Source organism: Virgibacillus sp. LDC1 (genome assembly GCF_025792345.1).
Classification (GTDB): domain Bacteria; phylum Bacillota; class Bacilli; order Paenibacillales; family Paenibacillaceae; genus Paenibacillus_AQ; species Paenibacillus_AQ lautus.
This window is the reverse complement of the sequence record NZ_JAOXLZ010000005.1, coordinates 288,357-403,699: the sequence shown is the minus strand read 5'-3', so window position 1 is coordinate 403,699 and position 115,343 is coordinate 288,357. Positions and strand designations below refer to the sequence as shown.

At 51.8% G+C, this 115,343-nt stretch carries 94 protein-coding genes and 2 pseudogenes (1 of these 96 only partly in view); 23 read left to right on the top strand and 73 right to left on the bottom strand.

Features of this window, described 5'->3' with window-relative positions; all coding sequences use genetic code 11:
* The 3 genes from OHJ21_RS26440 to OHJ21_RS26430 all read left to right on the top strand — a co-directional run.
* A protein-coding gene (locus OHJ21_RS26440; RefSeq protein WP_100540847.1) for a DUF6773 family protein crosses the window boundary here: on the top strand, positions 1-338 show its 3' portion. The gene continues 178 nt to the left of window position 1, outside the view; the window shows 338 of its 516 coding nt (coding positions 179-516); the start codon falls outside the window, past its left edge; it ends in the stop codon at positions 336-338.
* Between the two features lie 25 nt (positions 339-363).
* Positions 364-561, top strand: a complete 198-nt coding sequence (locus tag OHJ21_RS26435) for a helix-turn-helix transcriptional regulator (RefSeq protein ID WP_009594955.1) — start codon at positions 364-366, stop codon at positions 559-561.
* 173 nt (positions 562-734) lie between these two features.
* Positions 735-2,186 carry an erythromycin esterase family protein gene (locus OHJ21_RS26430; protein ID WP_486021585.1) on the top strand — a complete coding sequence of 484 codons (1,452 nt, stop codon included), beginning with the start codon at positions 735-737 and terminating at the stop codon, positions 2,184-2,186.
* A gap of 147 nt (positions 2,187-2,333) precedes the next feature.
* Here OHJ21_RS26430 and OHJ21_RS26425 read toward each other — a convergent pair whose 3' ends face one another.
* From OHJ21_RS26425 to OHJ21_RS26415, 3 genes are all read right to left on the bottom strand, one after another.
* Positions 2,334-3,005, bottom strand: coding sequence for a DUF4097 family beta strand repeat-containing protein (locus OHJ21_RS26425; protein WP_243390948.1), 672 nt, complete (start codon positions 3,003-3,005; stop codon positions 2,334-2,336).
* Between the two features lie 146 nt (positions 3,006-3,151).
* Positions 3,152-3,640, bottom strand: a complete 489-nt coding sequence (locus OHJ21_RS26420) for a helix-hairpin-helix domain-containing protein (protein ID WP_100540577.1) — start codon at positions 3,638-3,640, stop codon at positions 3,152-3,154.
* Positions 3,641-3,681: 41 nt separating this feature from the next.
* Positions 3,682-4,170, bottom strand: a complete 489-nt coding sequence (locus OHJ21_RS26415; protein WP_100540576.1) for a DinB family protein — start codon at positions 4,168-4,170, stop codon at positions 3,682-3,684.
* Positions 4,171-4,281: 111 nt separating this feature from the next.
* Here OHJ21_RS26415 and OHJ21_RS26410 point away from each other — a divergent pair, with 111 nt between their 5' ends.
* A complete protein-coding gene (locus tag OHJ21_RS26410; protein WP_100540575.1) occupies positions 4,282-5,229 on the top strand; it encodes a helix-turn-helix transcriptional regulator in 948 nt (315 codons plus the stop codon).
* A 217-nt stretch (positions 5,230-5,446) separates the two neighbouring features.
* Entirely contained in the window at positions 5,447-6,109 is a 663-nt protein-coding gene (locus tag OHJ21_RS26405) for a CatB-related O-acetyltransferase (RefSeq protein ID WP_100540574.1), read from the top strand.
* Positions 6,110-6,238: 129 nt separating this feature from the next.
* On the opposite strand, the gene OHJ21_RS26400 is transcribed toward OHJ21_RS26405, so the two are convergent.
* From OHJ21_RS26400 to OHJ21_RS26360, 9 genes are all read right to left on the bottom strand, one after another.
* The gene (locus OHJ21_RS26400) at positions 6,239-6,529 is read right to left on the bottom strand and encodes a hypothetical protein (RefSeq protein ID WP_100540573.1); all 291 of its coding nucleotides are present in this window, start codon (positions 6,527-6,529) and stop codon (positions 6,239-6,241) included.
* Positions 6,530-6,610: 81 nt separating this feature from the next.
* Positions 6,611-7,774 carry an N-acetylglucosamine-6-phosphate deacetylase gene (locus OHJ21_RS26395; protein ID WP_100540572.1) on the bottom strand — a complete coding sequence of 388 codons (1,164 nt, stop codon included), beginning with the start codon at positions 7,772-7,774 and terminating at the stop codon, positions 6,611-6,613.
* The gene (locus tag OHJ21_RS26390) at positions 7,767-8,558 is read right to left on the bottom strand and encodes a glucosamine-6-phosphate deaminase (protein ID WP_100540571.1); all 792 of its coding nucleotides are present in this window, start codon (positions 8,556-8,558) and stop codon (positions 7,767-7,769) included. The genes OHJ21_RS26395 and OHJ21_RS26390 overlap by 8 nt, the downstream gene beginning before the upstream one ends.
* A 17-nt stretch (positions 8,559-8,575) precedes the next feature.
* On the bottom strand, positions 8,576-9,604 hold the full coding sequence (locus OHJ21_RS26385) for a Gfo/Idh/MocA family protein (protein ID WP_100540570.1): 1,029 nt from the start codon (positions 9,602-9,604) through the stop codon (positions 8,576-8,578).
* A gap of 53 nt (positions 9,605-9,657) precedes the next feature.
* Complete coding sequence (locus OHJ21_RS26380) at positions 9,658-10,668, bottom strand: Gfo/Idh/MocA family protein (protein ID WP_100540569.1); 1,011 nt, start codon at positions 10,666-10,668, stop codon at positions 9,658-9,660.
* On the bottom strand, positions 10,665-11,531 hold the full coding sequence (locus OHJ21_RS26375; protein WP_100540846.1) for a sugar phosphate isomerase/epimerase family protein: 867 nt from the start codon (positions 11,529-11,531) through the stop codon (positions 10,665-10,667). The genes OHJ21_RS26380 and OHJ21_RS26375 overlap by 4 nt, the downstream gene beginning before the upstream one ends.
* Positions 11,532-11,591: 60 nt before the next feature.
* On the bottom strand, positions 11,592-12,416 hold the full coding sequence (locus tag OHJ21_RS26370) for a carbohydrate ABC transporter permease (protein WP_486021584.1): 825 nt from the start codon (positions 12,414-12,416) through the stop codon (positions 11,592-11,594).
* A 60-nt stretch (positions 12,417-12,476) separates the two neighbouring features.
* A complete protein-coding gene (locus OHJ21_RS26365; RefSeq protein ID WP_012819332.1) occupies positions 12,477-13,442 on the bottom strand; it encodes a carbohydrate ABC transporter permease in 966 nt (321 codons plus the stop codon).
* Positions 13,443-13,472: 30 nt separating this feature from the next.
* Positions 13,473-14,834, bottom strand: coding sequence for an ABC transporter substrate-binding protein (locus OHJ21_RS26360; protein WP_100540566.1), 1,362 nt, complete (start codon positions 14,832-14,834; stop codon positions 13,473-13,475).
* A gap of 193 nt (positions 14,835-15,027) precedes the next feature.
* Here OHJ21_RS26360 and OHJ21_RS26355 point away from each other — a divergent pair, with 193 nt between their 5' ends.
* Both OHJ21_RS26355 and OHJ21_RS26350 read left to right on the top strand, forming a co-directional pair.
* Positions 15,028-16,896: a sensor histidine kinase gene (locus OHJ21_RS26355; protein ID WP_486021583.1), complete on the top strand. Its 1,869-nt coding sequence runs from the start codon at positions 15,028-15,030 to the stop codon at positions 16,894-16,896.
* Positions 16,874-17,935, top strand: a complete 1,062-nt coding sequence (locus tag OHJ21_RS26350; protein WP_100540564.1) for a response regulator transcription factor — start codon at positions 16,874-16,876, stop codon at positions 17,933-17,935. Before OHJ21_RS26355 ends, OHJ21_RS26350 begins: the two co-directional genes overlap by 23 nt.
* A 17-nt stretch (positions 17,936-17,952) precedes the next feature.
* Here OHJ21_RS26350 and OHJ21_RS26345 read toward each other — a convergent pair whose 3' ends face one another.
* Together OHJ21_RS26345 and OHJ21_RS26340 are read right to left on the bottom strand one after the other, a co-directional pair.
* The gene (locus tag OHJ21_RS26345) at positions 17,953-18,480 is read right to left on the bottom strand and encodes a GrpB family protein (RefSeq protein ID WP_100540845.1); all 528 of its coding nucleotides are present in this window, start codon (positions 18,478-18,480) and stop codon (positions 17,953-17,955) included.
* Between the two features lie 191 nt (positions 18,481-18,671).
* Positions 18,672-19,220, bottom strand: coding sequence for an NAD(P)H-dependent oxidoreductase (locus OHJ21_RS26340; protein WP_100540563.1), 549 nt, complete (start codon positions 19,218-19,220; stop codon positions 18,672-18,674).
* A gap of 248 nt (positions 19,221-19,468) precedes the next feature.
* Between OHJ21_RS26340 and OHJ21_RS26335 the strand changes: the two genes are divergently transcribed.
* From OHJ21_RS26335 to OHJ21_RS26320, 4 genes are all read left to right on the top strand, one after another.
* On the top strand, positions 19,469-19,855 hold the full coding sequence (locus tag OHJ21_RS26335; protein ID WP_100540562.1) for a winged helix-turn-helix transcriptional regulator: 387 nt from the start codon (positions 19,469-19,471) through the stop codon (positions 19,853-19,855).
* 377 nt (positions 19,856-20,232) lie between these two features.
* Positions 20,233-20,778: a PadR family transcriptional regulator gene (locus OHJ21_RS26330; protein WP_100540561.1), complete on the top strand. Its 546-nt coding sequence runs from the start codon at positions 20,233-20,235 to the stop codon at positions 20,776-20,778.
* Between the two features lie 42 nt (positions 20,779-20,820).
* The gene (locus OHJ21_RS26325) at positions 20,821-21,972 is read left to right on the top strand and encodes an MFS transporter (protein WP_100540560.1); all 1,152 of its coding nucleotides are present in this window, start codon (positions 20,821-20,823) and stop codon (positions 21,970-21,972) included.
* 233 nt (positions 21,973-22,205) lie between these two features.
* Positions 22,206-22,832 (top strand): DUF3298 and DUF4163 domain-containing protein, encoded by a 627-nt coding sequence (locus OHJ21_RS26320; RefSeq protein WP_100540558.1) that lies wholly within the window; start codon positions 22,206-22,208, stop codon positions 22,830-22,832.
* A gap of 112 nt (positions 22,833-22,944) precedes the next feature.
* Here the strand turns inward: OHJ21_RS26320 and htpG are convergent, their stop codons facing one another.
* The 16 genes from htpG to OHJ21_RS26240 form a co-directional block, all read right to left on the bottom strand.
* Complete coding sequence (gene htpG, locus OHJ21_RS26315) at positions 22,945-24,822, bottom strand: molecular chaperone HtpG (RefSeq protein WP_326117263.1); 1,878 nt, start codon at positions 24,820-24,822, stop codon at positions 22,945-22,947.
* A gap of 247 nt (positions 24,823-25,069) precedes the next feature.
* A complete protein-coding gene (locus tag OHJ21_RS26310; RefSeq protein ID WP_326117264.1) occupies positions 25,070-26,311 on the bottom strand; it encodes an MFS transporter in 1,242 nt (413 codons plus the stop codon).
* Between the two features lie 53 nt (positions 26,312-26,364).
* Entirely contained in the window at positions 26,365-29,463 is a 3,099-nt protein-coding gene (locus OHJ21_RS26305) for a glycoside hydrolase family 2 TIM barrel-domain containing protein (protein WP_486021696.1), read from the bottom strand.
* A gap of 148 nt (positions 29,464-29,611) precedes the next feature.
* Complete coding sequence (locus OHJ21_RS26300; RefSeq protein ID WP_100540555.1) at positions 29,612-30,424, bottom strand: carbohydrate ABC transporter permease; 813 nt, start codon at positions 30,422-30,424, stop codon at positions 29,612-29,614.
* The gene (locus OHJ21_RS26295) at positions 30,421-31,434 is read right to left on the bottom strand and encodes a carbohydrate ABC transporter permease (RefSeq protein ID WP_100540554.1); all 1,014 of its coding nucleotides are present in this window, start codon (positions 31,432-31,434) and stop codon (positions 30,421-30,423) included. The genes OHJ21_RS26300 and OHJ21_RS26295 overlap by 4 nt, the downstream gene beginning before the upstream one ends.
* A gap of 23 nt (positions 31,435-31,457) precedes the next feature.
* Positions 31,458-32,735 (bottom strand): ABC transporter substrate-binding protein, encoded by a 1,278-nt coding sequence (locus OHJ21_RS26290; protein WP_326116182.1) that lies wholly within the window; start codon positions 32,733-32,735, stop codon positions 31,458-31,460.
* 141 nt (positions 32,736-32,876) lie between these two features.
* A complete protein-coding gene (locus OHJ21_RS26285; protein WP_394058686.1) occupies positions 32,877-34,049 on the bottom strand; it encodes a response regulator transcription factor in 1,173 nt (390 codons plus the stop codon).
* Positions 34,027-35,772 carry a cache domain-containing sensor histidine kinase gene (locus OHJ21_RS26280; RefSeq protein ID WP_486021582.1) on the bottom strand — a complete coding sequence of 582 codons (1,746 nt, stop codon included), beginning with the start codon at positions 35,770-35,772 and terminating at the stop codon, positions 34,027-34,029. The genes OHJ21_RS26285 and OHJ21_RS26280 overlap by 23 nt, the downstream gene beginning before the upstream one ends.
* A 416-nt stretch (positions 35,773-36,188) precedes the next feature.
* Entirely contained in the window at positions 36,189-37,895 is a 1,707-nt protein-coding gene (locus tag OHJ21_RS26275) for an amylo-alpha-1,6-glucosidase (protein ID WP_486021581.1), read from the bottom strand.
* Positions 37,896-38,238: 343 nt separating this feature from the next.
* Complete coding sequence (locus tag OHJ21_RS26270) at positions 38,239-38,931, bottom strand: YqeB family protein (RefSeq protein WP_486021580.1); 693 nt, start codon at positions 38,929-38,931, stop codon at positions 38,239-38,241.
* The gene (locus OHJ21_RS26265) at positions 38,924-39,523 is read right to left on the bottom strand and encodes a TetR/AcrR family transcriptional regulator (protein WP_394058693.1); all 600 of its coding nucleotides are present in this window, start codon (positions 39,521-39,523) and stop codon (positions 38,924-38,926) included. Before OHJ21_RS26265 ends, OHJ21_RS26270 begins: the two co-directional genes overlap by 8 nt.
* 168 nt (positions 39,524-39,691) lie before the next feature.
* Positions 39,692-39,889, bottom strand: coding sequence for a hypothetical protein (locus OHJ21_RS26260; RefSeq protein ID WP_100540546.1), 198 nt, complete (start codon positions 39,887-39,889; stop codon positions 39,692-39,694).
* A 20-nt stretch (positions 39,890-39,909) separates the two neighbouring features.
* The gene (locus OHJ21_RS26255; protein WP_326117271.1) at positions 39,910-41,118 is read right to left on the bottom strand and encodes a hypothetical protein; all 1,209 of its coding nucleotides are present in this window, start codon (positions 41,116-41,118) and stop codon (positions 39,910-39,912) included.
* A complete protein-coding gene (locus OHJ21_RS26250; protein WP_486021579.1) occupies positions 41,115-41,582 on the bottom strand; it encodes an RNA polymerase sigma factor in 468 nt (155 codons plus the stop codon). Before OHJ21_RS26250 ends, OHJ21_RS26255 begins: the two co-directional genes overlap by 4 nt.
* Positions 41,583-42,071: 489 nt before the next feature.
* Entirely contained in the window at positions 42,072-43,067 is a 996-nt protein-coding gene (locus OHJ21_RS26245) for an NAD-dependent epimerase/dehydratase family protein (protein ID WP_486021578.1), read from the bottom strand.
* A gap of 138 nt (positions 43,068-43,205) precedes the next feature.
* Entirely contained in the window at positions 43,206-43,724 is a 519-nt protein-coding gene (locus OHJ21_RS26240) for a TetR/AcrR family transcriptional regulator (protein ID WP_100540542.1), read from the bottom strand.
* Between the two features lie 246 nt (positions 43,725-43,970).
* On the opposite strand from OHJ21_RS26240, the gene OHJ21_RS26235 reads away from it, so the two are divergent.
* Positions 43,971-44,441: a DinB family protein gene (locus OHJ21_RS26235; RefSeq protein ID WP_100540541.1), complete on the top strand. Its 471-nt coding sequence runs from the start codon at positions 43,971-43,973 to the stop codon at positions 44,439-44,441.
* Between the two features lie 122 nt (positions 44,442-44,563).
* Here the strand turns inward: OHJ21_RS26235 and OHJ21_RS26230 are convergent, their stop codons facing one another.
* The 7 genes from OHJ21_RS26230 to OHJ21_RS26200 all read right to left on the bottom strand — a co-directional run bounded on the left by OHJ21_RS26230 (position 44,564) and on the right by OHJ21_RS26200 (position 54,909).
* Entirely contained in the window at positions 44,564-45,295 is a 732-nt protein-coding gene (locus tag OHJ21_RS26230) for a nucleoside phosphorylase (protein ID WP_394058702.1), read from the bottom strand.
* 1 nt (position 45,296) lies between these two features.
* Entirely contained in the window at positions 45,297-45,971 is a 675-nt protein-coding gene (locus OHJ21_RS26225; protein ID WP_486021577.1) for a sulfite oxidase-like oxidoreductase, read from the bottom strand.
* A 97-nt stretch (positions 45,972-46,068) separates the two neighbouring features.
* Positions 46,069-46,992, bottom strand: a complete 924-nt coding sequence (locus tag OHJ21_RS26220) for an ABC transporter permease (protein ID WP_100540538.1) — start codon at positions 46,990-46,992, stop codon at positions 46,069-46,071.
* Positions 46,976-48,043, bottom strand: a complete 1,068-nt coding sequence (locus OHJ21_RS26215) for an ABC transporter permease (RefSeq protein WP_486021576.1) — start codon at positions 48,041-48,043, stop codon at positions 46,976-46,978. Before OHJ21_RS26215 ends, OHJ21_RS26220 begins: the two co-directional genes overlap by 17 nt.
* On the bottom strand, positions 48,043-49,536 hold the full coding sequence (locus OHJ21_RS26210) for an ABC transporter ATP-binding protein (protein WP_486021694.1): 1,494 nt from the start codon (positions 49,534-49,536) through the stop codon (positions 48,043-48,045). Before OHJ21_RS26210 ends, OHJ21_RS26215 begins: the two co-directional genes overlap by 1 nt.
* A 70-nt stretch (positions 49,537-49,606) precedes the next feature.
* The gene (locus tag OHJ21_RS26205; RefSeq protein WP_100540535.1) at positions 49,607-50,650 is read right to left on the bottom strand and encodes a BMP family lipoprotein; all 1,044 of its coding nucleotides are present in this window, start codon (positions 50,648-50,650) and stop codon (positions 49,607-49,609) included.
* Positions 50,651-51,045: 395 nt separating this feature from the next.
* Positions 51,046-54,909 carry an RCC1 domain-containing protein gene (locus OHJ21_RS26200; RefSeq protein WP_486021575.1) on the bottom strand — a complete coding sequence of 1,288 codons (3,864 nt, stop codon included), beginning with the start codon at positions 54,907-54,909 and terminating at the stop codon, positions 51,046-51,048.
* A 189-nt stretch (positions 54,910-55,098) separates the two neighbouring features.
* On the opposite strand from OHJ21_RS26200, the gene OHJ21_RS26195 reads away from it, so the two are divergent.
* Positions 55,099-57,720: a winged helix-turn-helix domain-containing protein gene (locus OHJ21_RS26195; RefSeq protein WP_100540533.1), complete on the top strand. Its 2,622-nt coding sequence runs from the start codon at positions 55,099-55,101 to the stop codon at positions 57,718-57,720.
* 156 nt (positions 57,721-57,876) lie between these two features.
* Here OHJ21_RS26195 and OHJ21_RS26190 read toward each other — a convergent pair whose 3' ends face one another.
* Positions 57,877-59,229: an MATE family efflux transporter gene (locus OHJ21_RS26190; RefSeq protein WP_326116197.1), complete on the bottom strand. Its 1,353-nt coding sequence runs from the start codon at positions 59,227-59,229 to the stop codon at positions 57,877-57,879.
* 398 nt (positions 59,230-59,627) lie between these two features.
* Here OHJ21_RS26190 and OHJ21_RS26185 point away from each other — a divergent pair, with 398 nt between their 5' ends.
* Positions 59,628-60,902, top strand: a complete 1,275-nt coding sequence (locus OHJ21_RS26185) for a chitinase (protein WP_100540532.1) — start codon at positions 59,628-59,630, stop codon at positions 60,900-60,902.
* A gap of 121 nt (positions 60,903-61,023) precedes the next feature.
* Here OHJ21_RS26185 and OHJ21_RS26180 read toward each other — a convergent pair whose 3' ends face one another.
* On the bottom strand, positions 61,024-61,389 hold the full coding sequence (locus OHJ21_RS26180) for an MmcQ/YjbR family DNA-binding protein (protein ID WP_100540531.1): 366 nt from the start codon (positions 61,387-61,389) through the stop codon (positions 61,024-61,026).
* A gap of 146 nt (positions 61,390-61,535) precedes the next feature.
* Here OHJ21_RS26180 and OHJ21_RS26175 point away from each other — a divergent pair, with 146 nt between their 5' ends.
* Together OHJ21_RS26175 and OHJ21_RS26170 are read left to right on the top strand one after the other, a co-directional pair.
* Entirely contained in the window at positions 61,536-61,928 is a 393-nt protein-coding gene (locus OHJ21_RS26175; RefSeq protein WP_100540530.1) for a hypothetical protein, read from the top strand.
* Positions 61,929-62,009: 81 nt separating this feature from the next.
* A complete protein-coding gene (locus tag OHJ21_RS26170) occupies positions 62,010-62,765 on the top strand; it encodes a YheC/YheD family protein (RefSeq protein WP_100540529.1) in 756 nt (251 codons plus the stop codon).
* Positions 62,766-62,874: 109 nt separating this feature from the next.
* On the opposite strand, the gene OHJ21_RS26165 is transcribed toward OHJ21_RS26170, so the two are convergent.
* The 7 genes from OHJ21_RS26165 to OHJ21_RS26135 all read right to left on the bottom strand — a co-directional run bounded on the left by OHJ21_RS26165 (position 62,875) and on the right by OHJ21_RS26135 (position 68,917).
* Positions 62,875-63,261 (bottom strand): RidA family protein, encoded by a 387-nt coding sequence (locus tag OHJ21_RS26165; protein ID WP_100540528.1) that lies wholly within the window; start codon positions 63,259-63,261, stop codon positions 62,875-62,877.
* Positions 63,262-63,446: 185 nt separating this feature from the next.
* Positions 63,447-64,919 (bottom strand): Na+/H+ antiporter NhaC, encoded by a 1,473-nt coding sequence (gene nhaC / locus OHJ21_RS26160; RefSeq protein WP_100540527.1) that lies wholly within the window; start codon positions 64,917-64,919, stop codon positions 63,447-63,449.
* 146 nt (positions 64,920-65,065) lie between these two features.
* Entirely contained in the window at positions 65,066-66,238 is a 1,173-nt protein-coding gene (locus OHJ21_RS26155) for a MalY/PatB family protein (RefSeq protein ID WP_100540526.1), read from the bottom strand.
* Positions 66,239-66,294: 56 nt separating this feature from the next.
* On the bottom strand, positions 66,295-66,966 hold the full coding sequence (locus OHJ21_RS26150) for a helix-turn-helix transcriptional regulator (RefSeq protein ID WP_100540525.1): 672 nt from the start codon (positions 66,964-66,966) through the stop codon (positions 66,295-66,297).
* A 339-nt stretch (positions 66,967-67,305) separates the two neighbouring features.
* On the bottom strand, positions 67,306-67,815 hold the full coding sequence (locus tag OHJ21_RS26145) for a CYTH domain-containing protein (RefSeq protein WP_100540524.1): 510 nt from the start codon (positions 67,813-67,815) through the stop codon (positions 67,306-67,308).
* A gap of 126 nt (positions 67,816-67,941) precedes the next feature.
* Positions 67,942-68,406: a DinB family protein gene (locus tag OHJ21_RS26140; protein ID WP_100540523.1), complete on the bottom strand. Its 465-nt coding sequence runs from the start codon at positions 68,404-68,406 to the stop codon at positions 67,942-67,944.
* A 196-nt stretch (positions 68,407-68,602) separates the two neighbouring features.
* Positions 68,603-68,917: a hypothetical protein gene (locus OHJ21_RS26135; protein ID WP_100540522.1), complete on the bottom strand. Its 315-nt coding sequence runs from the start codon at positions 68,915-68,917 to the stop codon at positions 68,603-68,605.
* A 271-nt stretch (positions 68,918-69,188) separates the two neighbouring features.
* Here OHJ21_RS26135 and OHJ21_RS26130 point away from each other — a divergent pair, with 271 nt between their 5' ends.
* A complete protein-coding gene (locus tag OHJ21_RS26130; protein ID WP_100540521.1) occupies positions 69,189-70,163 on the top strand; it encodes an aldo/keto reductase in 975 nt (324 codons plus the stop codon).
* A gap of 65 nt (positions 70,164-70,228) precedes the next feature.
* Here OHJ21_RS26130 and OHJ21_RS26125 read toward each other — a convergent pair whose 3' ends face one another.
* Entirely contained in the window at positions 70,229-71,167 is a 939-nt protein-coding gene (locus OHJ21_RS26125) for an aldo/keto reductase family protein (protein WP_100540520.1), read from the bottom strand.
* Between the two features lie 160 nt (positions 71,168-71,327).
* On the opposite strand from OHJ21_RS26125, the gene OHJ21_RS26120 reads away from it, so the two are divergent.
* Positions 71,328-71,666, top strand: a complete 339-nt coding sequence (locus OHJ21_RS26120) for a winged helix-turn-helix transcriptional regulator (protein ID WP_100540519.1) — start codon at positions 71,328-71,330, stop codon at positions 71,664-71,666.
* A 148-nt stretch (positions 71,667-71,814) separates the two neighbouring features.
* Here the strand turns inward: OHJ21_RS26120 and OHJ21_RS26115 are convergent.
* The 3 genes and pseudogenes from OHJ21_RS26115 to OHJ21_RS26105 form a co-directional block, all read right to left on the bottom strand.
* Positions 71,815-72,021: pseudogene (locus tag OHJ21_RS26115) on the bottom strand (KGG domain-containing protein); the annotation flags it as partial.
* Between the two features lie 72 nt (positions 72,022-72,093).
* On the bottom strand, positions 72,094-72,945 hold the full coding sequence (locus OHJ21_RS26110) for a manganese catalase (RefSeq protein WP_100540517.1): 852 nt from the start codon (positions 72,943-72,945) through the stop codon (positions 72,094-72,096).
* A 142-nt stretch (positions 72,946-73,087) separates the two neighbouring features.
* Entirely contained in the window at positions 73,088-73,846 is a 759-nt protein-coding gene (locus OHJ21_RS26105) for a MerR family transcriptional regulator (RefSeq protein WP_100540516.1), read from the bottom strand.
* Positions 73,847-74,033: 187 nt separating this feature from the next.
* On the opposite strand from OHJ21_RS26105, the gene OHJ21_RS26100 reads away from it, so the two are divergent.
* A complete protein-coding gene (locus OHJ21_RS26100) occupies positions 74,034-74,990 on the top strand; it encodes an LCP family protein (protein ID WP_100540515.1) in 957 nt (318 codons plus the stop codon).
* Between the two features lie 52 nt (positions 74,991-75,042).
* Here the strand turns inward: OHJ21_RS26100 and OHJ21_RS26095 are convergent, their stop codons facing one another.
* The gene (locus OHJ21_RS26095; protein ID WP_100540514.1) at positions 75,043-75,822 is read right to left on the bottom strand and encodes an AraC family transcriptional regulator; all 780 of its coding nucleotides are present in this window, start codon (positions 75,820-75,822) and stop codon (positions 75,043-75,045) included.
* Between the two features lie 158 nt (positions 75,823-75,980).
* Here OHJ21_RS26095 and pyk point away from each other — a divergent pair, with 158 nt between their 5' ends.
* The gene (pyk, locus tag OHJ21_RS26090; protein ID WP_100540513.1) at positions 75,981-77,396 is read left to right on the top strand and encodes a pyruvate kinase; all 1,416 of its coding nucleotides are present in this window, start codon (positions 75,981-75,983) and stop codon (positions 77,394-77,396) included.
* 148 nt (positions 77,397-77,544) lie between these two features.
* Positions 77,545-78,762, top strand: a complete 1,218-nt coding sequence (locus OHJ21_RS26085; RefSeq protein ID WP_100540512.1) for an L-dopachrome tautomerase-related protein — start codon at positions 77,545-77,547, stop codon at positions 78,760-78,762.
* A gap of 215 nt (positions 78,763-78,977) precedes the next feature.
* On the opposite strand, the gene OHJ21_RS26080 is transcribed toward OHJ21_RS26085, so the two are convergent.
* The 4 genes from OHJ21_RS26080 to OHJ21_RS26065 all read right to left on the bottom strand — a co-directional run bounded on the left by OHJ21_RS26080 (position 78,978) and on the right by OHJ21_RS26065 (position 87,042).
* The gene (locus OHJ21_RS26080) at positions 78,978-79,940 is read right to left on the bottom strand and encodes a phosphotransferase enzyme family protein (RefSeq protein WP_100540511.1); all 963 of its coding nucleotides are present in this window, start codon (positions 79,938-79,940) and stop codon (positions 78,978-78,980) included.
* A 262-nt stretch (positions 79,941-80,202) separates the two neighbouring features.
* Positions 80,203-81,168: a peptide-methionine (S)-S-oxide reductase MsrA gene (msrA, locus tag OHJ21_RS26075; RefSeq protein WP_100540510.1), complete on the bottom strand. Its 966-nt coding sequence runs from the start codon at positions 81,166-81,168 to the stop codon at positions 80,203-80,205.
* Between the two features lie 423 nt (positions 81,169-81,591).
* Complete coding sequence (locus OHJ21_RS26070) at positions 81,592-84,189, bottom strand: glycoside hydrolase family 95 protein (protein WP_100540509.1); 2,598 nt, start codon at positions 84,187-84,189, stop codon at positions 81,592-81,594.
* Positions 84,190-84,261: 72 nt separating this feature from the next.
* Positions 84,262-87,042 carry a discoidin domain-containing protein gene (locus tag OHJ21_RS26065; protein WP_100540508.1) on the bottom strand — a complete coding sequence of 927 codons (2,781 nt, stop codon included), beginning with the start codon at positions 87,040-87,042 and terminating at the stop codon, positions 84,262-84,264.
* A gap of 284 nt (positions 87,043-87,326) precedes the next feature.
* Between OHJ21_RS26065 and OHJ21_RS26060 the strand changes: the two genes are divergently transcribed.
* Positions 87,327-89,159 carry a glycoside hydrolase family 97 protein gene (locus OHJ21_RS26060; RefSeq protein WP_486021574.1) on the top strand — a complete coding sequence of 611 codons (1,833 nt, stop codon included), beginning with the start codon at positions 87,327-87,329 and terminating at the stop codon, positions 89,157-89,159.
* Positions 89,160-89,253: 94 nt separating this feature from the next.
* On the opposite strand, the gene OHJ21_RS26055 is transcribed toward OHJ21_RS26060, so the two are convergent.
* The 15 genes from OHJ21_RS26055 to OHJ21_RS25985 form a co-directional block, all read right to left on the bottom strand.
* Positions 89,254-91,095: a cache domain-containing sensor histidine kinase gene (locus OHJ21_RS26055; protein ID WP_486021573.1), complete on the bottom strand. Its 1,842-nt coding sequence runs from the start codon at positions 91,093-91,095 to the stop codon at positions 89,254-89,256.
* Positions 91,092-92,117, bottom strand: coding sequence for a response regulator transcription factor (locus OHJ21_RS26050; protein ID WP_100540505.1), 1,026 nt, complete (start codon positions 92,115-92,117; stop codon positions 91,092-91,094). Before OHJ21_RS26050 ends, OHJ21_RS26055 begins: the two co-directional genes overlap by 4 nt.
* A 213-nt stretch (positions 92,118-92,330) precedes the next feature.
* Positions 92,331-93,911, bottom strand: a complete 1,581-nt coding sequence (locus OHJ21_RS26045; RefSeq protein ID WP_486021572.1) for an extracellular solute-binding protein — start codon at positions 93,909-93,911, stop codon at positions 92,331-92,333.
* Positions 93,912-94,051: 140 nt separating this feature from the next.
* Positions 94,052-94,924 carry a carbohydrate ABC transporter permease gene (locus tag OHJ21_RS26040; RefSeq protein WP_100540503.1) on the bottom strand — a complete coding sequence of 291 codons (873 nt, stop codon included), beginning with the start codon at positions 94,922-94,924 and terminating at the stop codon, positions 94,052-94,054.
* A gap of 17 nt (positions 94,925-94,941) precedes the next feature.
* A complete protein-coding gene (locus OHJ21_RS26035; protein WP_100540843.1) occupies positions 94,942-95,892 on the bottom strand; it encodes an ABC transporter permease in 951 nt (316 codons plus the stop codon).
* A gap of 742 nt (positions 95,893-96,634) precedes the next feature.
* On the bottom strand, positions 96,635-97,669 hold the full coding sequence (locus OHJ21_RS26030; protein ID WP_486021571.1) for a glycoside hydrolase family protein: 1,035 nt from the start codon (positions 97,667-97,669) through the stop codon (positions 96,635-96,637).
* A 7-nt stretch (positions 97,670-97,676) separates the two neighbouring features.
* On the bottom strand, positions 97,677-99,488 hold the full coding sequence (locus OHJ21_RS26025) for an alpha-L-fucosidase (RefSeq protein WP_486021570.1): 1,812 nt from the start codon (positions 99,486-99,488) through the stop codon (positions 97,677-97,679).
* Between the two features lie 215 nt (positions 99,489-99,703).
* Positions 99,704-100,639, bottom strand: a complete 936-nt coding sequence (locus tag OHJ21_RS26020) for a dihydrodipicolinate synthase family protein (RefSeq protein ID WP_486021569.1) — start codon at positions 100,637-100,639, stop codon at positions 99,704-99,706.
* A gap of 18 nt (positions 100,640-100,657) precedes the next feature.
* Positions 100,658-101,695 carry a sialidase family protein gene (locus OHJ21_RS26015; protein WP_486021568.1) on the bottom strand — a complete coding sequence of 346 codons (1,038 nt, stop codon included), beginning with the start codon at positions 101,693-101,695 and terminating at the stop codon, positions 100,658-100,660.
* A complete protein-coding gene (locus OHJ21_RS26010; protein ID WP_486021567.1) occupies positions 101,685-104,438 on the bottom strand; it encodes an exo-alpha-sialidase in 2,754 nt (917 codons plus the stop codon). Before OHJ21_RS26010 ends, OHJ21_RS26015 begins: the two co-directional genes overlap by 11 nt.
* Positions 104,439-104,451: 13 nt before the next feature.
* Positions 104,452-105,339, bottom strand: coding sequence for a carbohydrate ABC transporter permease (locus tag OHJ21_RS26005; RefSeq protein WP_486021566.1), 888 nt, complete (start codon positions 105,337-105,339; stop codon positions 104,452-104,454).
* Positions 105,340-105,347: 8 nt separating this feature from the next.
* Complete coding sequence (locus OHJ21_RS26000; protein WP_100540496.1) at positions 105,348-106,304, bottom strand: ABC transporter permease; 957 nt, start codon at positions 106,302-106,304, stop codon at positions 105,348-105,350.
* Between the two features lie 21 nt (positions 106,305-106,325).
* Positions 106,326-107,876 carry an extracellular solute-binding protein gene (locus OHJ21_RS25995; protein WP_486021565.1) on the bottom strand — a complete coding sequence of 517 codons (1,551 nt, stop codon included), beginning with the start codon at positions 107,874-107,876 and terminating at the stop codon, positions 106,326-106,328.
* Between the two features lie 203 nt (positions 107,877-108,079).
* Complete coding sequence (locus OHJ21_RS25990; protein WP_486021564.1) at positions 108,080-110,467, bottom strand: helix-turn-helix domain-containing protein; 2,388 nt, start codon at positions 110,465-110,467, stop codon at positions 108,080-108,082.
* Positions 110,468-110,846: 379 nt separating this feature from the next.
* Positions 110,847-112,208: a transcriptional regulator gene (locus OHJ21_RS25985; protein ID WP_486021563.1), complete on the bottom strand. Its 1,362-nt coding sequence runs from the start codon at positions 112,206-112,208 to the stop codon at positions 110,847-110,849.
* Positions 112,209-112,510: 302 nt separating this feature from the next.
* On the opposite strand from OHJ21_RS25985, the gene OHJ21_RS25980 reads away from it, so the two are divergent.
* Positions 112,511-112,831 (top strand): helix-turn-helix domain-containing protein, encoded by a 321-nt coding sequence (locus tag OHJ21_RS25980; protein WP_486021562.1) that lies wholly within the window; start codon positions 112,511-112,513, stop codon positions 112,829-112,831.
* 280 nt (positions 112,832-113,111) lie between these two features.
* On the opposite strand, the gene OHJ21_RS25975 is transcribed toward OHJ21_RS25980, so the two are convergent.
* From OHJ21_RS25975 to OHJ21_RS25965, 3 genes and pseudogenes are all read right to left on the bottom strand, one after another.
* A complete protein-coding gene (locus tag OHJ21_RS25975; RefSeq protein ID WP_486021561.1) occupies positions 113,112-114,368 on the bottom strand; it encodes a DUF4073 domain-containing protein in 1,257 nt (418 codons plus the stop codon).
* A 361-nt stretch (positions 114,369-114,729) separates the two neighbouring features.
* Positions 114,730-114,861: pseudogene (locus OHJ21_RS25970) on the bottom strand (pentapeptide repeat-containing protein); the annotation flags it as partial.
* A gap of 56 nt (positions 114,862-114,917) precedes the next feature.
* Positions 114,918-115,283, bottom strand: coding sequence for a hypothetical protein (locus OHJ21_RS25965; protein WP_486021560.1), 366 nt, complete (start codon positions 115,281-115,283; stop codon positions 114,918-114,920).
* Positions 115,284-115,343: the final 60 nt, after the last annotated feature.

The following is a 115,343-nucleotide window of genomic DNA, read 5'->3' as shown; positions in this document are numbered from 1 at the left end:
TGGGAGGAAGCTTATATTTTGGTATCCGCAGCGTAGCGCTGGGAATTTATTCGGATGAAGTGGAGGTCCATGACCAGCGAAGCAAAGTTTCGTTCAATAAGCGCAATGTGCTCTGGTGCTTTGCCATCGGGTTCATATTAGCTCTTTACTGTGGAATCCGCAGCGCAATCTTGTACGGAAACAACAACAGCGCCACCGAGATTAAACATTTTATCATCGTATTCTTCGCTACACTTATCATCAATGTCCCGCTCTTTGTTATAGTGAGCTCGGTGATCCACTACGGCGCCAACAAGGTAAGCCAGAAAATGTCGCAGAACGATCCGTTCGACTCGTAGAAAGGGATATCAGGGTGACTGTCGCATGAAAAACATCAAATTGAAGATGGCCCGCGTCGAGAAGGATTTATCACAGGAAGAACTGGCCCAGATTGTCGGTGTCTCCAGGCAGACCATCGGCCTGATCGAGCTGGGGAAATACAATCCGTCCCTCAGCCTGTGCGTTGCCATATGCAAGGCATTATCGCGTACGCTGAACGATCTGTTCTGGGAAGAGGACTAAGGTAGGCCATACAGTATTATAGTTCTTTAACGCCGCCGGACAGTAATTGCGGCGATGTTAAGGAGGTGATGCCAACGCTTCAAGACAAGAAATAATAGTGTTGATATTCTCTTCGAAACGTTCAACCACCACAAAACATATAACTGATCATCATCTTATAAGGAGTGACCCGCATGCCGATACATAAAGCTAGAAAAGCATTCACCGTGTTTCTGCTCACCGCTTCCCTATTGGGAACCACCTTCATCTCTGAAGGAAAAGCAGATGCTTCTGCCGCCGATTCCATCCAAGGCCAGGTTACGGAGGTTAAGACGGCACGTACGTCGGATGAAAAGATTGCCGAGTGGGAGAATTGGGCCAAAGACCATGTATACCGACTGGATACGATTCAGCCATCGAACGTGGCCAACGGCTCTAACCAGTATAAGGATCTGGCCATGCTGAAGCCCTTGCTGCATGACAAACGCATGGTGTTCCTGGGGGAAAGCTCCCACGGCGTTGCCGAGTTCAATCTGGCCAAGACCCGTTTGATCCAGTTTCTGCATCAAGAAATGGGGTATAACGTCCTGGCCTTTGAGAGCGGCCTAGGAAACAGTTCCTTGGCTTATGGCCGGGCCGGACAGCAAAGCGCCGAACAAACGATGAAGGATTCCATCTTCGGCGTTTGGTGGTCCAAGGAGATTTTGCCGTTGTTCGACTACATTAAAACAGCACAACAGAGCAAGCAGCCGCTCGTGCTGACCGGTTTTGACATGCAGCTGCAGTATCCGCTGTTGGATGGGCAATGGCTGCAGGATCAGGCCATGGCTAAGCGCCTATCGGAAGCTGAGAAGAAATTGTCCGACTACTCTCTTGGTAGGGATCTTGCCGCTTACCGCAAAGAGAAACATCAGCTGATTCAAGTATACAAGGATGCTCTGGTGTCCTTAAAGACGGAGGCAAACGAAGTTCATATAAAGAAGCTGTACCCGGATAACCCCAAACTGTCCATGCTGCTCGAGCGGACCCTGAACGACCGAATTCGGGTAGCCCGGGAGTATGTAGAGCTCTCCATCCAATCAACGCTTGGCATGGAAAGCGGCGATTATGCCCCGTTCCTGGAATCGATGGAATGGCGGGATCAGGCGATGCATGACAATCTCATGTGGCTGGCAACCGAAGTATACCCGACGGAAAAATTCATCGTGTGGGGACATAACGACCACATCCGTAAAGCCCAAACCGAAGTGATGGGTACGCCATATCCGGTTACTTTAATGGGGGAAAAGCTCTCGGAGGAAATGAAAAAATACAGTTACGTACTCGGCTTGTATCCGGCCAGCGGACAAACCGCAGATAATATGGGCAATGTGCATGACGTTCTGCCGGCAGAGCCGGGATCCATGGAATCGATCCTGTCGGCTGCAGGCTCACCGTATACCTTCGTTGACCTGCGTTACCAAAAGCGTGAGGCAGGCAACTCATGGATGTTCGAGCCGCGTTTTGCCTATAGCTGGGGCATGATTCCGGAAAGCTTAATCGCCTGTGACCAATACGACGGTATTCTGCTTATTGATGACGTAAACCCGCCGCAATATATGAGATCTCCTGCTTCATCCAAGGCTTCTGTGTCTGCTGAAGACTAAGGCGCTATCATTCTTCTTTGTCATATAAGAATTTAATAGGTTAACATGCCAAGCATCCTCTGATGATCTGCTTCAAGAGCCCGAAAGCTGTAAGCTCTTGGAAAGGACCACGGGGATGTTTTTTTCTTACACTTTGTTCTTACATGGTTATTGGATCGAGATGTTCCCCGAGGAGGTTTTGAGTTTCACCTTATGCTGGCCAGCACCGGAGCGCCCTTCCGTCTTCCGGTTGCTCTCCTTTCTGTCCTCCAAAGGAACGGCAATGGACCGGCGTCCGTTTCCGGATTGCAGCATCCATGTTGCATCAGGCGTTTCTTCATCGAGCTGTATGTTCACGTTTCCGCTAGTCGCCGATACCTCCACATCGTTGTTCAAACGGGTAAACGCAAGTGAGATATTCCCGCTTCGACCCTTTACCTGGAGGCTGTGGTTTTGCAAGCCGGTTCCCGTTACTTTGCCGGAAGAACCGTCTACGATGACCTTCCCCGCATAATCCTCGGGAATTCTCACGTGAAGCTGCGGCATTCGCCCGATATTCAACATCCGAGTGATATCGTTATCTAAACGAATCTTCATCCGATGGCCATCCTGATCAACAACGGCCCCCGCAGAATTGCCGCTTTGGAGCAGCGAAACCTCTAATACCTCCACATCCGCTGTCTCCACGAACAAGGTCGTGCTGCCATGGTCGATCTCCAGCTCTTCAACCTTCTCAAGCGTTACGCGTTGGAGCTGCTCTTCTTCGCCCGCTGAACTGCATGCACTGAGTAAGAATACGCCAAGGATCCATAGGATAACAGCTGGTGCATATCGTTTCATTGCTTTACCTCCACCCCTTTTCAACATTGAAGCCATTGTACAGGATGACGCCGCTTCACTTTCAAGCGATTTTTCAAGTTTGGTAAACAACAGGAAAAAAGACACCGCCATGTGGCAGTGCCTCCTGCTAGTTCAAGGTAGGGACCCTATGGTTGTCCATCTTTTTGGTCGTACCACGATAAAGTTGGACGGGTTGGAGGGTATCCGTGCTGCTCCCTAAACTGCTTACGCACTTCGGTAAAGTCATGCCAGCTCTTCCCGCTCCCCGGATGATTGGCATGATGTACGATGCAGCGAAACGCATCCTCCACGCAAGGATCCACCCAGAAACCGCTGCTTGCTTCCATCCGGTCCGTTAAAGAGGCAGCGTCTTCATCCTTGATATCTTCCAATGCGAAATACCCCAACTGGACTACGCGTTCAGCCACTTTCGGTCCGATCGAAGGAACTGTCTGAAACTGTGCCAGTCCCCGGATATATTGGGCGCGGCTATCCGAAACACCAAGCACGCCGGACAATAACTCGATATCCATTTGCGCAATATCGATGAGCTTCATTTTGTTTGACCGCAGCTTCGCCAACTCCTCGCCAGTTAACGGCAGCTTCGGCGATTTTCTCGGTACATGCCGCTGCATCCTTCTCACCCCTGTTCTCACTCTGCATACATACCTGACGTTTAATATAGATCGAACATATTTACTTCATAGCCTTGGGCTTTCAGGTAATTGAACATTTGCGCCCGATGATGCTGGGCATGCGTGACGATTTCAATCAGCCACTTGGCTTGGGTTGAACCGTGCTCCAAATAGAAGGGTCTCGTTGTCTTCTGCAAAAATTCTTCATCTGTCAGCCCATTCATGTAGGATTTTACATCGGCAAGTCCCTTTGTCATCCAAGAGATCAGCTTGTCCTTGTCCGTGCCGTCAGCGGCGATGCCTGCCTCCAGTTCCCGGATCTCCGCTTCGCTCTTCTCTTGGAGAATCAACAGGTCCGTCGCAGGCACCGAAACCAGATGATGCACGAGCTCCTGCAGCGATCTCATATTGTGGGCAGGCCTGTAATCCCAATGCTCTGCCGAAATTTTGCCGATCAGATTCGAACTGGTACGAACGATAAGCTCCAGCTCTTCGAACAACAGCTGCTTCATTTCATGCAATTGATTCACGTTTCATCACTCCATTTATTAGTTATAAGGCGGCTCTGGGTTCTACGGCCAGTATAGCGTATAATAGTGACAACTATTGTCATAGTCATCCAACGATTCGGAGCTGATCCTATGTCCAAATCCAAACGTCTCATCGAGCTGATGATGACCGTTAACCGAATGCGAAAATTCACCGTAAGAGAACTGGCCGATCAATTCGGCGTGTCGTCTCGCACGATCTTGCGGGACCTGCAGGAGCTCAGCGAACTGGGGGTTCCGCTCTATTCCGAGGTAGGACCGCACGGAGGCTACCAGGTGCTGAAAGAACGGGTTCTTCCGCCGATCGCCTTCAGTGAGGAAGAAGCCGTTGCAATGTTTTTTGCCAGCCACGCCCTGCGTCACTATCTATTTCTTCCCTTTGAAGCCGAGTCCTCTACTGCACTTCAGAAATTTTATTATTATATGCCTGGGGATGTGCGCGACCGGATTGACCAGATGAAGAATCGGGTGGATTTTCTGACGCATACAAGGCAGCAGAAGGCCGAATCTCTCGGGGCTCTGCTGGATGCCGCCGTCGACCAGCGGGTCGTTACGGTGTTGTATGAGAGCAGGGAGGGCTATGCCGCGAGAAGCATCCAGCCCGTGGGCATCTATGCAAGCAACGGCTTCTGGTATTGTCCCGCTTATTGTTTTCTGCGCAATGATTTTCGCCTGTTCCGCTGTGACCGCATGCAGTCCGTGGCCTGTGATACAACCGGCATCGAGCCGCGGGATCACCGCCATATCCATCTGGGTAACTGGAGGGAATACGGGACAGAGAAATCGGTCTATATTCGCATGGTCGTGGATCTGAGCCGGGAAGGCGTTCAGCGCTGCGAATCCGAGTTATGTCCGGTTCCCCATATCGATATGCAGCCGGATGGAAGCGGACAGCTCGATCAGAACGTTCCTGTCAGCGAAATGTTGTATTTTGCTAAATTTTTTATCGGATTAGGAAATGAAGCCACTGTGAAGGAGCCGCAGGAACTGGTGGATCGCATGAAGGGGATTCTGACGGAGATGATGGTGAAGTACGGTTAGAGGCAGCTACCTCTTATTTGGCAAAAGGTATGGATTATTTTATCGGAATCTTGTATCCCTGTAAGTTTGACGAAAAGAACATGCCTTGTTACAATTTCATCAACAATTAGGAAAAGGATGAGGACGATGGTTCGTCGTTTGATCAGGTTTAAGAATGTGGCTACTGTATTGAGCTTCTAAGTAAACGATATATTCTACTTAGAAGCGAGGAAATAGAATGAAACAACATCAATTTGAACACTGGTCCGAAATTAAGTATTTAAAGGATATTGTCACGAACCCTATGATTAGTGTAGGAGAATACTCATACTATTCTGGATATTACGATCATCATGATTTTGAAGATGGCTGCGTTAGATACCTATGGGGGGATGAAAAATCCAGAAGGCTGTTTAATCCCATCGAAAACCATGGTTGGCATATCGATAAGTTGATTATCGGAAATTACGTATGTATCGCAAGTGGCGTCATTATTTTAATGGGCGGAAATCACAACCATCATCCGGAATGGATAACCGTGTACCCGTTTGTAGAGCAGATTGAAGCTTCTTACGCGCCAAAAGGTGATACCGTCATCGAAAGCGATGCCTGGATTGGAATGAATGCCATGATTATGCCAGGCGTAACCATAGGCGAAGGCGCCATTGTTGCGGCTGGTTCGGTTGTTACTAAGGATGTCCCGCCCTATACGATCGTAGGCGGTAACCCTGCCAAAGAGATAAAGAAACGCTTTGCGGACGAAGACATCGAAAAGTTAATGGAAATGCGATGGTACGATTGGGAACGTGAGCAAATTGAACGAGCTGCTCATATCTTGTCCAGTTCCTCCATCCATCGATTATATGACTTTTATCAAAATGAAATAAAACCCTACGTTTAAATTTCAGATGCCTCATTAAATAGGAATGCAAAAATCCCTTCTTGAATTCAAGAAGGGATTTTTGCGTCTTGGCCTTAGACTTTTGTTCATCGTTCAAAACGCCTTGCATCCTGTTCATGGAAATCTAACTTATGGACCCAGCATTAGATATCCTAAAAAGGTGTAGATAAAATAAGAGCATAACGCAAGCCCATTGCTGGCTATTAATAGCAGGTCCTTGGCTGAATCGGTAATTCCATAGGAACGGATAGATAACACGATACCGAACGGCGGAATAACGACAGTGGATAGCAGTCCGTAAAAGTGAAACCAATGCCCATCGCGGACAAACAAAATTTCGATTGCGAATAAGAGGATAGGCAAAATAAACGTCCATGCTGAGATTTTACGCACAACGGGAACTCTCCATTTCGATGTCATGCCTCTCTCCTTCTGTCCGTAATGAGGAAAAACCCAGATGTTACTCTGGGTTTTTCAAGTATCTTCTCTATATTTTAACATTTATTGGGCCGCCCGGTAAACCGAACGCCCTCCCTTGACGGTCTCCACAATGCGAAGGTTCCCCTTATGCTTCTCCAGAAGCACGAAGTCGGCCTGCGCCCCTCTCCTCAGCCCATAGCTTTCCGTTTGCCCTACCGCCTGGGCGGGCAGCATGGAAGCCATGTCCCATGCTTCAGGAAATGTGCACAGCCCCGACTGAGCCAGCCGCCATACCGCATCGGCAAGCATCATGGCCGAGCCGGCCAGCAGCTCGGGTTTGCGGGCGAGATGCAATCGGCCTTCGGAAGTCAAGACGACATGACCACCGATATGGGTCTCGTATTCGCCTGGCGGCATTCCGCTTAAATAGACGGCATCGCTGACGAGCAGCGCTTTGGACGGCTTGGCGCGGAGCATCACCTTGATGACCGAATCCGGCAAATGGTATCCGTCCGCGATGATCCCTGCCCACAGCCGATCTTGCGCAAGCTGCTCCCATATATAATTCGGATGGCGAGGCAGTGTCAGATGCGCGCCATTGCCCAGATGGGTGGACATCGTCGCTCCAGCGTCCACGGCTTCCCGAATTTGCTCAGGTGTGGCGGCAGTGTGCCCGATCGATACAACGATTCCCGCCTTCGCGCACGCCCGAATAAAATCCGCAGCTTCCGGCCACTCCGGCGATAGGGTCACGATCCGAATCCGGTTCCCCGATGCCTCCTGCCACCTTGTAAACAACGACCAGTCCGGCGCTTTGATATACCGGGAATCGTGCGCGCCTTTGGGCCCTTCCTCCGGAGAAAGAAAGGGTCCTTCCAAATGAATCCCGCCAATGGTCGAACCGACCGTTTCATCCTCCAGGCAAGCCGCGTCGATAACCCGCAGCAACTGTTCGATCTCTTCGTTGCCATTGGTAATGATGGTTGGGTAGTACAGCGTTACCCCCTTTTCCCATAAGCGCCGGGTTGCCTGGATGACCGTCTCCGTTGTAAGCGGCAGCGAATTGAAATCATGTCCATAACCGCCGTTAATCTGAAGATCGATCAATCCGGGAGCAATCCACATCTCCCCGTCGCCGTCGTAAGGAAGTGTCCGCTCTATCCGGCCGTCAGGGTTCCATGCCAGCTCAATCGTCTCACCTGTTGCATAATGTCGGCCCATACGAACAAGGCCAGGGCTATCCATTCCGGATTTCCCCATACGACTCCAGGTCCACGTACAGCGTGCAATCCGGATGCCGCCGAAGAATGCTGGCGGGGCAGGCCTCGCTTATCTCGCCGTGCAGCGTCCTTTGTACCGCTGCCCGCTTGCTTGCACCCGGAACGACGCAGAACAGATGGGCACCTGACATTAACGCCGGAACCGTGAGCGTAAGCGCATATTCCGGAACCTCTTCCAAGCTCGCGAAGCAGCCGTCATTCACCTGCTGAAGGCGGCAAGCCTCGTCCAGCTTGACCCGCTTCACCCACAGCGGATCGGTGAAATCCGCAACGGGCGGATCGTTGAAGGCGATATGCCCGTTCTCTCCTATGCCCAGGACCACCATATCGATCGGCTCAGCAGTTACCAATCGGCTGTATCTGTCGCACTCCGCTTCAGGATCATTCATACCGTCGATCAAATGAACCTCCCCCGGAGATACCCGATCAAACAGCTGCCGGGATAAAAAGTTCCCGAACCGCTGAGACGCAGACGAAGGAAGGCCGATGTATTCATCCATATGAAAAGCCGTGACCCGGCTCCAGTCCAATCCTTCCGATTGAACCAGCGCCGCCAGGCATTCGTTCTGTGACGGGGCAGCCGCAAAGACGATGCGAATGCGCTCTTTCTCGGTCAGAAGACGCTGCATGGCCGCGCGGATATCGGCGGCAGCCGCTTTTCCCATCGCTTCGCGCTGGTCATAAACGCGGACCTTCAGTTGATCTTGAACTCTTTCAATAACAGGCTTTATGCTTTGCCCAGTCTTCATAAAGTCACCTCCAGCCGTTACAACACCGGCGTTCCGGTCTGTAGTTGAATTTCCTTGCGCTGCCGGGAAGCCTCGTAGGTGCCGAGAATGATCTCCAGAGAGTGCCGCCCGTCCTTCCCGGTGACGACAGGCTCGCGGCCTTCGCGAACGGCAAGCGCCATATCTTGAATTTGGAGACGGTGGCCGTCAGGTATAACTTTAAACGGTTCGAAATCAGGCAGTTGAACTTGTTCGCCATCGATCTCAAGAGATACAATCGTATCTTCTTCGATGACAAGCGCGCCCTTCTCGCCATGAATGACCAGCCGCTGCCCTTTCCCGTCGCAGGCTGTCGTCGTGATCTCCATGACGCCGAGCGCGCCGCTCGCAAATTCAAGGGCTGCGATCACGGTATCTTCGACTTCGATATTGCGCAGCACGGCTTTGGCTTTGGCAGACAAGGATGCAACGGGTCCAACGAGCCATTGCAGCATATCCACCGTGTGGATTCCCTGATTCATCATCGCCCCGCCGCCGTCCATCGCCCAGGTCCCGCGCCAGCCCGCACTGTCATAATAGGCTTGATCTCGGTACAGCATGACATACGCCGAGCATAAGCTGAGCTTCCCGAGGCGCCCTTCTTGAATGACCTGGCGGGCATATCGGGCCTGCGGGGACATACGCCTTGGAAAAACGGTTGCCAGGAGCACCCCATTCTCCGCACATACCTCAATCATGCGCTCGACATCGTCAAGCCGGATCGCCATTGGCTTCTCTACCAGCACATGCTTGCCCGCCCGGGCAACCATCGCCGTCTGCTCTGCATGCATACCGCTTGGCGTGCAGATGCAGACTACCTCTATATCCTCGCGTGCCAGCAGTTCTTCCAAGGTATCGCAGATATCTCCTCCGTACGTTGCAGTCAGTTTGACCGCAGATTCCCGTTTCGTATCGAATACGGCGGCCAGCACGGCTTCCTCCGTGTTCATGATGCTCCGTGCATGAATGTCCGCAATAATCCCGCAGCCGATAATCCCGAATCGAACCGGCAATGTTTCCTCCGTCATGTATCCTACGCCTCCTCGTTACGTTCAGTTTGCAGCAAAGCCGCATGCTTTCCCTATTCCCGAATCAGGATCCGTGCTTCCTCATCGGCTATCACCGTCGCCTCCGAGGCTTTGTAAATATCGTCATGCGTGATCACGCCCGCTTCTCCCTTCACCCGGTTCAGAAAATCCTGCGAAAGGGAGAACGGCGGCGGCTTCAAAGGCATAGAACGCAGCTCCTGATCGGTGATAACAAGCACAACCTCATCGCTGGACAGCAAAGGATCGCCTTCCAGCCGAATTTCGGCAATGCCTCGCGTCCCCGTAATGAATATCCGGCCGTCTCCCCAAGTCCAGCTGCCGGCAGGTGTATGCCAGTCCGCGTAAAGCTGTGCCGTTATGCCGCCAGCCATAAATACCTGCACGCCGGCCGCATCATAGAAAGTCGGGTATTCAGGCAGCATATGCTTCGCCAGATAACCGGATGTCGTCTCGACTTCCCGGCCCGTCAGCCACCTTAACAGATCGAAGTCATGCACGAAGAGATCGTTGATGATGCCGCCGGACTGCGATTTGTCAAAATGCCAGGCCGGGCGGGCAGCCGGATTCAGCCGATGCGGCTTGCGCATCGAGATATGGACGATGTCCCCCAATTCTCCTGCCCGGATCATCCGATGAACGGTATGCAGGGATGGACGGAAACGCTCGGTCAGCATCATGCCTACCTCGATCCTTCCACGCTCCAGAACATCGCGCAGCCGGATGAGTCCCGCTCGATCCGTCACGGCAGGCTTGTCGATCATGATCGGTTTGCCGTGCAGCTCACACAGCTCTATGACGTCCATCTTCTCATCATTGATGGCCGCGCAGCCGATGATTCCTACGCCTTCGTCTGCCAGCATCGACTCGCGATCCCCCGTCAGCTCCAGGCCGTACCGGTCGGCGAGAGTGCGGGCGAACGGCTGATTGTCCGGTTCGTATACTCCTGCACATTCGTAGCCCAGTGCCAGCATCTCCTCGATAAACATGCCGATGTGGGCATGCTGGCAGCCGATGATTCCAAATTTCCGTGCTTTTCCGCTCATCTGTTTGACACCTCCACAGCCTGCAGCCACTCCTGGATGACCCTCAGATCATAAGCGAGCCGTTCCTTCGGTGGATAGGGAGCGGCACATTCCAGCGTAAGCCAACCCGCGTACCGCTGTTCCCGAAGTCCCCTGAGCAGCCCGCCGTGATCCACTTCTCCCTCACCCAGGCGGCACTGCAGGAAGAATTCTTCCCCGTGACGGGTCAAATTTTTGAACGTTCCCGGCTCGCCCACTTGGCCGATCCGCCGTTCATCCTTGATGTGCACATGAAACAACCGGCTTCCAAGCTGCCGGACCGATTTTTCCCCAAATTCCGTGTCCGTGATGTACATATTCCCTGCATCATGAATCAGGCCAACCTGATCGTCACCGATCAAATCCAGCAACCGCAGCGCGCTGTCCGTCGTCTCCACCAGGCTCTGGTTGTGAATCTCCAGCACGATCCGTTTTCCCGCAGCACGGGCTTCCTCTGCGCATTTCCGAATCCAGAAAGCCGCCTTGGCATAATGATAATCCTCTGCTAGGAAGGCATTTGGCCCTCCCTGAAAGATCCGGATCATGCCCGCCTCCAACATCACCGCGCGTTCAAGCAGGCCCATAAACTGATCATAGGCCCCGGCACATTCCGCATCCCCGCTTGTCGAGAAATGACCCATGTAACCTGCCAATGCCGGAATCTCCATACCGTGCCCATCCGCAAGTGCCTTCATTTCGCGGACCCGCGGAAGCGATGCCTCCGGGCTCAAATGCGGTTCGCGGCAGGCGATTTCGACCCCGTCAAAACCGAGTTCGGCCGCAATCGACATCGCTTCATGGATGCTGTAATCGATGAGTGATCCGCTGAATGCCGCTATTTTCATCTCGTCTTTCATCCTTTCCTTCACAGACATGACCCTTCCCGGGCCGATAGTAACGTTCCATTATTTAATCCCGGCCATATTGTGGTTCTGCACAAAATATTTCTCGGCAAACAGGAATACCAGCAGAATCGGTACCAGGCTGACCAGTGCGGCTGCAATCATAAGCTGTTCATTGCCGGTCCACTGGCCTGATAAGGAGAGAATGCCGATGGGCAGCGTATACTTCTCATTCGAGGTCAAATAAATGACAGGCGTCAGAATCTCGTTCCACTTGCCCATGAACGTAAAGATCGCCAGCGTCGCCAGCGTAGGCCTGGCCATCGGAATGAAGATCCACAGATAAATCTGGAACGGATTGCAGCCCTCCATTTTGGCCGCTTCCTCATACTCTTTAGGTATATTCATAAAAGCCTGTCGCATGAGGAAAATCCCAAACGGCTGAGCCAGCCATTCGATAATCCACAGCGGCGTGAGCGTATCCAGCATGTTCAACTTATTAAAAATGATGAAATGCGGGATAATGATGACCACCGCCGGAATCATCATCGTTCCCAGCACCATCACGAACAGCGCACTTTTCAGCGGAAAGCGCAGTCTTGCGAACGCGTAACCGACCATCGAGCAGGAGATTAATGCGCCGATGACGGACAATGCGGCCACGAAGATGCTGTTTAGCGTGTAACCGCCAATATTTCCAAGCCGGAACACCTCGGCGTAATTGGACCATTGGAATACCTCGGGAATCCAGCGTGGCGGAACCGTTGTATATTCCTTGTAGGTTTTCAATGAATTCATGAGCGCCGACAGAAACGGCACGATCATGATGAGCGAGCTGATCCCGATCAGCACATAACCGATACTTTTTCCCAGCAGCTTTCTTCTCATTTGCGGCTCCTCCTTCCCCCGATGCGGTTCCCAATCTGCAGTTCCATCTTGACCGCTTGATCAGTCATAGTGCACCCACTTCTTCTGAGCCCTTAGCTGTATCAGCGTCAGCAGGAACAGGATCATGAACAGCACCCAAGCAATGGCGGAAGCATAACCCATCCTCATAAACGTGAACCCTTCGCGATATAAATACAGCATCATGACCAAGCTGGAGTTATTCGGGCCTCCAGCCGAGCTGATGTCGCCCCTGCCGGTCAGCACGTAGATCTGTTCGAATGCCTGGAAGGTAGAGATCGTGCTCATGATGACAACCAGGAAGGTTGTCGGCGAGATCAACGGAACCGTAATGTAGCGGAATTTGCGCAGGGCTCCTGCACCGTCGATCTCCGCGGCTTCATACAGATCTCCGGGAACGCTCTGTAGACCCGCCAGGTAAATGACCATGATATAACCGATCCCTTTCCAGACCGCAATGAAGACAAGCAGCGGAATGGCCAGCTTCGGGTCCTGCAGCCAGCCTTGCCCTTCCAGGCCAAGCTTGGCAAGCAGCGTATTCGCCAGACCGAAGCGAGGATTGAATACGGCGTCGGCAACATACAGGATGACGGTCCAGGAGGAGATCACCGGGATAAAGTGGGCCATCCGAAACCATTTAAGCCCTTTCAAACGCTGGTTTAGCGCAACAGCCAGCACGAGCGCAAGAAAGGTCTGGAGCGGCACGAACAGAACCGCAAAATACAGGGTATTCCACAGGGAACGCCAGAACATCGAATCCTCGGCCATTCGCCGGAAATTATCCAATCCACTCCACTCGGGCGGATTCAGCATATCGTAATCGGAAAAGCTGAAGTACAGGGATGCGGCGAGGGGACCCGCCACAAAAATGATAAAGTGGAGAAGATAGGGGGAGGCCATGAGCAGCCCCCATCTCCCCTCATGATCCCATTTCCGTTTTCGGGCGGGCTTTCCGTGCGGCATCGGATCGGCTTTGAGTGCTGCATTGTCATTTAGCGTATTGTCCATTTCACTCCCGCCTTTCTTCCACCCTTGGTTTTATTTTTTATAAAAATCATCGAGAACCGACTGAACGGCTGCGTCCGCCTCGCTTAACGCCTGATCGATGGCTGCATCGCCCAGGAAGGCACGCTCGGCATGTTCGTTGAATTTGCCCACCCATTCTTCCCAGACCGCGTTATTGTCGAGCGTCTGTGCGAACTCCAGGCTATCGAGGAATGCCTGGCGGTTTGCCGGCTGCTCTCCCGCCTTGAGGAACACTTCGGATTCCGCTACGGATTTTTTCACGGGCACAGCTTCTCCAAGCTCGGTCCACTGCTTCTGCACATCGTCTTCCGTAGCCCAGTATTTAATCCACTCCCAGGCAGCTTCCGCTTTCTCATCGTTCGACTTCTGATTAATCACCCACGAGTTGGCGATGACCGGGGATACCCGCTTGCCGTCAGGTCCCTTCGGCAGCAGCGTCACATCGTAATTCAGACCGGCTTCATTCGCCGCCTGCACCCGGGCATAGATGCCGATCCGCATGGCGGCCGATCCGCTAGGGAACACGGCGGTATTGCTCTGGAAGCTCTTCAGGTCAACCGGATCGGTAATGATGCCGCGCTGCATGCCGTCCACCATCCATTCGAACGCCTGCTTGTTCTCAGGGGAATTGATGATCGAGTTCTCCGCCTTCTCGTCAAGGGCACCGCCTCCGTAGGATTTCATCACGGAGAACCAGCCCTCGGTAATGCTGAAGAACGTAAGCCCGAACTGGTTCACGCTCGCGGCGTCAAACCCGCTGTCCTCGGCCGTTTTCCCACTGGCATCCACGGTCAGCTTGGCTGCCGACGATTTCAGGTCTTCCCAGGTCCATTCATCCGAAGGATACGCTACGCCCGCTTTATCAAACAGCTCCTTGTTATAAAACAGCACGCCGACCTGAATGCCCTGCGGCACGCCCCAATAGCGCCCGTCCGCGTCCTTGTTGAAATCGAGGCCGTAGTACTCGTCGGCTTTCAGGTCCCTTGCGATCCAATCCGTCAGATCCTTAGCCGCGCCCCGCTGGGCGTATTTCATGACGTAGACGCCGTCGGACAGCCATACATCCGGCGCCTGGCCGGCCGCGATCTGCGTATCCAGTTTCTGATAGAACTGCCCGTATGGCGCGCTCTGCGTCTTCACCGTAATGTTCGGATGCTGTTTCTCAAACTGTTCAATCAGCTCCTTCATCTTGGCATCGGAGCTGTCGCTGGAATAATATCCGAGCAGGATTTCTACCTTCTTCCCTTCCTCGTCCCCGGTGCCCGGAGATGCTGTGCCGTCCTTACCTTCGCTGGCATTCCCGCATCCGCTTACAATGATGGATATAAGCAATAAGGCCGTTACCCAGCTGTAGAACCCTTTTCTCTTTTTCACAAATCCTCGCCCCCTGATTGATTGAAATGGATTAATGAGATTGTAGTTGATAAAGACCGAATGCGCCCATGTGCTTTCTTAGCCCACTTGTGATTTCTTGCTGCGGCATCATGGTTTTTTATTTACAACTTGTGTTTTTTTGCTACAATGTTCCTTACATTCCCTACTTCAATGCGAGGAAGGCGGAAGAGCGATGAACATCCAAGGCGTTTCCAGCGGTAATCTGACCATTAACCAACGATTGTTCGTGCTGATCATCCTATTCATTGGCCTCCCCTTCTTTCTGCTCGGCAGCTTCTGGTACCAGTCGTCTACCGAAGCGATTGAACAGTTTGCCGCAGGCGCCAACAAGCGTATCATCGAGCAAACCAATGTCTCGCTGGATTCTTACATATCCAATCTGGAGAATTCCACCTATCCCTTTATCCACAACCCGCAGATCCAGCAATTTCTCTCAACTACCCAGCTTACTCCCTATGCATACTTTCAGCTTGCCAAAAAAGTGGAGGACGACTTGTTTGCCCAGATGATCTACGGCAGGTCCGACATTATCGGAATCTCGCTCGTCGCCGAGAACAAGCGGCAAATTACCGATTACGAAAGCGCGCCGGGGCTGCTCGATATGAGTGAAATCCGCAAACGCAACCGATCCTTTCAAGCGCAGCTGGATCAATTCAACGATTTTCAAATCATCGGCCTCAGCCGGGTAGGAAACACGCCAGCCCTTACCGTGGCCCGAAAGCTGTATGACAATTCTTCCTTTCTCTACAAAGGCTTATTGATTGTCGACCTCAATCTGAAGCAAATCGGAGCCATCTGCTCTAACGATTCGCTGGGCGGCTTTGACGTCTGGATCATGGGTAAGGATGGGCAGATGATTTACCACCCGGATCCGAGTCGGGTCGGAACGCAAGTTGAATCGGGGCTGTTAACGCGTATTCAAAACCGGGACTCCTCCTTCTTCCGGCATCAAGATGCAGCTTCGGGCACTGAAAAGATGGTCCTGCATGAACGCTCGCAGATCACCGGCTGGACGGTCGTCGCCGACCTGCCGCTGAACAATCTCATCGGCGGTTTGATCACCCAGCGTAATTACTCGCTTGCGGCCGCAGCTGTTCTCATGATCATTGCACTGGCGCTCGTGGGCGGATTCTCTTTGTCTTTGACAAGGCCGCTCTCCATGCTCCAAAAGCTGATGGCCCGCGTCGAGCGGGGCGATTTTGTGCTTCCTACCACAATGAATCGGTTCCGGAACAATGAAATGACCGCCGTATTCCAGAGCTTTTACAGCATGACGGGAGAGCTGAAGCGGCTGATCCGGGAGGTCCAGGATTCCCAGCTGAAGGAACGGGAGCTCATCATCAAGCAGAAGGAATCCGAGCTCCGCTCCATGCAGTCCCACATCAACCCGCATTTTTTGTACAATTCACTGGAGATTATTAATTCATATGCCATCGCGGACGATCATATGGAAATCAGTCGCATGACGCGGGCGCTGGCCCACATGTTCCGTTACAATATCGGCCATGCCGGATCCGTTGTGCCGCTGCGGGAGGAGATGACGCATGTCCAGTATTATCTCGATCTTCAAAGCGCCCGTTTCCGCAGGCTCCAAATCGATATGGACGTGAACGAACGGGACCTGGATCGCGTGAACGCCGTCAGGCTCACGCTGCAGCCAATTGTGGAGAATGTGTTCATCCACGGATACCGAGGCAAGAAGCCGAGCTACCTCGGGATAAGCACCCGTGCGGAGGCGGACTATTTTGCCATCATCATCCGGGACAAGGGGATTGGCATGACCGCGGAAACGCTGCGGCAGATCAGGCGAATCCTGCAAACGCGCGAGAAGCCGGGTGAAAGCATGCTGCGTAACAACGGGGAGGAACCCACCAGCGGCATCGGGCTCTTGAACGTGCATCAAAGGCTTCAGCTTACCTTCGGTGCCGAGTATGGCCTGCACCTTGTCGAGTCCGTGCCTTTGGAAAGCACCATATTTGAAATCAGACTGCCATATAGGACTAGCGAGGAGGGACACCATGTACCGGATCATGATGATTGATGACGAATACGCCATTCATTTAAGTTTGCGAAAGCTTGTTGAGAGGTCTGGTCTTCCAATTGCGGTCGCCGGCGAAGCCGAAGACGGGTTTGAAGCCCTGCAAATGCTGGAGAATAGCCGGCCCGACATTATCGTGACCGACATTTGCATGCCTGAAATGGATGGATTGGAATTTATCCGCCGTGTCAGAGAATCCCATCCACAGATGCATTTTATTATCCTGTCGGGCCACGACAACTTCGAATTTGCACGCCAGGCCCTGCGCTATGGCGTTTCGGATTTTCTGCTGAAGCCCATCGACCCGGCGCAGTTCCATACAACGCTGGAACGTGCCTGCAGGGAGCTGGATAACCGGAAAGCGCGATTCTCCAGGCAAACGGAATGGACGCTTGCGCAGCAGCGCTATAAAGCCAGGCTCGCTGAGCTGCTGTATTCTGCCGATGAGCAGGGAGCATTGGAGCAAATCCGCGAGATCATGACCCTTTTTGAGACGAGGGGACCGGAAGAAGTGAGCTTGTCGCGATACGCCCATATGCTGCTGCAGGATCTGCTGTCTGCTCTTGAAGAACGCGGTTTGCTTCTTGCGATGGACATCGGCGAGGATCAATGGCCACAAGACGATCCCCTGGCCTGCAACAGTCAAATACAGGATAAGGTCAAGGAAATGCTGGCATTGATTAAGGGCTCCCGAAATCTGGGGTCTCGCCACAATATTCAGAAAGCCAAACGATACATTGAAGAGAATTATGCGATGGAGGATTTGTCCTTACAGGAGGTGGCTGATTCAGTGGGGATGTCGGTCACGTATTTAAGCCGTACCTTCAAGAGCGAAACGAATATGAACTTCGTGAAATACCTTGTGCAGGTCCGCATGGAAAAAGCGAGGGAATTGCTGGCGGAATCTGAGCTTTCCGCCCAGGAAACGGCCTACCGCGTCGGCTTCTCGGACTATGTCCATTTCAGCAAGACGTTCAAAAAATTTCATGGCCTCACCCCTTCGGCGTACCGAAAGCAGTGCAAGGCCATGAATGGAGGATGAGACGGGCAGGAGCTTATTCAGCTTGTTCTCCCGTTCATCCATGCTTTGGCTCTGGCAAGAAGCTGCTCTACATATGCATGCTTCTCATTGGAATATTGGAGCAGGGTTCGGGTCCCTTGCGTAACGATCCGTCGTTTGATCTCGCTGTAACGCTCGGCTTCCACCGCATGTGCTCGCAAGTACTCCCTGATCATGATGTTATGATTCCACATGTCGCCACGGTATGACACAATATGAACGTTATAGGCATGCCTACCTCTTTTGCGGAGATATAAACGGCCGGGGATCCCCGCTTCGCCTAAGTCCTCATAACCCATAGCGGTCAGCTTGGGGATGATTTCATTCGCATGCTGCGTGTTCTCCACGCCAACCAGAATATCGATAATGGGTTTGGCCGTCATCCCCGGTACGGATGTGCTTCCGAAATGTTCGATGGCGGCCGTATAAGGGCCGATCTCCCTGATTAACGTCTGGTGTTCGTCGCTAAACCGATCCGCCCACTGCTTGTCGTAGGACTCCAAATGAATGGCTTCATCAATCGTCATGAAGGATCCTCCTTCGAATTTGGTACGTGCGTGCTGCTGGTGAAGCTCCTCGAACAAAAGTAGCAGGCCCCCATAAGAGGCATAGGCACGGTTTCAGCTCATGCGCACGCACTCACCTATGACTCCATCATGCCCTTTAGGGTTTTAATCGGCAAGAGCCAATGTGCTATTGGATTATGGCCAAGCATACCTTAATATCGACTTTCCACAACGGCAGGTGCCAGAACCTGCTCCACATACCTGTCGGCCTCTGCCCGAAGTGTTTCATCGCTTACCCGCTCTACGTTATAGGTTACGAAGGCAGGTAGATATTGGACTTTGCACCGGTTCAACGTGGCTTGAATCGGCCGCAGCAGCTCACTGGCGGTATACCAATTGTCCCCGCCTGCACGATACCCTTGTTCTGCCCCTGCTGCGGTCGTCGCCAGCATGAATTCCTTGCCCTTCAGGCTGTTGCCTTCGGGCCCGAACGCCCAGCCGAAGGTCAGCACGTCATCGAACCATTTCTTCAGCAGGGGCGGGCAGCTGTACCAGTAAAACGGAAACTGGAACACCACCCGATCATATTGAAGAAGAAGCTGCTGCTCGCGCTCGATATCGATATTCCAATTCGGATACTCCTTGTAAAGATCCCGGACATCTACATTTCCATTCGCATACAGCCCGCTGTGCTCGATCAGCGCTCGATTCGCACGCGAGTTGTCTAAATTCGGATGAGCTACAATCACCATGATTTTCATATTCAGGTCTCTCCTGTCTCATTTGGTTTGTTTGACACCCCCATTATGTTTCGGATCGGTTTCGTTGAAAAGTACGCTCTTTTTATGTACTTAGTCGGTTTTAGCGTACCTATTCATCCCATGCATAGTACGATAAAACGTACTAAGTACGAGAAAGAATAGTACTGGGTTTTAACCGAATACTGTGCTACATTACTAACATCAAATGAACAAAGACCGATGGCACACTTCCTATGGGAGATGAGAATATGAGAACAACCAAACATGAACGGCCTAACACTGACGGCATCCTGACCACACTGCAACTAATCGGCGGCAAGTGGAAGCCGCTGATTCTGTTTATACTGCTCCAGGACGGAACCAAGCGGTTCGGGGAACTCCGGCGGCTGCTTCCGGGCGTGACCCAAGGCATGCTCACGAATCAGCTCCGTGAACTGGAACAGGATGGGCTGGTCGTACGCAAGGTATATCAGGAGATTCCGCCTAAGGTAGAGTATTCCATCTCGGAGCATGGAAAGAGCTTGGACAGCGTACTCACCGACATGTGCACCTGGGGGTTTCAACATTTGGATTATGTCGACAAGGTCAACGGACAGCCTGATGAGAGTCACGGGAAAAACGCAGGCGGGCTGTAGACGAAAATAGCAGGCCAGCATGAGAGGCCTGGCATTGCTCATACATCGAGCGCATGCATTTACTCACAGCTGCGCATAACGGATTCGTGTCTGCCAGACGCCTCATGTTACCGTTGGCTTCCCCCTCCCTCTTCGCTTCTTCAGCCGTCCCTCTTGGGATCAGCTTCACTGGCTGCTCCTCTCCAGGCTGGTATTTAAAACCATAACCGAATCGCTCTCCTTGCTTCTCTTCACCTATCGCATAATCTAATCGAATATCTGCCAACGGTTGACCGTAGTTTGAAAATCGATTGCAGAAATTCACTTCCAGGCATTGCTTATTTATGTCGATACGATATATATTTATATCGTATCGACATATTTTTAGGAGGAGCTATATGTATGAGATTTATGTTCTGGGTGAATTGATGACCGGAGATAAACACGGTTATATGCTTCAAGAGATCCTTAAAAATGCAGGCGGCCCTTACCGCCAGATTAGTTCCGGTACGTTATATCCCCTGCTCTCCCGGATGGTGGATCACGAGTGGATCCATCTTCGTCTGGATGAATCCGGCGGAGGCAAACGCCCCCGGAAAATCTACGGGATTACCGATTCCGGACGGAAGAAGTTCCTCGACCTTATGGAGAACCCCCTGGAATACAACATGGATACGGAGCAAATATTCCATTTCAAGATGGTGTATTTCAGGTATGTTCCAAAGAAGGTTCGGCTCGCTTGTCTAGAGCAGTACTTGATTTATCTGGAGACCAACCTGAAACATGTGACGGACTTTGAAGCGGAGATCACGTTTTATAAACCTGAGCCTGAGAAACAGCGTCTTCAATTGCTGAGGGTGCTGGATCACCGGAAGCAAATGGGAATGACGAATATCGAGTGGATCAAGAATGAAATGGCGGCTGTCAATTCCGAAGAGGACTAGCGTTCAAACGTTTTATACATTGGACATAAGGAGGGATATAGGATGGAACGTTTATGGACGAAGCCGTTTATTCAGATGACGGTCGGAATGTTGTTTCTGTTTACGGGCTTCTATCTGCTGCTGCCCACGCTTCCGCTGTATATCAAGCATTTAGGCGGCTCCGAAACCCAGGTGGGATTGGCAGCCGGTGCGTTCACGCTGACGGCTGTGGTCTTTCGCCCGATGGTCGGCGGATTGGTGGACCGGTACGGCAGAAGAGCTTTTTACGTATGGGGTCTTATCTTCTTTGTTCTTTCGATGTATCTCTACGATTGGGTTGGCAGCATTCTGCTTCTGCTTGCGCTGCGGATCCTGCACGGCGCGAGCTGGGCTTTCTCGACAACCTCCATCGGAACGGTCATTACGGATTTAATCCCGACCTCCCGTCGTGGGGAAGGCATGGGCTGGTACGGTATGGCGATGACGGTGGCGATGGCCATCGGCCCCATGCTGGGTACTTTTATCGTCAGCGGGTATTCGTTTCGGACGTTGTTTCTTGTCGCTACCGGGCTCTCTCTGATTGCCTTCATACTGGCCTACATGACCAGAGCCCCTTATCAAGCCAAACCTTCGGCAGGGCGAATTCAGTTGGTCGAGAAATCCGCTCTCCCGGTCACGGTCGCCATCTTTTTCCTGGCCGTCGCCTATGGGGGAATTACGACCTTTCTCCCGTTGTTTGCCGAGTCCATCCGGGTCAATCCGGGAACCTTTTTCCTGGTGTACGCCGTCGCTCTTACCTTGATCAGGCCCTTTGCCGGGAAGCTGTCGGACCGTTTCGGTGAAGCGGCTGTCATCATTCCGTCCCTTGTCGTAACGGCGGCGGCTCTGATCGTCTTAAGCCTGTCGAGCGGATTGCCCGGACTGATTACAGCTGCCATTCTGTACGGTATCGGCTTCGGTTCGGCCCAGCCCGCTCTCCAAGCAGCCACCCTGCGCATTGCTCCGGAGAACCGGAGAGGCGCAGCCAACGCCTCGTTCATGACGGCGTTCGATCTCGGCATCGGACTTGGCGCCATCGTGTTGGGCCTGGTCTCCGAGCGTATCGGCTATGCATATCTGTTTACGGTAACGGCCGTGTCGGTTGTCGTATCCTTAATCATATTCGCGGTCTTTGTAAGAAGACTGCTTTCGCCCGGCGTTGCGGACAAAGAGTGATGGATATCCGATTTCAGGCAAACACGCCGCGGACCGGGACTGCCGCATAAGAGCGTTCTGTCTGCCCGAAAGCCGTTCCGCAGGGATGACCGAGCTTCCGAGCTTCCAAGCTTCCAAGCCTCCAAGCCCGCCGGCCTCCGAGGTTCCGACTTCCGACCCTCCGGCTTCGTAACCTCCGCGCCCGCTTCCGAATAGGCTAACGTATCTGATGTTAGATTGGAGCGATGGTACGCATGGCGCAATATGTACCGCCGGTGAACATCCATACCCTCACGCATACGGCACCCGGTCTCGTGATTCATTATCCGCAGGTATACGGCCTCCTGAATCCTGGAGCAGAAGAAGCCATCAACCGGGCCATTATTCTTCAAATCCAGGATATGCAGCGTGAACAGCAGCAGGTTCAGACCGGCACCAACCCGCAAACGACAGGCACCTTTGAGATTAAAACGAACGAGCGCGGCATTCTTAGCCTCGTGCTGACCAACTACACCTACTCCGAGCATATGGCACACGGGTATACGGTGACAAAAGGACTGACCTTTTCCACGGCTAACGGACAATCCTACGCTTTATCCGACCTGTTCCGTCCAGACTCCAGCTATCAAACCGTCTTGGCCGCCGAAGTGAACCGACAGATCAAGGAACGGGGCATTCCCGTGCTGGAGAACCGTCCGGTTACCGTTTCGCCAAATCAGGACTTCTATCTGGCGGATAAGTCCCTGGTCATCTTCTATCCGCTATATGCCATCACGCCATACTATGTCGGCTTTCCGATGTTCCCCATATCGGTATATGACCTCTTGAGTATGGCGCCCGAGAACGGATTGTTATCGGATCTTGCCGCGGACGTGGTGTAACGAGCCGTACCGTGTTCAGGTGATTATGCAGAAAAAAACAAACCCGATCCCCTGGTACCTTACCAGCGTTTCGGGTTTGTTTGTTATCATCGCATGAGCTTAGCTGCGACGGTTACACCATGATTTTGCAAATATCGTTCGTGAATTCCACCGGATCGGCAATCGGCAAGCCTTCGATCAGCAGCGCCTGATTGTACAGCAGATTCGTGTAGAGCTTCAGCTTATCCTGATCGGCTTGCAGCGTCTTCAGGGATTGGAATACTTCATGGTTCGTGTTAATCTCCAGCACCTTGTCGGCTTGGATATCCTGTCCGTTCGGCATCGCCTTCAATATTTTCTCCATCTCGATCGAGACATCGCCCTCCGTGGACAGGCATACCGGATGGGATTTCAGTCGTTTGGAGGCTTTAACGGATTTTACCTTGCCAGCCAAGAGACTGCCCATGGCTTCAAAGAGTTCCCTATTGTCGTTATCTTCAGCTTCATTCTCCTGTTTGTCCGCCTCGGAGTCGAGGCCAAGATCGCCGCTGGATACCGACTTGAATTCCTTCTCCTTGTATTTCATGAGCATCTTGATTGCAAACTCATCGACATCGTCGGTAAAGTACAGAATTTCATAACCTTTATCGAGCACCATTTCCGTCTGCGGGAGCTTCTCGATCCGGTCGATGGAATCCCCGGAAGCATAATAGATATATTTCTGATCTTCCGGCATTCTCGACACGTACTCATCCAGCGAGACCAGCTTCTTCTCCTTGGAGGAAGTAAACAGCAGCAGATCCTGAAGATCTTCCTTGTTCATGCCGTAATCGTTATAGACGCCGAATTTCAAGCCTCTGCCGAAGGATGCGAAGAACTTCTCGTAGTTCTCCCGCTCATCCTTCATCATACCCTGCAGTGCGCTTTTCACTTTGCTCTTGATGTTCTTTGCAATCAGCGTCAGCTGACGGTCATGCTGGAGCATCTCGCGGGAGATGTTCAGCGACAGATCCTCGGAATCAACCATCCCTTTCACGAAGCTGAAGTAGTCCGGCAGGAGGTCACCGCATTTGTCCATGATCAAGACGCCGTTGGAATAGAGCTCCAGCCCTTTCTCGTATTCCTTGGTGTAATAATCGAATGGCGTATTCTCGGGAATGAACAAAATCGCGTTGTATACCACGGCACCGTCCGCTTTGACGTGAATGTGTTTGAGCGGTTTATCGAAGCCGTAACGCTTCTCATTGTAGAAATTCTCGTAATCCGCGTCGGTCAGCTCGCTTTTATTCTTGCGCCAGATCGGCACCATGCTGTTGATGGTCTGCTCTTCCTGGACTTCCTCGAACTCGTTCTCGGCATCTGCCTTTGGACGCTGCGTTTTCACGTCCATTTTGATCGGATAACGGATGAAATCGGAGTACTTCTTAATGATCGCTCTTAGGCGATATTCTTCCAAGTACTCGTCATACTGATCGTCTTCCGTGTTCTCCTTGATCTTCAGCACGATCTCGGTTCCGACAGCATCCTTCTCGGCCGGCGTAATGGTGTATCCGTCCGCGCCTTCGGATTCCCACTTGAATGCTTCGTCGCTGCCGAGGGCTCTGCTGGTTACGGTAACAACATCGGCCACCATGAAAGCGGAGTAGAAGCCAACGCCGAACTGGCCGATAATGTTGTGGCCGTCCTTCGCTTCATTCTCACTCTTGAATGCAAGGGAACCGCTCTTCGCGATGACGCCGAGGTTATTCTCCAGGTCTTCCTTGGTCATCCCGATCCCCGTGTCGGTAATGGTCAGCGTACGGTTTGCTTTATCTGCGGTAATCTTAACGTAGTAATCTTCTTTATTAAAGGTCAAGTTGTCGTCGGTCAGTGCTTTATAGTAAATCTTGTCGATCGCGTCGCTGGCATTTGAAATCAGCTCACGCAGAAAAATTTCACGCTGCGTATAGATGGAGTTGATCATCATCTCGAGCAGCCGTTTGGACTCAGCTTTAAACTGTTTTTTCGCCATGAAAAAATCTCCTTTCCAATCTGAACGAGGTTTCTTTTAGCACTCTTTACAGCAGAGTGCTAACACTCCTTCTATTTAAACATGTACCAATTTTTGATGTCAATATGTTTAAAGACTTTCCCTCGAACAAATACGGGTTCAACCTGTAACCGTGAAGCCGACGCCGTAAGATGAATATGAAAACAGCATGCTGCAATCAGCAAAAAGGCCGCCTAAAAGGGAATTCCCCTTTTAGACGGCCCTTCATTCATGGCTCGATACCGCTGTTTAATCTCTTGGATAAGACCGGACGAATCCACCATACGTAATACAGGCCGCATAGGAGCAGCACGCCGGCCGTGACCAGAAAGGGGAGCCGATAATCCTGCCTGGCCAGGATCAGTCCGGCAACAAAAGTTGCCCCGGACGAGCCTAAACTCCGAAATACCGACCGCATGCCGGCATACAGATTACGTTCCTTCTCATTGAAAGCCGACATCAGCAGACTGTCCAGCAGATTGGACAGCATGGTCACGCCTCCGCCTCGCAGCAGAAACAGCCCGACAAACAGCCATACGGGGAGAATCATGTATAGAGCGGCAAACAGCAAAATATTAACGATAAATACCGAGATGATGGCCGTGTTATAACCGAACCGCTCCATGACGTACGGTGTCATCAATGAGCATATAAACAGCAGGATCGCGCCGATGGCAAGAATTAGAGATACCTGGTCATCCATCCAATCCAGGCGGAACTTCACGATGACGTTCAGGAATGAGCCCGTCATCGCGATGCAGCCGCCAAGCAGCGCCGTAAATACGGCGAACAGCCACAAGGTCCCGGAGGATAGAGGCCCCGTTAACCTGGAGATTCCCCTCGAAGGCGAAGCTGCCGCCGCTTCCTCATCCACGCCCCTGTGCTCGGCAGGCAGCCAGAATGCCCGGATGATGCCGTGAAGCACAAGCACAAGCCCGGTCAGCAGAAGAGACACCTCATAGCCCCTGCTTCCTTCAAATCCCTTCGAGATATATCCGGCTGCCAGCGTTCCGAGACCCGTGAAAGCCGTAAAAACGGCAAACATCAAGGAAAATGCACGCGCCTCCTCCTTGCGGGAACGGCAATAATGGAAGAGAAGCTGAATCTCCGTCGTCTCCACAAGCGTCAAGCCGGTAGACACCAATATTTGAGCGGCATAGAACCACAGCAAATCATCGCTGACGGCAAACAGCACATTGCCTGCGGCGATAAAGAATACGCCGGTAACCAGCAGTTTTTTTCTTCCGGTCCGGTTAGCGAGCAGGGATACCGGAATGGCGAGCACGCCCATGATCAGAATGCCCATCGACACCAACGCGCCGATCTCGTCTTCCCTAAGCCCACGGAAGAGCAGATGCAGATTCAGGACGAGCGTATAGAGGCCGATTCCGATACCATAGAAAGCCTCGCTTATGAGGAACCGGCGCACCCCCGTAGACAACTGCAGCAGGTCTTTGATGTAAAAGGACATGTTATTCCCCTTCTCCAGAAAATCCGATGACGATCTAAAATGAAATCAGTCGGTTACTTGTATAATTCCGCTTCCGAGCGCATCCGCCGACTCAGTCTTACCGGATCGGTATCCTCGGCAGCGTACGCCTTCAGGAGAATGCGGAACGAGAACGGCTCCGGCTTGAGCGAGTGCTCGGGAGCCTGTGCCGGGCCGCAGCTGTTGCTGCCAAGTCCGTTCTGCCGGTAATCCAGATTCAGCGTAATGAAGCTGCGCGGAACAAGGTCGCTGGCATGCGCGGCGGACTCCACATCCTGATCGGTGTACCGGCTCGCACTGAAATTCAGGTCAGGCTCGCCAACGGCGAGGAGCCCCAATCCCGCGCCATCTGCGAGCGAGATCCAGCGAACATCCGATCGGTTCCCGTTCTCCTGCGGATAAATATACGGCGTGAACAAGCCGTCCACCGTGCTGCGGTATTCCCCGAACCGTCCCGCTTCCAGACTGTCCGGGTAGCTTTCCCCAGGTCCTCTGCCGTACCACCGGACATGTTCCATGTCGCCCGCGACTTGCATTTGAAGCCCGATTTTCGGCAGCATGGCGGGCGGCGTGCCGATCGGCTCACCCTTCACGTCCATCATCATCAGACCGCTGGAAGTGACCGTACAGGTCGTTTCGCAGCGGAAGCCCCAATCATATACCGGCGGCGCAATCCGGGAAATAAGGCGCACCTCCACGCTGTCTTGGTCCAGTCGCTTCCATTCGAAATGATCGATCCGTTCAGAAAGTCGGTCCAGATGGGCCTTGCGCCAATCCGGAAGCACGTACATATCGTTATCAATCGGCGGCCGCCAGAAATTCAGCTCCGGTCCGCCAAGCATGATTCTTTTGCCATGCATGGACAAGCTTTGGAAGCCGGAACGGAGGGTGCTGAGTGAAAGCTGAAAGCTGCCATTCTTCACTTGAAGGCTATGCTTCTCCTCGCTAATCTGTAAAGGCCCCCGCCGCAGGGCAGCCGTTGACTCGAATTCGGGCTTCGACGATTCCCGCAGCATAAGCTGGGACCACGCAACCTCATGTCCCCGTTCCGCCCAGCGGCAGTCCGCAGCCAGCGAGAGGGATACCTCAAGCCACAGCTCGGCATAAGGACTCACGCCTATTGTCGCTTGCTCCAAGACCTCCAGGAGGTTTAGCTCCGCGCTTGTGCCTGCTTCGATGCGGGGAAGCTCCAGTACCCCGCTATGGACAAGCTGTCCATCAGCCAACACCCGGTAATGGGCCGCCAGATGATCCAGCGAAATGAAATCATAGCGGTTTGCAATGTGCAGCAAACCCTGATTCGGCATCGTCATACGGACAGGCTCTATGACCTTTTTGTATTCCAGAAGTCCGGGTGAAGGCGTACGGTCCGGACGGACCAAACCGTCGATAACAAAATTGCTGTTGTTCGGCACATCGCCATAATCGCCGCCGTATGCATAATCCTTCCTGCCGTCCGGGGTCCTTCTGCTCAGCCCGTGATCGATCCACTCCCACACGAAACCGCCCGCAAGGCGGGGATGCGATTCAAAGGTATCGAAGTAGGGACGCAAGCCTCCGGGCCCGTTGCCCATCGCATGCGCGAATTCGCACAGAATATGCGGCTTGGGATGATTGGTCATTTTACCGAAGCCTTCCATCTTCTCGACGGAGGAATACATCGTGCTCACCACGTCGCACACCTCGGCTTCGCGATCCTCCTCGTAATGGATCAGCCTCGTCGGATCATTCTCCCGGCACCACTCCGCCATTGCGCGGAAATTGCAGCCGAAGCCGGATTCGTTGCCGAGGGACCAGAACAGCACGGACGGATGGTTCTTATCCCGCTCCACCATCCGGCGGACACGGTCCACGTAAGCTTCCATCCAATCCGGATCGTCGCTTAATCGGGAAATGTTGCCGAGCGGCTCGAAGCCGTGAGTCTCCAAATCCGTCTCTTCCATCACGTACAGTCCGTACACGTCGCACAGCTCGTAGAACCGGGGATCATTCGGGTAATGCGCCGTCCGCACGGCATTGATGTTGTGCTGCTTCATCAAACGGATATCCTCCAGCATCGTGGACAGGGTGACGGTTCGACCCGTATCCGGATGATGATCATGGCGGTTGACGCCTTTAAGCAGGATCGCCTTGCCGTTTACCAGGAGCTGTCCATCCTTCACTTCAATGGAGCGGAATCCGACGCGCTGCGCCACCGTCTCCAGCGTTCCCCCTTGAGCATCCCGCAGGATGATCACCAGGTGGTACAGTGCCGGTGACTCGGCAGTCCATAAATCCGGGCCGGCCACCTCGATCTCAAAATCCTCCGCAGCGGAGTGTGTGACGTCCTTTTCGACTGAACCCACCACCACGCCGGTTCCATCCAGCAGCTGCAGCCGTACCGATCCGGACTCTTTTCCTTCCAGCTCCAAATGCACGTTCAGCTTGGCGTTCAGATACTTCGCATCCAGCTCGGTCGTTACGCGGAAGTCGTTGATGCGAAGCGCCGACGGCTCGGCAACCAGGTAAACATCCCGGAAAATGCCGCTCATCCACCACATGTCCTGGTCTTCCAGATAGCTTCCATCGGACCACTGATACACCCGAACGGACATCTTGTTTACCCCGGCCTTCAGGTAAGGCGTCAGATCGAATTCCGAGGTCAGCCGGCTTCCCTGGCTGTAGCCGATAAACGACCCGTTCAGCCACACATGAAACGCACTGTCCACCCCGTCGAATTTGACGCAAATCTTTTGGCCGTCCCAATGCTCCGGAAGCTCGAACTCGCGTACGTAGCTGCCGGTCGGATTTGCGTTCGGCACATGCGGCGGATCCACGGGGAACGGATAGTACAGGTCCGTGTAATGCGGATGCCCGTAGCCCTGAAGCTGCCAGTGCCCCGGAACCGGGAGGTCATCCCAGGCCGATACATCGTAATCCTCTTCATAAAATGCTTCAGGAGCAGTCTCCGGCTCCTCGGCATAGTGGAACTTCCACACCCCGTTCAGCGATTGGTACCAAGCCGAGCTGCCTCTGTCATAACTTAATGCGCCGTCCGTATCCGCGAACGGAATGAAATAAGCCCGGCTCTTCACCCGGTTTCGTTCCAGCACGCTTAGGTCATCCCAGTCGCGGCCGATACGATGGTCCTTCATCATGTCTCTCCATCCTTTCCAAGCAGTCTAAGCTTCTAGAGGTCGTTCCAAAAGTCATCGTTCCATGACTTTTCGAACACACACTTCTATGTTCTGATGCTGCATTATGCTGCATATCCATCGTGGATGCCTCTTATCACCGGCACGGTTACCCCTTGATCCCCGTCGTGGCAATCCCGCCAACGATATAACGCTGCGCAAAGAAAAAGACGGCAAGCGGCGGAATCGAGATCAAGCAGGTGATGGCCATAATGGATTGCATATCGACGCCGTGCATGCCCTTAAATTGGGATAATCCCAGCGTCAGCGTATATTTCGTCTGATCGTTCAGGAAGATGAGCGGACCCAGATAATCGTTCCAGCAGCTCATCATATGGAACACGGCCACCAGAATGAGCGAAGGTCCCATCAGCGGCACGATGATCCGCAGCAGAACCATCATTTTGCCCGCCCCGTCAATGGTTGCCGCTTCATCCAGCTCCTTCGGCAAGGTCATGATGAACTGGCGCAGCAGGAAGATGAAATAGGCGGAACCGAACCAGGACGGTACGATGAGCGGTTTGAGTGTATTGATCCAGCCCAAGTAGTTGAATTCCATATACTGCGGAATCATGGTCACTTCCCACGGAATCATCATGGTGGCAAGCACGATCAGAAACAGCGCATCCCTTCCCTTGAACTGAAATCGGGCGAACCCGTATGCCACCAGCGTGCACGATATGAGCTGTCCGAGCGTTGAGAGCAGCGTCACGATCAGCGTATTTTTCAAAAACAGATTAAACGGCTGAATGCTCCAGGCTTCCGCGAAATTGCTGAATCTCCACACGGAAGGAAGCCATTTCGGAGGAAACAGATACAGCTCCTGCTGCGACTTCAGTGCAGTCGTGATCGCCCAGAAGAGCGGAGCAATGAACAGCAGGGAGCACAGAATGAGCAGTGCGTACGTGATCACCTTTTTCATGCGGAACGCCCCTCTCTGCCGGCAGGTACGCCTGCTTTGTTACGCTTCGGCTTCGCTTTCTCCTTCTTCGTCTTCATCTCACCCTCATAGAACACCCAGGCCTCCGAAGACTTGAACACGAGGAACGTCAGCGTCAGCACGATCAAGAACATGAACCAGGCATTGGCAGCAGAATAACCCATCTTGAAATACTTGAATGCATTCTCATACATATACATCGCATAGAAAAACGTCGACTTCAGCGGACCACCGCCGGTAAGCAGAAGTGCCAGCGTCAGCTGCTGGAAGGCGGCGATGATGGATGTAATCAGGTTAAACAGCAGGGTTGGCGTGATCATCGGGATGGTCACATTGAAAAACTGCCTGATCTTGCCCGCCCCGTCCATCGAGGCCGACTCGTACAGGTCCTTCGGAATTCCCTTGAGACCCGCCAGAAAAATAAGCATCATGGAGCCCTGTCCCCACAGGCTTGCAATGACCATGGCGACCAGAGACCACTTCGTATCGTTCAGCCAATCCGGGCCTTCGATGCCGACAAGCGATAAAAAGAAATTCAGGATCCCATAATCCCCGCTGTACACCCACGACCAGATCATGGCGAGGGCTACGCCGGAAATGACCGACGGCAGGTAAAACGCAGTCCGGAAGAACGCGCTCCCTTTTACCTTCTGATTCAGCAGCATGGCGAGTCCCAAAGCCACGATGATGTTCAGCGGCACAAACAAAGCCGCGAATTTCAGCGTAACCAGCAGCGATTTCCAGAACAACGGATCATTCGAGAACATCTCCACATAGTTGTCGATGCCGACAAAGGTCACTTGGCCTACGATCGGCCAATCAAAAAACGAAATGACGAGGGAAAACAGCAGCGGGCCAAGCGTGAATACCAGGAATCCGAATATCCATGGAAAAATGAAGAGGTAGGGCACGGCCCCCCCCCAACGTTTTGGTCCAAGTCGCTTCGGGGCCGCTGTCTGCTGTTGTGAGTAAGGCACTTGAGTGTGGGCCATTTTCGCGAACCTTCTTTCTTCGATTATTTCAAATAGCGTTCGCTATCCTTCACCGCCTGGTTCAGAACCTCCTGGGCATCGCTGCCGAACATGACGGATTCCACGGCTGCCGAGAGCTGGCGGTTTACTTCGTTCCATTTCGGATTCAGCAGGAAGGCCGGCGTATTGTCCGAACGCTCCAGCATCGTGTAATACGGCTTGTAGAGCGGATCCTGGTCCTTCTTCAGCTCGTTGACCACGCTGACCCGGACCGGAAGGTCGGCCACACGCATTTTGATCGCTTCATCCGATACGTAAAACTTGATGAACTCCCACGCCAAGTCCTTGTTCTTGGAGTCCTTCGCAATCGACAGCGCGGATTCGGCCAATACGCCTTTCACAGGCTTGCCCTCGAAGGCCGGCATCTCCACCGTGCCCACATCGATTCCGGCTTCCCTGAAGGATTCCAACGGCCAGATGCCGCTCTCCCACATGGCAATTTTGCCGGCTTTGAAAATATCCTCCCCACTCTGCTGCCCTTTGCCTCCAGTCAGGACGGCCGAGCCGTTCTTGAGCATATCGCCCAGCATCTGAATGGCTTCCGCCGTTTCCTTGCTGTTCATGTAACCTTCAATCGTTGTGCCGTCCTCCGAGATGAAGGAACCGCCGTTGCTCCATACGAACCCTTGAAGGTCATACGTATCGTTCTCGGCCCGAACGCCGAAGCCGTACTGCTTCTTGGATTTATCCGTCAGCCTCTGGGCGATTTCCTGGAACTCGCTCCAGGTCCATCCATCGCTCGGGTAGGCAATGCCCGCATCGTCGAACATCTTCTTGTTGTAGTACACCACCCGCGTCGTAAAGCCCGCCGGGATTCCGTACAGCTGATTCTCGATCTTGCCGTAGTTGAACAATCCTTGGTAAAAATCATCGATGTTCAGATCCTCGTCCTTAGACGCGTAGGAATCCAGCGGCTCCAAGGACTGGTGATACGTCGGAAAATCCCACATGTACATCACGTCCGGCGGATTGGCTGCGCCAAAACCTGCGGCCAGCTTCTGATCGAATCCGTCGGCATAAGCCTCCACCTGCACCTTGGTTCCGGGATGCGATTCCTCGAACTTCTTGGCGATCTCCTGCTCGATTTTCAGCGCATCTCCCGTATCCCAGGTAGCGAAGCGAAGCGTCGTCGCCGCGCCCGATGAATTGCCGTCCGGCTCCTTCGATGCCCCAGTCCCGCCGCTGCCGCCGCATGCGGCCAGCAAGGATCCCATTAACGTCAAAACCGAAACCAATGCGATCCATGACATTTTCTTTTTCATATTGTCAGCTCCCCTAAAGTATTGAGTTGATATGAATTGAACCGCTTTCATCATAACTCGGATGAAAGCGGTTCAAAACGTGCGCTGATTCGCAGATGATCGTATTTTTGTTCGAACTTGCGCCCCCGGGTGTTCATTTGTTTACAATGATTCCCCTTTTTGTTCGGCACGGTATTGGCTTGGCGTCTGACCCGTGCAGCGCTTGAACCATTTGCTGAAATATTTGCTGTCTCCGAGCCCCGTCTTCTCGGCGATCTCCTGCATCGTTAAGGAGGTTTCGCGCAGCAGGCCATAAGCGAGGCGAAGCTTGCGTTTATATTGGAACGCGATGAAGCTGTCGCCAACCGTTTTCTTGAACAGGATCGAAAAGTGGCTGCGGCTCAGCCCCACCTTCTGAGCCAGCTCCGCTGCCGACCACTCGTCCGCGGGATGCTCGTGCAGCAGATGAACCGCGTGCAGGATCGGCTCCGGCCAATGCTCCCCGCTCAGACCGTACACCCGCTCCAGCTCGGCTTCCTTGTGCAAGGATTGAAAGGCTCTCTGCACATCCTCCGAGTCTTGAAGACCTCCCCGCCAATTCCAGGTTAGCTTCCCGCAGCGGCTCTTGATCTCCACCAGCAGGCCGTTCGCCGCTTCCTTATATTCCTCCGGTACGGCCCAATAGCAGCTGTCCGCGCCGTACGGCACCAGCTTGCTGAAGCGCAATCCCGGCTCCTCGGAGCCCTGCTCCTGCAGCAGGTCCTCCCAATTGCCGCTGCAGCCCGCCGTCTTGATCAGATACAAAGAGATGGGCTTGCCCTCCCCGCCCGCTCGGGCGCAGAGCTTACGGAGCTCTCCAGGGAAACGGTCGCTATGACCGTTAAGCCAAGCAAACAGATGGGCGGATACCTGTTCTCCCAACTCGTACCCGTAGGCCGGCATGTCGGCCAGCTCACGCTGGAATTTTCCCAGCATCGCTTCGAGCTCTTCGTCCTCGAAGGCGGTTTTCAGCAGATAACCCGAAGCGCCGAGCCGCATCCCCTCCTGGGCATATTCGAAGTCCCGGTGGCAGCTGAGCAGAATGATCCGGGTTTCCGGCGCGATTTCCTTCACCTTCCGCGACAGCTCGATCCCATCCATCTCCGGCATGACGATATCCGTAATAACGACCTGCGGTCGAAACTCCAGAAAAGCCTCCCAGGCCGCCTGACCGTTGGGGCTGTCCGCCACAACCTCCATCCCGAACCGATCCCACGGCACCGTGGAGCGGAGTCCCTTGCGCACAATGCTCTCATCGTCGGCAATCATCACTTTAATGTTCCCTGCTTTCATCATCGAAAGATTCCTCCTTTTTCGGCCAACGTATGGTGATCGTTGTTCCTTCTCCCTTAACCGAATGCACCTTCAGTCCATAGAGCGGGCCAAAATGCAGCTTGAATTTCTGGTCGGCGTTACGCACGCCAAGCCCGCCACGACCCTTCCGCTTCATCTCCGGCGAGAATAACTGCGTCAGTTTCTCCTCCTTGATGCCGGCTCCGTTATCGCGAAGCGTGAACACCAGCTCGTCATGATCCTCCTCGACCTTGACATGTATTTCTCCCTGACCATCGGTAAAGGCATGGAAAAAAATGTTTTCAAACAGCGGCTGAAGTGTCATCCGTGGAATCAAATAAGGCATGAGCGCCTCATCGCAGTCCTGCTCATAACGGAACACCTTGCCGTACCTGATCTCCTGGATTTTCAGAAAGTGACCGATCATGCGCAGCTCCCTGTTCAGCGTAACGAGCTCCTGCGAGATATTCAAATTCCCTTCCAGCACCATCGTCAGATGGTACAGCATCTGGCGAATATCCTCCGCACCTTGCAGCCGGGCCTTCCACTGGATGGAATTGAGTGTATTGAACAGCAGATGGGGATTGATCTGATAATGGAATGCGCGCAGTTCAGCCTCTTTTTTCAGCCGCTCGCTCTGCTCCACTTCGCCAATCAGGGTCTGTACCCCCGTTACCATCCGGTTAAAACTCATATCGAGGCTGCCCAGTTCATCCCTGCCCTCGATCGGCGTACGGGTATCCAGCTTGCCAAAGCTCACCTTCTGCATCGAGTCCTTCAAGGTCCGGATTCGTGAGGTGAACCGGGAGGAGAACAGATAGGCGATGCCAAAAGCGAGCAGGCAGGAGACGATGGCAACAACCATCGTATTCGCCCGAATAACGCCCGAGGATTGATAGAACGCCTTGGCGGGAATTCTGGCTTCCATGGTCCATTGGTTGACATCGATCGCCCGGGTCCAGGTCACATCGTTGTCATGGGGCGTATACGGAGCGTCCGTCTCATATACGACCGTGCCGTCCGGCGAAGTAATAAGCAGATGGGCGTGCGTATCCGCCTCGAACTTGGCATAACTGCGCAGCAGCTCCTCGGCGTTCTCCTCAATCAGGATGACACTGCCGTCCTGAGCCTTGTCCGGGTGGTGGATCGGTACGGCCAGCCCGATGACCGGCACGTTATCGTTATCGCTGCTCTTGATGGAATGATCCTGTTTATAAAAGCCGAGCCAATAAGTCCCGGCATATGTCTTCGGCCTCGTGTTCCACATCGGGATATTGCCGAGTTTATTCACATCCAAATTGTTCTCCCCATAGTAATAGCCGGAGGTCGTAATAATGTAGATCCCGGCCGTCAGCTGAGTCCGCAGGGACTTCAACAACGATTCGAAATCGTTCTTCTCCATAATGTCGCCGTAGGTGGACGGCGTCCCGCTTCCAATTCCCGAATGGCTCGGGTCCAGTAAATAGGAATAAATCGTTTCCGCCGTCTGCTTCATCCGCCCCAATACCGAAGAGGTCTGCTGCTCCAGCTGTGCTACGGCATTATCGCCGTATTTGCCGAACTGGGAGTTAATCACTTTAGCGGATTGAACATAAGAAAGTCCGCCAAGCGAGAACAGCGGAATCAGGGTGACGATTAAAAAACAAGTAAGCAGCTTGGTTCGTATACTGTGATAGGTGCCGGTGAACAGCCGGCCCACACGATCTTTGATCCCCTGAAGATTCATGGTTACTCTCCCCGTTGTCGTATCGTATCGTGAAACTTACGTCCACTCGTTCGCCATGCGGCAGGACCGCTATTCCGTCCGTGATACCGCTTTCATTATAAACCCGAACAAAGGGCTTGTAATTAGGCGGCAACTGGAAAATGAGAGGAAACGGAAAAAGCACCTCCCCCACAAGGCAAAAGCCCGGGAAGAAGTATTTGTCCGTCATCGTTATAGAGGTTGTTCAAAAAGTCCGCTTTTGATAAGAAAACCAATCGAGGCCAATCAAGGATGAGCGACCGCGATTCAAAAGTAGGTTTTCTTGCGATATAGAATTTCATCAGCTCTGCTGATAACGAATAAATTCTATATCTAACACGAAGCGAATCAGGAAGCATAAGCTTCGGTGCTGAAAATCGACCTTTTTGAACACGCACTTATAGGGTGTATTCATGTCCAAGAATCAAAAATACGCTGGAGGTCCAGGTGAACGCCCGATCGCGAAGCCCCGCTCCGGTCAGGGCATCAAAATTCTCGGCCATGCCGCTGAGACTGACCATCCGGCAGTACCGCTCCGCAATCTCCGTGGCCAGCTCATTATCGCCGGCTGCGGCCACCCCTTCGACCAGCAGCATCGTGGATGGGGCCCAGATCGGCCCGCGCCAATATCCGTCCGGCTTATAATATGGGCTGCTTACGCTCTCGGTAGCCCACCCGTTGCTCGTCAGGAATCGGTTCTCATCCCGAAGCCCTTCCAGTAGAGCCGTACGGATAAACTCGGGTAGGCGCCTTCCCAGCAGGATCGGAACGAACAACAGCAAGCTGTCTCCCTCGGACACCTCATGCGTTCCCGAACGACAGGCCGTGAACCGGCCATCCTTCCAGAAGTGCCGAATCAAACGCTCCAGCGTATCGTCCGCTCTCTGTCTCCACTGACTCGACTCCTCGGTCAGGCCCAGCAAACCCGCGATTTCGGCCAGCGTCTCCATCTGAATAATCAGATAGGCGGCAAGGTCGGGGCTCTCGACGGGAATGCCGTTATTGAACGCCGTGCTGTTGTCCCAGCCTGAATCGTTGCCGTGGTTATACTGGGGAATGCCGTCGCCGTCTTGGTCCCGATGCGTGAACCACCACTCCGTCCATTTGGACAATGGGCCATAGACCTCGCGCAGCTGGGTCTCCTTGATGAAATCGGTCCGACGCATCATCCAGGCCAGCGTCCAGCCGTGAATCGGCGGTTTGTTGCAATTCCAAAGCTCGTATTTATCGTTCACGAAGTCCGGAATCAGGCCGCTCTCATCCTGCCGGTCAAAAAAGATCATGAATTGATCCCAGGCCAGCTTGGGATTATGCCGCACGAGGGCCATTGCGTTAAAGCAGTTGTCCCAGCTCCAGATGTTGGTCATCCAGTTCTTGGACATATACATGGCTGGGCGGGTCAAGCAGCCTTCGGCCGGAACCACGCAGGACCAGGTAATATAGGCGGCGAGTTCCCTTGCTTCCTGCCATCGTTCAGAGACGGTGAGGGTGTTGTTCAGCCAATGCCCGTAATCTTCACGGACGCTTTCAACCGCATCGTCGAAGGACTCCCATCTGTCGCGCGGCTTCAAGACCGTAATGAATTCTTCAACCGCAAATTCCGCACAATTGGTTGCAGGATCCACGGAAAAATCGGCGGTTACCCGCGAGCTCTTGATCTCGTTCCATTCGACCTCCATGCCCATCTGGCCTGCAAGCCGGGTCAGCATGAAGCGGCAGCCATGCGTGAAGCTGTTCACTTCCCAGCTGTCCGGATGGGTCTCATAGGCGTAGTCGTACGCTGCCGGAAAAAAGGTAAGCCGGATGCCGCAGCCTTCCGAGCGGAATCGCACGGTCCGGGAGTCCGATAAACAAATGTCCGCATGGCCCTCCGAATCGGCGGCCGTTAGCCTGATTTTGTCGGGTGATGCAATAGGTTCGAACGGAACCGGCTCGCTCTGCCGGTTTAGCAGCTCTATCAGAAACGCCTCGCCAAACTTGTCATCCCCTCCGCGGACGGTTCGCAGGTAAAGTCCTTGTCTGCGGTCCTTTGCCGCGGGCAGGAGGGAAATGGCCAAGAAGGACTCTCTTCGGCTGAAAGGTACGATATTCAGATCAAAATTCATAAGACAACTCCTTCGCTGAGGTATCGCTTTCATTGTAAAACTTCTCATGGAAAGAGAGGACTGCCGGATGTCTTGCCATAAGAGGGATATTGTTTGCCGCAGGCTCGCTTGAGCGAGGGAGGTGTCATTTTGTTGGATAAGAGGGGGTATAAATGTCATGGCAGCTAATAGCGATGTGAAGATCCAATAAAAAACCGCCGATGATCCCTTTATCGGCGGTGGGCGTGATGAGTGTGCAGCGTATGAGCAGGACAACTACGATTGCTTCTATACCGTTATTAATCGTGGGCATGTATCTGGTGAGCCATGATGTCGCTATGATCCGCTTTGCTGCCTAAGATCGCTATGGCCTCTGCCCGTGCTGCCTCCAATACTGTTTTTTTCCGTCATCCCGCAACGTAATTCCCAGCTTCGATAATTCCTGTCGGAGATCGGCTGCATCTGTTTTATCCTCGTTCTCCATCGCCTTCTCCCGTGCCAGGAACAGCGCGTTCATGCTGGGCGTCAATCCCGGCGAATCGGCAACCCATCTGACGTAATGATCAGCGAACGGATCGCGGTCTCTCCAGGAGTATCCGTGCCGTTTAAAGGCTTCGGCCACGACATCCCGTTTGGCTTCGGGTTTCTCCCGATAGAGCTCCTGTCCCTCGTTGCCCAGCAGCACCAGCTGCTTGACGTCCAGAAAAACGGCCGACACCTCTTCTCTCGCAAACGTATGGTCGACTTCATGAATGCGGAGCGTGATCTCCTTGTCGGACAGGCGCACGGCAAGACTTTCTTTGATGGCGACATGGGAGAGTATCATACCCGCGAGCAGACCTAGAACTGCGGTCACGATGACAACCCACGGTCCTTGTATGGATGCGATTAACTCCAAGGGCCCTTGAAAAGGCACCCAAGCCAGGCCCGTTGCCCAATCCGCAATAGCAGGTATAAACCAGCCGATCACCGCGCCTAATAATGGCGGTACCGCCCAAACTAGGATCCGGTCAGACGCGGACAATCCAATGTCACTGTATTCCATCCCATTATTCAATGGTATCCGCTCCTTTCCTGAGAACGCTGTTCACCGCTTCTTTCCAGACGGTTTGATAGTCCAGCGGAATCTCCATCATGATATAACTCGTAATATTATCAATGACCAGAGCCAGAACATAGGCCTTGGCATCTGCATGCTGCCGATCGATAATTCCGAAGCCTGCTCCTAACCGCATCAGCTCCCGAAAGCCGTCCAGGAACGATTGCTGCATGGCAGCTACCCGCTGGCCGTAGTTGGCATTCCGGTTTGCGGTCAGCATGAACTCGCTCAATAGGCGCATCACCGGCACAAATGCCTCTTCTTCCTCCGGAAACATGCGCAGCCCGCCCTCGTACAGCTGCTTTGCAAAGTTATGCTCATTCATCCCGGTCAGGGAGAAATAATGATCGAAACGATAATCGCTGAACATATAATCAAAAACGCGCTCCACCAGTTCATCCTTGGATGCAAAATGGTAGTAGATCGACGGTTTCGTAATGCCAACTTCGCCGGCAATCATCGCAAGGCTGGTCTTGTCGATGCCATGGGATGCAAACAATCCGATGGCAGCCTCGACGATTTGCTGCGAGGTTAAATCTTTCTTTTTCACGATGTCATCCGCTCCTTTTTTACCTACTGATAGGTAGAATTTTAAGCTGGATGATGACAGGTGTCAATATTTTTTAACTATCGGTAGGCAAAAAAACTAAAAATCGCCGACGCTTATCGCATCGACGATTCGTATAATTTCGTTTGGTGCCTTAACCGGCTCAACCGATTAGAGCATTCTTCTTCCCATCATGATGATGGTATTAAGCAGCGACTTCCACTTTCCTTCGACTGTACGTGCAGTCGTTGCGGTGTTGACCGCTGCATTGCGTTTCGATCGCAATTTCGTTGCCATCCGGCATCGTTCCAATTCCTGACGGAGATCGCGAACATGCTGTTTGGCAATATCTTCATTATTGATATTCATGGTTTCATTCCTCATTTCTTTTATAGCGACAACATTCCGACATTACCAATACCTGCAAGCTCTTCTTCCGTCCCCTTCACTATAATACTTCCATTGTTTGCCCGAAGGTAAGGGTATAAAATGCCTTTAATTCTTTTTTCCCCTACAACAACTTCGCCGAAAAGATCCAGGGAGGACACGGAAGCCTTAATATCTTCCTCAGTCACGTCATCGTCCAAGGTCAGCGTCCCGTCAACAATGAAGCTTGCCGGCTGTTCCAAAGCCAGCAGCTGATCCCTCGACCAGGTCTCCTCGCCGTTGATGAACACAAACAGCCGCTCATAACTTACGATCTCCGTATTTAGGTTGGGGCAGCGCTCCCAGACCAGATCCTCGATCTCCTCGCTGCAAATGATAAAGGAAGTCGACTGTATCTCCGACACGGCCTGGCTGAAGGCGTCTCGGGTCACGTCCGCCTCGATAATGAGCGGCTTATTTGTGTAGAGCTTATGTCCTTTAAATCGCCGAACGGTTCTTCCGTTTAACCTTAACGGTTTGGTTACATATTCGAATCCTGCCGGGATCACCTCGACCAGGCCATTTATCGTTTTCAGTTTATCGTAGAAATAAGGAGATTGATGTTCATGGATAATCACCTTGCCGTTAACTTGGAGGCTGTCAATCCGTGCCGTGAACTGCTCCATATCCAGCTCCTTATCCAGATGAACCATGCCGTTCAAGACCAGGTTCATGGGCTCGTTGCTGGAGGCCAGGTACGCGTTGTTCAACTGTACCTTCCCGGACTCGAACCTGGGTTCGTATTCGTAAGCGTGAATCTCCGCGCTGGCTCCTCCCACTTTGAGGAGTGCTGAGGTAACGGCAGCGGCCAGATGCCGGGGAGCATAGACCTCGCCGTTGACCACCAGATGCAGTGCGCTGTTTTGGAAGGCTTCAAGGGATACTTCTTTATCGATAATGACCGTGCCGTTAACGAATACGCGGTCCGGCTGCTCCAAGAGCTGAAAATATTCCTCGCCCAGCCGCAGCGTGCCGCTGTAATAGCGGTGTCCCTCGGGGATTTCAAGCGTCTTGCCGATATTGCCTGCGTTTTTCAACAGCGTGAGGAGGTGTGCCGTCTCTGCCCGGTATATCACAAGGCCCACGTTTCCGATCCGCTCGATGCTTGTTACGGTTTCCTCCGTGGCCTGCGTAAGATCCAACATCCCTACATTCTCAATGATTCTGCTCATTTCATATCTTCCTCCCATAGTTTTCTCAACTTTTTAATGGCGGTTTGCAATTTGTAACGAACCGTGGCTGCCGGCATGCCCAGCTGTTCACCGATTTCCTGGCTGGACATCCCGAGCCAAAAGCGCTTAAACACGATATCGCTCTGCGATTGCGGCAAACGGGCGAGCCATTCTGTCATTTCAATATTGCGGCTTGAAACGGGGAGCTCGGCGACATCCAGATCATCCTCCCACGATACGAGCCGCTTCTCCCGGCGGCTAATATCGATCATGCGATTTTTGACGACTCTGAAGAACCAAGCCTTTTGCTTGTGAAGGGGCAGAACTGCCAGGTTCGGCTCATTGATGGCCTTCATAAAGGCATCCTGGACCAGATCATCCGCTTCATAAGCATGCTTGGCAATGGATCTGGCATAACGCTGGACATCGTCCTTCAGATTTTCATAGAGATCACATACTTGCATTAGCCAACCTCTCACTTTTCGTTTTGTCTTTTCTGTTAATATAACGTTTGGGCAAATGAAACTGATGGATATTCTCGAAATTTTTTTCGAGCCCATAAAAAAAACACGCCAACCGTCTACGCAGTCAGCGTGTTTACCTATAATTAATCCCACATGGAGAACAGTACCAGCAGAGTGGCTGTGATGCCGAGCAAGATCGAGTGCCTGGAAAACCAAACCGAACGTATCTCTTCCTTCATACTTACATCCTCCTTATTGTTTTTATTTAACCTGATGATTCATCTTCCCTGATCTTTCAATCCCACCAGCTAAGCACACATATCAGCATAACCGCTACCAAGAAACCGTCCATAAATTTAAGCTGAAGTTTAGCCATTGGATTCACCTCCTTTAAAGAGTCAATCACTCGACGAGTAAGATATTATTCGTTTATTTACTGATTGATTGATCAATTACTAATTCTCGTAAAAAAACTTCTGCATCGCATCGTTATATCGTGGCTGCACCACGCTCTGCGTCTTCTGCTTCCCGAGCACGTTTGCCCATTAAACTCCTCATCGTTGCCGTAATCGCCTGCTCATGCGGCGTCCATTGAATCGGGCCGATCAAGCGTTCATATTTTTCACCGCTCAGCACCAGCGGCTCCTCGGTCAAATACAGCATCTCAACCACTTCTTTCATCACCGGATTGAATAACCCGATCACGGAGAGCCCGATTCGTCCCAGCGGCATCACGGCCTTGCGTTTTCCGGCAGCCTGCTGCGCAATCCGCACCAGCTCATGGCCTGAAATCACGCCCGGTCCGGGGATATGCCAGTTCTGCCCATAGGACTCCTCTCTTGTTGCAATCTCCACAATCATCCGGGCGGCGTCCGGCAAATAGACGTACTCGCGGGGAACGCTCATATTGCCGATGAAAGCAGTTGGCTTGCCTGCCGCAATGGCTTCCATCGTGACGGATAGATAAGATGCCTGCGCGGAAGGACCGTAATAGTCAGGAAGCCGTACGATAAGAGGCTTCGCCTTATGCCAGCGCGACGAGAATATCAGTTGCTCGTAGGCCAATCTTACTTTGCCCTTACGGGTATGCGGTTTTTTGGGATGATCCTCCGTTGCCTTTTCCATTACGCGTCTGCCATAAGGATAGATTCCATCGACAACGACAACCTTTGCACCCAGCCTCTCTGCTGCTGTCATGACCGATTCCCCCAGCGGCAGCAGCCTGGACTCCATCTCATGATAAGGAATGTTTGCACTGTGAAATATAACGTCAGCTCCTGCCCCGGCTCTTCGGATATCCTCCGGTTTAAAAGCATCGCCTATTTCTAGCGTAAGCAGAGGGGAATGGCCCAGCTGCTCAGCCAGCTCGTTGAGCTTCTGCTTAGAGCGGCCGAAGGCCACTGTTTGGACCCCACGCTTTACCAGCTCCACGGTCAATGGGGCTCCTACGCCACCTGTTGCACCCAACACAATCGCTTTTTTCATCATCAATCTCTCCTTAATTTTATGTTATTTGTTATTATTGATTGATCAATTACAATTACTTTTAAAAAATGCCCTTCTTCCACCGCGCACTACCTTGGCGGTACGCGGTGTGGCACTTCAAAGCGCGCTGGGCATTCTCTATCTGATGGGCATCATATTCGGCATATCCATCGCCATGGCTACATTGCACAGCATGCCCCGGGCCAGAAAATCGGAGGTTTTCTTATCGGCATCCTCAAACCCCGCTCGCACAAAGGCATTCTCCACAAGATTCTTTACCTCATTCATTCCCTGCTGCATCGCTTCGCGAATGGGCGCTTCCTGAATCGTCTGAGCCTGCATCTGGAGCAGGATCTCGCTGCGATGCGATTGCACGATTCCTTCGTATGCCTGAATCAAACCCAGCTCCAGATTCTCTGGAGAAGCGGATTCAATCACCGTTTGAAATGCCTTCACGATGCGCTCCCAGGAAACTGCCAGCGACTCCACGAGCAGCGACTCCTTGGTAAAGAACCGATAAACGTAAGGCTGGGATATCGCTGCCCGTTCGGCTACCTGAGCCGTGGTCGCGCGATAATATCCGATCTCTGCAAACACTTCGATTGCTGCCGCCACGATATCATTCCGCCGATTCGCAGAGGTCGACGCTCTAGCCATTCTACCACCCTCCCTTCACTCATTTCATTTATTTATTGATTGACCAATTACTAATTAAACTCAGTATATACGCTCCGCTTTCTTTTTGCAACTACTTTTTTTCCAAATTTATCGAATTCAACATCTGGCTATAAGCTTGCGCATAGGGAAGGAATTCACTAATTCCTATCGAACTGTTTTATGAACCGCGAATAAGGCGGTTGCATGTTAAAGACTTATTCTGCAATCGATCAAGGAGGATGAATCATGAGTCATGAAGGTCAACAGCAATTCGAACGATGGCATAGACACCGTACGGTCTTGCTTCAACTGCTGCAGGACGTACAGAACGAGCATCTGAATTATAAACCGTGGGATAACGCCTATACCTTAGGCGTATTAGCTGTTCATATTGCGGCGTCCTCGGATATGTTCCTGCGCTCCATTGCAAAAGGCTCATTCTCTCCGCCTTCGATTTCCACCCAGTTCGAAACCATCGATGACATTAGAAATATCGTGCAAGCTTCAACCGAATCGTCTACGGCGGTTTTTGCTGAATTGTCCGACAGCCAGCTCGAGCAGCCGCTGGAATTTAACGGGTTCGTTGTCCCGGGAAAAGTGTGGCTGGGCAACATGGTCGATCACGAAATCCACCATAAAGGGCAATTATTCACTTACGTGCGGGCTGTCGGAATCGAAAAGGTTCCCTTCTTCACGGTCCAGCCGCCAAAGCAATAACGATAGGCACTGCTGGAGTTGCTGCTGCAAGTCTCTAGTACTTCCCCAGATTCATCATACTAAAACAAAAAAGCCGGATTTCCTGCAGCTTGCTCTCAGGAAATCCGGCTTTCTTGCCCTTACTAACCCTGCTTCGCCAGTTTCACCACAGCCTGTAGGGCCGTGTTAATCTCGCGTTCCACCGCGTCGGCGACCACATTCGTGTTCGGGTCGTACTCGGCCGCGAGATCGGCGTCGGCAAAGCCGTCCATCGCCACAATCGCGCCGGCGCGAACGCCGCGGATCGCCGCAACGACGTACAGCGCCGCAATTTCCATCTCGACGCCGAGCGCGCCCGCTGCTTTATATTTCTGGTGCGGCACTTCCTCAACACCGTTAAAGAACACGTCCAGGGTTACGGTAATCCCCTTGCGCACCACGCCATCACCGCTCGCGAGGGCGGATTCGTACAGCGCCTCCGCCACCTGGCTGTCCGCAACCGCAGGAAAGCCGTCCGGCACCAGCTGCTTCGTCAGGCCGTCCGTACGGATCGCCGCGGTGCTGACGACAAGGCTCCCCGCAGGGGTGTCCGCACGATAAGACCCGGCCGTCCCGACGCGAATCAATGTCTTAGCGCCCGCGCGGATCAGCTCCTCGAAGCAAACCGCAGCTCCCGGGCATCCAACGCCGTGGCTGGTTACCGCCAGCTCAACGCCTTCATACGTCCCCACGAAGGTGCGGTACTCGCGGCTGAATGCGAGTTCGCGTGCATCTGCGAGCTTACGGGAAATCGTCTCCGCGCGTTTCGGATCGCCGCAGACGATCACAAATTCAGGTATATCCTCTGAGTTCACTTGCAAAATAGGCATCAACATATTAGTCAAACTCCTTACGTGTCCATTCGTCTTCGGGTATATCTAAGGCTTCGCCGCTAAACCGCTCTTCCTTGAACGGGTCCGCTTCATTGTGGAAGCCGTTGCGTTCCCAGAAGCCCGGGCGGTCTTCCTTCATAAACTCGATGCCGCGCAGCCACTTGGCGCTCTTCCAGAAATAGCGGTGCGGCACAACCGTGCGCAGCGGCCAGCCATGCTTGTCCGTCAGCGGCTCGCCGTTGAAACGATAGGCCAGCAGCACGTTATCCTGGAGCAAATCCTCGATCGGTACATTCGTGTCATAATCGGGATCGGCATGAAACATGACATACTTGGCATCCGGCTTGATCCCCAGCTCCGCTATGAAATCCCGGAACAGGATTCCCTCCCATACCGTATCGAACTTGGACCAGCGGGTGACGCAGTGAATGTCAGTGTTCACGGTTACCGTTGGCATCGCCATAAGATCTTCATAGGTAAACGTCCGTTCTTCTTCGACTTCGCCGAATACCTTGAGGGTCCATTCCGACATGTCGTAATGAGGAACCTCCCCTTCGTGCAAAATCGGGAATTTCTCGGTCAGCGTCTGCCCCGGCGGCAGCTTGGCACGCTGCTCCTCGGTCAGGTTGCCCACCGCCACCGGCTTCATTTTTTTCAATCGTTCTGCTTTTTTGTGCACCAAGTTCATCTCCTTTACGCTTTGTCGGCTTTCGCATCCGCTTATCGTCTGGATGACTTCAATCACATCACAGGTTGTCGCGGCGCGGCATACGCGCCTATCTGGAGCTTGTGCCCTGCTTCAGCGCGTCCTGCTGGAAGCTTTTATCCTTAAAGAAGAACATCGCCAGAATCGTGACGACATAAGGCAGCATCTGCGTGAAATGCGTAGGCAGCGCCAGCCCCTGGAACCGGATGCTGAGCGCATCCATAAAGCCGAACAACAGGCTTGCCGCCGTTACCCCAAGCGGACCCGATTGACCCAGCATCGTCGCTACGAGCGCGATAAAGCCGCGTCCGGCCGTCATGCCTTCCGTAAACATCGTCACCTGTCCAAGCGACAGCTGCGCGCCAGCAAGCGCACATAACACGCCGCTCGCCAGCACGGCTCCATACTGGTACCGTCTCACACGGATGCCCACGCTTTTGGCAGCGAGAGGATTCTCGCCGGCAGCCAGGAACCGGAAGCCATTCTTCGTGCGATAGAAATAATACCACATGAGGCCCGCAATCAAAAACGACAGATAGACAAGCGGCGTCAGGCCGGCCAGTATCGGACCGATCACCGGAATATCCTCGATAATCGGAATGTTCCATTTTGGCAGCCCGACCATCGTATTGTCATAAAATGCACCTTTTACATCAAAAATAGCCCGTAAGCTAAACGTGGTCAATCCGGCCGCCAACGCATTCATCGCGATACCGACCACAATGACGTTCGCCTGCAGATTAATGCTGAGATACGCAAAGATAAAAGAGAAAATCGAAACAATCGCAATCGCGAACAAAATCGCATAAAAGACGTTGCCGAAAAAGTGGTTCCCCACCACGGCAGAGAAAGCCCCGAGCAACATAAAGCCTTCCAAACCGACGTTGAACAATCCGACGCGCGAACACAGGGCACCGCCGAGGGCCGCAAGCAAGATCGGAGTGAGCACGCGGAGGGCCGAGTTGATTAGAGCAAGATCAAACAGCTGTTCCATCGGATTTGTTCCCCTTTCTGCGCTTCAGGAAGCTGTATGTGAATCGGGCGGAGATAAAGAGAATCAGCACGGATTGGATGATCGCTCCTACCTCAAGCGGCACTTCCGTATTCCGTTCCACGCCCATACCGCCTGTCTGCAGCGCGGCCAAAAAGATCGATGCAATCAGCGTGCCGATCGGATGCGATCCTGCCAACAATGCAGCCATAATGCCCGTCCAGGCATAGTCGGCCGTAGATAATGCACCATCGATATAACGATACTGGGAGCCCAGAATTTCAACGGCCCCGCCAAGTCCGGCCAAGCCCCCGCTGAAGAACATCGCGCCAAGCATCATCGGACCGCGCTTAACGCCGCCAAACAGGGCAAACAGCGGATTGCCGCCAAGCATCCGTACTTCGTAACCGATCACGGAGCGCTTCAACAGCACGAATATAATCAACGCGGCCAACACCGCGAGCACAAAGCCTACATGCAGCGGCATGCCGGAGATCAGCTTCGGCAGCCACACGCTGTTATCCAGCATTTCGGATTGAGCCATCGCAGCCGAGCCCGAACGGTCTTTCAGCGGATAGGCAACCAGATAGCCCGCAAACAATACCGCCACATAGTTCAGCAGCAGCGTGGAGATCAGCAGGTTCACCCGGAACCGGGCATCAAAATAACCGGCCATCACCGACCATAATCCACCTGCGATAACACCGGCGAGAATCGCAACGATGCACACCAGCCAGCCGGGACCCGGCATGTACAATCCGACCAATGCGGCAGCGAGTGCGCCAAACACCATCTGACCTTCCGCGCCAAGGTTAAAGAAACCTGCACGGAAGGCAAACGCCGCGCCCAGACCGATCAGAATGATCGGGGTCGCCCGGGACAGCGTATTCGTGAAGAAATACATGCCGCCGAAGGCACCCTTCCACATCTCCGCGTAAGTCTGCAGGATATCGCCGCCGGCAATCATGATGGCAATGGCACCGGCGAGCAGCCCCACAATGATGGCGGCGATCGGCTGGAGCAGCGGAAGCGTAAATTTTGTCCATTTATTCATTACAAGGTTCCTCCCGCCATCAGCAGTCCCAATTTCTCCTCTGTCGCTTCCTTCGCCGACAGCTCGCCCGCGATCCGGCCTTCAAACATAACCAGGATACGGTCGGACAGCTTCAAGATTTCCGTTAATTCCGACGATACGAGCAAAATTCCCGTGCCCTCTTCGCGCCGCTTGAGCAGCTCGCCATGAATCGTCTCCATGGCCCCGATGTCGACGCCGCGCGTCGGTTCGGCTGCGATCAGGAACGGGGTTCCCTGCTCCAGTTCCCGTGCGACGATCAGCTTCTGCAGATTGCCGCCGGATAAATACTGCGTGCTGGTCTCCAGGGAGCCCGTCTTGATCGAGAACTTCTGAATCCATCCGGAAACCAGCTTACGAATGTCCTTCAGATTGAGGAAGCCGCCCTTCTGCAAGCGGCGATGGTGACCCATAAGCCCGGTATCCATAACGGTTGCAATGCGATTCGCCCCCCATACATAGCGATCCTCCGGAATATGGGCTAATCCGTGCTCCCGTATTTCCCTTGTCGACATGCCGGTTACGTCCTTGCCCGAAACGGCAATCCGGCCGCTGTCCGGCTGAGCCAGACCGGAGATCACCTGCAGCAGTTCGGATTGCCCGTTGCCTGAAATACCGGCAATCCCGACAACCTCGCCTGCCCGCACTTCCAGGTTTACGCCGTCCAGAACCGGCTTTCCTTTCGTTCCGCGGATCGAAACGTCCGATACTTCCAGCACCTTCTCACCCGGCGTGATCGGCTTGCGATTCAGCTCCATGAGCTCACGGCCGACCATGAGACGGGAAAGCTCATGGGCATCGGTGTTTCCCTTCTCGACTACGCCTGTGACGGCGCCGTCACGGAGCACCGTGATGCGATCGGCCACATCAAGGACCTCGTTCAGCTTATGACTGATCAGAATAAAGCTCTTTCCCTGTTTGGAGAGCTGTTTAATGGCATCCAGAAGCTCCTGAACCTCAAGCGGCGTCAGCACGCCTGTTGGCTCATCCAATATAATGATCTCGGCGCCCTGATACAGCACCTTCAGTATTTCAACCCGCTGCTGCACGCCGGGGGCGCTGCTGCTAACGGTGGCGCGCGGGTCCACTTTCATGCCGTATTTTTCGCAGAGTCCTTCCACGATCTTCACGGCTTGCTTGCGGTCAAACCCGGCACCTGATCCCGGCTCATTGCCGATTACGATATTCTCAGCGATCGTAAACGTAGGAAACAGCATGAAGTGCTGGTGCACCATGCCGATGCCGCCTTGAATCGCGTCAAGCGGGCTTGCAAACGAAACTTCCTTGCCATTCAGCCGAATCGTACCCGAGGTTGGCTGCTCCATCCCGTACAATATCCGCATCAGCGTTGTTTTGCCTGCACCATTCTCCCCGACAATCGCATGAACCTCACCCGCGCGCAGCGAAAAATCAATGCCGCGGTTTGCGCTAAACTCGCCATACTTTTTCGTAATATTGTCCATCTGGAGTAGCATCGAGTCATTGCCTTCCTTTCGCTTCTGAATGAAAGACCGACTGCTCATGTGCAGCCGGTCCAGGTGAGAACTAATTTTGTTCCAATGCGTTCGTTACTTTAATCTTTCCGGCGATAATATCGTCGGAAATCACCTTAAGCTGATCTACGATGTCTTGTCCAATAAATGGGTTAAGCGGTGTTTTGCTCTCATGGGTTACGTAGGTAAGACCCACGCCGCCTTCTTTCAGACCGTAATCACGAATATCGAATGAGTATTTGTCTTCTGCAAAGTCTTTAACCGTTTCGTAGACAACAGCGTCTGTCCCTTTCAATTGTGCAAGCACAACGTGCTCGGGATCCGTGCCCGTGTTATCCGTATCTTGTCCTGAAGCATAGAAGCCTTTCTCTTTCGCGGCTTCGAATACGCCCAAATCACCAACAGCGGAAAGGCCTGCAACGAAATCGGCACCTTTGGAGTTCTGCAGGAGTGCGAGTTCCTTCGCTTTAGCCGGATCTGTGAAACCGCCGACGTAGTTAACGAAAATTTCAACGTTAGGGTTTACCGATTTTGCACCTTCTGCAAAGCCGGTCATATATTTATGCATAATCGGAATGTCGTCTGCAACCACGTTGCCAACCTTGTTGGTCTTCGTAGCCAATCCAGCTGCTGCACCAAGCAGGTAAGCTGCTTCATGTTCACGGAATACGACGCTGCGGACATTCGGCAAATCCACGACCGTATCGATAATGGCAAAAGGCACGTCCGGATTCTCCGGTGCAACCTTCTTCAATGCATCTTCCATCTGGAAGGTGGATGTGATGATCAAATCATATTTTTCGGCAACCGCCGTACGCAGGTTTTGCTCAATCGAAGCCGGGTCTGTCGATTCAATTGTTTTTACTTCAACATTGAAATCAGCAGCAGCCTTCTGCAATCCTTCGTCCATCAATGCAAAGAAAGGATTCACGCCGATCTTCTCAGGGAGAACAAGTGCAATGCGTTTCTTATCTTGAGATCCATTCGAACCGCCATTAGCTGCACCACTGTCAGTAGACTTATCATCATTGCCGCAACCTGCAAGCAATCCAACGGATAATACGAGTGTTAATAGAATTGACCATGTCTTTTTCATTTCCTGACCTTATCCTCCTAGATGAGCACTTTTTTATACTATTATCCTATGGTATAGACAAGCAGATGTCAAAACAAAAATTTTAGCGTTTTATGTAGTTTAATGTGTTTTTTAGCAAAAATTTGGTGGAAAACTGCAGATATCACAGAACATTACCCTATCCGAATGTCGATAATGTTCGGAATTTGCCAACATTTGAGCAAACGCTTTCGACATGAATCCGAATGAAAACGCATTATTTCAATTTTTTGGAATTCTCCAAACCTATATCCTTTCACTCCTACAAAAAAGGATGCCTAATGGCATCCTTCATGTATCATCTCTATTTAGATGAAGCAACATATGGAAAGGTTCCTCGACCTGCCTCCATCAACCCAGCCAATCTGTGTTTAGTATCAATCGATCAGCTCTGCGGCCTTCAATAACCGCTGCAGCATGACGGCGGCCTCGCCTCGGGACAGCTTTTGCAGCGGCTTAAGCCCCGCGTCGGTTCCTTGGGCAATTCCTTGTTTCACAAGGACTGCCGCAGCCGGTTTGGCCCAATCGGACAAGTCCTCACGGTCTCGGAAAGAGGAAAGGACGGTTGCTGCTTCCATCTCATTCACGGCACTCGTTATTCCTGCCAGCTTCATCATTCTCGCCATGACCGTCATGGCCTCTTGACGCGTAATGCCTTGATCTGGACGGAAACAGCCGTCCTCATATCCCTGAAGAAGCTCATACTGCACGGCTTGTGCAATGACGCCGCTATACCAGTCGCCTGCGCTGACATCCTGAAAAGCAGGGATTTCGCCCTTCGCCTCAGGCAAACCGAGTGCCCTCACGATCATGGCAGCAAACTCCGCACGGTTCACTTGAGCATTCGGCGCGAAATGAAGCGCCGCAGACTGATTCGTACTTGTGCCTGCCGCAGCGTCGACAAGTCCGTTTCCGTTAAGGATCATTCGCGAAGCAAGATCGTTCACGGCATCCTTGGACCAATGAAACGAAACATCGGCAGCGCTCGCTTGATGAGATATGAAAGCAACGGTTCCAGCAGCTAGACGGTGCAGAACGGCCTCGCTGCTTCCATCCTTCTTCATCTCTATTCGCGTCGGTATATGATAGAAAACTCCGTTCTTATCCAACCCAACAGCTGTATTCATTGGGGCAGACAGTCCCTGTGGCCAAGAAATTCGGTGCTCCACATATTGTGGAAACGGATTTAATTGCAGGGATATGTCATGAACCTTAGCTGTAATCTCAAAATCGACTGGCAAACCGACAAGGGTTATGCCCGATTGCAGCGCGGCCTGCTGAGCGGCCCTTACCTTAACTGCATCGCTGGCAGCCATCGTCAGTATCACCGACATTTGATCCGCCGCTATCGGCTGATCCAGACTTCCCGACTTCTGCCAGCGCGATGACGCCATCACGGCAGCAGGAACATGGTAGGTACCGAGAACGGATCGGATTTCAATGGTGCCCTGCTTAGCGTCAAGAAGGTCAATTGCAGCACCGTTTATTTCCAGGGAGACATGATCTGCAGGCTGTGCAAGCGCAATAACGATGACCGGATTGTAGTCCACGGTCTTTAAACGGGCTTCCAGTTTTGCCGTATCCAGCTTCATCGAAACGACGGTATGTCCATCGGTCTCATGGAACAAGCCTGTAACCATCCCTTCCTGAGATTCATCGTTTAGCGTAACTCTGACATTCACCCTATTCTCTGATGGCGTCGCACTGCCTGATGAACCTGAATTAGCGTATCCCGAGCCGGATCCAGTACCTCCAGGAGACGAACCTCCCCCTGGTTCTTCAGGCGTTCCACCTCCGGTTGATGACGCTCTTGTCACCATCAATCTGTATTTCAGGTGCTGGCCATCCGGGGCTGTCACAACGATCTCGATGACATGGTTGCCGACGGAAACCGGCAATTCCGGGCTCTCCTGGCCGGAGAGGATATCGATCGGCCCCACTTCCAAATCCCCGGCTTCCCCGTACACGCTGACCGTTACCTGCACACGGGCGTCATACACCTGGGCAGTCACCGTGAGGCGATCATTTTCGTTGGCTACCTGTGCCTTGTAATCGTAGTGATATCTATTGAATTCAGGGCTCAGACCGACTTCCCCTCCAGGTGAATTCAGCCCCAATGCTTGCAAGGTGGCGTCATACGCCGGGGCAGCAGGTTCCCTGACCGTAAAGCTCCAGGTATCAGCTCCTTGAATTCCGGTGAAATAGGTGCCCGAATGGTTACCGGTAAAAGCCCCGGACTCGATCTCGACATAATAGGTCGTTCCATAGTCGAAGGCAGTCGACGGGTCTAGGGTCACCGTATTCCCGAGTACCGCTACTTTACCTGCATCGGCTGCATCGATGCTCTCCACAACGCGCTGATCCGAAGCTTGCCTAATCGTAATCGATTTACCGGACACAACCGTCACGTCTTCATTAAAGACAACCTGCAAGGTCGCATCTCTTTCCACGCCGACAGATTGATGAGCCGGCATATACGATACCGCCGTAAGTTCGATCGGAGCCGGGTTCTTGTTCCATTTGGCATACAGCGTGACATCCTGCGTACCGAAGGTAAGCTTGCCGCCGGCCGGATAATCGATCCCGCTTCCGTCGGCCTCCGTATTCCAGCCGACGAAGGTAGATCCATCCTTGCCCAGTTGGCCTGTATTGCCCGCCACAACCGTTTCGTCGCCTCTGGCAAACAAACCGCTGCTTACCGGAACATTCCCTGCGGTATGTCCATTGCCGTCATAGGTTAACGAGTAGATTTGCGGCCATTTGGTTGTCACCTTCAGCATGCGGTATGCGCTTTTCCTGCCCACGACATCTTTGGCAATGACGTTAAAATAATAATCCGTGCCTTCCGTAAGTCCGTTGACCACAAGTCCGGTTTGATCCGCCGCGTAGCTTCCGACCGGCATTCCGTTCCTCTCCATTTGACTGACATCCCCGACGTTCGGGCTGCCGGATAGATATAACAGATATTGCAACTCGTGCTGCTCCGTCATATTGTCCGAGGCTCTGGGCCATTCCAATCCAACCGAGTCGGCCGTGATGCTGTACGGATTCAGCATCCCGCTGCCGATATCCGGCGCCGTGGTATCCAGCACGGCCTTCGTCAGGGTAGGAATATCCCTGGTATTGTTGTATGTGCCGTCTCCGATCTGGCCTCCGGAATTCAAGCCCCATCCCCAGACGGTTCCATCCTTCTTCATGGCCACACTATGAAAGCCGCCGGCGGAAATCTCGCGTACATGCTCGATCCCTGGTATAGGGACCGGAATGAGGCTGGAGACATTCGAACTCAGGCCAAGCTGCTTTCGACTGTTATCCCCCCAGCTCCATACATTTCCTGCCCGGTCCACTGCAAGGCTGTGATAACCTCCTCCCGCAACGGCTACGATATGCTGCAGGTTTCGAACCTGCACCGGTCTCGTCCGGTGCGTTCTCGTACCGTCCCCAAGCGTGCCGTACGTGTTGCTTCCCCAGGCCCATACGGTACCGTCTTGTTTAACGGCCAAACTGTGGGAACCCCCGGCAGCGATCGCAATGACGTCCGTCAGCCCGTCAACCTGCACCGGAACGTATCGGTCCGTCGTCGTCCCGTCGCCAAGCTCCCCGCTTCCGTTCACGCCCCAGGCCCATACGGTACCGTCCGATTTCAGCGCAAGACTGTAGTATCCCCCAGCCGCAATCGCCTTCACATCGCTTAGACCGGTCACCGTAACCGGAGCGTTTTGTTGTGTCGTCGTTCCATTGCCCAGCTCGCCGTTGTCATTTTTCCCCCAAGTCCATACGGTGCCGTTCTCGGAAAGCGCCATGCCGTGATAGCCCAGTCCGCCCGAGATGGCCTTGATCCCGCTTAAACCCGAAACTTGCACGGGAGCGTTCACATTCGTTATCGTTCCAATTCCTAACTGTCCGTTCTCGTTTGCCCCCCAAGTCCATACCGTTCCGTCCTGCCTTAGCGCCATGGAGCTGCGGACGCCGGAGTGAATGTCAATGACATGGTTCAAATTCTTCGCCATGACCGGAGTCGTCCGGGTATTCCAGGTGCCATCACCCAGCTGCCCCCTGTCCCCGTACCCCCATGAGTAAACTTCACCGCTGCTTACGAGCGAAACGGTGTGATAGTAACCGGCAACAAGCTTCGGCGCAACCGCGTTGGCCGCGAAGGCTTGCCGGTATCCGAATACCCCATCCATCTGCATCAACAGCAAAGCTATACATAGCAGGATTTTCCCTGAACGCTTGATCATAATCTCCTCCCTATTCTTCAGCGCCTGATCAACCACATTCCCGGTCGGGACCGCGGTACCAAAGATGCTATCAAATTAATAGAAGGGAAACGATTGACAAACGTTAACTTTTCATCATTTTTTTCATATAATCTAGTTATCTTGACTCAAATTTCGTAAAAATAACGTTCGTATATTGCGAGGGTACCTATGAAATTACTGACCAATTCACCTATTCTGAAAATGAAAATAAGCCTTCCCGGGTTAAAAAAGCATCTCATTCACCGGGATCGACTTATTCAAGCGATGACAGCAGGCCACAATGGACAATTGACTGCCATTATTGCCCCTGCCGGATACGGCAAATCGACGCTGCTCGCCCAATGGGCTCATGAAAGCAACGAACGATGCGCTTGGGTGTCACTGGATGAACGGGATAACGATCCCGTCCGCTTTTGGCGATACGTTGCGGCCTCACTGGCCTCGGTTCTTCCCAGGCAGCAAGGAGAGCGGCTTATGAACCATATGCATCTGCTGCCAAGCGCCTCGATTGAAACCTTTTTGGACACGCTGATCAGTGAATTATACGAGGAGCGAGAAGCCCTCAATCTCATTCTCGAGGACCTGCACAGCATTCACTATAAGGCAATCCATGAGGGAATATCCTACTTGATTGATTACCTCCCTGAGCATATTCATCTATTCATCTCATCCCGAACCGAGCTTCCATTCCCCACGATGAAAGGGATGGTTAACCATGAGGTCAACCATATCGGCATGAAGCAGCTGGAATTCACCTCCGATGAAACCGAGCGCTTTTTCCGGCATGAATCAGACAGCAGCCAGCCCCGTCTATCTCCGATGCAACTGGATACATTGCTTAATCAAACGGAAGGCTGGATAACCGGGCTCCAGCTTGCCTCGCTTTCCCTTCGAGCCGGCAACGATCTGGAGCCATTCGTCGAAGATATGAAGGGAAATCAACTTTTGATCTCAAAATATCTGTTTCAGGAGGTGATCGGCAGGTTACCTTCCGAGGTGCTCACTTTTCTCCTGCAGACCGCAGTCCTATCCGAGCTTCATCCTCAGGTGTGCGATGCTGTAACCGATCTCAGCGAGAGCCGCCCGATGCTGGAGGAGCTGCTGAAGCTGAATCTGTTTCTGGTTCCACTGGATGATCATCACACCTGCTTTCGCTATCATCATCTGTTCTCGCAGTTTCTGCTGGACCTCCTGCTGCGTGAATATAACGGGGAATATATAAAGCGTCATCGGCTTGCCGGGCAATATTACATTTCCATCGGTTCAATGGATGAGGCCATTAACCATATGTTTGCAGCACAGGATATGGAGAGTGCCGTGAACTTGCTGGAGCAGCATATGCAAACCGTGCTGGAACGGGGGGAAATGGCTACCTTGCTTGAATGGTTTGACCGCATTCCATCCCCATTTTCGATTACACTTGAAATGTCATTAGCACATGCCTTTATTGTGGTTCTGGCAGGGGATCTGGAGCGGTCTGAGGTCATGCTGTCCCGGATTGAAGAAACGTGCGCCGCACTCGCGGCATCGGATCGACGGGAGCAGCTCCGAAGCAGCATCCTGTTCGTGCGTTCCAATCTTGTTTTTCTAAACGGGGACTTCGGTAAATGGTTCGCTTTCAGCGAAGGCATCCTCGACAACCTGTTGCCCGACAATCCGATATACTACCAGTTTGATTACAACCGACGGGAGCCTTACGTAAGACGTACACCGCTTGGCATGAAAGGAGCTCTTTCCGCCGATACGGAGAGGATCGCACATCTGTTTACCGGTGTGCTGGAATCCCATGGATGGGAGCATTCGCTCATGAATTTATATGTCAAGCAGTCCTTGTGCGAGGGGTATTATGAATGGAACCGGCTTACCGAATGCCGTCAGCTGCTGGCGCAGATTCGAAACGCGCCCCCCGCCAAAGAAACGATGGGTTTGTTCGTGCCGCTTCATATAACCGATGCCAAGCTGTACGCTGCGGAGGGCAAGTTTCATCTGGCCCATTATGCTCTGGATGAAGCGTGGACCGCTGTCCTTGCCAGGAAAGCAATCTCATGGCTTGCTCCATTAAAGGCTATACGGTGCATGCTCTATATCCGGGAAGGGCGTATATCCGAAGCCCGGAAGGAAGCTGCAGGCCTCCCCATTTCCGTCAAGGACAGACCAACCTATAGCCGGGAAACCGAATATTTGGTTCTCGTTCGCCTATTAGGCAAACAGCGCAGAGAAGCCGAGGCGCTTCACCTCCTGGAGCTGTTAAAACCCCAGGCTGAGCGCGAACAGCAGCGATCCAGCATCATAGAGATCACAGGCCTGCAAGCGCTGATGGAATATCAGCGTGGTCAGCGAAAGCAGTCCCTTCATCTCCTTGGCGACGCATTGCGTATAGGAGCACAGAACGGTTATGTCCGTTCCTTCCTCGACGAAGGAGAGGATATGTACCAACTGCTGAGGCTGTACGCAAACCACCAAGGACAAGCAATCGACTTAAAGCCGGAGCAGCATCAGCTGCTTGAATATGTACGCATACTGTTGGAGTATTTCCCTGATTATTCTCAAGCGGATCCTTCATCCGATAAGGTATCCACGCCTGTTCTCCCGGAACAACTGAATCGGAACGAAATGAATCTTCTGCGTCTGATCCGGCAAGGTGCCGCCAATAAACAGATGGCCGCTGCACTTGGCCTGTCCGAAGGAACGATCCGGGTATATTTATCCAGACTGTATGGCAAGCTCGGCGTGACTACCCGCACGCAGGCTCTGGTTAAAGCCCAGTCATTAAACCTGCTGGAGGATTGATGCGGGGGCCCCAATACCATACCCCAATACAAGAATTGCTTACGCGTCGCTGAAAACTTATACATTCTGTAATATCTAAAAAAGGAACTCCGGTCGGTCCGTGGACCCGGGGTTCCTTTTACTTTATCGATTTTCCTTAAGACAACCGTCTATCCATCATGAGCTGAAGGATCGTATCCATTTGAATCGGTTGACCTTTACGATCGCCACAAAACACTTCAGAATCTGATCGGACTTCAAGCAAATGAATATGGCGAGCGGTGATAAATGGAACACGAACGCGCATAATGCCGATGAGGGCAGCACGATCAGCCACATAAAAATCAAATCGTTGTAGAGCACAAAACGGGTGTCTCCCCCGCTTCGCACAATGCCCGTCAAGGCCGGCATCTGATAAGCGGTTCCGACTACGGTGATCGACAACACCGTCATGAAATGCAGCGCGAGGGTTTTCGCCTCATCGGATATGGAGTAGAAGCCCAGCACAAAATCCTTAATCACAAACAGCACAGCGCCCGTCAGCAAGCCGAGAAGGATATACAGAATCTGCAGCGTTTTGGCATAGGATATGATTTTGTCCATCAAACCTTCTCCGATGGTCTTCCCAATCAGCACAGCCGTTGCGCTGGCCGAAGCGTATACGATGACCGTCACCATCTGGAAAATCGTTGTGGCAATGCTGTTGGCGGCAATCGCCGATTCTCCCATATGCCCCAGGATGGCGGTTTGTGCCGCCATGGCAAGCCCCCATATCGTGTTGGACAGCAGGATCGGGGAGCCTACACGAATGTATTGTTTGAAGAGCTCCATATCGAACTGCAGGAAATCCTGCATCTTCAGCAAGATTTTACGATCAAACCGCTTAATATAAACGATGACGATCACGCATTCAATGATCCTGGCCGTCAGGGTAGCGATAGCCGATCCGGCCACGCCAAGTTCAGGAAAACCCAAATACCCGTAGATGAGGATATAGTTCAGGCAGATGTTGATAATCAGGGTCGATAACGATACCACAAAGCCGATTTTTACCGTTTCCACGCTTCGCAGTGAAGCCAGCAAGGAATTGGTGACGGCAAAAAAGATATAAGAGAAACAGATGATTCGTAAATAGTCCACGCCGGCGGCTATGACATTCTCTTCCTTCGTAAACAAGGACAATACCTCATGCGGGAAAAAGAACACGATTGCCCATAACACAATACTGAGAAAAATGGCCATGCGCATGCCGATGCTTGCCGCTTTTTTGATGGAGCCTAGATCCTTCGCTCCCCAAAATCTGGACGACATGATGACCAATCCTTCGCATACGCCCAAAACCAGCATGTGCAGCAGGAATTGGATCTGGTTCGCGAGGGCAACGCCTGATAGCGCCGATTCACTGTATCCTCCCAGCATGACGTTGTCCGACAAGTTCACGCCGACCGATATCAGGTTCTGCATCCCGATCACAAGCGTCAGCCAGAAAAAACTTTTGTAGAACCCTTTTTCGCGAACAAATAAACTCATGTCAGTTAACCCTTCTTCGTCTATAAGATGATGAATCTCTAATATATATGAAATTACGCAAATGAACAGAACAAAATGGAGTGAGGCATCCTTTCCATAGATTAGTAGATTGATAGAATTAAAAACATAATAACATTATAATGTTTTTGCGTTAAAAAACTAGTCATCAAGTTGGAGGATGCTGCGAATGCCGGTATTCGAACTTCGACGGTATCCTTGGTGATTCCACAGCAAATCCCCTGCCTATCGTCACATCTCAACCCGCTTGGTCGCGCTGGAGGTTCCCTTCAGTGTCAACCGCGCGTAACATCGTGGGATTTCCTGACTATGTACAAAACAACATACCGTATATATGATGGCAGTGTAATCCAATCCCAATGATATAGAGGAGAATGTGTATGACCGTATGGAAATATCCGTTATCTCGCAGCATGATCCAGCGAAGTATGATTGCAGCCCTCGGCGCTGCGCTCCTCATGACCCCGCTTCATGCCTTTGCAGCAGATGAAGCGCCCCAAGCCGAGGCATCACCAACGAAAACGCCATCCAGCACCCAATCCAGCCCCTCGGGTCCAGCACAAATCACGGAGAATCCCATCCGTTCCCTGGCGATCGGGGAGCACCGGCTAATCAGCCGCAAGGAGATCGACCAGAACTGGGACGGGCTCGATCCGGATTACACACCGGAGAAGGCGATCGCAGCCGTTAAAGCGCTGCTCTCGGAGGAAGATTTCGAGGCGTTGTTCCCTTACCGGCTAGGTTCGGCGGAATGGTATAAAGTCGCCAAGGGCAAAGAATACTACAAAGCCGATCAGACGGACTATTTCTCATACGATAATCTCATCCACGCGGTCGCGGAGGTCTCCAATCTGAAGATCAAGATCAACACGCGGCAAGGAACCCCTTCCGCGCAGGAGATTTACCGATTAGACAAGGACGCCCGCGTTGAAACACTCGTTGTGCGTTCAGCTGACTTCCATGCGGCTGAGAACCTTAACCAAGCGATTGAAACCGTTATCATTGACGGTGGCACTTTCCTGAAGGAAGGCTTCAAGAAGGACCGCAAGCGCGAGCTGGCAGCCTTCCTCGCCAATCTGTCCCACGAGACGGGCGGAGGCTGGGCGACCGCTCCGGGAGGACCGCTCCGTTGGGGGTTGTTCTGGAACGAGAACATCGCCGGCCGGACCGGCGTCAACAAGGATGCCTTCGTCGATCCTGACAGCGCTGAGCTGTATCCCGGAACACCAGGCAAACGCTATTATGGACGGGGACCGATCATGCTCAGCTGGAACTTCAACTACGGCCTGTTCAGTTCCATCATTTATGGAGACAAAAGCGTGCTGCTGGACCATCCGGAGATCGTTGCCGCTGACGGCAAGATCGGCTACATGACCGCCATCCTGTTCTGGATGACGCCGCAGGACCCGAAGCCTTCCGCCCATGACGTGATGGTTGGCAGATGGAAGCCTTCCCCGCTCGAGAAGTTCAGAGGGCTGGGCGATCCCGGCTTCGGCACGACCGTGATGGTCTTGAACGGCTTGGAAGCCAACCTCGGTGAAACCGAGGGCAGCCCGGTACAGCGGCGCGCCGGCCATTACCGAGATATTACAAGCCGTATGGGCGTTGATATTACCGGTGAGAAAGTAGATACTTTGGGAATGAGACCCTTCTGATACGAAACCGGTCTCACGGATAGGCTGGAACATATTTGATGGTATCATCTAATAGTCGCCCTCTGGCAAATGGATGTTTCTGCCTCCACTGCCACAGGGCGATGCTTCGTTTCAGCAGGCCTCATACCAGCCGCTGAGAGATCGCAACGCGCTGAGCTTTCGGTAAACTTTTCAGCACCAAATCATAGGAATGATCAATCATATCGTGGAGGTCCGCCTCCGTTAAGGAACCATCCACGGCAACCGTATTCCAATGTTTCTTGTTGAGATGATACCCGGGCTGCACGGCTTCATGCTGCTGGCGTAAATTCTCCGCGATCACCGGATCGCATTTCAGGGAAATATGGCTGACCTTCTCTCCTGCCGTTGTGGTAATCAGGGCAAACATTTTGCCGCCAACCTTCATGACGATCGGAAGCGGTCCGAACGGATAGTCCTCGACCGCAGCTTTCTTCGAAAGACAGTAAGCAATGAGTGGGCTTCGCACCTGGAAATTCTCTCCTTCTAGATCAGATCTATTTGATTATAGTAGATGACGTTCCCCTGTTCAATTCCGTTCCTGTTTTGTTCATGCTCCGTTCATATAACTCTTGTATATTGGGACTGATTCAGATCCAAGGGGGCGATTTATCCATGTTGAAATACAGCAAGTGGCTGATGCGGATTGCCGCAATCTATATGCTCATCGGCGCTTTGATCGGAGCGGACATGGCAGGAAAAAGCAACTACAGCATGGTTGCAGGCCACGCCCATATTCTGGTGGTAGGCTGGCTGACCTTATTTGCCTATGGCATGTTCTACTACGTGTTTCGAGAAAAACTCAGTATGAGAAAGACGGCCGCGCTGCACTTCTGGACGAGTATTCTCGGGGGCGGGATCATGCCTCTCGGCATGCTGATGTATTATCAGACGCAGAATACGGCAACCCTGCTGGCCTTTATCATTCCGGCGTCGATTCTGCTTGTCGCAGCAGTTTTATTTATCACCTTATTGTTTTTCGATAAAAAATTGTTTTCGAGCACATAGCTTGGCTCAAGGCCATCGTGGAGGCTTGCTCTACTTTTTCCGCATATGCTGAACAAAAAAAGAGAGGTGAGCCTCTTAACTATGAGCTATAAAAGCAGTACCATCAAAAGCAAGTGGAAGAAAACGAAATGGTTAAACGAAGATGCTTACTTCAGGCAGTACGTGCCGCACACGCTGCCGTTCAGCAAAAAAAACCTGAATTCCATGCTGGCTAGCTACTCCACAGTGTTCTGTAAACCCACGGATGGTTCAGGCGGCAGGAACATTATCCGGATTCGCAAAACAGACAGGGGCTACACATGCCAGCTGAACACGACGAAAACGTCGTACTCAAGCTCATCTCAATTGTACCGCGATCTGAATCGCTTTGCGGGGAGCAGACCTTATCTCCTGCAAAAAGGAATTCGCTTGGCCAAAAGCAATGGCAAGCCGTTCGATATCCGGGTGATGGTCCAGAAGACTAGGCAGGGCACCTGGGTCAGCACCGCCCTATTCACGAAGGTGGGCAAACCGAACAAAGTCGCCACCAATTATAATCAGGGCGGCTCCATCGGCACGTTCAAAAAGACGATGAGCGGTGCCAATTTCGGCCCGGCCTTCACCCAGCAGCTCGAGTCCGAACTCAAGGGACTCGGCATTGCCGTGGGCAAAAATTTTGACCGCCACTATCGCGGCTTCAAGGAACTGGGACTGGATGTCGCCGTGGATGCAAGCGGAAGACCCTGGATTCTCGAGGTTAACACCAGACCTCAAATTTATCCGCTCAAAACGTTAAAAGATCACAGCCTGTACTATAAGGTTCTGTCTTACGGGAAGCATTATGGACGTACGAAATAAACAAAGATACTTCAGTCGCTTAAACAAAACGGCCGGGCATAATGCCCGGCCGTTTGGCTGCAACCTCATTTATAACTTTATGTTCAGTTACCTCGAAGAGCGCTTATTATTACGGCTTGCTGGCTACCACTTCAATCTCAACAAGACCATCCTTCGGCAATCGGGCAACCTCTACGGCGCTCCGTGCCGGATACGGTTCGGCAAAGAAAGAAGCATACACCTCGTTGACTGCTTGAAAATCGTTCATGTCCTTCAGGAAGACGGTCGTCTTGACGATATGCTCCATGCCGAAGCCGGCAGCTTCCAGGATCGCTTTCACGTTAAGCAGGGAGCGTTTCGCCTGTTCTTCTACCGTCGGCGCGAATTGCCCCGACGCATCCATACCAAGCTGGCCGGATGTAAACAGAAGATTTCCGTATTGCACGGCTTGGGAATAAGGGCCGATTGCTCCTGGAGCCTGCTGGGTTGCGATGGTTTTTCTCTCTAGTTGTGTCATGGTGTTCTCTCCTCTTTAGCGCATAGATTCACGCATATATATTAATGATTTGTTGCCTAGTTCCAAAGAAATATCCATCCTGATTCATCCTGCATGAATTGGAGCGATACAGTTCCTGATCCATCCTGCATGAATGGACCGATGCAGCTCCTGCATCATCCGCATGAGGCTAGTTCCGGTTCCCGTTATGCGGCTTTTTCGTATTCCTTTAGCATTTCCTCCTGCTGCTCGGGGGTAAGCTTCGCAATACCGAACCCGGTAAAACCCCAGATCGTCGCAAAAATAATGCCAGTCCAGCACAGCACCGCCCAAGGTAAATAGGATAGTGTCGCTACGCCCAGTGTACCGGCCATATAGGCACCCGCTGCCGTCCATGGCAGAATCGGTTCGGTAATGGCGGCGGAATCCTCCACCGTACGCCCCAGGTTCTTCGGATGGAGACCGCGCCGGATGTAAGCCTCACGGAGCATCTCGCCCGGCATCAGAATGGAGACCTGCCCGTTACTGGTCACACCGATCATGGTCAAGCCTGTTGCAATTGTGGCCAGGATCAACGATCCCGTGGAACGCACATGCTTTAAGAGCTTATCGACAATCAGCTCCAGCGATTTGGTCAGCGATATCGTGCCGGCAAATGTGATCGCGCTGAAACAGATGAGCAGTGTCCCCATCATGGAACTCATGCCGCCCCGGTTAATGAGGCGCGGAATGTCCGCAATGACGGCGTTCGGATCAAAACCGCTAACATGAACCATCGCGATATCGAATCCGCTTACAACCGAAGTCACTACGTCTTGCAGCGTAAAGCCATGAAATATCATGCCGTTCGCCATGGCCACGAACGATGACAGCAGCATGACGGGAATCGTAGGTTTCTTGGTGATCGAGCCGTACAGGACAATCAGCACGGGCAGGATCAAAAGCACGTTCCAATCGTATATCGTTGCCATCGTATTCATGATCTCCGTCACCTTCTCGGGAACCCCGGTGCTGGACACATGCGTGTTCAATCCTGTGACCACGTATACGATCCCCGCCACGAAAAAGGACGGCAGCGTTGTATACAGCAAATGGCCGATATGCTCATACAGATTAACGCCAGTGGACAAAGCCGCGATGTTGGTTGTATCCGAAAGGGGCGAAAGCTTGTCCCCGAAGTAAGCACCCGCTACAACCGCACCCGCCACAGCCGCAAGATTAGCGTCCATTCCGGCGCCAACCCCCATGAAGGCAACCCCGATTGTCCCTGCTGATCCCCAGGAGGTGCCCGTACATACGGAGACCACGGACGTCACGAGAAAAGCGGTAATCAGCAAAAACTGCGGATCGATGATTTTTAGGCCGTAGTAGATCATCATGGGGATGGTACCGCCGACCATCCACGCGCCGATCATAAATCCGACCACAATCAGAATGAGGATGGCGGGCATGGTTTTCGCAATTTTTTGCGAGATGGATTCCAATATATCGTTGTAGCTGTAACCCAGCTTGATCGCAATCAGGCCTGCGACAATGGCTGATACAATAATCAGCGGTTCGGGCGGCAGCTCAAATAATACGTAACCAAGGCACAGCAAAATCACCATCGTAAAAATCGGAAGCAGCGCCAGAAACATGGTCGGCTGCTTTATCGTTCGTTCCTCTTTTGGCTTAACCATTATGCATTCCCCCTGGATGTAAATAAGAAAACCTCTATCGACGTACCTTCTCAGAAGACAGACCGCATATAGCGGAAGTTTTTCTTGCGAGATAAGGATGGTGAGCCTTTGAAGTTTATTCCTTCTGATCTCTTAAACTTTGGTTGTTAACGATGCAGCGGATAAGCCGCGGCAAGCCGCTTCAGGCCTTCCTGCAAGACAGGGCGCGGCGCAGCCACGTTGACCCGGATGTAGCCTTCACCGCCAGGACCGAAGGATGAACCGAAGCTGACGCTGACGCGCGCTTTTTCCTGGATCCACTCCACCAAATCCTTTTCATGGCTGCTCACGGCCGTACAGTCGATCCACAGCAAATATGTCCCCTCTGGTTCGATCACGGCCAGCTCAGGCATATGATCCGTTATGAAAGTTCGGGCATAAGCAATGTTGTCTTTGATATAAGCTCGAAGTTCCGTTAACCATTCATCACACGATGTGTATGCGACTTCCAGTGCAGGCACGGAGAAGAATGTGGGATTATGAATCCCCGCCTGCAGCAGACCGTGCTTAAACTGCTCCCGAAGCGCAGCATTCGGAATGATAATGTTAGCGATTTCGAGACTAGCCAGGTTAAAGGTTTTGCCCGGTGACGTGCAGATAATGGAACGATTCGCAACCTCTTCGGACAGCTTGGCGATGATGGTATGCTCGTGTCCCTCATGAATGAAATCAGCATGAATATCATCGGACACGATCAGTGCGTCATACCGGATGCAAAGCTTCGCCATGCGTTCAAGCTCATCCCTCGTCCATACGCGGCCCACCGGATTGTGAGGGGATATGAGCAGGACCATCTTGACCCCTTCCTGCATCCGCCGTTCCATATCGTCAAAATCGATCTCATACCTTCCGTCTACAAGCCTTAGCGGGCTTTCAACCAATATCCGGTCATTTAGCGTAACCGCTTTCGCAACGGGCTGATAAACAGGCGTGTGGACAAGAATTCCGTCTCCGGCTTCCGTGAAATTCTGAATAATGACCGAAACGGCTTGCACAATGCGCGGACAAAATACGATCCAATCGGGCTCGACCTGCCAGTCATAGGCCTTATCGAGCCAGGTACGGACAGCTTCGAAGTAAGGCGGAAACGGATCGGTATATCCGTAAATGCCGTGACGCGCTGCCTCTGCCACCTTATCTACCACCATGGGCGGAGCCGGTAGATCCATATCCGCCACGGAGAGAGCGATCATGTCGCTCCCCATGCTCTGCGCCATCCCGTCCCATTTTGCGCTGTTCGTGCCAAACCGACTGACGACCTTGTCAAAGTTATATGTCATGATGTCACCTTCCATTGTTTCAAGATGCACTACTTGAATATTAAGGTACAAGCCGCTTATTTCAGCTTCTGCAAATAGCGATACACGGTAGGCTCCGATATGGATAAAGCCGCGGCAACCTTGGAAACTCCGCCCTTCAGCAGAAATACGCCCTGCTCGTTCAATTCCTTCACAATCTCGATCTTCTCGTTCGAAGATAAACGGTCCGCCGGAATGCTGATTTTGCCTAGGACGGTCTGGATGATGTGCTGAAGCAAATCGTCCACGTTCCCCTGCAGGTATTCGGTGGACGGCTTGTCCTCCTTGGGTGCATCCAGGGCTGCCGGCGGCGTAAGCGATCCTCCCTGCAAAATGCTGTTGATCCAGTCGGCCGCAACCTCCATATGCGTGATGTCGATGTTAAGGCACATAAGGCCGACCAGCTCGCCGCTCCCGTTCTTAATAAAATACGTAGACGATCGGAAGGTCTGCCCCCGCGCGCTGGAAGCTTTGTAGTTCGCGATGAACTGCTCTTCGCGGTAGGCCTCCGCCTTCAAAATCTTCAATACGAGGTCTGTCGAGGCATCGCCGACCCTGCGTCCGCTAATATGGCCGTTCTCGATAAAGATGATGGAGCGTTCCGGATCGCTGATATCGTGAACGACCACCTCGCATTGAGGTCCGATGATCGCCGCGATAAAAGAAGCAATCGGAAAATAGCTTTCAAGCAGCTGCTGGTTTCCATTCATGAAGAGCCTCTCCCTTCTCTGATAAACCGTCATGTTTTATGTGTGTCATCACTTGCGATATAATAATTAATTATCATGATAATATTATATTATAATAATAAACCGTTTACAATACTCTTGTCAAAAAAAGTCGATCGCTGCTCAAAACACCCTGCAATCGTCAAATATTGTTCGCCTTACTACAGGATTTTGGCTGAATGCCATAAAAAAGGCTCTTGCGAGCGATCAAACATGACCACCCGCGAAGAGCCTTTCTTACAATCATATGAGAAAGCGCAGTATCCACATCCTAGCTGCATGCGTTTCCTATGTCGGCCATTCCTTTCGTGACTATATCCGTTAGGCTCCCCTGCCTGCTTGCAGCTGCAGATCCCGCCATACCTTCTTGTTGCTGTATTGTTTATCCGTGCTGATATCTTGTCCGAACCATGCCGGCGGGACAAAGCCATCTGCAGCTTCCATGGAAGGAAACTCTACTTCCAGCACCAGCAAGCTTATCTGCGCATAATCATCGATTTCGATGATCGTGCTGCCCCATCGGGCGGTTACCCGTCTCTTGGTCAGCGGAATTGCGCCATGTGCCTTCACCACTTGGTCATAGAGTCCTTCGGAAATCGCGTACTCCACTTCCTCCCTGGCAATCCCCCACCCTTTTTTGAACGTATGGGTGAATTCAAGCTGACCCGTTTTCAAATCCGTTATTTTGCGGACCCGAAGCTCCTGATCCCTATCCAGCGCCAAATACGTCTGCTCGATGAACTGCTCTTTTTCGACCACGATGGTTCCTTCCGATATCAAGTCTTCCGGGTAAGCCTCCAAAAGGTATTTGCGTTCGATTTCAATCGCCATAATCGTCATATCCTCCAATCGATGATCCCATCTGTGCTGATTCCATTATAAGGATCGATCACCGCAGCGACAAACAAAAACGATAGAAGGGATGCGCAATCCTTCTATCGTTTCGTGTTCATCGTATTACTTTATCAATTTTCTGTAAGCCTTGATCGTCTGCGTGTGCATTCCTTCATGATACAAGCTGAACACAAGGAATTCTCCCACGGTTTGGAACGTCAAGGGACCGATCGTCAACGGATGAGCCGACGCTTGGTCCAGGCGATTCGAGAAGGTTTCGCGGATACGGGTCGTTTGCTCCTGCAAAAGCTCCACCAGTTCGGACAGTGCAGGCGGCTTCGACGTCCAATCGGCAGGTTTGGTTCCGGTTGCGAACCAAGCCTCGAATCCTTCCGGAAGACGGGGCTGCTCGCCGGCCGTTGCAAAAGCGAACTGCTCATGCACGGTGTAGATATGTCCCAAGTTCCAGCGAATGCTATTCGCAAATCCTTCCGGGATGATATCAGCCTCTTGCTCCGTTACATTTTCGATCGACTTTAGTGTCGCTCCTCTGGCAAAATCCAATTGGTTAAAAATCGCTTCATTCATATGATAATCCCCCTTCCAAATCGTACGTAACTATCCTATCGTAATATTTGGCCAATCGCAAGGAGCCCTAAGGCTATTTGCGCAACTTTAGATTTTAGTCACAAACTTCTTCATCGATTAGGCTAAAGAAACAGTAAAGCCTGGAGCTTTGAATGAAAGATTCACTCAGGGTCCAGGCTTTATGCATGAAATAAAACTATGCTACTCTCGCAATAATGTGGTTACTCTCGAGAACCACTCGAGCTTCCTCAGTGGCAGGGCGATACCCCTTTTCCAACAGTTCTTTAATGTAAATCTTGTTATACACGAATGAGAATATGATTCCGCTAATCCAAGCTCCTATTCCCAACGTAAATGGACCGACGACGGCAGAGATAATAAACATGATTACTGCCCACTTCAGATCGCCTCGAAACAAAGCCGGGAAGAAGGCAAAGAACAGCGTCGTCCAGCTAAAGCCTACCTTTACTTGTTTAGTTACCCCAGCATCATTTTTCAGATAAATCTTCATGATTCACACTCCAACGATTAGTGAAAAAAGAAGTCGTACTCCAACATCTGAAGTAGTTCTTATGTAGTATATCCCATGGCTAATCCGAATCTTTTCTCCTAAGACCATATTACCATTTGATGGGATGGAAGTTAATCACTTTTTTTAGATATTGTCGAAAAAAGATGTAGAATCTTACATCTATATCTTTCTTTCGCGCTCGATCCATTTGAACCGATTCCGGGAACATGTTTATACTATAGGAAATCTATACATAAAGGAGTGGATCAAGATGAACTACCGTCGTCTTGGCAACAGCGGACTGAAGGTTTCGGTGCTCGGTCTTGGAACGAATGCTTTTGGCAAAAGAGCCGATCAAGAAACATCCACCCGCATCATAGACCATGCACTGGATCATGGCATCAATTTCATCGATACCGCCAATATTTACGCGGGTTCGGAATCCGAGCGCATCATTGGACAAGCGCTTGCCGGCAAACGCCATAACGTTGTATTAGCTACGAAAGCCGGTCTTGTGAACGGCCAAGGGCCGAACGAACGAGGCTCCTCCCGCTATCATCTGCAGCAAGAGCTGGAGAACAGCTTGAAGCGGCTGAAAACCGACTATGTGGACCTGTATCAGATCCATACGTTTGATCCCAATACTCCCCTTGAGGAAACCTTGCGTACGCTGGACGACATGGTAACATCGGGCAAGGTCCGATATATCGGCGCTTCCAACTATGCCTCCTGGGAAATTATGAAGGCGCTTGGGATCAGCGAGCTGCGCGGATACACCCGGTATGTATCCACCCAAACGAGTTATTCCCTCGCCGACCGGACGCCGGAACTAGAGCTAGTCCCCCTCTGCCTTGATCAGGGCGTCGGCATCATCCCGTATTTCCCGCTGGCCGGCGGCATTCTCACCGGCAAATACGGTCAGGGCGCAAGCACGCCTGCCGGCTCCCGTGCGGAAACGGACCCCAACTTCAATCGCTTCCTGGAAGATCGCAATCTGAAACTCGGGCAGCAGGTCAGTCAGCTGGCTGCAGAGCATGGTCATTCCCCAAGCGCCCTGTCCCTAGCCTGGCTGATGAATCGCCCTGCCGTCTCGACCGTTATTGTCGGCGCTACGAAAACCGAGCAGCTGGACGATAACCTGAAGAGCCTGGAGATTGAGGTCGATGAGGCACTGGGTTCCAGCCTGGATGAAATCAGCGACGACTTTGTGCATGCCAAGCCGTTCGCGACTTATCGGTTGGGGTAAACACAACGTAATAAAGCCTTCTCAACGAATTGTTGAGAAGGCTTTATGTGTTTTAGCATGACTCCCTACTTCAAAATCTCTTCAATCCGAGCCTGAACCTCTTCGCTAAGCTCGATACCGGATGCCTTCGCATTCTCGGTTACCTGCTCCGGACGGCTTGCGCCGACAAGCGCACTGGCTACGTTCGGCTGGCGCAGAATCCAGGCAAGCGCCAGATTACCTACGGATACCTCAAGCTCTGCCGCAATCTTCTCCAGCTCGCGAACCTTCGCGATTTTCTCCTCGGTAATGCCTTTGCGCATCCATTCCAGCTTCGCGGCACGGCTGTCCTCTGGAATATCGGAAGCGGAGGTATACTTACCTGTCAGCAGACCTTGTGCCAACGGTGAGAATACCACCTGCCCAATCCCGGAACGCTCGCTCAGCGGAATGATTTCCTTTTCGATGTAACGCTCAAACATATTGTAGATCGGCTGGTTAACGACAATGCGGTCGAGCAGGTAGCGATCCGCTACCGTCAACGCTTCCGCGATTTGCGATGCCTGCCATTCACTGACGCCGACATAGAGCACCTTCCCCTGGCGGACGAGGTCATCGATCGCCCGAAGCGTCTCATCAAGCGGCGTTTCCGGATCATGACGGTGGCAGTAGAAAATATCCACGTAATCATGGTTAAGCCGCTTCAAGCTGGCATGCGCCTGCTCCATAATATGCTTGCGGGACAAGCCGCGGTCGTTCGGGCCATCGCCCATGGGCCAAAATGCCTTGGTCGCCAGCACGTAAGACTCGCGCGGATACGCTTTCAAGGTTTCGCCAACCAACACTTCGGCTGCGCCCTTCTCGTAGACATTCGCCGTATCAAAAAAGTTAATGCCAAGATCATAGGCCGTTTTAATCGCGTTGACCGCATTCTCGCGTTCAACATAACCACCATATGTAAGCCAGCTTCCCAAGCTGATCTCACTGACCTTGAGACCTGTACGTCCTAATCTTCTGTATTTCATGGCAAATCCTCCTTCAATAGAATAACTTGGATGCTACATTTGCTATTTTATAGTAGTTCCTATTCTCAGGGAAGAAGTGAAATGTTCTTCACTATATTATAAGAAGGATAGCTGATATACTTGAGTATAGTTAATAGAATACCGGAAGGAGCCTACCGTTATGGGTAATAAATCGAGCAGTTACATACCGAAAACTCCCGATCATATCGAATGTAATATCGAAAAAACGCTGCTGGTCTTAGGCGGGAAATGGGCATTTCTCGTCATCCGCGAGCTCTTTGGGGGCACGAAACGATTCGGCGAGCTGCAGCGGCAAATCCCGAATGTCAGTCCGCGGGCACTGACCACGACGCTTCGCCATCTGGAGGAACAGGGCGTGCTTGAACGCGAAGTATTCCCTACCGTTCCGGTTACGGTGGAATACACGCTGACGCCGAAAGGCATGGACCTGCATGTCATCTGCAAGGAAATGAAGCTGTGGGCGGCGCGATGGACTTAAATTCAAGATAGCCTGACAGCGTCCGGCACACGCCGGGCTCAGCGGTTACGGTTAGCTCAAAAATAAAGCAGCGGCGGATTCCGTTTTTTCAACGAGAACCGCCGCTGCTTTTTAAAAGCTTGCTATTTTTGGATTGTAGATTGATTTAATCGTTATTGTTTTGATTGCCTCTGGATTCTCCGCCCTTGCGACCGATTTCCTCATAGAATTCCTTATCATGGGACTCTGATGTGGCTTCTCCGCCTTTACGGCCGATTTCTTGATAAAACTCCTTGTCGTGATTCTTGGCCGTTGCTTCGCCGCCTTTGCGTCCCGCTTCTTCTCTGCTCATTTTGCTACCGTTGTTGTTAGCCATTGTTCATCACTCCTAAGTTGTTTTTTGTTGCTGCTATGTCATGTATTTAACCCATCTCTAAAATATTAAACACTACTTCTGGGTTCCTTCATTCACCACATATGGACCTGTGCCAAGCGTGGAATGCTGGTGTTTGGCGGCAGGATTTAATACGGGGGCGTCGCCATATGCTGTCGGATTTGCCACGTATTCGAAATGGCCGGTACCGTCTGGCAGCGGTCCGTTCGCCCAGCGTCCCGCACTGCTCTCCTCGCCTACGGAGAAATTCATGAACTGGCGGGTAGCTTCTTCTACGGCACGTTCGCGCGGAAACGAAGCAGGAGCAATCGGGCCTTCAATGGCCTCAATCTCTTCGATCGCGGCCAGCCACTGATTTTGATGCATGATATCGCGGGCTATCATGAAGGACAACATGTCTCGGACACCCGGATCCGTCGTCTGCTCGTACAAGCGTACGACCTGGAGCAAGCCTTGGGACTCCGCGTTCAGATTCGCACGGAAGTCAGCCAACAGATTTCCGCTCGCGATGATGTATTTGCTGTTCCAGGGATAACCGTTGCTGTCCGTCGGCGTCGCGCCCAATCCCGATACGATGGCATGCTGAGGATTCATGCCTCCGAGTGCGGCGGCAATCAACGGATCCTTCGCCGCTTCATCGACTTGATCCGCAGGAGCACCGTCAAGAAGCTGGGCTATCATCGTACTCAGCATCTCGACATGACCAATCTCCTCGGTTCCGATATCCAGCAGCATATCCCGATATTTCCGGTCTGCCCGGCAGTTAAATCCTTGGAAAAGATACTGCATCATAACGGACATTTCACCATACTGGCCACCCAGCACCTCTTGAAGCTTTCTTGCATATACCGGATCCGGCTTCTCAGGTTTTGCCCGGAATTGAAGCTCTTTCATATGAATAAACATCAAAGTCGTCCTCCTTCGTATAGTGATGGTAAGTCCGAGTATTTCTTACCCGGTTCGATCGATATGAAACTGTAATTCACCATGATGATCTCGATTCTATGTACCCTTAAAAAGAATAAAAGCCGCGACCCGCGCGGCTTAATCACCCTAAATACGTCAGATGCGCATACGCCTCCGCAGCCGCATGCAGATAATAGGCCAGCCCCGTCTGCTGCTCCTCCAGCATCCGGAGATGAAAGTCATCACTCAGGAAAAACCTCGATTGATCCGCAAAATCTGCAGCCGTAAAGGAATGGCCCTGCTCATTCATAAACCGAAGATGATCCCGAATCGAATCCCGTACTCGCACATCATCGTGCTTGATCCCCGTTTTCAACGCATTCGCCATGCCTGCCATAAAAGCAGCCGCTTCCCTTGCCTGCTCGTTCATGCTTGAAACATCGACAGGTTCACCCTCAAGCAAATCCACATCATACCGCTCTTTCAGATGTTGATTCTGCTCTGTCAATGCATCCTTCCATTCTTCTTCACTTTCAAAGCCTTTGAACAAATCTTGGGGCTCCATGCGCTTTCCCTCCTCCGTACTGGTTAAGGATGTTCTTAAGGTTTTTAGAATTGCCTTCAATCGATCTGCGCGATCCATCAGCAGCTTCTCCTGTAGTAACAGCATCTTCCGCCGCTCAGGGGTTTCCTCCATCAGTACCTTGATTTGTTCCAACGGAAAGTCCATTTCCCTGTAAAACAGAATGTGCTGCAATCGCTCCAGCTCATCCGAGCCGTACAAGCGATATCCCGCCTCGCTGATCTCGGCAGGCAAGAGCAAACCGAGTTTATGATAATGATGCAGCGCTTTAATAGTAACCCCGGACAGCTCTGAAACCTCTTTTACCGTGTATAACATACTGTTGTTCCCTCCTTCGATTTCCAGTTTAAGGTCTCCCCTTGGAGGAGAGTCAACGAAGTCATTTCTTTTGAGGTTTATGGAATCTTTAATCTCGCTTCTCACGAGAAAATATGATTTTTGTTCGTTATTTTGCTAGAATGGTCAATTATGCAGTTAGTAAAACAGAAAGGATGTTATAGGAACTATGAAAAGGAAATGGTTAAAATACACCATGCTCTTATTATCCGTTGGAATCTTGGGGATTATCTCGTACTATACCTACGCTATCATACAATTCTCAAACCAAATTTCGACCGCTTCGAATTCGGCGGAGCAGGCGGAAACCTCGGGCGCCGTGTCGGAGGAAATCATCGAAATACCCAAGTGGGAAGGTAAAGAACGCATGAATATTCTCCTGATTGGAGGAGACTCCCGGGGAGACGATGCCGGCAGATCCGACACCATGCTGGTGGCCTCCATCGATCCTGTCACGAAAAGAGCCCATTTATTCTCGATTTTGCGGGACACCTATGTAGACATCCCCGGCCATGGGAAAGGACGACTGAATTCGGCATTTGCTTACGGCGGAATCGAGCTGACCAGACAAACCATCAGTGATCTGCTGGACCTGCCCATACATAAATATGTTTACACCGATTTTGTCGGATTCATCGCCCTGGTCGATGCCATTGGCGGAGTCGATATCGAGGTTGAGAAAGACATGTATTACACAAGCAAAGCGGACAAGCATATGTACGACATCGATTTAAAACAAGGGCTGCAGCATCTCGACGGCAAAATGGCGCTCCAATACGTCCGGTTCCGGCACGATGCGAGATCCGATTTTGCCCGTACGGAACGACAGCGGATTCTCATGACGGAGGTTGCCAAGAAAATGCAGACCACGGGCTCATTAATCAAGCTGCCCAGCATCCTTGATTCCATCGCGCCATACATTGAAACCGACTTAAGCCCCAAAGAAATGCTGAAGCTGATGGCTCTGGGTTTTGATGTGAATTTGGATAAAATCGACCAACAGCAGCTCCCCCCATTCTCCCTGCTGACAAACGAGAAAGTCGGCCGGGCACAAGTGCTCGGCGTAGATAAAAATAAACTGCGGCAGTATGTGAAGCAGTTATTCGAAAATGACGCTGCTCAATAAAATAGCAATCACCCAAAGAGGGCGAAAGCCCTCTTTTTTTCGTTGATATATCCTATACGGTTCGTGGACGCTCATTCAATAAATCCGATGGCGCGCTGCCGGTGACCCGTTTATAAATTCTATAGAAGTAGGAGAGGTCCTGGTATCCGAGAAATACGGCAATCTCCTGTACCGTCAGCTGCGATTCCGTTAACAAATATACTGCCCTTTTCATCCGCTGGGCGTGCACGTACTGGCTGATGGTCTGCCCCGTCACGCTTTTAAAGAGGACCGCTGCGTAATTCGGGGTTTTGCCGATGGCATCGCCCAGCTCCTCTTTCGTTATTTTCTCACGGTAATGCCGCTCAATATAGGACTTCATCCGTTCCACATGCAAGTGCTTCTCCGGCGTGATGACGCCCTTGTCCAGTTCACGACTGATATAAATCAACACTTCTGTCAATAATGCTTCTATCATCAAAACATAATAAGATGGGCGTTCCTGCCACTGCTGATGGATCACCTTCAACCGTTCGCGGATCAACTCATAACCACCCGGTTTAAACTTCAAGGCTTCTTTCCGATCCAGCACGGATAATTCCGTCGATGCACCTTCCGTCCATTGAACGACGATCTGCGTGTGCGTCACGGTAGGGATGCTTTTGCCATAATACGGAACACCGGCTGGAATAAGCAGCAATTCCCCTTTCTCCATAATCTGCTTATCGCCATTCACCCAATATACGCATTTTCCATATGTCATAAGGCTTAAGCGCCATGCTCTATTCTCATTGTCAGCTTCTTCATACCAGTCGACACCACTCATTTGCCTTACTTCAACCGGAGTGATCATAACCCACCTCAATTGCAATACTATAATCCATTCATTGTACTATAGTTCATATCACGATTCGACAAGACAGGCTACAATGTGATCATTAGGGAGTTTGAATAAAGCTCGAATGCTGTAAAAAAATGAAGAGTGCAACTACAAAGGAGGAACAAACAGCCATGCTAAAAACAAAAATTATTTGTACGATGGGACCCGCGTGCGATTCCATCGAGCTGTTAAAGAACATGATTCAGGAGGGTATGACGGTCGCCCGATTGAATATGGCACATGGCGAGCCGGAGGATCACGTGACCCGCATTCGGAATGTTCGCCAAGCCGCATCCGAATTAAACACGTATGTACCCATCATGATGGACATTAAAGGACCCGAAGTACGGATCGGCAAGCTGAAAGAGGCTTCCTGCACGCTAAAGCCAGGTGAGGAGCTGATCCTGACTACCGAAGAAATTCTGGGCGATGCACAACGCATCTCGGTCAATTATGCCGAATTAAATCTAGTGGTTAAGCCGGGCGACCGTATCTTGATCGATGACGGCCTCGTGGACCTGAACGTTATTCGCGTCGACGGACCGGACATTCTTTGCAAAATCATCAGCGGCGGCGTCCTCAAACCGCGCAAAGGCGTCAACCTGCCTGGGATCAAAACGACGCTGCCCGGGGTTACCGAACGCGACGTCATGCATATCGGGTTCGGACTGGAGAACAACATTGAGATCATTGCCGCTTCTTTCGTGCGCCATGGCGATAATATCCGGGAAATTCGCAGCATCCTGAAGGAACGCGGCGCGGAGCATGTACAGATCATCTCCAAGATCGAAAACGGAGAGGGCATGGAGAACCTCGACGACATCATTAAAGCATCCGACGGAATCATGGTTGCCCGCGGCGACCTTGGCGTCGAAGTGCCGATCGAAGAAGTGCCGATGATGCAAAAAGAAATGATCGATAAATGCAACCTGGCCGGCAAACCGGTCATCGTGGCCACGCACATGCTGGAATCGATGCAAGTCAATCCCCGTCCAACCCGCTCCGAGGTGAGCGACGTGGCTAATGCCGTGATCCAGGGCGCTGACGTTGTCATGCTCTCGGGCGAATCCGCTGCAGGCAAATATCCGGTGGAATCCGTGCGTACGATGGCGGCAGTCGCTCGCCGGGCCGAAACGATGATCGATTATAAAGATCAATTCGCTTTCAAATCCAGACAGCAAGTAGCCGATATTACCGAGGTTATTAGTCAGGGTGCGGTTAGCTCCTCCCTCGTGCTGAATGCCAAAGCTATCATTACGGCAACGGAGAGCGGATTTACGGCGCGGATGATTTCGAAGTATCGGCCAAAAGCACCGATTATCGCGGTCACGCAGCATGAAGAAGTGCTGGCCAAGATCTGCTTGCTCTCCGGTGTCATTCCGGTAAAAGGCGACAAAGTCACAACGACGGACGAAATGTTCGAATCCGCGACCCGCAATGCCATCAAGACAGGTTACATCGAAAAAGGCGACATTATCGTATTATCTGCCGGCGTGCCGATCGGTCAATCCGGTAACACGAATCTGATTAAGGTTCTGCAAGTGTAACAGGCAATCTGAAACAAGACCTCTCTCGTAAATATATTCGGCGCCAATCCATCTCTCTGGGCATATAACTAACTCAGAGGACTACGCGCGAAGGATACACTTCGCTGCCGTAATGGATGAACCGAGCATGTGATCGGGAGGTCTTGAAATGGTTGTACCGCATTATTCCATGGGGGGCCAGTGGCAGAAGCCTGCCGCCCCTCATTGCAAGCAAGTCCATGGCTATACAAGTCCGTACCAGATGCTCTTCCACTGGAACCGCCTGGACTGGAACTTCCCAAATCCTGCAATGAAGCAGCGATTCGAGGAGCATCAGCATTGGAAGCACTGCATGCCCGCAGGCATCAAAGTAGACCGGCAGGGACGCTTCTACGTATCGGTTCCGCGCTGGGCGGAAGGCATTCCCGCTACGCTGAATACCATTGTGATGGTGAACGGCAAGCCTGTGCTGGAGGCTTTTCCAAGCTGGGAGTGGAATACGCCGGGAGATGTGCGGATGCTGCAATCCGTCCTTGGTTACGAGATCGATGAACATCATCGGATGTGGATTCTGGATCAAGGAAAAATCGCATATGATACTTCCCCCGAGGGCTCGCAAAAGCTGGTCATCTGGGATCTGAGCGCTAACCGCCTGCTCGATTCCATTATCATTCCGGATGATATCGCCCCGCCCCGTACGTCGTTTCTAAACGACATCGTGGTAGATAACCGAAACGGTTATGCCTATATTACCGATTCGGGCTCCGGCTGGCCGGACCATCCGCTTTATGGGGGAATCATCGTCTACAATATGAGAACAAAGGAATTTCGTCGCGTCCTTGACAGTCATTACAGTACGCAGGACGTGCCCCGTTTCCGGTTTGAGATCGATACCGAGCCGGTATACCGCAGCAAGCCGATTCGGGTCGGCGCCGATGGCATAGCACTATCCGCGGATCGCGGAACGCTATTCTACTGCCAGGTAACGGGACGCAATCTGTACGCTATCGATACAGGGCTGCTGCGGAATTTCAATATTCCCGATGCGATCATCCGGGATTCCGTTCAGACCTTGGGCAGCAAAGGAACGACAACCGACGGCATGCATGCCGACAATAAAGGCCATGTGTTCTACACCATGCTCGAAGGCAAAGGGATCGGTTACTATTCACCGTACACCCGCTCGTTCAACAAGCTGCTGTCCGATGACAGAATGCTGTGGGTAGACGGAGTGGCTTTTGACCAATGCGGCTCGATCATCTTCAACAATAACCGCCTGCACCGCATGTTCGAGGAGCCGCAGAACATCGACTGGGACGATCCTTACAATCTCATTGTATGGAGAGCCTACCTCGGGCCGGATGTGAAATCGTATTTGTATGGTTGACGTTTAAGAAAAAAGGGTTAGGCAGATCGGGCACTCATGCCCTCTGCCTAACCCTTTTGTTATATAGCTGCAATGCCTGGCCGGAGCGGCCGCAATATCGTGTCCCTACTGGCGACACGGTCACGTAAGCCTCGCAGTCGATGACCAGCGTAAGCGATGTGCTTATCCGGCTCGATCATCCCAAAGCGACTGTCTCCTTCACTACTTTCGGACCTTTACCACGGCTTCCTAAACCCCTGCCTATCGTTCTCGCAGTAGCGCAGCAGCTTCATCCGTAGCCCCTCATACCAAGGGGGAACATCCGTCAAATCGCTGTCCTCCAGGGAACGCAGCACTCTGGCAAATCCGTACAGCCGACCGAATCGGCGAAATCTTGGAAACTCGCCCTCCAACTCGTGATCCAAACTGCGGATGGAACGATACCCTCTCAGGAAAGCCCGTTTCTCATCCTCCGACTCGGTATCCGCAAGAGCCGTCACGATATCCATCGCAAACCAGTGGTACATGGCATCGTCAAAATCGATCACGCGGAACGAGTGTTCCTTTGCTTCATAAAAGATATTATCCAACTGAAAGTCATAATGGATTAGGCCATACGTCTGTCTCGACGATGGCATGAATTGCAGCCAGAGGCTAACCCGGTGAAGCTCCTCTACAGCATCCTGCTCCTCGGGATGCCGCTGCAGCACCTGATCGATCATGCGCAAGATGTCCTCTGCGCTTTTTCGCTTTACGGTCCCCGGTTCATATTCGCTAGAAAGCGTATGCAGCCTCGCGAGCGATTTTCCCCAATCCTTGCACTGGGTCGCCGTGAGATTGCCATCTAATGCAATCCCTGCAGCAGCGGAAAACACAACGCCGTGATAATGCCCCTCGGGCGCCTGAACCGTTTCGATCCAATTGCCGTCTACGGACGAAACCGGCGTGACGCAAGGGTATCCGTTCTTTATCAGATACCGCATGAATTCCAGCTCGGCCGTCATCTGCTCGACCGTGCTCTCCTCTTCATAATTAAACCTGAGGAAATGTCGCTCTCCATCACTCTCAAAAACATACACAAAGTTGGAGCTGGCCCGCCAGAATTTCAGCGTTCCTTCGTCAAACTCCCAGTTGCGGATGAGCTCGCGTGCTACAGCATCTCCGCGAACACCACGAACCATCGTCGTTAACTTCATCATCTACTCTTTTTCCTCCCACTACAGCCTAAAGAGGACTTCACTTCAACTTAAGTAACAAGCCCTCTCATCTGTACACCATTGTGAATATGAATCGTATTCAACAACGTCACCCCTTTCCGCACTAGACGCAAGCATGAGTCTTGCCTAATAGGTATTGTACCGGAGCCATATGTGGAGTGGATGGGAGAGAATAAGTATAGGGGAAGTTTACGAAGAACATGGGGAGCGACATATTGACGAAAACGGTATCTGCCGGCTTGCTCTACTCAAACAGCCGCGCGAATTCACCGTACCCTTCCCGAACCATCTCCTCCTCCGGCACAAAACGCAGCGCCGCAGAGTTTATCTGATAATGCAAACCGCCAGGCGGAGGCCCGTCATGGTACAGGTGACCGAGGTAAGAGCCGGACAATCTGCCATAGAGCGAAGTGCGTACCTTGCCGCCGCGAAGATCTCCTTTTTTGCTGATATATCCCTCATGAAGAGGTTTCATAAAAGCCGGCAATCCCGTTCGGGCGTCATATTGGTCGGTTGAGCTGAATAACGGGTCTCCGTTCACCACGTCCACGTAAATCCCCCGGCTTGTGTTATTCCAATACGTATTATCATAAGCAGGCTCATCCAAGCCTTCTTGTGTCACTGCATACTGGAGCGCAGTAAGACGTCCCTCCAGTTCTGCCTTGTCCTGCTTCCGATTCCAATGCCGCTCGGCAAAAGAAGCTCGGCCGGAGCCCTCATAATACCGGTTGTAGTCATAACGATGGGTATTATAGTAATTCTGGTGAAGATCCTCTGCGGGATAGAAGGGTCCTGCCGGCAGGATCGGTGTCACGATCTTTCCCTTGAACCGCCCGCTTTGCTGCAGATCTCGCTTGGAGGCTTCCGCCTGCACGCGCTGCTCTTCATGATGAACAAAAATCGCGGTCCGGTACGACGCCCCGCGGTCCATGAACTGGCCTCCCGCATCCGTTGGATCAATCAGGCGCCAGTAGATGTCCAGGAGCCTTGTGTACGGGAATACATCCGGTTCAAACCGGATTTGCACAGCTTCGTAATGACCCGTCGTCTCCGTTCCCACTTCCTCATAGGTTGGATCCTCCGTATGGCCGCCCGTGTAACCCGAAACCAAGGAAAGGATACCGGGAAGCTCGTCAAACGGCTTAACCATGCACCAGAAACACCCGCCCGCAAACGTCGCCAATTGCGTCTTTCCACTTGCCTGATTCAAGGCAGTCCCCCCTTTCATGTTTGTCTATTTCATTATGATACTAGTGTAGTCTTGAGGACTCAATCGCAGCAAGTATCATAACTTTTCACTAGTATTTTGTGCAATCGATCCGTTATTGAGGTCTAGAAAGGGGTATGATAAGATAAGAATAGCAATAAGGAGCAGCCGGCCTATGGCTACTCCTTTGTACAAACATCTTGAGTAGGATTTCTCCTCCAAGATCAAGTCAGGAATGAGAAAGTAACCCACTTAGGCGCCAACCTTAGGAGTGGGTTACTTTCGTCGTTTATCGATGTAAGTCAGCAATGCCAGCAGGAAAATCCCGAAGGTTATCACTTCACCGAACGAAACGTTCATCGCACAACCTCCTTTACAGAGGAGTGCGCCCACTCAAGGTGTGTATGTACAATCCAAATTATAACATTATATTTGCTCCCTCACAGACCTTCCCCAGCTACAGCTGGCACCCTGCTGCTGCATCAAGAACGAGTAGCAATACGCTCCTCCGGATATCGTGGTACTCGTCAGCATAACCTCTCCAAGCCGTTTCTCCTCTATGAGGACAAGCGATGAACGGGACCATAGCCTGCATTCGCCCGCCCTATCGGCGCGAATCTTCACCTCGGTCAGTTCACCTTCCTCCCAGCACATGTCGACAACAAAGCCGCCGCGGGCACGAAGGCCCTTCACCTCACCGCTGCTCCACTGCGAGGGCAGGGCCGGGAGCAGCCTTAACTCTCCCGAATGCGACTGCAGCAGCATTTCGGCAACGCCGGCAATCCCGCCGAAATTACCGTCGATTTGAAAAGGCGGGTGGCAATCCAATAGATTCGGATAAGTTGAAGAAGCCAGCAAATTCACAAGATGCTCGTGCGCTTCCGCGCCCCGCTGCAGCCTGGCATAATAATTGATGATCCAGGCCCGGCTCCAGCCGGTATGGCCGCCGCCATTCGCAAGTCGTCGCCCCAAGGTCTTGTTCGCTGCCTCGGCAAGCTCAGGTGACTGAACGGGATCAATTTGCTCTCCCGGATACAGGGCGAACAGCTGCGAGATGTGCCGGTGTCCGGGATCGGCCTCCTCGTAATCATCCAGCCACTCCATGATCCCACCATGCCTTCCAATCCGCGGTACCGGAATTTCTTGCAGCGCCGTTTGAAGCTCTTCAAGGAAAGTGTCCTCATCTCCGACAAGCTGACCTGCCTCCAGACAGGCCCGAAACAAGGCCGTCGCAATCTGCGCGTCCATAGCGGGTCCCATGCAGAGGCTGCCGACGGCTCCGTTCGGAAGCACAAATCGGTTCTCCGGCGAAACGGAAGGACCGGTTATTCGTCTGCCTTCCTCATCCACGGTCATATAATCCAGCAGGAATATCGCCGCTTCCTTCATAACCGGATACGCTCGTTCCTGCAGGAAATCCGCATCCCCGCCAAACCGGTAATGCTCCCATAGATGAAGGCACAGCCAGGCGGCTCCCATCGGCCATACGGTACAGGTCATCAATATTCCTTCAGGCCGGGTCTCTCCCCAGAGATTGGTATTGTGATGCGCTGCGAAGCCACGGCAGCCATACATCTCGCGAGCCGTGTCCCGGCCATTCGGGAGCATGCGGTGAATCAGGTCAAACAGCGGCTCGTGGCATTCCGCCAGGCCCAGCAGCTCTGCCGGCCAATAGTTCATCTGAATATTCACATTGATTGTATACTTCGACTCCCAGGGCGGGGTGAAGCTGTCATTCCATATGCCCTGCAGGTTCGCTGCGAGAGATCCGGGTCTGGAGCAGGAGATGAGCAAATAGCGCCCGTACTGTACGTACAGGGCAATCAATTCGGGATCGCTCTTCTCCGCAGAGGCACCTTCCGTCTTCACTCTATCCTTCAGCAGATTCAGCCGCTGATCGGTAGACAGGGATGATAAATCGTCTTCCGCTCGGTTCGAAGTTTCAACTTGATCTGAACCGAAGAGTCGGTCCTGCCCATTCGGAATGATATTTCCACTTTCGGTTAAGCCCGCTCTATTCACATCTTTCTTACTGGAACCGAGAGTTAGCGAGAAGCGTTCAAACTTCTGCCGATATTCCTCCAAATGACGGCTTTCCAGCTGTTCGAACGACATGCCTGCCGCACGATCCAGCTGTTCGAGACATGCCTGGCCCGGCTGCTGACACCGAAAGGTCGTCTGGGCTGACAGCAGCAGCGTAACGGAATCCGCCCCTTCAACCGAGAGGAAATCACCGATGGTTCGTACGTTACCTCCCTCAGCGACAGCACGCAGCGCCGTGCAGAAGGAGATGCCGTCCGCGCCGCATTCGCCCTTCATCAGCAAGGTATCGTGCCCTAACGACTCCGTTCCGCTGTCAAAAGGACGTCGCATCAGGTTCGCCGCAAACGTCAACGCCCCCGGCCGATCGGCAAACAGGCGAACAACCATCACGCCATCCGGCGCACTGGCAAAATACTGCCTGCGATAGCCTATGCCGCGCGAAGAATAGGATACGGTCACCATGGACCGCTCCAAATCCAGCTCTCGCTCGTAATGCTCCACCGCTTCCTCCGCACCCAAGAACTGGAGCAGCAGATCGCCCAGCGGCTGGTAGGGCTGCTCGTATTTCGGGGATGAAGTCATCGCCATCCGTGCCAAATGCTCGGCCTCGGCCTGACGTCCATCCCGCAGCATCTGCCTGATCTCGCTCAAATATTCGGTGGCGTCCGGGTTGGCTCCCCTTCCCGGACCACCATACCAGAGGGAATCTTCGTTGAGCTGCACCCGCTCAAGCGAGGTCCTGCCAAAAACCATGCCGCCCAAGCGCCCATTCCCGATGGGCAATGCCTCATTCCACTCCGCAGCCGGGGAAGCGTACCATAACCGCAAACGCCGACTTTCAGATGTGTCAGGCTGCCGCCATGCGGTTTTATCACCTACCGCTTCGAACTTGCCGTACTGCCCTGCACGATCAAGCTCCGCATGATGTCTCCGGTGAGAACGTTCCGTATCTCTTCCTGTTATCTCCCTCTCCACCTTCATACACGTCTCCTTCTTCGCGAAGAAGGGGACGATCAGCGTTTCCCCTGATAATCCCCTGTTCGCTATATATAATTAAGGCTGCGCTGGTATATCGATCGCACCGCCGCCCACAGGCGTACGGGCCAGATTATCCACCGCTTGCTGACCCAGACGGTCCGTCAACTGCTGGACGTATAGGCTCTGGAGCGCTACATGCCGGTCGGCGTATTCCCAATAGCCGTCCTCACGCGGTCTGGAATCATAATCGTTTGGAACGAGCGGTTTCACGTTCAAACCGTCTTCCGTCGGGATGTGTCCGATGACATAGTTTTGTGCCGTTGGGGGCTTCTGCGCAACAAGCCCTCCCTCGGTATTCCACATAACGTAATTCGCTCCCGCCCAGCCATGTCCGCTGCCCAGCCATCCGCGGTCGCGGACGCTGATACGCGCACTGACGTTGTCGTACAGGCCGCCCGTGGACCAGCGGTGATGCGGCTCGCTCGTATTGTATTCGCGAGTGGCCTTATTGTCGTACATGACATTCGGTCCTTGTACGCGGCTCTCAATGACATAAGCATGACGTGAAGTTTCCGTATAATTGCGCTGCACCAGATTTAATTGCCCCTGGATGAAAAAGCTGTAACGACGACCGCCGGTAATCACGCTGACCATGTCGTACATTTCGCTGTCCTGCACGGTGACCCACTTGGCCTGCCGCCCGACCTGCACCAAGGCGTAGGAGAAATGGTAGCCGTCCACCTCGCGCACCCAGGCATTCTTTACGCTGTTCATCATAATGAAGCGCTCCGCATGTGCCTCATCGGAATAATACGGGGTATCCAGAACATCGTTATCCATCTTGGTATCGGTCTTGCTCGGATCAAAATCGGATATGGCGCGCATGTTCTCGATCCCAACCTGTTCGATTCGAGATTCATCCGTTGCCTTGAACAGCCTGCCACCGCCCCATTGACGTTCAATGGCATTCGCTAATGGAGCATCCACCGTAATCCGGTTGCCGTCGATGGCCGTAATGACGCGGTCAAAATCCAGATTGAACGGGGACCACTGCTGCGTTCCCCCGGTCCCTGGCCGCATGTAGATATGATCCATGCCGATCTCATGAATCCAGCGGTCATTACCGATTCTACGAACAATGACGGAATCGCCCACCTGATAGGCCGAGGCATTCTGCACATGGAACGATCGGGATCCTGCCGGAACGTACAAATCCTGCACGTCCGTCTCCGTCCCGTCCACAACAGCGGCACCGTTCGTTCCACCGACAACAATCAAATTTCTGGCCGTTGTTCCCGTGCCGCGGATAATGGTGCCGTCCTCACTCTTGCCTTCACCCCGCAGCACGACCCCACTGGCCTGAATGTTAAGGGAACCGCCAACCAGATATGTGCCTTTCTTCAGCAGCACCGCCCCCCGGAAACCATCTGCGTCACGCGGCAGCCGGGACACCTCATCAATCGCCGCCTGCAGCATCGCCGTATCATCCCCGCCGGTCGGCTGTACGGCAATCCTCGCCTGAACGTTAGGTAGTTTCACACCGCCACCCATATAACCGACGTTCGAGAAATCGATGATCCGGTTCCCCTTATAATCGGGGACATATACCATCCTACCGTCTTTTCCGGTATAGGCGATTTGGCTCTGACCTTCAGGAATTCCCTTCTTGGGCATGACGGTGTAAAACAAGCTGTCGAAGTAGGTTCCCCCGTCTGTGGTTTGGAAAGTCATCCGCACCTCGTACGTGCCCGGTACCTTCATCCCACCCGGAAGCGTTATCGATTGCGTTACCCCTGCCTGCAGCGCCTTCGTGCCCAGCGAACCTCTGGATTGACCGTCCTTGAACCATCTGGCGGATACGGTTCCATCCCTATTAGGAGCGATGGTTACGACTGGCAGCTCCTCGCCATCACCCAAGATCGCCGCCTTGCCAATCTGCTGGACCAACGCCTTATGCGTGAACGAGCTGAAGGCAATGTATTTCGCATCCTGGAACTCCTGATCATCCTTCACCACAATCCAGAAATCCGGTGTACGTATCCCTTGACCGTTGATGCTGGTTTCCGCATATAACCGGGTCGCTCCTACCTTGACCCCCGTTACCGAACCTTCGGAAGTCACCGCAGCGCTGGTTCCCACGGCGTGATATTGAACCTGGCCTTGAGGCAGCGAAATCCATTCCCCGTTCCCCCGTTTGCCGCGCGCCTCCACGGCAGATGTGCCTCCAATGTCCAAGGTCAGTTCCTCATTGTTGGTATAAGGGGTTCCATCCGGCTTCACGAAGGCCAGCTCCGTTACATCGGACGGAATCCCTTGATCCCCATCCTGCATATAAAGCTCCAACTCCTTTAGCTGAACATTGAGATTTCGGCTTAGCAGCAGCGTTACCCGAAAGTGGGAAGCGCTTACGGAATTAAACGTCATCACTTCCTGACCGTCCGCTCGAATGCCCCCATTTTTCGCATAGGCTCTGCTCCAAGACTCACCGTCACGGGAGTAATCGATCTCGATAGTTCCCAAATGATCTCCCCGGTTTAAATCCAGGACGACCTGGTTGAAGGACTGCTCACTCCCCAGATCCACCTGTATGTATACATTCATGTCCTCACGGTCTGTGCTCGCCGGCTGCCAGTAGGTATCACGGCTGCCGTCAACGGCTTTCCCTGCTTCACGCCCGCTGATCTCGGAACTGGCCGTCGCCTGCTTATTCCATGCCAGGTTGACCCGCTCCATTACATCCGGAGCGGCCGTTTCCCCCTGTATTGGCCGATTGCCGAACGAAAACAGCAGAATACCCAGCAGCAGTATGAACCCTCCTCTTCTTACCTGCCTGTTACGCTTGCGTACCTGTCTCATCAATCATCACCCATCCTTTGTCATAAGTAGTGATTACGATCCACCCGCGATTACAGGTGCCCTCCTTTCAAACGCCTCTTGATATGCTTCTATGATAAAACAGCGGCTGCTCGCCGGACCATGCCGTAACTTGCGGAATGGCCGTGTTTTTTTATGGTGTAACACAACGTAAGAAAACACAACCCGGAGCGAACGGAGCCGTATGCTAAGCCTTTGCATTGTCCGTTACAATGAGGCTGCAATGGATACGTCATTCTTGTAGCGACAAGGAAGGAGTTTCGTTTATGGATCATGAGCTATCCCAGTCTCTGTCAGCGCCGTTTCATGCACAGCTTCATTCACCTGACGGGAATCTGCATATCACACTGGAACAGGAGCCTAACGGCCCCCTTTTTTACACGGTGATGAACAACCGGTATCGCGTTCTTGAAAGGTCGCCGCTCGGGCTGATCACCGACCAATACAAACTTCAACAAGGCATACGTATACAAGGGGTGGAGCACAACACAATCACAGAGCGTTACGAGCTTGTAACCGGTAAGCAAAAATCGCAGTCTTACGAAGCAAACGAATTAGTGCTTCTGACTTCGGTAGAGAATCATCAGGTGAGAATCCGTTTCCGCGCTTTTCATGACGGCGTCGCATACCGGTATGAGCTGCAAGGAGAAGGGGATATTCGTTTCGAGAACGAGCTCTCCGGCTTCCATCTGCCGGAGGACCGGATGCTCAACGTCTGGGCTCAGCCGTTCATGCGGTGTTATGAACGAACCTATGACCATGCCATGCCGGATCATCTTCGGGGAAGGCATTTCGGTTTCCCGCTGCTGGTCCAATCGGCAGAGGATCATTGGCTGCTGCTGACTGAAGCAGCCGTGGACGGGAGGTATGGCGCCAGTCATCTCGCAGCGGATGAGCAAGACGGCCGGAAGCTCCGCATCGCTTACGCCCCGGATCAGGAAACGCCGATTGCCGCCAAGCTTCCGCTCTCGACGCCCTGGCGTGTCATGATCATCGGGTCGCTCAGGGATCTGGTGTCTTCATCGCTAACGACTCACTTATGTCCCCCACCCGTGCTGCAAGACACCTCTTGGATCTCTCCCGGCAGAGCGGCCTGGTCCTGGTACGCGGAAGGCGATTCCTGCGGGGATATGGAAATTCAACGGCAGCATGTGGATTTTGCCGCCGAGATGGGATGGGAATACAGCGTCGTGGACGGCGGCTGGGAGGGTGTGCTGGATGCGCCTCAGCTCATCCATTACGCGAAGGCGCGCGGCGTCGGCATCTGGCTGTGGACGCATTATAAAGGGCTGAACACGGAGGAACTCCGTGAAGAGAAATTACGCCTGTGGGCATCTTGGGGCGCCGTTGGCATCAAGGTCGACTTCTTCGACAGCGACAATCAAGAGACGCTCCAGGTCTATGATGCCATTGCGGAATCCGCTGCCAGGCATCGGCTGATGGTCAATTTTCATGGTTCCACCAAACCAAGCGGCGAGCACCGGACATGGCCTCACGTGATGACAAGAGAAGGCGTTTACGGTGCGGAATACTACCGGGCACAGAGTGAAGGGCCTAATGCGGTTCATCTCTGTACCTTGCCGTTTACGCGGAACGTGATCGGGTCCATGGACTTTACGCCGGTTACGTTCAGCAGGCGGACCACGACAACCCAAGGGCTTCAGTTGGCCCTGGCCATCCTCTTTGAATCCGGCATCCAGCATTATGCGGATGCGATATCAGTCTTCGCCGATCATCCGGGCAAGCCGCTGCTGGCCGCTGTTCCGGCCGTCTGGGATGAGACGCGGCTGCTGGAAGGTTATCCGGGCCGATTCATTACGATAGCAAGACGATCAGGTGTCGAATGGTTTGTCGCCTCCATTTGCGCCGCCGGAGGACGAGACGTCCATATCCCGCTGGATTTCCTTGAAGATAATACGGCATACCGAGCGGTTATCTATCGGGAACAGGCGGAAGCGGACGAATATCGATATCGTTCTGTTCTTCCTCCCATTGAGGTTCACACGGAAACGCGCTGCGCCAAGGATACCATCAAGATACGTCTCAAGGTGTACGGCGGCGTATCCATCCATCTGACGCCGCAGGCGGAGAACAAGTAAGTCTTGGGAGATAAGAAGGGGAAGCCTCAGAAGGTTATACCTATTACTTCAAAAAGTACAAGGCCTGACCTCCAATACGGAGACAGGCCTTGTGCTAAACACGCGGCGGACACGGCATGACCATGCGGATGGTGGTTCCCGTTCCCTCGCCTGCCGAGGTTACACGAAGTCCGTAACTCTCACCGAATACCAGCTGAATCCGCCGATGCACATTCAGCAGCCCGATGCCTCCGGTACCGCTAAGGTTTAGGGAAGATTCAGGCGAGTGATTCACGTGGTCGTACTCATAGGATAACCGTGCCGCAACCTCACGCAGCTGTTCATCGGTCATGCCGATGCCGTTGTCCGTCACACTGACCCAGAAGGAATCATCATCGCACCCAGCAGCGATGATGATGTGCTGCGAGGCCTCGATGCCGTCCGGAAAGGCATGCTGGAATGCATTTTCAATCAAGGGCTGGAGCGTCAACCGCACCATTTTGTACAGGAGCAGCTCATGGGGAACCTCAACCCGAAGATCAAACTCCAGATCGTGCCGATGCTTCATGATCGTCATGTAGTTCAAAACGTGCTTGAGCTCATTGGCGACCGTGATCTCCTCCAGCGACGTCAGCAAGGAGTACCGCATCATAAAGCCAAGAGAGGACACCATTTCGGTAATTTCCGATGAGCCTTCAACCTCGGCATAACACACGATGGTCTCCAGCGTGTTGTACATGAAATGCGGATTGATCTGGAGCTGAAGCGCCTGGAACTCGGCTTTTTGCCGTTCGATAATCGTCTTCTGCTGCTGCAGCTCGGTCTCGTATACCCGCTCGATTAGCTCCGACAATCGGGTCACCATCAGATTATACCGCTGCATCATTTCCGTCAGCTCGTCCTCGCGTTTAGGAAGCTCCAAGGGAATCCACCGCCCCTGCTCCGTCTGGCGCATCCCGCGGATAATCGTCTGGATGGGCTGGGTAATGGAACGAGTGAAACGGTAAGCAAGCAGACAAGCTGCAATGAGACTGATCAAGCCGATCGTCCAGACCGTAGAACGAATGCTGGCTATCGGTTTGCGCCACTCCTCCAGCGGCAACGAAGCAACCAGACGCCATCCGGAATAGGGAGACATCCGCGTCATGAACACTCTCTGCTCTCCATCGGCCGTCGTATATTTGAAGGATTCCTCGTCTGCGCCCATGATGGCTGCCGTCAGCTTCGGATCCTCGGCCGGAGACGAGGCGTTATGCTCCAGTCCCTCCGGCTGGTAGACGACATGGCCGCTGGCATCCGCGATATAGAAGTATCCGCGTTCGCCCAGATCAATTCCCTTCCAGAGAGAGGATAACTCCTGGGAACGCACTTCCATGGCCAGCACGCCTTTTTCCGCTGTGGAGGATAAGCCCTTGATCAGTCTCGTCATGCGTACCACACTGCCGCTACGTCCAGGTATAATACTCTCCGTATGAATCATGAGACCGCTTTCATCTTTTGTGGTATTGCGGAGGTCTTTCAGCTGCTTCGCCTTCTCCTCTGCACTGAATACCGGTGCCGTAAAATCAGAACCGAAGCTGTACGTGGCATTTCCGTTGTAAGACAGGAGATACATGGTCAGCAGCTCGGGCCCCCGGTCCATGAGGGGACGGAATACCGTATCCTTGATCGTGGAGCTGATGTGATAATACTCGTAATGATCCGCCGGGTTAGGCAAATCTACGAATTTCTTCAATTCCCGGTTGGTCAATAAGGAGATCATCGTACGGTCGTAGGATTTAATGTACAGATCGGTATGGTTTAAGGCATTCTGCACGATTTGCGACATATGCCGGTCCAGCTGGCGATCCAGCTCAGCTGATGAGCGCGTGTAGGTAACGATGCCGATCAACAAGGAAGTCAGCACAATGATGGACACAAAGTACAAAAACAATTTGCGGTACAGTTTATTTTTCATCCGTTAAAGCCCAGCATCGTCCGATATTCCGTCGGCGTATGTCCTGTTACCTTCTTGAACATTTTCGTAAAATGGGGATAATCCTCGTAACCGACGTTCGCCGCCACGTCGATGATCCGCATATGCGGCAGGGCCAGCAGCTCCTTCGCCCGCTCCATTCGCCGGTGAATCCGGTACCGGACAAACGTATCGCCCGTCATCTTCTTGAACATTGCGCTAAAATACGTCGGCGTATAACCGGCCATCTCCGCCACTTCCTCCAGGGTGATCTCCTCGGACAGATGTGTGTCGATATACGATTTCACTTCATCGAGCGGATTCTTGAAATTCCCCCACCGCTGCGTCACCAGATCCGCGGTCATCTGCTTGACCCTTAACTCAAATTCGTTCAACAGCTGCTCCTGCACCGTGTGGTGACCGATCGGTTCAATCACCGAAACCTCCATATACCCCTTCGAGACGAGACGACGGAATATCATGCCCACTGCGTCATCCAGCAGCTGCTGGAGCTGCGGGACGCTGAGTCCCGCCGCTTGCAGATGCGCCCTCCAATCGACCAACAGCCGATCGAGCTGTTCGGTCTGCAGCATCCAGATCTCCTGCCCGATATTTTCAATCCAATCGACATAGGAAGCCAGCGAGACAATGCCTTTATTGCGGTGTTTCACAATCGCGTCAAAGGTTTGGTGCAGCACCACGCCGGTAACCGGCTTTAGCAGATAATGCTTCACCCCGTAAGCCAGACATTGCTGCGCATATTGGAATTCGCCATAACCCGAGATGACGATAATTTGAATATGCCCGTACAACTCATGAAGCTCCTGACACAGCTCCAGTCCGCCCATTCGGGGCATCCGGATATCGGTCAGCAGTACATCCGGCTCGAATTCCTTGATCAGGGAGAGCGCATGCTCACCATTCACGGCCGTGTCAATGGCATCAAACTGCAGACGGTAGGTCTCCGCCATCTTGACCAGCCCTCTTCGGATTACAGGTTCGTCGTCAGCAATAAGCAACCGCATATTATTTTAGCCTCCTGTATGTAGAAGAATAAGGTATGAGGCAAACATTGAATGGAACAAGAAGGTATCCGCAGCGGATACCTGTGATGGTAAGACCGGCGGATACCTAGATTTTTCATCCTTCGCTCATTCGGGTTAAAACGCTTACATATCGGATCTATTGTACACGATATATGGAACAAACAGGAGATGCCCTACTTCCTATCTTGGATGTTATCTCGTACGGTCTACGACATTTTCCTTGTTCCTCCAGCGCTCCGTCGCTTCCTTGATGATCTCATCCCCGCCCTTGGCACGGTATTCCTCCAGCACCTTCGGCCAATCGGAGATCGGCTGCTTGCCATAGATCATCTTCACCATGCTGTCCAGGATGAATTTAGGTCCCGTATCTCCGGTCGAAGCCAGGTCCGGGAACTTGGAGAAGCTGTTCAGATTCGCCATGAACGTAATGCCGCCGCGGCCTTCATTGCTCAGCACATCGCTGAACGCCTTGATCACGTCCTGGCCATCCTCGGTAAGGGCCGTCTGCTTCTTATTATAGGTCAGCTCATGAACGAACCACAGCTGGTTGGCCCGGAAGCCCGCTTCGTCGACCTCTTGTTTGGTCACAGGCCACTTATAGTTGACATTCCCGTTCTCCATCGTGTAATTCTCGCCTTCAATCCCGAAGGAGAAGAACATATCGGCTTCCTCCGTCAGCATCCAATCCAGAAATTTAATGATTTCAATGGCTTTCTCTGTTCCCACCTTGTTATTGATATAGTACGTGGTCGATACCGAGCTGTATAAGCCGAGTCCGCCCTTGCCGTCCGGTCCGGTCGGGGATGGGTAAATATCCACCTTCATCGAAGGATCCACTTCCTTCAGCTTGGTGCGGAACCCGATCAGCCCCTCGCCGTTGGAGGCCCACATCCCGGATTTGCCGGCATTGATATTGCGTCCGTAATCCTCTTGAGAGAGCGAAGCGAAATCCTTCGGAATCAGACCCTCATCATACATCGTCTTATACGTCTGGAGCGCCTTGGTCATGTTCTCGACATCGAAAAATTTCGGTACGACCTCCCCATTCAGCTCCATGAACTGGAACGGCAGCACATCGTATGCCCCAAGGAAGGTATCCGCATATTTAAAGCCCTCACGGTACTGGTAGGGGTGCTCTACACCCAGCTTCTTAAAGGCACGCAGCATATCCAGGTACTCTTCGACGGTTTTAGGCGCTTCCTTGATACCGGCCTTCTCCATGAGATCCGTGCGAATGAATGTCGCGCGGCGCGACGGATTTTCCAGCCAGGCCGGAATGCCGTAGATTTTGCCGTTATAGGATACTTCCTCCCACGCTGCAGGAGTGACCATTTTCATCAAGTTCGGAGCATGCTCCTTGAGGAGGTCATCCAGCGGCATGAACACCCCGGCTTCCACCGAGCCCGACATGGACCCTGTTGTTGGACCTCCCCGCATATTTCCCACAACGTCCGGGATTTCGTTGCCTGCAAACATCAGACTCATCTTCTGATCAAATTCCTTGTGGGACATCAAGCGGATATCGAGATCCGTGTTCGTCATCTCCTCCAGCTTCAGCACCCATTTGTCCTTATTGATATCGGGTGACGATTCGATGTAGGTGTTGCCGCCCGTGGAAAAAGAAATCGAGAAGGACAGCTTGCTTGAGTCTGTACCTTGCTTCGTTTCTTCCGGCTTGGGACTGACAGCTCCTTCTTCCGGTTTCCCACCGCATCCCGCGAGCAGTGAGATCATCATGACGCTGATCAGTAAGACCGTCCAACTTTTTTTCATCAACCTCTCCCCTTTTTCACAAAAAATAGACAAGTGGCTCATTCATGAGGTAAGCGCTTTCGTTAAATCCATTTCATCGTAGCTCATAACCCTCATATGCAGTATTGGCGTTCTTATTATGGGATTGTGTTCTTTTACGATCAAGATTTGATCGAACCGATGAGCATGCCCTTAATAAAATATTTCTGCAGGAACGGGTAGACCAGAATGATCGGCAGCGTTGCGATCACAATCGTGGCCATTTTGATGCCCTCCGGGGACATGTTGGCCAGATTCTCAAACGTGGTGTCCATCTCTCCCATCTGATCGGTGATGACGATCTCTCTCAGACGAACCTGGAGCGGAAACAGCTGACGGCTATTGATATAGTATAGAGCGGACGAGTATGAATTCCAATGCGCAACGGCGTAAAACAATCCCATCGTCGCCATGACCGGCTTGGACAAAGGCAGCACGATGCTCGATATGATCCGCAGCTCCCCGCACCCGTCGATCCGGGCCGAATCAATGATTTCGTTCGGAAGATTCATGAAGAACGAGCGCATGATGAACAGGTTGTACGCGCTGATCGCGCCGGGAATGATCAGGGCCCATACCGTGTCCAGCATGTTCAGCGATTTAATCAGCAGATAGTTCGGAATGAGCGGCGCGCTGAAAATAAAGGTGACCAGCACGAGCATGAGGATGACCTTTCGCCCCCGATATTCATTGCGCGACAGCGGGTAGGCCAGCGAGGCCGTTGCGATCAGGTTGATCCCGGTCCCCACAACGGTCACGAATACGCTGATCATAAACGAACGCCACACCGAAGTATCGTTCAAAACGATCGCATAGTTGGAAAGCGTGAACTCCACCGGCCACAGGCCAACGTCTCCCCGCGAAATGGCCACATCGCTGCTGAGCGATTGCGCCGCAACGTGCAGGATCGGGAATATCATGGCGGCCGACACGACGGCCAGGAAGATATAGTTGAACATTTCGAATACGAATTCGCCTTTTGATCGTTTTATCATGTTTTTCGGTCACCTGCCTAATATAAGGAATTTCCAGTCGTTTTGCGGCTTATAGCGTTTCCGCCCACAATGAGCAGCAGCCCGATGAGAGATTTGAACAGCCCAATGGCCGTGGTGTAGCTGTACTGCTGTCCGAGCAGACCGACGCGGTAAATGTACGTATCCAGAATATCGCCCTTATTCTCGTTCAAGGCATTCAGGAACACAAATACCCGCTCGAACCCGAAATCGAGGAAATTGCCGATGTTCAGCAGGAACAGAATCATGATCGTGGGCAGAATCGACGGAATCGTAATCGCCAGGGTTTGGCGCCACCGGTTCGCGCCGTCTACGCGTGCAGCTTCATACAGGTCCGGATTGATCCCGGCCAGCGCTGCCAGGTAAATAATCGTTCCCCAGCCCGCTTCCTTCCAAATGCCGGAGCCGATCAGAATGCTGCGAATATAGCCTTCCTCGCCAAGGAAGTAAATCGGTTCGAGTCCCACCCACATCAGGATCTGATTGATGATGCCCGTGGTCGGAGACAGAATGCCTACCGCAATCCCCCCGATGATGACCCAGGACAGGAAGTGAGGCATGTAGATGACCGTTTGCAGCACCCGCTTGTACAGGACAAGACGAATCTCGTTCAACAGCAGGGCCAGAATAATCGGGATTGGAAAAGCGAATACGATGCTGTACATCCCGATCAGCAAGGTGTTCCAGAAGATCCGCAGAAACTCCTCGTACTGAAACATGCGGTAGAACTGATCCAGCCCTACCCATGGGCTTTCCCATATGCCTTTGAATAAGTTATACTCCTGAAAAGCCATGGCGCTCCCGAATAAAGGGACATATTTAAATACCAGAAAATAGAGGATGCCCGGAATCGAGATGAGGTATATCGCCTTGTACTTGCGAAAGCTGGATAACCATTCCCGGCTCCGCGCTGACGGTGTTAGCCGCGTGCTTGGGTTGATGTTCGCCATAAGGACCTCCCGTTGTAAGTTTGCCTTCGTATTCATCGTATAAGCGGAGGGCCTTGCCAACAATGGCGGCATTTGTTTGTCGATGTGTTTTTTTACGATTGTGTTTAAGAGGTTGTTCAAAAAGTCCGCTTTTGATAAGAAAACCTCTATCGAGGCCACTTCAAGGATGAGCGACCGCGATGCATAGGTAGGTTTTCTTGCGATATAGAATTTCATCAATTCCACTGATAACTCATAAATTCTATATCTAACACGAAGCGAATCAGGAAGCAGCTCGGCATCGAATCTTGAATTCAGCCGGGCCAAAGCGGATGCTTACGAAGTCATGTTTCCTGCGGAAACATCTTAGGTGCTCACGTACCCAAAACGTACGCTCCGCTCCTCACTCCCTAGCTTCATCCAACTGAAGCGTTTTGAAAAAACGCACATCGGAAGCATAAGCTTCGGTGCTGAAAATCGACCTTTTTGAACACGCACTTTAAGATGGGGGATTTGAGGCGGAATAGAGAAAAAAGCCCTGCTGCTAGCATGGTCTATCCGACCATGGTAAGCAGAAGGGCTTATGAGGGAAATGAACGGTGAAGTAAAACGCAGCCGTACATGAGAGCATGGGCCGCTGAGAGTAATCGGGCATTTCTTTCACCGCACACACTCCCAATACACGGTGCAGCATCGCATGACGGAGGGCGACCATCCGTTTCAGGTGCTGTTTATCATGCTTCGAATCGGATATGAATCGCTCTTATTCGTCGTCGTTCTCCGTAATCTCCCGAATCGGAATCGCCATATTCCAGGTCTCCGTACAATCGTAAAACCCGCGGCTCCCGTCCGAAGTCGCAGCAAACATCCAGGCCGGACGACCGTCCTCCATGAGCAAAAAAGGCCGTTCCAGGTTGCCCATCAGCCGCTCCGCACCATCATCCCACAGCACTCTGCGGGAATACACGGGTTCCCCTGGTTTGGTTGTCATCTTCCATTCTTCCCCGTTCGCTGACCACGCATGGACGCCGCTATAGCGCTCCCCACAGATGGAGCCGTCCATGTCCTTGGCAATCATTTCGTACCCGCGTGCCGTACGCCAAATGAAGGGATCTTCAATATGAATCGCTGGGGGAAACAGCGGTTCTGGCTGACGGTTGTAAGGACCGTACACAGATTCCGAGCAGGCCAAGCCCAGCTGCATGTTGCCATAGGAATGCCCTTCATAGGGACGAGATTTATAGATAAGCTTCACCGACCCGTCCTCATGAACACAGGGGGCCGGATTAGATACCAAGAAGCTGTCAAAATAATTCGGGCGGGGCAGCAGAACCGGATGATCCCTTCGAGTCCACGGGCCGGTTACGGAAGGGGCGGTCGCCACGCCGATCCGTTTGTTCGCCCTGGCTACCGCGACGAGCGGATCATTCGGAAGCAGCGGTTCCTCTTCTTCAGGTAGCGGAAACGGGAACGTCGTGCCCATATAATAAAGCACGTACGTGCCGTCCACCTTCACGATATGCGGATTGTGCACGCTGCATCCGTCCCAATAGGCCGCAGATCTGGCTCCGAGCACCGTCTCCTCGTATCCGTACGGTCCGGCCGGATGGTCGGAGACCGCACGGACGATCTCCGAGGCCGCAAGCCAGCCGGGATGCATGGGCAAGGATTTCGGCCAGCGCGAAGCAAACATATGGTACCGGGCATCCTCACCCTGGATAACGCTGCCGCACCATATCCAATATCCCGGCATTCGAAAGCCTCCTGCTACCGGTGCAGGATCAAATACGATTTTCATTGATTCCTCACTCCCTCTCCATTGGCAATAGCGTAACCTTGCGCAAATTCATTAATGAATCAGAAACCAGCGATAGTCCCCGTACTTCAAGACGATGTAAGCCTGCCGAGAGAATCGTCAGTTGACCTATCTCAAATTCTCCCCAGCATCCGTCCCCACCCGTATCTTTAACGGTACAAGTCAGCTTCTGTTCATCCAGGGACAACTCGAAATGCCCCCCCGCCTGATCCGCTGCAGCGGACAAGGTGACGATCACTCGACAGTGAATCGGCATCTCTTCCTCGGAACGAAATGTCCATTGAACAGCCGCATTTGGAGTTGTCCAGCCGGTAACGCCATCATGACCGCGTTTTCCATTATCGTAACGCAGGCCATCGCCCCAGGTAACACCATCATATGCCCAGAACGTATTCGGCATCCGGGAAATAAACCTTGGAGTGAGATGCGTCTCCAGCGCTCCATCCAGCTTTAGCTTGATCACCGTCGCATAGGCGTCCTGAGGTACCGAACGCACATCAATCTGCCAATCCCATGTCCCAAGCCGATGGATCGGCAGATTGTCTTCCTTCGCTCTCGTTCCGATAGGCCTCGCATATTGAACTCCGCTAGCGAGACCGGGCAATACCAATAAACCATCCTGCGGCCATTCTCTTACCAGCAGGTACAAGAGATTCTCATCCGGCTTCCATGTGCAATATCCCCACTGCGGCGTACCGATCGGACTGCCGCTCGTGCCGTATATCGCCTCGCCGTTCCGTTCCAGGAAGCTGCCCACCGTCTCCAGCAGGCTTCTTGACGTATCGTCAATCGTCCCGTTTCCGAGCGGCCCCACATTCAGTACCAGATTACCGTTCGTGGCTGCCACGCGCAGCAGCTGTTCGATCAATTCATCCGGACTCTTCCAATGGTCATCGTCATATCGGAACCCCCAGGAATCATTCAGCGTATGAATCGACTCCCATTCAGGCTGCACCGGATGGAACCGGAGCTGGTTATCATGCGGATTGCCGTAATCGGCAAACCGGTCATCCCGCAGTCGCTTGTTAATCAAGCAATCCGGCTGCAGCTTGCGTACCAGATCATAGAACCACACAGCGTGCTCGTCGCAGATCTTATGACCGCAATCAAACCACATCAAACCAATCGGACCGTAATCGGTCAACAGCTCCTCTACTTGAGGAAGAGCTTTCTCGTGAAGATAACGCTCGAAGCGTTCCCGCTTATCGTCATCTTCGATCCATTCCTCCAGTTGATCCCATGCGCCGATGTTATCCGGGTAATCCAGCGTGTTCCCCTGCGAATCGGGGTGATGCCAATCCATGGCATGGGAGTAGTAGATTCCAAGGCGAATCCCCTCCGATTCGCAGGCCTCTGCAAGCTCCTTGATCGGATCCCTTGGAAAATGAGCATGACGAGTAATCGAATAATCACTGACCTTGGAATCGTACATTGCAAACCCATCATGATGCTTGGCTGTCACGATAAGATATTTTGCCCCGGACCGCTTGGCCAGCGATACCCACTCGTGCGCATCAAACGCTTCCGGGTTCATCCCGGCTGCGGCCTCCGCATACTCGGTCACCGGAATCTTTCCCCTTAACTGGATATGCTCCGCATAATTGGCATCCACCCGTTCGCCGTTCCACTTCCCGCCCAGCATCGAATAAGGCCCCCAATGCACGAAGAGCCCAAAGCGAGCTTCGCGCCACCAGGCTATCCGACGGTTACGATCATGATCATTTACCCGCTTATTGCTTATGAGAGCATCCGACCTTCCCTGCTCCAGTCCTGCCCCATCCATATATTCATCCCGCTTCATGTTTATCCCTCCTCACCTGCCCGTCAGCGGTCCGACAGTCTAGTAACTTCCATTATAGAAGTAACGCTGGTGCAGCCTCTTTGTTTTTTTGGGTTGGGGTTGTGTTTTGTTGAGGTGTGGATCTATTTAAAACGTAAAACCAACAGACCTCACATAATGGCCTGTTGGTTTTTTGCAGATTGTTTAAGCTCTAACGCTCTACGCTCATTGCTCCCTTAAACCTTGATTCGATGATGATGCAGCAGCTCGCTATTCCGATAATAGTCGTCAATTTGCCGCCGCTCATCCTCCGTAAATTGTTTCAACGGCTGGCGTACCTTTGGTGAGGATAGTACTCCCTGGAGGAATAAGACATACTTCTCATACGCGATTACGTCAAACCTTACCATATGCGATACGACCTCATTCGCTTTCGACTGCAAAGACTGGAGAAGCTCCATATCCGGTCTCTCCATAGCGCTAATCTGAGCGTGCATCTGAACAAAAGGTTCAGGCATCATATTGAAAGTGCTTCCGATCGCGCCGTCGGCTCCGGCATAAGCCCCGCTTAAATATACCTCGTCATGCCCGTTATAGATCATGAATCGCTCCCCGCATAACGCTCGGATCTGCTGCATCTCAAACAGATTCAGCGAGGTGAATTTCACGCCCAAACATTGAGAGTTACGGCTCATGTGGCTGTAAAAGTCCATGGTTAGACTCACGCTGGTAGCGCCCGGATAATGATAGACGAGCATGGGCAGCGGTACGGCGGTCATGATCGTTTCATAATGCTCCCGGATCTCCTGCATCGTGACTTTATAATAGAACGGGACAACGGCCGATACGGCATCCACGCTTAAGGCTTCGGCATGCCGGGCTAGCTTAACCGACTCCATCGTACTTATGCAGCCGATATGCGCGATAACGGTCACTCGACCCTTTGTCGTCTTTACGACCGACTCAAGAACTTGCTGTCGTTCTTCTGTCGTCAGAATAAATCCTTCCCCTGTGCTTCCGCCAACGTAGAAGCCTTTAATTCCCAGCGAGATTTGATGTTCAACCAAACGAGACAACGATTCGAAATCAATCGATCCGTCTTCATGCATCGGGGTCAACAGTGCCGTAAATATGCCTTTAAATTTGCTGTGTTCTCCAGATATCTGGTTCACAAAACGTCCCCCTCATGTTTACAATGATTTCAATAAAAAATCATCCTCATAAAAGCTGTACCCGCGGATTTGCGCTCTAGGCGCATCATCCGCAATATATTGCACGACATAAATCTCCCCGTCTTCGAACTGTACCCAGCCCGAATAACCAAGGTCTGCAACTGGACTACGGTCGTAATCAATCGGCATGATTCTCGTCCACTGCTCCCGCCGCTCTATCGCCTTTGCTGATTCCTGATCCGTAAGAGCTGCGAAGAAGTTCTGTGTCCAGGTGCCAAGCCAGCCCTTACCGCCTTGCATGAAACGGTACGCAATCATAATGTTCCCGCTCTGAAGCATCCCTGAAACGGGACGATGACAACCGGGGAGAGGAACACGATACGGTCCGTTCCAAGTCTGGCCCTGATCATGGGATATTGATTTATAACAATCCAATCCCTGCCCTGAGTTCTCCCGGAGAAACGCAACTAACGTTCCATCCGGGAGGGGAAGTATACTTCCTTCACACAGCTTCAGATCCGGATGAGAAGCCACAGTGACAGGTCCCACCCAGTCCGCACCCTGATTATCGGAATACCAGAGCCGCTGCTCGCTTACCCCCGAATCCGGGTTTCGCTCATGGGCCGACAGCAGCCAGCGTCCGGTTGCAAGCTCACACAGTTTATCCGGAACGATACCGGTAACGGGCGTTTCCATAGGCTCCGACCAGTTATTCCCCTCCGCGTCTCCGATCCATATATAATTGCGGCCCCCGTTCTCCTTTTTCGCCGATATCAGATCCGCCACGATAACCAGCCGGTCGTCCCGAAGCCTCGATATGCGTGCACAATTCCAGTACGGAAGTCCGTTCGTCAATGACGTGAACGGTTGTTTGTCACTCCAGGTTCTCCCTTTGTCCGTACTTTCCGTCAACATCAGGCGTGTAGCCGACCGGTCTCCGTGGTGAGTGCATTGGGAAAATACGCATACCAGCTTGCCCGCGGCCGTTAGCGTTACGTCCGGCCATGCCTCATACCATTCCGTGTCTCTGCTGATTGCAAACCTTTCAATCGCCATCATGTTCATCCTCCTCATTGACAATTCTCGCTACTTCGATGATTACCGTCTTTGTCGTTGTATGTCCGGCATGATCTCTTGCTTCATAAGTGATGCTGTACTCCCGCTTCTGTCCGCCCGGGTTGTTGGCGGCCATCAGCTCAAAAGATGTGTCGCCAGTTCCAACCTCCGCACCACGGACGATTGAACATGGATCCTGTACACCGTTGCCGGTAACAGATACCAGTGCAATCGAAGCGATTCCGGATGATTCATCCTTGGTGTGGATTTCCATCTCCACCGGCACCCATTTGCGATTGGTTGGCCAGATAACGTTACGGTTCGGAGTAATCGTGATATCCGGTACCGTCTTGTCGATGGACAGCGTAAGGGTACGCCCCTCCTCCACATTGCCTGCCCCGTCCTGGCTCCGATACTCCATCGTGGTGATCCCTTCTGCAGAAACGGGGACCGCTCCTTCATATGCCTTCCATTCCCCGCCGTCCAGTCGATATTCCGTACCCGTTACCTCAGATTCCTCATCTGATGCCGTTAGCTCCACCGTCACATCGGAGGTGTACCATCCATTCACTCCACCTGGCTCCTCCGGAGTGACTATAGCTTTCGTTATCGGTGCTATCGCATCGGATGGCAGCTGATACAGCTTCCGGACGTCGGACAGATCCAGCGCGTGACGATAAATCCGCACATCGTCCAGACTGCCGTTCCAATCGCGATTCGCCACTGTGCCTTTATCGAAACCGACGAATGGCGGAGCGTCTTCGTTCGTCACATTCATGGCGGAACCGTCGAACCTCGCCGACGTCGCCGCCAGCTCACCGTTCACATATACGAGCAGATTACCGCCTTCCCGGATCCCCACAACATGTGTCCATTCCCCGGTTTTAACTAGACCCGATGGGGTTGCAATGCCAATCTCCCTGTTCAGCGGCAGTCCGTTCAAATTCATTCGAACCGCACCGTTCTGTTCGACCGACATCCACCACTGCGGCACACCCCGACCCGCCGTACCGTACCACATCAGCAGGTGTCGCTGTCGAGACAGCGTCTCCGGGTTGACCCAAGCCGCAAAGCTAAAGTCGCCAGTCCCAAAATGGAGATCCTGAGCTTGGGTGATCTCGACGTGAGAACGCTGTAAGGCATCCAGATGAAGAATATGGCCCTGCCCATCGGGACGAACCGCCCCTGGTCTTACCGCCGCACCGTTCTTCAGCAAACCGGTATGACCTTTGCCTGTCACATCCGTCACGCTCGAATCATCCGTCTGCTCAAAATCCCAATGAAGCAGCAGCTCCGGACGAGGTCTGGACCTATCCAATTCAATCGAATAGGTGCGTGTCTGACTCCCCAACCTAGCCGTAATGAGAAGATCTTCAAGTCCGTCAAGCCGAACCGCTCTTGGCACTCCTGAAGCCGCCGGCTCGCCCGCTATTTCAATTTCAATTCCTTCATTTGATGTAATCGGCGTCACCGTCACCTCTTCTGTTCCTTCATACATCGTCAGACGATATTGCTCGATATCGCCTCGAAACACGGGAGACAGCGAGCCTTCCGAGAACATCAGATCGTCCAGATGCGCTTCCTCCGCATCGAACCAAGCCAAATTGAATTTCGCAAACATGATTTTGTCATATGGTGTGTAACCCCCGCCTTCAAACAACAGGCCAATCGTTCCATCCGGTAGCACGGTGAGCGAAGAGTAGGCGGAATGCCCGCTGTATACGGTCTTTGCCTCCGGCCAGGTGGCTCCGTCATCATAACTGAGCCGGACCGTCATATTTTCTCTAACGTTCTCATTGGCCGGATTGGCGAAAAGCAGCAGCTTGCTGCCCAGCTCATTATCGGCAGGCATGTAGCGGACAATGCTCGCCTGCACAACAGGATCAATCAGCTCGGGCGTATAAAAAACCGGTGACCAGGTTGCTCCTTGGTCGCTGCTTGTCGATATCGCCCTCCGCTTCAGCTCTTTGTTAGCGGACAAACGGTCGTTCCGCATCAGCGTGCCGTCCGTCAGCTCCACAACGGTCGCCTCGTTTGTGTCCGCTTGGATATAGCCGCTCTGATACCAGGTTAAGCCATGGTCATCACTTTGAATGTTCCGTCCGATCGCCGGAATCACCAGCCTCCCTTGGTTCGGCCCATGCCGGAGCTGAATCCCGATTGCAGGTCCCGTTGCATCCCACCTTATATTGGATGGCTGCACCTCCTCGAAACGGTTCACCGGTTCCGACCAGGTGACTCCGTCATCGTCACTGTATGAGCTCCAGATCGTACGCACGCCTCGGCTCGTTCCATTGTTGATCTCTTCAATCGTGTCGTCACGATAATTATGATTCATAAATAACCATATGCGGCCATTGCTCTCATCCTGCACCGCCGTCGGATTTCCGCAGGTATCCGCGCCCATGTCACACACCATTTGGAGCGGCTCCCAGGTAGTGCCTCCGTCCAAGCTGCGCTTCAGCACAAGGTCGATATCGCCCGTATCGGAAGCGCTGTTTTTACGTCCTTCGGCAAACGCCAGCAGGGTTCCCTCCATGGTCGTCAATATGGTCGGAATGCGGAACGTATGATACCCCTCCGTACCAGCCACGAACAAATCGATATTGCGAAACTGCGGTTTTCCATCGGCCTGAGCCTGGGCCTCAGCAGCCTCACTCACGCCAACAGGTCCATAGGGAATGTGGGCAGCAATTAGAATAAGCACCATCCAGCCTATAAGTGACTTACGCAACGAAATCATGTTTATGAACCTCCTATCCTTTAATGGAGCCAACCATAACTCCCTTAACGAAGTATTTTTGCAGGAATGGATATACAAACAATATTGGCAGCGTACTGATCATAATGACCGCGGATTTCAGCGTGGCCGCCGGAGGCGGATTGCTTACGTATTCCAATTGGGCCTCATTCTGCGTGATTCCGGTCAGCAAAATGTTGCGCATGATGACCTGAACCGGCATCTTGTTGACATCATTAATGTAGATCGACGCCCCGAACCAATCATTCCAATGATGTACCGCATAGAATAAACCGATCGTGGCCATCGCCGGCATGGACAGCGGAATGACAATCTTGAACAGAATCAGCAAAGGGGTAGCCCCGTCAATGACGGCGGATTCCTCCAGCTCCTCCGGGAGTCCCATGAAGAAATTCCGGAGAATAAATAAATTCCACGCGCTGATCAGGCTGGGAAGGATAAGCACCCATAGCGTATCTTTAAGCCCCAGCGTATCCATCAACATATAGTTAGGGATCAAACCGCCTTGAAATATCATCGTCAGAAATATGAACAGCACAAGGCCGTTTCGTCCGGGCAAGCTCCGCCGGGCCAATCCATAAGCCAGCATGGATGTAAATAACAGATTGAGAATGGTGCCGACCACGACTCTGAAAATCGTAACCTGATAAGCATTTAAAATGATTTTCCCCCGGTTAAGCAGCACATCGTAGGCTGCGAAATCCAGCCGTTCCGGTATAAGCACGAACGCTCCGCGACGCATGGATTCCTCAGCGCTGATAAACGACGTTGACAGCACCGCAAGGAACGGAATAACAAACATGAGGGACAAGAAGATCAGAAAAACAATGTTGGCAACATCAAAAACTCGTTCACTTGTTGTAGGCTTTATTCCGCTCACCATATCCCCCCTTACCAGATTCCCGTTTGGTTCATTCGCTTCGCAATGTAATTCGCTCCTAAGATGAGCACCATCGCCAACAGATTTTTAAATACACCGACCGCTGTGGCGAATGAATAGTTAAGCGATGTCAGGCCTTCTCTATACACATACGTATCGATAATGTCGGCCACCCCGTACACGGCAGGCGAATACAGCAGCAGCACCTTCTCGAAGCCCGCATTAAGCAAGCCTCCGATCGACAGAATAAGCATAATGACAATCACATGCGAAATGCCTGGCAATGTAATATGCCATGCCTGACGGAATCGGTTGGCACCGTCGATTTTGGCTGCCTCATACAGCCCCGGGTCAATGCCTGCCATAGCTGCCAAATACAAGATCGTCCCCCAACCGACGGTCTGCCACACATGGGATATAACGAGGATGGATCGGAAGTATTTGGGTTCTCCGAGGAACAGAATCGGCTCTCCCCCAAAAAACACGATAATCGCATTAAGCAGCCCGTTATCCGTGGACAGCATCATCATGATGAGACCTGCCACCACGACCGTCGAGATGAAATGCGGTAAATACGAAACCGTTTGAACGATCCGTTTGAACAGCCCGTTCTTCAATTCATTCATCAAGAGCGCTAGAATGATCGCGGACGGAAACCCGAACAACAGGTTATAAAAGCTGATCAGAAACGTATTGCGGAGCACGTTCCAGAAGTAATAGGAATCAAAGAAACGGACAAAATGATCGAAACCCACCCATTCCCCCGTTAAAATCCCCCGGACCCCTTCAAACGGCGAAATGTCTTTGAACGAAATGATAACGCCGAACATCGGCACGTAATCAAATATAAGGAAATAAAGGATCCCGGGCAGAATCAGGTAATAGTAAAATCGATGCTTTTTAACTGCAGCCCAGCGGCTTCGTTTCTTCAAGGCCGGCGGGGCAACAGTTGCAGTGTTAAGCTCCATCACACACGCAGCCCTCCCGTCTTATTTTTTCAGCTCAAAAAATTGCTTCGTGTACTCATCGATCCACATCTGCAGTCCGGCTTTGTTCAGCTGCTCAATATATTGATCGAATTCACTCAGGGGTCTTACGCCGGTCACGAACTTAACGAGCTCCTCGCTCCGCAAACGGTCCAGATCTTCAAGCATCGGGACATTCTGCTTCAGCCGTTCCTTGTCATATACGACGGTTGCATCCAGTGGCATTTTGGCTGCACTCACATTGGTAATCTCATGATTCAGGTAATCGGCATGCATCTTCTTCACGGGATCACGGAATGCGTATTTGTTCTCCGTCGCTAAGCCCAGAGAAAGCATATATTCACCGGCATACCGGAGATCCGGGCTAAGCAGCTCGATCTCGAACTTGTTGTCATCGAGATACTTCCAGTTCTTCCCGAAGGCTGCATTCAGCGTATTGGTCGGTAAATCCTTGTATTGATGGTTGATGAACTTGATGACAGCTTCCGGATTTTTGGCTTTTTTGGTAACCAGCATGCCCGTCGTGTTTCCGCGCGACGCTGTCATCAGCTTACCGGCAGGACCGGTTAGATCCTTAGCAATCGCATAATCGGCTCCCTCCGGGAGATTCGGCTTGATCTGCGGGAACAGCAGCGTAATCCTGGAATACCACATAGAGGAGGTTCCAACCCGGTTGGTTTTTAGCAGCTCCAGCGGGTCGAATTTTGCAAAAGCTTCCTTATAGATGTAGCCTTTCTGGTACCAATCCGCCATCTTGGCCAAATAATCCTGATAGCCGGGCGCAAGCTCAACCGGTTTGATTTTGTTGTCGGCCGGATCGAGCCAATTACTGTTGCCGCCCTCTACGTAGGCGCCCATCAGCGCATTATTCATACCGCCCAGATCGGTCATCATCGGGATTGTGTCCGCCTTGCCATTACCGTCCGGATCGCCCTCTTGGAATGCCTTTAATACCGCTTCGAGCTCATCAATGGTCTTCGGCATTTCCAAATCCAGCTTCTCCAGCCAATCGGTACGAATCCAGACCGGGTAATGAACGGACGGCAGCCCCCGGGGAATGCCCCAGATCTTCCCGTCTTTATCGGTCATATAATCCCAAGCTTCCTGAGGCCATGCCTTCAGAATGTCCTGGCCGTGCTGCTCCAGCAAATCGTTTAGCGGAATGATAGCACCCTTCGAAGCATATTGATCCCAATCCCCCTGAAATACGTCCACCTCATCCTTGGATCCAAGCAGTAAATTCAACTTTTCGCCCTCGGAGCCTTTTGGCGGTACGATCGCAATCGGTTCAATGCCAAGCTCATCCATATACATCTGCTTCATTTCCTCTAGCGCATCCGGAATACTGCCTTCCGGTTTCTGATTCAAGGCCCCGGTATTCTGATAAATATAAATTTTAGCCATCTCCCCGGAACCCTTGTTTGAATCTCCGCTAACCTCCTTGGATCCGGCAGAGGCTCCATCGCCTCCGCTCCCTCCCGATCCTCCACCTGCACATGCCGCAAGCGAAAGCACCAGCATGGCGCTCAGCGTTGTATGAAACAGCTTCTTCATTCTTATTCCCTCCTTAAATTGGGTTGGGTCCGCGTTTCCAACATGGCCGGGACCTGCTTCAGGAGACACCTTATCACGATTTGTAAGCGCTTAACATGTAAAACGTTGTACATTTATAACATGATTTCTACTTATCAAATATTTGTTACGAAAGACAAAAATCCCGGTACTCCTTCTCTGGGAGTAAGAGGCCGGGATCGATACTATGAGTATATTTTTTTGTATTCGCCGGGAGTGATCCCGGTTATTTCCTTAAACACCTTAATAAAATAGTGGGCACTGCCGAATCCGACCTGCTTTCCGATCTCATTGATCTTAAGCCTGCCTTCCGCGAGCAGACGCTTGCTATTATCAACCCGTACCTGCTTCAGGTAATCAATGAAGGGCTGACCGGTGCTTTGCTTGAATAGTCTGCTGATATAAGCCGGGTTCAAATTCAGGTGCTCGGCAACCCACTGTAACGAGATATCTTTATCATAATCGTTCTCCAACATTTCAATGACTTTGGCAATGTGCTGGTTGCCCCTAGCGTGAATCTCTTGACGTATGCATTCAACCCCGCGCGTTATAAGCGATTGAAACCATGCGACGATATGATCCATCGAGCCCAGATCGAGCAGCTCTCGGTATGGATCTGTTCCCTTCTCGAACAGAGTTTCGATGCCTGTTCCAAACGAGCTGAATGAATACCGGATGGACGTGAACAATTGAATGAAGATCGGCTGGATCTGGTTGTAATGAAGCTTGTGTTTACAGGCCTCGATCTCGGCCACAAAGGCGTCGAATATGAAAAGAGCTTCCTGCAAGCAGGCAGTCCGGATACAACTGTTGAGCTTTTCCTCAAGCTGGTTCGGATAATGAAAGGTTTGCCCATTATCGGCACGGATATCGTCCATGGATATCACGTAACCTTTTCCATAGAGAATACGGTATTTTAACGCCTCTGCCGCTTCTTCATAAGCAAGGGGGAGCCCCTCGATCCCACTGCAGATACTTCCGACGCCAAGTGAGAACTGCACGCCCAGCCGTGCATTCACCTCATCGAGCAGCTGCTGTGCCAGATGGAACAATTGCTGACGCCCTTTTCCGGAAAGGTTAAAAACAACTGCGATTTTGTCCTTCTCCACATTGACGACGAAAAATGCAGTACCCAGCCCCAGTACCACGCTGTCCTGCAAGGCATCCATGATCTTGATCTTGCACAGGTCCTGCGCCAGCATATCCTCGCCGTTAGAAGCCATCTCTTCATCAATGGACAGCAAGAACACAGACAGCTCATGAAGGCTGATAGGGAGTCCAAGATAATCCTTCTTTGATTCAATTTCCTCAAGACTCATCGTATGCCGCTGCAGCAGCGACAGCTTGAAACGTTCCAATTGAAAGGGCAGGCTTTCCTCCAGCCTTTCCTTATAATAATTGCGCTCATCAATGGTGGACCTGACAAAGCTGCCAATGACGCTGAGTTCATCATCCGGCCCGTTAGATTGCTCGCTGACCAGCTGGATTTTCCCATCGCTCCTCCCCTTCGCAAGTGCATTCAAACGGGAGATCGGCTTATACAAGCTCCTGGAAGAGAAGTAGGAGAGCAGCAGCGAGAACAGCATTAAAGCGCCGGCAGAATACGTAATCGTCTGTTTGATGTCAATCGTTCCCTGCGTGTACACCCCCATATCGGATATGTTGACAAAGGTCCAACCCAATAGCGCGGAAGAAGAGTAGCTAACCAGCTTCTTGCTGCCATCGAGCTCGATGGAATACGATCCTGACTTGGCACTTTGCAGAGCCTCGGGTAATCCAATTTGCTGAACACCGCCCGTCATTGAAGATTGGCTGCGGAATACGAGATTTCCAGATGAGGACACTACGTACATGTCGTCACTCGCATTTAATTTGCTGATAATATCCTCATAAATCATGGCCGCATCGAGGTTGACGATGATGGCGTTGTTGGCTTTTTTGGATTTATAGATCACGGACAGGAGGTCCTTATCCCCGTTAGGATATTGCTTCGCGCTCCGAGTGTCCAAGAAGACAGGATTCACCTGCATGGTCTGCACGGCGTCATACCAGTCTTTATCATAAAAATCCTCCCTCCGAAACTGACGATTGGAGCGGTCTTTATCCGAAGTGATCACTAGGTTCTTGCTGCTGTCATAAAAGTATACGGAATCCACGAATTGATCGGAGAGTTTGAATGAGTTCATCGTGAGGAAGGTATTCTTCTTGGCTTCCAGATAAGCATAGAGCGCTGGTAGGTCTTCCTCCGGAATCTCCCCTTGAAGCCCTTCGTAGTAAGCCCCATTCGGGAAATTCTCGAAGCTAATGAAAGAGCGGTTGAGTGCAAGCAAATTCGAATTTTCCTTAATCCGGTTCAGCAAAATCTCAAGGGTGTTGATCGTCTGGTTCAAATATTGCAGCTTGTTGTTACCCGTCTCTTCTTCTACAATGCCGGATACCCTGTAATATGCAAAAATATTGGAGACCAAACTCGGAAGCACGGTAATGAGCACCGTCGTGACAATTAACTTCAGAAAAAACTTACGCTTTTTCATGCTTCCCACGGAATCGATCCAATTTCTTATTTGAAGCATCCTTATCCCCCTTGGCCCGAATTATGAAGACACAGCAACTCGAAACAGTTCTGGGCAGCGTATTGAGCACTGATACAGTTCCGCCTCAATTATAAAGCGCTTACAATATGTACACAGATTATACCTTATGGGCTTGTTGTTAGGTAGGTTTTATAGGCGCATCCATAATATATTGCTGGGCATGTAAAAAAGCCTATTCCTACTCATACTTCGAGTTGGAATAAGCCTTTGAAATAAGAGATCTAAGATCCCCCAATACCATGTGTAAATTGCTGAACGAGCGGTGGTTCAGCCAGCGTCGAATCATCAGCAGCATACACAGGAACATTAATAGAAATAACCATACAGAATGCAATCAAAAATAACACTATTCTTCTTTTCATTTTATTTTCACCTCACTGATTAGAATATTATATCTATTTTGTATTTCCACAGATGCAACATGTCTGAACTGCTCAAAAGATTGAACACATTTCAGAATGGCGTCATCTTTATGAATATCAATGGCTACTGCCAAGCCATCTAATAAATAAGTCAAACCCTCCTCGTACCTTTGTCTGTTCAGATAATAGGATGAAAGTTCGATCAAAAAATGCGTATACCGATCTTCTCCCACTTGATGGTGGTACGTTTGCGACTGTCCCTTTATCGCAGTATACGAAGAAATCTTGCTTTGAAATTTCTGCAAAATATAATCTACGTTAAAATGATACTGATTAGCCGCCTGGAGAATTTTAGTCAAAGCAGGAAGAATCTCGTCTTCTTTGGATTCAATATAAGCCACATAATCCGGCAGAACCTCGACCTTACCTGACAACAGTTGGTATAGATATGTATTTGCCACAGCCCACATTTTATATTGCTCTTTAATTCGATGAGCTTCTTCAGAATCCTCCTTGACCCAACTCAGTTCTGAATATAGCAATACATATCGTAATGCCTGCTCATAATCTCCTCGTTCATCACAAACACCCGAACGTAATAAATACGAGTATATAATATATAGAAACAGCGGACGTTTCGGTTCCTTCTGGAGACAATGACTTTTGGTCTGTTCATATTTATAAGAATATTGGATAGTTGCCTTTCGTCCCATCTTTTCTGCAATTTCCTCAACCTTATCCCAATATCGAAGAGAACTATAAATATTAGCCAAATCCTTCAACGCATCAAGCTGATCCACTTCATCTAAACGCTCGACGAATTCCTCAAATTTAGTGGCTGCCCTAAGATTCTTTTCCTGATCATGACCTAATGAGATTGTAAACAGTCGATAATGGCACAGAGCTAACCGTTCAGAATGTTGATATTTCTCACTTTCGGCTACTGATTCGTAAATCATTGCGGCTGCTGAATACTTGCCTTGATTAAACAAATCCTCTGCTGTGTCAAAAAGAAGTGGCACATAAGCTAGGTTATCCGTCATATATCGAACAACCTTCTGAATTAATTCCAGCTTATCCAGTTCGGCACAGCGGTACAAAAACGGCTTTAGTCTTCTCCAATTCAGCGGATAAGCAAAACATTCATCCGCATAGAGCTCATAGAAGCTGCCTTCGGGAAGTCCCATGGCCGATACCATTCGATCTAATTGCTGCATAGCAATGGGGCGTATACCCTTAATAATAGTGCTTAACGTCCCTGAGTTAATTTTTGATAGTTCCGCAAATTGATTTATAGTTAATCCCGTCTTTTTCAGGTAAAAATCCAATTCTGATCGTATCGTGGTTGTATGTATCAATTCAACAACCTCCAATAAGAATATCCGCATTCGGAACATCCATAATTTAGTATATCAATAGAATAATAGTAATAGTATAGATTAATTTAACGCCTGTCAATTAAAGCATAAAGCTAGCTTCCCGCACAAACCCACTTTGTTTAGGAAGTACCTTCGGGAATCATCTCCTACTATATTTGAATATATTTACAATTTATCACAAAAACCTTATAAGGACAATAATTGATATATAATGAATCTTTTAGTGACTCCAATATTAACTACCTTTTGTCTACACTTCTTATAAGAGGAGTCGATCATATATGGATAAATCGATTGCAGAGAGATTGGGCATTATAATACGAGAAATTAGAAAAAGTCAGGATCTAACCCAAGAGGAGCTTGCCGAGAAAATTGGTTCCTCTTTTAGTTATATTGGCAGGCTGGAAAGAGGGGAAGGCAATTTCACCGTGCAAACCCTCGAAAAAATTACAACAGCGCTTAATCTCGACTTCTTTGACTTTATGTCATTAGGTAAAAAAGATAATGAGGTCATATTTGAAATTAACTCGCTGCTCCTACAGCAAGATGAAGAAAACCAGTTAAAAGGATTAAACATCCTTAAAGAGTTGTATCGAAAATAAAAAATGAACATTACAAACGAGATCTATCTTCCTATAAGATCTATTGGGTCAGCATTTCAAAACGATAACTAACTCCTGATTAGACGGGAGTTTTTTTATTTGTTTACCGAATTGATAAATGAACTTGTTTTGAAAAAAGATTGATCAAAACAAGCTCTACTATGCATGGAATCAGATTTTCCAAAACATTGTCCAGGCTTGAGGTCCTGAACTAAAACGTAATTTGTGTACGCAAAAAAACAGAGCGTTAATTGAATCAACGCTCTGTTCTATTCAGACATTATTTTTTGAAAGTCACCTTTTTAGATAATCCATCTTCCAGGTTCATTTCACCTTTATGGCGAACGAATACATTTTGGTTTCCTTCAAATTTTGGAGGATTCTTCGGATCATAGTCAACCCAGCGACTATTTCCATTTCCATTACCATTTCCGTTTACAGAATATTCCATATATTGAGTAGCACCAATGAGCTCATTTTTCTTATCATCAGCTTCAACATGAGGTGGTAATTGAGCAACAGTACCCTGATGCACACCCAGTTCTTTAATGACTTTATCTGTTTTATAATCATACGCTTTTATTACTACATCATTTCCGTTCACTTCAACCTGAAGGCCCTGTTTAAAATCATTGCCCGTCGACACTTCACCACCATTAGGCCCTGCCGATGCCCAGCCCGCTTGAATCCCAGCTGTGTTCACAACGGTAAACCCACGCTTATCTCCACCGTCGACTACCTTTTTACCTGCCCAATCCGGAAGATTCAGGTCCCAGTGACTGTGGCTTGTAAAGAGAATGACTTGCGGATAATCCTTTAAGATCGCTTCTAATTTTTCTTGGTCTAAGTAATCACCTGTATAAGGGGATTGATTGGAGCCTGAAATACTATCCTTCAGAATATGATGACTAAACAGAAAGACGGGTTTATTTGGATCGTTCTTTGAATATTCTTCAAGATTCTGCTTTAACCAATCAAGCTGCTCATCACTAAGGTAAACCTCATCCCACAAGGATTTATCATGGTAATGCATATATTTTTCGGTTCCTAAGAAAAGGAACGGATATCCGTCTAACTCTTTTTTATGGTAGACTTTCTCTTCGCCAGTAAAGTTATAAAAGTTTTGGAACATTTCGGACTCCGGCGTATGATTTGGCCACGTGTTTTGCGCTAATGTGTTCGGTGTTGCCCATTTTGGTTTGTAAAACTCATGATTTCCTATGCTGTACCATACATTTTCCGGATGAGGATTATGATCTAACACCTGTTGTACGGCTTGATATTCAAAATCCCACCCTCGGTCTGTAATATCACCATTCACGATTAATGCTTTTGAAGTTGGGTTTACCTGTTTCATATCGTGAAGCACATGCTTAAAGTCATTGTAATCCCCTTGAATGTCACTAATGACATCAAAAGTAAGACCTGGATTTTTTGAAAATTGATGTTCATCCAGTTTTGCTTGAGCTGATCCTGAAAAAGCACCTATATTGAAAATCATAGATGCTGCCATCATACCTGTTAGTAGCTTCTTCACAATTATTCCTCCTAGTTATCATCATTTCAGAATATCATCCGCTAAGGATATAAGTTTCTATATTATAGTAAACAGGAAATATTAAGGTAATATTCTCCTAGAGTAAATAATGCACAAAAATATGTAAATAAACCAAAGCTGCAACAATATTTAGAGAAAATAAAAACACATTCGAATGTGAATGTGTTTGCGCATCGTACTAACCAAATGTTGTTCCGCTGATGAAGATATTACCTTCTCCCTAGCTCCAGTACCCATTGTTTGATATCATCGCCTTCCAACCTTCTTGGATTCTCTTCAGATCCAACAAAAATTTGGCTGACACTTCATCAATTCCGCTAACTTCTTCAAAGCCAGTTCCTTAGAGAAGTGCTCCATCAAGCAGGGCTTTTGTTAAATCACCTTTAATAAACTTTGCGCTTAGATTTGCTCTTCGAAATGATGCTCGCCTCGAGTCTGATCCAGATATGTTAGTAAACCTAAGATCTGCATCATCAAAAGAGGATTTTTAGGGATGCGTAATCAAATAGTGGTTAAGAGCAAAAGCGCCTAAAGCCATGGCTCCTGCTGCCCCAGATAGGCCGACTTCCCCATCTCATTCATTCGCTCTTGCTCGGCCTGTATCTTTTCACCGAATTTCTCGCGGGTGTCGCCAACGTCAAATGCCATTTTGGCGCCCCATATGGTCGTATTCAAGACCTCCTCGGCAGTCCCTATTGTAACATCGTAAGCCATCTGTTTACCGGTTCCGATCGGATCTTCAACCAAGGCGTTTGCCTTATCTTCAACACACGACGCCAGCATCTGAATCCGTTGATTCAGCGTGTTTTTGTTCGCTTCCAGCTGATCAGAGGCCCTGTCGAATTGATCCGACACTGCCAGCAGCACCTCAGGAGGTACAAGTATCTTGGACATACGTCAACCTCTTCGTCATTTGTTAGATAGTCATTCTACTTCATTTCAAATAACTGGAAG

Bases quoted from the DNA above. Each gene is read 5' to 3' on its own strand.
- OHJ21_RS26435 (WP_009594955.1), top strand. From the start codon at position 364: ATGAAAAACATCAAATTGAAGATGGCCCGCGTCGAGAAGGATTTATCA.
- OHJ21_RS26430 (WP_486021585.1), top strand. From the start codon at position 735: ATGCCGATACATAAAGCTAGAAAAGCATTCACCGTGTTTCTGCTCACC.
- OHJ21_RS26425 (WP_243390948.1), bottom strand. From the start codon at position 3,005: ATGAAACGATATGCACCAGCTGTTATCCTATGGATCCTTGGCGTATTC.
- OHJ21_RS26420 (WP_100540577.1), bottom strand. From the start codon at position 3,640: ATGCAGCGGCATGTACCGAGAAAATCGCCGAAGCTGCCGTTAACTGGC.
- OHJ21_RS26410 (WP_100540575.1), top strand. From the start codon at position 4,282: ATGTCCAAATCCAAACGTCTCATCGAGCTGATGATGACCGTTAACCGA.
- OHJ21_RS26405 (WP_100540574.1), top strand. From the start codon at position 5,447: ATGAAACAACATCAATTTGAACACTGGTCCGAAATTAAGTATTTAAAG.
- OHJ21_RS26400 (WP_100540573.1), bottom strand. From the start codon at position 6,529: ATGACATCGAAATGGAGAGTTCCCGTTGTGCGTAAAATCTCAGCATGG.
- OHJ21_RS26395 (WP_100540572.1), bottom strand. From the start codon at position 7,774: ATGGATAGCCCTGGCCTTGTTCGTATGGGCCGACATTATGCAACAGGT.
- OHJ21_RS26390 (WP_100540571.1), bottom strand. From the start codon at position 8,558: ATGAAGACTGGGCAAAGCATAAAGCCTGTTATTGAAAGAGTTCAAGAT.
- OHJ21_RS26385 (WP_100540570.1), bottom strand. From the start codon at position 9,604: ATGACGGAGGAAACATTGCCGGTTCGATTCGGGATTATCGGCTGCGGG.
- OHJ21_RS26380 (WP_100540569.1), bottom strand. From the start codon at position 10,668: ATGAGCGGAAAAGCACGGAAATTTGGAATCATCGGCTGCCAGCATGCC.
- OHJ21_RS26375 (WP_100540846.1), bottom strand. From the start codon at position 11,531: ATGAAAATAGCGGCATTCAGCGGATCACTCATCGATTACAGCATCCAT.
- OHJ21_RS26370 (WP_486021584.1), bottom strand. From the start codon at position 12,416: ATGAGAAGAAAGCTGCTGGGAAAAAGTATCGGTTATGTGCTGATCGGG.
- OHJ21_RS26365 (WP_012819332.1), bottom strand. From the start codon at position 13,442: ATGGACAATACGCTAAATGACAATGCAGCACTCAAAGCCGATCCGATG.
- OHJ21_RS26355 (WP_486021583.1), top strand. From the start codon at position 15,028: ATGAACATCCAAGGCGTTTCCAGCGGTAATCTGACCATTAACCAACGA.
- OHJ21_RS26350 (WP_100540564.1), top strand. From the start codon at position 16,874: ATGTACCGGATCATGATGATTGATGACGAATACGCCATTCATTTAAGT.
- OHJ21_RS26345 (WP_100540845.1), bottom strand. From the start codon at position 18,480: ATGACGATTGATGAAGCCATTCATTTGGAGTCCTACGACAAGCAGTGG.
- OHJ21_RS26340 (WP_100540563.1), bottom strand. From the start codon at position 19,220: ATGAAAATCATGGTGATTGTAGCTCATCCGAATTTAGACAACTCGCGT.
- OHJ21_RS26335 (WP_100540562.1), top strand. From the start codon at position 19,469: ATGAGAACAACCAAACATGAACGGCCTAACACTGACGGCATCCTGACC.
- OHJ21_RS26330 (WP_100540561.1), top strand. From the start codon at position 20,233: ATGTATGAGATTTATGTTCTGGGTGAATTGATGACCGGAGATAAACAC.
- OHJ21_RS26325 (WP_100540560.1), top strand. From the start codon at position 20,821: ATGGAACGTTTATGGACGAAGCCGTTTATTCAGATGACGGTCGGAATG.
- OHJ21_RS26320 (WP_100540558.1), top strand. From the start codon at position 22,206: ATGGCGCAATATGTACCGCCGGTGAACATCCATACCCTCACGCATACG.
- htpG (WP_326117263.1), bottom strand. From the start codon at position 24,822: ATGGCGAAAAAACAGTTTAAAGCTGAGTCCAAACGGCTGCTCGAGATG.
- OHJ21_RS26310 (WP_326117264.1), bottom strand. From the start codon at position 26,311: ATGTCCTTTTACATCAAAGACCTGCTGCAGTTGTCTACGGGGGTGCGC.
- OHJ21_RS26305 (WP_486021696.1), bottom strand. From the start codon at position 29,463: ATGAAGGACCATCGTATCGGCCGCGACTGGGATGACCTAAGCGTGCTG.
- OHJ21_RS26300 (WP_100540555.1), bottom strand. From the start codon at position 30,424: ATGAAAAAGGTGATCACGTACGCACTGCTCATTCTGTGCTCCCTGCTG.
- OHJ21_RS26295 (WP_100540554.1), bottom strand. From the start codon at position 31,434: ATGGCCCACACTCAAGTGCCTTACTCACAACAGCAGACAGCGGCCCCG.
- OHJ21_RS26290 (WP_326116182.1), bottom strand. From the start codon at position 32,735: ATGAAAAAGAAAATGTCATGGATCGCATTGGTTTCGGTTTTGACGTTA.
- OHJ21_RS26285 (WP_394058686.1), bottom strand. From the start codon at position 34,049: ATGATGAAAGCAGGGAACATTAAAGTGATGATTGCCGACGATGAGAGC.
- OHJ21_RS26280 (WP_486021582.1), bottom strand. From the start codon at position 35,772: ATGAATCTTCAGGGGATCAAAGATCGTGTGGGCCGGCTGTTCACCGGC.
- OHJ21_RS26275 (WP_486021581.1), bottom strand. From the start codon at position 37,895: ATGAATTTTGATCTGAATATCGTACCTTTCAGCCGAAGAGAGTCCTTC.
- OHJ21_RS26260 (WP_100540546.1), bottom strand. From the start codon at position 39,889: ATGAATATCAATAATGAAGATATTGCCAAACAGCATGTTCGCGATCTC.
- OHJ21_RS26255 (WP_326117271.1), bottom strand. From the start codon at position 41,118: ATGAGCAGAATCATTGAGAATGTAGGGATGTTGGATCTTACGCAGGCC.
- OHJ21_RS26250 (WP_486021579.1), bottom strand. From the start codon at position 41,582: ATGCAAGTATGTGATCTCTATGAAAATCTGAAGGACGATGTCCAGCGT.
- OHJ21_RS26245 (WP_486021578.1), bottom strand. From the start codon at position 43,067: ATGAAAAAAGCGATTGTGTTGGGTGCAACAGGTGGCGTAGGAGCCCCA.
- OHJ21_RS26240 (WP_100540542.1), bottom strand. From the start codon at position 43,724: ATGGCTAGAGCGTCGACCTCTGCGAATCGGCGGAATGATATCGTGGCG.
- OHJ21_RS26235 (WP_100540541.1), top strand. From the start codon at position 43,971: ATGAGTCATGAAGGTCAACAGCAATTCGAACGATGGCATAGACACCGT.
- OHJ21_RS26230 (WP_394058702.1), bottom strand. From the start codon at position 45,295: ATGTTGATGCCTATTTTGCAAGTGAACTCAGAGGATATACCTGAATTT.
- OHJ21_RS26220 (WP_100540538.1), bottom strand. From the start codon at position 46,992: ATGGAACAGCTGTTTGATCTTGCTCTAATCAACTCGGCCCTCCGCGTG.
- OHJ21_RS26215 (WP_486021576.1), bottom strand. From the start codon at position 48,043: ATGAATAAATGGACAAAATTTACGCTTCCGCTGCTCCAGCCGATCGCC.
- OHJ21_RS26210 (WP_486021694.1), bottom strand. From the start codon at position 49,536: ATGCTACTCCAGATGGACAATATTACGAAAAAGTATGGCGAGTTTAGC.
- OHJ21_RS26205 (WP_100540535.1), bottom strand. From the start codon at position 50,650: ATGAAAAAGACATGGTCAATTCTATTAACACTCGTATTATCCGTTGGA.
- OHJ21_RS26200 (WP_486021575.1), bottom strand. From the start codon at position 54,909: ATGATCAAGCGTTCAGGGAAAATCCTGCTATGTATAGCTTTGCTGTTG.
- OHJ21_RS26195 (WP_100540533.1), top strand. From the start codon at position 55,099: ATGAAATTACTGACCAATTCACCTATTCTGAAAATGAAAATAAGCCTT.
- OHJ21_RS26190 (WP_326116197.1), bottom strand. From the start codon at position 59,229: ATGAGTTTATTTGTTCGCGAAAAAGGGTTCTACAAAAGTTTTTTCTGG.
- OHJ21_RS26185 (WP_100540532.1), top strand. From the start codon at position 59,628: ATGACCGTATGGAAATATCCGTTATCTCGCAGCATGATCCAGCGAAGT.
- OHJ21_RS26175 (WP_100540530.1), top strand. From the start codon at position 61,536: ATGTTGAAATACAGCAAGTGGCTGATGCGGATTGCCGCAATCTATATG.
- OHJ21_RS26170 (WP_100540529.1), top strand. From the start codon at position 62,010: ATGAGCTATAAAAGCAGTACCATCAAAAGCAAGTGGAAGAAAACGAAA.
- OHJ21_RS26165 (WP_100540528.1), bottom strand. From the start codon at position 63,261: ATGACACAACTAGAGAGAAAAACCATCGCAACCCAGCAGGCTCCAGGA.
- nhaC (WP_100540527.1), bottom strand. From the start codon at position 64,919: ATGGTTAAGCCAAAAGAGGAACGAACGATAAAGCAGCCGACCATGTTT.
- OHJ21_RS26155 (WP_100540526.1), bottom strand. From the start codon at position 66,238: ATGACATATAACTTTGACAAGGTCGTCAGTCGGTTTGGCACGAACAGC.
- OHJ21_RS26150 (WP_100540525.1), bottom strand. From the start codon at position 66,966: ATGAATGGAAACCAGCAGCTGCTTGAAAGCTATTTTCCGATTGCTTCT.
- OHJ21_RS26145 (WP_100540524.1), bottom strand. From the start codon at position 67,815: ATGGCGATTGAAATCGAACGCAAATACCTTTTGGAGGCTTACCCGGAA.
- OHJ21_RS26140 (WP_100540523.1), bottom strand. From the start codon at position 68,406: ATGAATGAAGCGATTTTTAACCAATTGGATTTTGCCAGAGGAGCGACA.
- OHJ21_RS26135 (WP_100540522.1), bottom strand. From the start codon at position 68,917: ATGAAGATTTATCTGAAAAATGATGCTGGGGTAACTAAACAAGTAAAG.
- OHJ21_RS26130 (WP_100540521.1), top strand. From the start codon at position 69,189: ATGAACTACCGTCGTCTTGGCAACAGCGGACTGAAGGTTTCGGTGCTC.
- OHJ21_RS26125 (WP_100540520.1), bottom strand. From the start codon at position 71,167: ATGAAATACAGAAGATTAGGACGTACAGGTCTCAAGGTCAGTGAGATC.
- OHJ21_RS26120 (WP_100540519.1), top strand. From the start codon at position 71,328: ATGGGTAATAAATCGAGCAGTTACATACCGAAAACTCCCGATCATATC.
- OHJ21_RS26110 (WP_100540517.1), bottom strand. From the start codon at position 72,945: ATGTTTATTCATATGAAAGAGCTTCAATTCCGGGCAAAACCTGAGAAG.
- OHJ21_RS26105 (WP_100540516.1), bottom strand. From the start codon at position 73,846: ATGTTATACACGGTAAAAGAGGTTTCAGAGCTGTCCGGGGTTACTATT.
- OHJ21_RS26100 (WP_100540515.1), top strand. From the start codon at position 74,034: ATGAAAAGGAAATGGTTAAAATACACCATGCTCTTATTATCCGTTGGA.
- OHJ21_RS26095 (WP_100540514.1), bottom strand. From the start codon at position 75,822: ATGATCACTCCGGTTGAAGTAAGGCAAATGAGTGGTGTCGACTGGTAT.
- pyk (WP_100540513.1), top strand. From the start codon at position 75,981: ATGCTAAAAACAAAAATTATTTGTACGATGGGACCCGCGTGCGATTCC.
- OHJ21_RS26085 (WP_100540512.1), top strand. From the start codon at position 77,545: ATGGTTGTACCGCATTATTCCATGGGGGGCCAGTGGCAGAAGCCTGCC.
- OHJ21_RS26080 (WP_100540511.1), bottom strand. From the start codon at position 79,940: ATGATGAAGTTAACGACGATGGTTCGTGGTGTTCGCGGAGATGCTGTA.
- OHJ21_RS26070 (WP_100540509.1), bottom strand. From the start codon at position 84,189: ATGAAGGTGGAGAGGGAGATAACAGGAAGAGATACGGAACGTTCTCAC.
- OHJ21_RS26065 (WP_100540508.1), bottom strand. From the start codon at position 87,042: ATGAGACAGGTACGCAAGCGTAACAGGCAGGTAAGAAGAGGAGGGTTC.
- OHJ21_RS26060 (WP_486021574.1), top strand. From the start codon at position 87,327: ATGGATCATGAGCTATCCCAGTCTCTGTCAGCGCCGTTTCATGCACAG.
- OHJ21_RS26055 (WP_486021573.1), bottom strand. From the start codon at position 91,095: ATGAAAAATAAACTGTACCGCAAATTGTTTTTGTACTTTGTGTCCATC.
- OHJ21_RS26050 (WP_100540505.1), bottom strand. From the start codon at position 92,117: ATGCGGTTGCTTATTGCTGACGACGAACCTGTAATCCGAAGAGGGCTG.
- OHJ21_RS26045 (WP_486021572.1), bottom strand. From the start codon at position 93,911: ATGAAAAAAAGTTGGACGGTCTTACTGATCAGCGTCATGATGATCTCA.
- OHJ21_RS26040 (WP_100540503.1), bottom strand. From the start codon at position 94,924: ATGATAAAACGATCAAAAGGCGAATTCGTATTCGAAATGTTCAACTAT.
- OHJ21_RS26035 (WP_100540843.1), bottom strand. From the start codon at position 95,892: ATGGCGAACATCAACCCAAGCACGCGGCTAACACCGTCAGCGCGGAGC.
- OHJ21_RS26030 (WP_486021571.1), bottom strand. From the start codon at position 97,669: ATGAAAATCGTATTTGATCCTGCACCGGTAGCAGGAGGCTTTCGAATG.
- OHJ21_RS26025 (WP_486021570.1), bottom strand. From the start codon at position 99,488: ATGAAGCGGGATGAATATATGGATGGGGCAGGACTGGAGCAGGGAAGG.
- OHJ21_RS26015 (WP_486021568.1), bottom strand. From the start codon at position 101,695: ATGGCGATTGAAAGGTTTGCAATCAGCAGAGACACGGAATGGTATGAG.
- OHJ21_RS26010 (WP_486021567.1), bottom strand. From the start codon at position 104,438: ATGATTTCGTTGCGTAAGTCACTTATAGGCTGGATGGTGCTTATTCTA.
- OHJ21_RS26005 (WP_486021566.1), bottom strand. From the start codon at position 105,339: ATGGTGAGCGGAATAAAGCCTACAACAAGTGAACGAGTTTTTGATGTT.
- OHJ21_RS26000 (WP_100540496.1), bottom strand. From the start codon at position 106,304: ATGGAGCTTAACACTGCAACTGTTGCCCCGCCGGCCTTGAAGAAACGA.
- OHJ21_RS25995 (WP_486021565.1), bottom strand. From the start codon at position 107,876: ATGAAGAAGCTGTTTCATACAACGCTGAGCGCCATGCTGGTGCTTTCG.
- OHJ21_RS25990 (WP_486021564.1), bottom strand. From the start codon at position 110,467: ATGCTTCAAATAAGAAATTGGATCGATTCCGTGGGAAGCATGAAAAAG.
- OHJ21_RS25980 (WP_486021562.1), top strand. From the start codon at position 112,511: ATGGATAAATCGATTGCAGAGAGATTGGGCATTATAATACGAGAAATT.
- OHJ21_RS25965 (WP_486021560.1), bottom strand. From the start codon at position 115,283: ATGTCCAAGATACTTGTACCTCCTGAGGTGCTGCTGGCAGTGTCGGAT.